Source organism: Kribbella sp. NPDC002412 (genome assembly GCF_053592935.1).
Genome location: NZ_JBSFBL010000017.1, coordinates 55,933 through 141,808 on the forward strand (window position 1 = coordinate 55,933; position 85,876 = coordinate 141,808).

At 69.5% G+C, this 85,876-nt stretch carries 83 protein-coding genes (1 of these 83 cut by a window edge); 29 read left to right on the forward strand and 54 right to left on the reverse strand.

Annotated features, from left to right (window positions below; genetic code table 11):
- The 8 genes from ACWCOV_RS16160 to ACWCOV_RS16195 form a co-directional block, all read right to left on the reverse strand.
- Window positions 1-64 carry the 5' portion of a hypothetical protein gene (locus ACWCOV_RS16160; protein ID WP_449830031.1) on the reverse strand. Its footprint begins 1,061 nt before the window's first position, so only the first 64 of its 1,125 coding nucleotides appear in the window; the start codon lies at window positions 62-64; the stop codon falls past the left edge of the window.
- Entirely contained in the window at window positions 61-1,035 is a 975-nt protein-coding gene (locus tag ACWCOV_RS16165; RefSeq protein ID WP_449830032.1) for a glutamate ABC transporter substrate-binding protein, read from the reverse strand. The genes ACWCOV_RS16160 and ACWCOV_RS16165 overlap by 4 nt, the downstream gene beginning before the upstream one ends.
- Complete coding sequence (locus tag ACWCOV_RS16170) at window positions 1,032-2,360, reverse strand: hypothetical protein (protein ID WP_449830033.1); 1,329 nt, start codon at window positions 2,358-2,360, stop codon at window positions 1,032-1,034. Before ACWCOV_RS16170 ends, ACWCOV_RS16165 begins: the two co-directional genes overlap by 4 nt.
- Complete coding sequence (locus ACWCOV_RS16175; RefSeq protein ID WP_449830034.1) at window positions 2,357-3,760, reverse strand: AAA family ATPase; 1,404 nt, start codon at window positions 3,758-3,760, stop codon at window positions 2,357-2,359. The genes ACWCOV_RS16170 and ACWCOV_RS16175 overlap by 4 nt, the downstream gene beginning before the upstream one ends.
- Entirely contained in the window at window positions 3,757-4,308 is a 552-nt protein-coding gene (locus ACWCOV_RS16180) for a hypothetical protein (protein WP_449830035.1), read from the reverse strand. Before ACWCOV_RS16180 ends, ACWCOV_RS16175 begins: the two co-directional genes overlap by 4 nt.
- A 32-nt stretch (window positions 4,309-4,340) precedes the next feature.
- Window positions 4,341-5,615: a toxic anion resistance protein gene (locus tag ACWCOV_RS16185; RefSeq protein WP_449830036.1), complete on the reverse strand. Its 1,275-nt coding sequence runs from the start codon at window positions 5,613-5,615 to the stop codon at window positions 4,341-4,343.
- 208 nt (window positions 5,616-5,823) lie between these two features.
- Window positions 5,824-6,279 (reverse strand): dihydrofolate reductase, encoded by a 456-nt coding sequence (locus ACWCOV_RS16190; RefSeq protein ID WP_449830037.1) that lies wholly within the window; start codon window positions 6,277-6,279, stop codon window positions 5,824-5,826.
- Window positions 6,276-7,067, reverse strand: coding sequence for a thymidylate synthase (locus tag ACWCOV_RS16195; protein WP_449830038.1), 792 nt, complete (start codon window positions 7,065-7,067; stop codon window positions 6,276-6,278). The genes ACWCOV_RS16190 and ACWCOV_RS16195 overlap by 4 nt, the downstream gene beginning before the upstream one ends.
- Before the next feature lie 143 nt (window positions 7,068-7,210).
- On the opposite strand from ACWCOV_RS16195, the gene ACWCOV_RS16200 reads away from it, so the two are divergent.
- Complete coding sequence (locus tag ACWCOV_RS16200; protein WP_449830039.1) at window positions 7,211-7,864, forward strand: peptidyl-tRNA hydrolase; 654 nt, start codon at window positions 7,211-7,213, stop codon at window positions 7,862-7,864.
- Here the strand turns inward: ACWCOV_RS16200 and ACWCOV_RS16205 are convergent.
- Genes ACWCOV_RS16205 through ACWCOV_RS16220 form a run of 4 tightly spaced genes read right to left on the reverse strand, consistent with a single transcriptional unit; the run spans window position 7,843 to window position 9,849 of the window.
- On the reverse strand, window positions 7,843-8,433 hold the full coding sequence (locus ACWCOV_RS16205; RefSeq protein WP_449830040.1) for a dihydrofolate reductase family protein: 591 nt from the start codon (window positions 8,431-8,433) through the stop codon (window positions 7,843-7,845). The two genes, ACWCOV_RS16200 and ACWCOV_RS16205, sit on opposite strands and share 22 nt — an antisense overlap.
- On the reverse strand, window positions 8,418-9,041 hold the full coding sequence (locus tag ACWCOV_RS16210) for a dihydrofolate reductase family protein (RefSeq protein WP_449830041.1): 624 nt from the start codon (window positions 9,039-9,041) through the stop codon (window positions 8,418-8,420). The genes ACWCOV_RS16205 and ACWCOV_RS16210 overlap by 16 nt, the downstream gene beginning before the upstream one ends.
- 2 nt (window positions 9,042-9,043) lie before the next feature.
- Complete coding sequence (locus ACWCOV_RS16215) at window positions 9,044-9,514, reverse strand: SRPBCC family protein (RefSeq protein ID WP_449830042.1); 471 nt, start codon at window positions 9,512-9,514, stop codon at window positions 9,044-9,046.
- Window positions 9,511-9,849, reverse strand: a complete 339-nt coding sequence (locus tag ACWCOV_RS16220) for an ArsR/SmtB family transcription factor (RefSeq protein WP_449830043.1) — start codon at window positions 9,847-9,849, stop codon at window positions 9,511-9,513. Before ACWCOV_RS16220 ends, ACWCOV_RS16215 begins: the two co-directional genes overlap by 4 nt.
- 124 nt (window positions 9,850-9,973) lie before the next feature.
- Here ACWCOV_RS16220 and ACWCOV_RS16225 point away from each other — a divergent pair, with 124 nt between their 5' ends.
- From ACWCOV_RS16225 to ACWCOV_RS16235, 3 genes are read left to right on the forward strand one after another with little or no spacing between them, the layout of a single operon-like run.
- Window positions 9,974-10,198 carry a hypothetical protein gene (locus ACWCOV_RS16225; protein WP_132212221.1) on the forward strand — a complete coding sequence of 75 codons (225 nt, stop codon included), beginning with the start codon at window positions 9,974-9,976 and terminating at the stop codon, window positions 10,196-10,198.
- Complete coding sequence (locus tag ACWCOV_RS16230) at window positions 10,198-10,689, forward strand: Clp protease N-terminal domain-containing protein (RefSeq protein ID WP_449830044.1); 492 nt, start codon at window positions 10,198-10,200, stop codon at window positions 10,687-10,689. The genes ACWCOV_RS16225 and ACWCOV_RS16230 overlap by 1 nt, the downstream gene beginning before the upstream one ends.
- Window positions 10,689-11,351 carry a DUF998 domain-containing protein gene (locus ACWCOV_RS16235; RefSeq protein ID WP_449830045.1) on the forward strand — a complete coding sequence of 221 codons (663 nt, stop codon included), beginning with the start codon at window positions 10,689-10,691 and terminating at the stop codon, window positions 11,349-11,351. Before ACWCOV_RS16230 ends, ACWCOV_RS16235 begins: the two co-directional genes overlap by 1 nt.
- Here the strand turns inward: ACWCOV_RS16235 and ACWCOV_RS16240 are convergent.
- The 6 genes from ACWCOV_RS16240 to ACWCOV_RS16265 all read right to left on the reverse strand — a co-directional run bounded on the left by ACWCOV_RS16240 (window position 11,348) and on the right by ACWCOV_RS16265 (window position 15,542).
- A complete protein-coding gene (locus tag ACWCOV_RS16240; protein WP_449830046.1) occupies window positions 11,348-12,871 on the reverse strand; it encodes a multicopper oxidase family protein in 1,524 nt (507 codons plus the stop codon). The two genes, ACWCOV_RS16235 and ACWCOV_RS16240, sit on opposite strands and share 4 nt — an antisense overlap.
- The gene (locus ACWCOV_RS16245; RefSeq protein ID WP_449830047.1) at window positions 12,868-13,272 is read right to left on the reverse strand and encodes a hypothetical protein; all 405 of its coding nucleotides are present in this window, start codon (window positions 13,270-13,272) and stop codon (window positions 12,868-12,870) included. Before ACWCOV_RS16245 ends, ACWCOV_RS16240 begins: the two co-directional genes overlap by 4 nt.
- Window positions 13,269-13,634, reverse strand: a complete 366-nt coding sequence (locus ACWCOV_RS16250) for a hypothetical protein (protein ID WP_449830048.1) — start codon at window positions 13,632-13,634, stop codon at window positions 13,269-13,271. Before ACWCOV_RS16250 ends, ACWCOV_RS16245 begins: the two co-directional genes overlap by 4 nt.
- 57 nt (window positions 13,635-13,691) lie before the next feature.
- Window positions 13,692-14,036, reverse strand: a complete 345-nt coding sequence (locus ACWCOV_RS16255; RefSeq protein ID WP_449830049.1) for a hypothetical protein — start codon at window positions 14,034-14,036, stop codon at window positions 13,692-13,694.
- A 148-nt stretch (window positions 14,037-14,184) separates the two neighbouring features.
- Window positions 14,185-14,397, reverse strand: a complete 213-nt coding sequence (locus ACWCOV_RS16260) for a hypothetical protein (RefSeq protein ID WP_449830050.1) — start codon at window positions 14,395-14,397, stop codon at window positions 14,185-14,187.
- A 116-nt stretch (window positions 14,398-14,513) separates the two neighbouring features.
- A complete protein-coding gene (locus ACWCOV_RS16265) occupies window positions 14,514-15,542 on the reverse strand; it encodes a LacI family DNA-binding transcriptional regulator (protein ID WP_449830051.1) in 1,029 nt (342 codons plus the stop codon).
- Window positions 15,543-15,709: 167 nt separating this feature from the next.
- Between ACWCOV_RS16265 and ACWCOV_RS16270 the strand changes: the two genes are divergently transcribed.
- Both ACWCOV_RS16270 and ACWCOV_RS16275 read left to right on the forward strand, forming a co-directional pair.
- Complete coding sequence (locus ACWCOV_RS16270) at window positions 15,710-16,414, forward strand: copper homeostasis protein CutC (RefSeq protein ID WP_449830052.1); 705 nt, start codon at window positions 15,710-15,712, stop codon at window positions 16,412-16,414.
- Window positions 16,411-16,668 carry a DUF4031 domain-containing protein gene (locus tag ACWCOV_RS16275; protein WP_449830053.1) on the forward strand — a complete coding sequence of 86 codons (258 nt, stop codon included), beginning with the start codon at window positions 16,411-16,413 and terminating at the stop codon, window positions 16,666-16,668. The genes ACWCOV_RS16270 and ACWCOV_RS16275 overlap by 4 nt, the downstream gene beginning before the upstream one ends.
- Before the next feature lie 39 nt (window positions 16,669-16,707).
- Here the strand turns inward: ACWCOV_RS16275 and tuf are convergent, their stop codons facing one another.
- Together tuf and ACWCOV_RS16285 are read right to left on the reverse strand one after the other, a co-directional pair.
- Window positions 16,708-17,895 (reverse strand): elongation factor Tu, encoded by a 1,188-nt coding sequence (gene tuf, locus ACWCOV_RS16280; RefSeq protein ID WP_449830054.1) that lies wholly within the window; start codon window positions 17,893-17,895, stop codon window positions 16,708-16,710.
- A 294-nt stretch (window positions 17,896-18,189) separates the two neighbouring features.
- On the reverse strand, window positions 18,190-20,571 hold the full coding sequence (locus ACWCOV_RS16285) for a hypothetical protein (RefSeq protein WP_449830055.1): 2,382 nt from the start codon (window positions 20,569-20,571) through the stop codon (window positions 18,190-18,192).
- A 207-nt stretch (window positions 20,572-20,778) separates the two neighbouring features.
- On the opposite strand from ACWCOV_RS16285, the gene ACWCOV_RS16290 reads away from it, so the two are divergent.
- On the forward strand, window positions 20,779-21,663 hold the full coding sequence (locus ACWCOV_RS16290) for a Gfo/Idh/MocA family protein (protein WP_449830056.1): 885 nt from the start codon (window positions 20,779-20,781) through the stop codon (window positions 21,661-21,663).
- Here the strand turns inward: ACWCOV_RS16290 and ACWCOV_RS16295 are convergent.
- Together ACWCOV_RS16295 and ACWCOV_RS16300 are read right to left on the reverse strand one after the other, a co-directional pair.
- On the reverse strand, window positions 21,647-23,908 hold the full coding sequence (locus ACWCOV_RS16295; RefSeq protein WP_449830057.1) for an outer membrane protein assembly factor BamB family protein: 2,262 nt from the start codon (window positions 23,906-23,908) through the stop codon (window positions 21,647-21,649). The genes ACWCOV_RS16290 and ACWCOV_RS16295 overlap by 17 nt on opposite strands.
- Before the next feature lie 103 nt (window positions 23,909-24,011).
- Complete coding sequence (locus tag ACWCOV_RS16300; protein ID WP_449830058.1) at window positions 24,012-24,323, reverse strand: ArsR/SmtB family transcription factor; 312 nt, start codon at window positions 24,321-24,323, stop codon at window positions 24,012-24,014.
- 88 nt (window positions 24,324-24,411) lie between these two features.
- On the opposite strand from ACWCOV_RS16300, the gene ACWCOV_RS16305 reads away from it, so the two are divergent.
- From ACWCOV_RS16305 to ACWCOV_RS16325, 5 genes are read left to right on the forward strand one after another with little or no spacing between them, the layout of a single operon-like run.
- Complete coding sequence (locus ACWCOV_RS16305) at window positions 24,412-25,602, forward strand: MFS transporter (RefSeq protein WP_449830059.1); 1,191 nt, start codon at window positions 24,412-24,414, stop codon at window positions 25,600-25,602.
- 60 nt (window positions 25,603-25,662) lie between these two features.
- Window positions 25,663-26,586, forward strand: a complete 924-nt coding sequence (locus ACWCOV_RS16310; RefSeq protein ID WP_449830060.1) for a MurR/RpiR family transcriptional regulator — start codon at window positions 25,663-25,665, stop codon at window positions 26,584-26,586.
- Complete coding sequence (locus ACWCOV_RS16315) at window positions 26,583-29,225, forward strand: family 20 glycosylhydrolase (protein WP_449830061.1); 2,643 nt, start codon at window positions 26,583-26,585, stop codon at window positions 29,223-29,225. Before ACWCOV_RS16310 ends, ACWCOV_RS16315 begins: the two co-directional genes overlap by 4 nt.
- Before the next feature lie 10 nt (window positions 29,226-29,235).
- The gene (locus ACWCOV_RS16320) at window positions 29,236-32,055 is read left to right on the forward strand and encodes an alpha-L-fucosidase (protein ID WP_449830062.1); all 2,820 of its coding nucleotides are present in this window, start codon (window positions 29,236-29,238) and stop codon (window positions 32,053-32,055) included.
- A gap of 31 nt (window positions 32,056-32,086) precedes the next feature.
- Entirely contained in the window at window positions 32,087-32,986 is a 900-nt protein-coding gene (locus ACWCOV_RS16325) for a hypothetical protein (protein WP_449830063.1), read from the forward strand.
- Here the strand turns inward: ACWCOV_RS16325 and ACWCOV_RS16330 are convergent.
- The 5 genes from ACWCOV_RS16330 to ACWCOV_RS16350 form a co-directional block, all read right to left on the reverse strand.
- A complete protein-coding gene (locus ACWCOV_RS16330) occupies window positions 32,972-34,987 on the reverse strand; it encodes a HelD family protein (protein WP_449830064.1) in 2,016 nt (671 codons plus the stop codon). The genes ACWCOV_RS16325 and ACWCOV_RS16330 overlap by 15 nt on opposite strands.
- A gap of 38 nt (window positions 34,988-35,025) precedes the next feature.
- On the reverse strand, window positions 35,026-35,826 hold the full coding sequence (locus tag ACWCOV_RS16335) for a phosphatase PAP2 family protein (RefSeq protein WP_449830065.1): 801 nt from the start codon (window positions 35,824-35,826) through the stop codon (window positions 35,026-35,028).
- A 113-nt stretch (window positions 35,827-35,939) separates the two neighbouring features.
- Window positions 35,940-36,827: a carbohydrate ABC transporter permease gene (locus ACWCOV_RS16340; RefSeq protein WP_449830066.1), complete on the reverse strand. Its 888-nt coding sequence runs from the start codon at window positions 36,825-36,827 to the stop codon at window positions 35,940-35,942.
- Window positions 36,824-37,765 (reverse strand): ABC transporter permease, encoded by a 942-nt coding sequence (locus ACWCOV_RS16345; RefSeq protein WP_449830067.1) that lies wholly within the window; start codon window positions 37,763-37,765, stop codon window positions 36,824-36,826. The genes ACWCOV_RS16340 and ACWCOV_RS16345 overlap by 4 nt, the downstream gene beginning before the upstream one ends.
- Window positions 37,766-39,388 carry an extracellular solute-binding protein gene (locus ACWCOV_RS16350; protein ID WP_449830068.1) on the reverse strand — a complete coding sequence of 541 codons (1,623 nt, stop codon included), beginning with the start codon at window positions 39,386-39,388 and terminating at the stop codon, window positions 37,766-37,768.
- A 47-nt stretch (window positions 39,389-39,435) separates the two neighbouring features.
- Here ACWCOV_RS16350 and ACWCOV_RS16355 point away from each other — a divergent pair, with 47 nt between their 5' ends.
- The 3 genes from ACWCOV_RS16355 to ACWCOV_RS16365 are packed head-to-tail and all read left to right on the forward strand — an operon-like array spanning window position 39,436 to window position 42,202.
- Window positions 39,436-40,512, forward strand: coding sequence for a sialidase family protein (locus ACWCOV_RS16355; RefSeq protein ID WP_449830069.1), 1,077 nt, complete (start codon window positions 39,436-39,438; stop codon window positions 40,510-40,512).
- Window positions 40,513-40,526: 14 nt separating this feature from the next.
- Window positions 40,527-41,462: a dihydrodipicolinate synthase family protein gene (locus ACWCOV_RS16360; RefSeq protein WP_449830070.1), complete on the forward strand. Its 936-nt coding sequence runs from the start codon at window positions 40,527-40,529 to the stop codon at window positions 41,460-41,462.
- A gap of 29 nt (window positions 41,463-41,491) precedes the next feature.
- Complete coding sequence (locus ACWCOV_RS16365) at window positions 41,492-42,202, forward strand: FadR/GntR family transcriptional regulator (RefSeq protein ID WP_449830071.1); 711 nt, start codon at window positions 41,492-41,494, stop codon at window positions 42,200-42,202.
- A 41-nt stretch (window positions 42,203-42,243) separates the two neighbouring features.
- Here the strand turns inward: ACWCOV_RS16365 and ACWCOV_RS16370 are convergent, their stop codons facing one another.
- The 3 genes from ACWCOV_RS16370 to ACWCOV_RS16380 are packed head-to-tail and all read right to left on the reverse strand — an operon-like array spanning window position 42,244 to window position 47,025.
- Window positions 42,244-43,884, reverse strand: coding sequence for a DNA repair helicase XPB (locus ACWCOV_RS16370; RefSeq protein ID WP_449830072.1), 1,641 nt, complete (start codon window positions 43,882-43,884; stop codon window positions 42,244-42,246).
- Window positions 43,885-43,930: 46 nt separating this feature from the next.
- Window positions 43,931-46,216, reverse strand: coding sequence for a helicase-associated domain-containing protein (locus ACWCOV_RS16375; RefSeq protein ID WP_449830073.1), 2,286 nt, complete (start codon window positions 46,214-46,216; stop codon window positions 43,931-43,933).
- Window positions 46,213-47,025 carry a GNAT family N-acetyltransferase gene (locus ACWCOV_RS16380; protein ID WP_449830074.1) on the reverse strand — a complete coding sequence of 271 codons (813 nt, stop codon included), beginning with the start codon at window positions 47,023-47,025 and terminating at the stop codon, window positions 46,213-46,215. The genes ACWCOV_RS16375 and ACWCOV_RS16380 overlap by 4 nt, the downstream gene beginning before the upstream one ends.
- Before the next feature lie 100 nt (window positions 47,026-47,125).
- Here ACWCOV_RS16380 and ACWCOV_RS16385 point away from each other — a divergent pair, with 100 nt between their 5' ends.
- On the forward strand, window positions 47,126-47,899 hold the full coding sequence (locus tag ACWCOV_RS16385; protein ID WP_449830075.1) for an alpha/beta fold hydrolase: 774 nt from the start codon (window positions 47,126-47,128) through the stop codon (window positions 47,897-47,899).
- Here the strand turns inward: ACWCOV_RS16385 and ACWCOV_RS16390 are convergent.
- The 8 genes from ACWCOV_RS16390 to ACWCOV_RS16425 all read right to left on the reverse strand — a co-directional run bounded on the left by ACWCOV_RS16390 (window position 47,886) and on the right by ACWCOV_RS16425 (window position 54,516).
- Window positions 47,886-48,257, reverse strand: coding sequence for a DUF427 domain-containing protein (locus tag ACWCOV_RS16390; RefSeq protein ID WP_449830076.1), 372 nt, complete (start codon window positions 48,255-48,257; stop codon window positions 47,886-47,888). The two genes, ACWCOV_RS16385 and ACWCOV_RS16390, sit on opposite strands and share 14 nt — an antisense overlap.
- A gap of 69 nt (window positions 48,258-48,326) precedes the next feature.
- A complete protein-coding gene (locus ACWCOV_RS16395) occupies window positions 48,327-49,112 on the reverse strand; it encodes a metallophosphoesterase (protein WP_449830077.1) in 786 nt (261 codons plus the stop codon).
- A 1-nt stretch (window position 49,113) separates the two neighbouring features.
- Window positions 49,114-50,349, reverse strand: coding sequence for an Nramp family divalent metal transporter (locus tag ACWCOV_RS16400; RefSeq protein WP_449830078.1), 1,236 nt, complete (start codon window positions 50,347-50,349; stop codon window positions 49,114-49,116).
- 34 nt (window positions 50,350-50,383) lie between these two features.
- Entirely contained in the window at window positions 50,384-51,133 is a 750-nt protein-coding gene (locus ACWCOV_RS16405) for a hypothetical protein (protein WP_449830079.1), read from the reverse strand.
- A 51-nt stretch (window positions 51,134-51,184) separates the two neighbouring features.
- On the reverse strand, window positions 51,185-51,805 hold the full coding sequence (locus ACWCOV_RS16410) for an SIMPL domain-containing protein (protein ID WP_449830080.1): 621 nt from the start codon (window positions 51,803-51,805) through the stop codon (window positions 51,185-51,187).
- A gap of 164 nt (window positions 51,806-51,969) precedes the next feature.
- Complete coding sequence (locus tag ACWCOV_RS16415; RefSeq protein WP_449830081.1) at window positions 51,970-52,365, reverse strand: HEPN domain-containing protein; 396 nt, start codon at window positions 52,363-52,365, stop codon at window positions 51,970-51,972.
- Window positions 52,365-52,994: a nucleotidyltransferase domain-containing protein gene (locus ACWCOV_RS16420; protein WP_449830082.1), complete on the reverse strand. Its 630-nt coding sequence runs from the start codon at window positions 52,992-52,994 to the stop codon at window positions 52,365-52,367. Before ACWCOV_RS16420 ends, ACWCOV_RS16415 begins: the two co-directional genes overlap by 1 nt.
- Before the next feature lie 58 nt (window positions 52,995-53,052).
- On the reverse strand, window positions 53,053-54,516 hold the full coding sequence (locus ACWCOV_RS16425; protein ID WP_449830083.1) for a restriction endonuclease: 1,464 nt from the start codon (window positions 54,514-54,516) through the stop codon (window positions 53,053-53,055).
- Between the two features lie 152 nt (window positions 54,517-54,668).
- On the opposite strand from ACWCOV_RS16425, the gene ACWCOV_RS16430 reads away from it, so the two are divergent.
- On the forward strand, window positions 54,669-56,291 hold the full coding sequence (locus ACWCOV_RS16430; protein ID WP_449830084.1) for an AMP-binding protein: 1,623 nt from the start codon (window positions 54,669-54,671) through the stop codon (window positions 56,289-56,291).
- Here the strand turns inward: ACWCOV_RS16430 and ACWCOV_RS16435 are convergent.
- Window positions 56,274-57,164 carry a LysR substrate-binding domain-containing protein gene (locus ACWCOV_RS16435; RefSeq protein WP_449830085.1) on the reverse strand — a complete coding sequence of 297 codons (891 nt, stop codon included), beginning with the start codon at window positions 57,162-57,164 and terminating at the stop codon, window positions 56,274-56,276. The genes ACWCOV_RS16430 and ACWCOV_RS16435 overlap by 18 nt on opposite strands.
- A gap of 89 nt (window positions 57,165-57,253) precedes the next feature.
- Between ACWCOV_RS16435 and ACWCOV_RS16440 the strand changes: the two genes are divergently transcribed.
- Window positions 57,254-58,423: an MFS transporter gene (locus ACWCOV_RS16440; RefSeq protein ID WP_449830086.1), complete on the forward strand. Its 1,170-nt coding sequence runs from the start codon at window positions 57,254-57,256 to the stop codon at window positions 58,421-58,423.
- Here ACWCOV_RS16440 and ACWCOV_RS16445 read toward each other — a convergent pair.
- From ACWCOV_RS16445 to ACWCOV_RS16455, 3 genes are read right to left on the reverse strand one after another with little or no spacing between them, the layout of a single operon-like run.
- On the reverse strand, window positions 58,385-59,356 hold the full coding sequence (locus tag ACWCOV_RS16445) for a R2-like ligand-binding oxidase (RefSeq protein ID WP_449830087.1): 972 nt from the start codon (window positions 59,354-59,356) through the stop codon (window positions 58,385-58,387). The genes ACWCOV_RS16440 and ACWCOV_RS16445 overlap by 39 nt on opposite strands.
- Before the next feature lie 37 nt (window positions 59,357-59,393).
- Window positions 59,394-59,969 (reverse strand): TetR family transcriptional regulator, encoded by a 576-nt coding sequence (locus tag ACWCOV_RS16450; protein WP_360531201.1) that lies wholly within the window; start codon window positions 59,967-59,969, stop codon window positions 59,394-59,396.
- A 55-nt stretch (window positions 59,970-60,024) separates the two neighbouring features.
- Window positions 60,025-60,954, reverse strand: coding sequence for a TauD/TfdA dioxygenase family protein (locus tag ACWCOV_RS16455; RefSeq protein WP_449830088.1), 930 nt, complete (start codon window positions 60,952-60,954; stop codon window positions 60,025-60,027).
- A 113-nt stretch (window positions 60,955-61,067) separates the two neighbouring features.
- Here ACWCOV_RS16455 and larE point away from each other — a divergent pair, with 113 nt between their 5' ends.
- On the forward strand, window positions 61,068-62,537 hold the full coding sequence (larE, locus tag ACWCOV_RS16460) for an ATP-dependent sacrificial sulfur transferase LarE (protein ID WP_449830089.1): 1,470 nt from the start codon (window positions 61,068-61,070) through the stop codon (window positions 62,535-62,537).
- A gap of 129 nt (window positions 62,538-62,666) precedes the next feature.
- Entirely contained in the window at window positions 62,667-63,050 is a 384-nt protein-coding gene (locus ACWCOV_RS16465) for a cold-shock protein (RefSeq protein WP_449830090.1), read from the forward strand.
- Here ACWCOV_RS16465 and ACWCOV_RS16470 read toward each other — a convergent pair.
- The gene (locus ACWCOV_RS16470; RefSeq protein WP_449830091.1) at window positions 63,047-63,778 is read right to left on the reverse strand and encodes a TetR/AcrR family transcriptional regulator; all 732 of its coding nucleotides are present in this window, start codon (window positions 63,776-63,778) and stop codon (window positions 63,047-63,049) included. The genes ACWCOV_RS16465 and ACWCOV_RS16470 overlap by 4 nt on opposite strands.
- 99 nt (window positions 63,779-63,877) lie before the next feature.
- On the opposite strand from ACWCOV_RS16470, the gene ACWCOV_RS16475 reads away from it, so the two are divergent.
- Complete coding sequence (locus tag ACWCOV_RS16475; protein ID WP_449830092.1) at window positions 63,878-65,398, forward strand: MFS transporter; 1,521 nt, start codon at window positions 63,878-63,880, stop codon at window positions 65,396-65,398.
- 379 nt (window positions 65,399-65,777) lie between these two features.
- On the opposite strand, the gene ACWCOV_RS16480 is transcribed toward ACWCOV_RS16475, so the two are convergent.
- Window positions 65,778-67,613: an MFS transporter gene (locus ACWCOV_RS16480; protein WP_449830093.1), complete on the reverse strand. Its 1,836-nt coding sequence runs from the start codon at window positions 67,611-67,613 to the stop codon at window positions 65,778-65,780.
- Between the two features lie 84 nt (window positions 67,614-67,697).
- Here ACWCOV_RS16480 and ACWCOV_RS16485 point away from each other — a divergent pair, with 84 nt between their 5' ends.
- Window positions 67,698-68,537, forward strand: coding sequence for a DUF3027 domain-containing protein (locus ACWCOV_RS16485; RefSeq protein ID WP_449830094.1), 840 nt, complete (start codon window positions 67,698-67,700; stop codon window positions 68,535-68,537).
- 292 nt (window positions 68,538-68,829) lie between these two features.
- On the opposite strand, the gene ACWCOV_RS16490 is transcribed toward ACWCOV_RS16485, so the two are convergent.
- Complete coding sequence (locus ACWCOV_RS16490; protein WP_449830095.1) at window positions 68,830-70,035, reverse strand: epoxide hydrolase family protein; 1,206 nt, start codon at window positions 70,033-70,035, stop codon at window positions 68,830-68,832.
- Window positions 70,036-70,115: 80 nt separating this feature from the next.
- Between ACWCOV_RS16490 and ACWCOV_RS16495 the strand changes: the two genes are divergently transcribed.
- Window positions 70,116-70,691 carry a CGNR zinc finger domain-containing protein gene (locus ACWCOV_RS16495; RefSeq protein ID WP_449830096.1) on the forward strand — a complete coding sequence of 192 codons (576 nt, stop codon included), beginning with the start codon at window positions 70,116-70,118 and terminating at the stop codon, window positions 70,689-70,691.
- 9 nt (window positions 70,692-70,700) lie between these two features.
- Here the strand turns inward: ACWCOV_RS16495 and ACWCOV_RS16500 are convergent, their stop codons facing one another.
- Window positions 70,701-71,012 (reverse strand): DUF2530 domain-containing protein, encoded by a 312-nt coding sequence (locus ACWCOV_RS16500; RefSeq protein ID WP_449830097.1) that lies wholly within the window; start codon window positions 71,010-71,012, stop codon window positions 70,701-70,703.
- Window positions 71,013-71,092: 80 nt separating this feature from the next.
- On the opposite strand from ACWCOV_RS16500, the gene ACWCOV_RS16505 reads away from it, so the two are divergent.
- Window positions 71,093-72,565, forward strand: coding sequence for an NCS2 family permease (locus ACWCOV_RS16505; protein ID WP_449830098.1), 1,473 nt, complete (start codon window positions 71,093-71,095; stop codon window positions 72,563-72,565).
- 3 nt (window positions 72,566-72,568) lie between these two features.
- Here the strand turns inward: ACWCOV_RS16505 and ACWCOV_RS16510 are convergent, their stop codons facing one another.
- On the reverse strand, window positions 72,569-73,636 hold the full coding sequence (locus tag ACWCOV_RS16510; protein ID WP_449830099.1) for a hypothetical protein: 1,068 nt from the start codon (window positions 73,634-73,636) through the stop codon (window positions 72,569-72,571).
- Window positions 73,637-73,733: 97 nt separating this feature from the next.
- Between ACWCOV_RS16510 and ACWCOV_RS16515 the strand changes: the two genes are divergently transcribed.
- Together ACWCOV_RS16515 and ACWCOV_RS16520 are read left to right on the forward strand one after the other, a co-directional pair.
- On the forward strand, window positions 73,734-74,183 hold the full coding sequence (locus tag ACWCOV_RS16515) for a MarR family winged helix-turn-helix transcriptional regulator (protein ID WP_449830100.1): 450 nt from the start codon (window positions 73,734-73,736) through the stop codon (window positions 74,181-74,183).
- Window positions 74,180-75,556: an MFS transporter gene (locus ACWCOV_RS16520; protein WP_449830101.1), complete on the forward strand. Its 1,377-nt coding sequence runs from the start codon at window positions 74,180-74,182 to the stop codon at window positions 75,554-75,556. Before ACWCOV_RS16515 ends, ACWCOV_RS16520 begins: the two co-directional genes overlap by 4 nt.
- Here ACWCOV_RS16520 and ACWCOV_RS16525 read toward each other — a convergent pair.
- Complete coding sequence (locus ACWCOV_RS16525; RefSeq protein ID WP_449830102.1) at window positions 75,553-76,263, reverse strand: DUF4429 domain-containing protein; 711 nt, start codon at window positions 76,261-76,263, stop codon at window positions 75,553-75,555. The genes ACWCOV_RS16520 and ACWCOV_RS16525 overlap by 4 nt on opposite strands.
- Window positions 76,264-76,320: 57 nt before the next feature.
- Between ACWCOV_RS16525 and ACWCOV_RS16530 the strand changes: the two genes are divergently transcribed.
- Entirely contained in the window at window positions 76,321-77,724 is a 1,404-nt protein-coding gene (locus ACWCOV_RS16530) for a mycothione reductase (RefSeq protein WP_449830103.1), read from the forward strand.
- Here ACWCOV_RS16530 and ACWCOV_RS16535 read toward each other — a convergent pair.
- Window positions 77,707-79,164: an LLM class flavin-dependent oxidoreductase gene (locus tag ACWCOV_RS16535; RefSeq protein ID WP_449830104.1), complete on the reverse strand. Its 1,458-nt coding sequence runs from the start codon at window positions 79,162-79,164 to the stop codon at window positions 77,707-77,709. The genes ACWCOV_RS16530 and ACWCOV_RS16535 overlap by 18 nt on opposite strands.
- Before the next feature lie 33 nt (window positions 79,165-79,197).
- Here ACWCOV_RS16535 and thpR point away from each other — a divergent pair, with 33 nt between their 5' ends.
- Window positions 79,198-79,761 (forward strand): RNA 2',3'-cyclic phosphodiesterase, encoded by a 564-nt coding sequence (gene thpR / locus ACWCOV_RS16540; RefSeq protein ID WP_449830105.1) that lies wholly within the window; start codon window positions 79,198-79,200, stop codon window positions 79,759-79,761.
- Window positions 79,762-79,821: 60 nt separating this feature from the next.
- Here the strand turns inward: thpR and ACWCOV_RS16545 are convergent, their stop codons facing one another.
- Window positions 79,822-80,418: a DUF2867 domain-containing protein gene (locus ACWCOV_RS16545; RefSeq protein WP_449830106.1), complete on the reverse strand. Its 597-nt coding sequence runs from the start codon at window positions 80,416-80,418 to the stop codon at window positions 79,822-79,824.
- Window positions 80,415-81,017 carry a TetR family transcriptional regulator gene (locus ACWCOV_RS16550; protein ID WP_449830107.1) on the reverse strand — a complete coding sequence of 201 codons (603 nt, stop codon included), beginning with the start codon at window positions 81,015-81,017 and terminating at the stop codon, window positions 80,415-80,417. Before ACWCOV_RS16550 ends, ACWCOV_RS16545 begins: the two co-directional genes overlap by 4 nt.
- A gap of 104 nt (window positions 81,018-81,121) precedes the next feature.
- On the opposite strand from ACWCOV_RS16550, the gene ACWCOV_RS16555 reads away from it, so the two are divergent.
- Entirely contained in the window at window positions 81,122-81,931 is an 810-nt protein-coding gene (locus ACWCOV_RS16555; protein ID WP_449830108.1) for a hypothetical protein, read from the forward strand.
- 41 nt (window positions 81,932-81,972) lie between these two features.
- Here ACWCOV_RS16555 and ACWCOV_RS16560 read toward each other — a convergent pair whose 3' ends face one another.
- From ACWCOV_RS16560 to ACWCOV_RS16570, 3 genes are all read right to left on the reverse strand, one after another.
- A complete protein-coding gene (locus ACWCOV_RS16560) occupies window positions 81,973-82,812 on the reverse strand; it encodes a carbohydrate ABC transporter permease (protein ID WP_449830109.1) in 840 nt (279 codons plus the stop codon).
- Window positions 82,805-83,773, reverse strand: coding sequence for a carbohydrate ABC transporter permease (locus tag ACWCOV_RS16565; protein ID WP_449830110.1), 969 nt, complete (start codon window positions 83,771-83,773; stop codon window positions 82,805-82,807). The genes ACWCOV_RS16560 and ACWCOV_RS16565 overlap by 8 nt, the downstream gene beginning before the upstream one ends.
- A 93-nt stretch (window positions 83,774-83,866) precedes the next feature.
- The gene (locus ACWCOV_RS16570) at window positions 83,867-85,189 is read right to left on the reverse strand and encodes an ABC transporter substrate-binding protein (protein ID WP_449830111.1); all 1,323 of its coding nucleotides are present in this window, start codon (window positions 85,187-85,189) and stop codon (window positions 83,867-83,869) included.
- Window positions 85,190-85,876: the final 687 nt, after the last annotated feature.

Genomic DNA, 85,876 nt, shown 5'->3' on the forward strand with positions numbered 1-85,876 from the left:
GGACGCTGCTCCCCATCTTCCCCGGCGGCGCCGGCGCCGAGGCCGTCGGTGTGCGAACGGTCATTGCTTCGGGACCCGGCCGTAGACGGACGGCGGCGGCGTGGACAGGTCGCCGAGGGCCTTACCGAGCCACTTGTCGTACGAGATCATCCAGGTGCCGTCGGTCTTCATCTGTGCGAGCACCTGGTTCACGAACTGGACGAACTCCGGGTGCTCCAGCGACATGCCGAGGCCGTACGGCTCATCGCTGATCCGCTCCGCGATCACCCGGGCGTACGGGTCCTGGGCGACGTCGCCGGCCAGCACCGTGTCGTCACCGGTGATGGCGTAGGCCTTGCCCGACTGGAAGAGCGCCAGGCAGCCGGTGTCGGTGTCGGCCGTGATCGGGATCGCCTGCGGGCTGAACTTCTTCAGGTTGTCCAGGCTGGTCGAGCCAGCCGGGGCGCAGACCGGCTTGCCGGCCAGGTCCTTGATGCTCTTCGCCGTCGACTCGCTCGGCACCAGTGTCTTCTGGCCGGAGCGGTAGTACTCGGCGGAGAAGGCGATCTCGTTCCAGCGCGAGCAGTTGATCGTCATGTTCCGCGCGACGATGTCCACGTCGCCGTCCTTGAGCACCGGGATCCGCTGCGGGCTCGAGATCACCCGCAGCTCGACCTTGTCCGGGTCGCCGAAGATGGCCTTCGCGACGGCCCGCACCATGTCGATGTCGAACCCCTCGATCTGGCCGCTGAGCGGGTTGCGCGCGCCCAGGTTCAGGCTGTCCGCGGACACACCGGCGATCAGCCGGCCGCGCTTGTGGATCTCCGCCATGTAGGTTCCGGCCGGCATCGCGTTGGGCTGTGGCATCGCGCCCTCGGGCGCGTACGAGGCGACCGGATTGCCGCAGGGGGGTTGCGTGGCAGGCGGTGCCGCCGGGGCCACGGACGGCTGCGGCTTCGCTGGGATCTCGGTCGCGGCGTAGTCACCGGAGCTGCAGGCGGTGGCGGCGAGCAGGAGCGCGAGCGCGGCCGCGGCCGGGACGACCAGTTTCCTCATCGGTACTCCTCCAGTCGCTGCGACATGCCCCAGGCGACCAGCAGCGCGGCCGCGATTCCGATCGGTATACCCAGCCAGCCGATCGGCGGCAGGGCCTCGCGGCTGTCGGTCAACTCGGTGCGCACCGCTTCGCTCGACGTCTTCAGCTGAGCTGCGGAGCTCTCGTCGAACGCGGCGAAGGCACGCACGGAGCTGGTGCCGCGAGCCTTGCCGATGGCAAGGTCGACCGCCTGGTCCCAGTCGCCTTCCGTGTCGAGCTTGCGGACCGCGACGTGTACCTCTTTGTAGTCGGCCCACTGCGACTCGAGCGTGCCGGAGCCGTTGACGTTCCGCAGTTGGTCGTCGACCACGGCCGCCGCGTCCGTGTACGCCTTGTCGTAGGCCGCGCCGGAACCGCGCGCGATCAGGGTCAGGCTCTCGTTGGAGCGCGCGTCGTACGCGGCGATCCTGGCCCGGGACAGCGCCAGCGTCCGGTCGTACGCTTCCGTCCGGGTGTTGGAGGCGTCGCTGGAAGCGTTGGCGAGCGCGAGGCCGCCGACGATCGTGGTCAGCAGGACGAGTACGCCGCCGGCCGCGATCGGGACGTTGATGTAGCGGTGCGTACGACGAGCCAGCCAGCGCAACGTGATCCCGAAGACCACCAGCGTCAGCAGGCCGCTGACGAGCACCCAGATGCTGCCGTACCCGATCCCGTCGAACTCGGTGTCGACCCGCTCCTCGTTGGCCTGCACCAGCGCCTTCACCAAGGGCAGCGAGTCGTTCTGCAGTACGGCGTTCGCGTCCCTCAGGTACTGCGATCCGATCGGCAGCCCCTGGCGGTTGTTCGCCCGGGCCTGCTCGATCAGGCCGTTGTACGTGACCAAGGTCTGGTTGAGCGCGCCGAGCGCGTCCTGGTCCGCGGGCTGCGCGGTCGCGGCCTCGGCGATCAGGCGGGCCGCCTCGGCCAGCGAGTCGACGAAGTGCTGACGCTGGTCCGGCGGCTCGAGACCGCCGACCAGGAAGGCGTTCGTGGCGTCGGCGTTCGCACTGACCAGGTTGGTGTGGATCGCCTGGATCCGGACCAGCTGGGCAGCATTGGCCTCGGCGCGGTCGAGCGCGCCTTCGGACTGCCGGAAGCCCTGCGCGGCGGCCAGGCCGAAGACGACGCTCATCGCCGCGGCCAGGATCAGGAACGCGCGCATCCGGCCCGGCGTGCCCTCGAACCAGGCAGCGATCGGGCCGCGGGTGGTGGGCTGCTGCGCGCCGGGCTGCTGGGACGGTGGCGCGGCCGGTTGCGGGGCCGGCGGCGTCCACGTCGCCGGCGGCGCACTCTGAGTCTGGGTCACGCCTCTTCTCCTTGCTCGACATCGGCGCGCGCAGGGTGCCCTTGAGGTCCAGCGCGCCGTGCTCGTACCTGCTCGGGTTCTGCCGCCGTCCCGGCGGAGGGTTCGGGCTCTTCAGGCTCGTCGGTCAGGTCTTCGGCGAGGATCTGACGCAGTTGGTCCCTGGTAGGTGCCGTGACGTCGCGCAGCCGCCAGGCGTGCCGGCCGATCGCGGCCTCCAGCACGTTCCGCGCGAACCGTCCGTTGCCGAACGACCGGCCCCGCGGCGTCGCGGCGAGGATCTCACGGAACTTCGCCAGCGCCTCCGGGACCAGCTCGTAGTCGGCGCCCTCGGCGAGCCCGGTGAGGATGTCGGTGAGCTCGTCGTCGCTGTAGTCGTCGAACCCGATCGTGGTCCGGAACCGGCTGGCCAGCCCCGGGTTCGCCGCGATGAAGTCCGCCATCGGCTCGGGGTAGCCGGCCACGATCACGACCAGGTCGTCGCGCCGGTCCTCCATCTCCTTGACCAGCGTGTCGACCGCCTCCCGGCCGTACTGGTCGGCGCCGAGGTCACCCGCGGTCAGGCTGTACGCCTCGTCGATGAACAGCACCCCGCCGGCCGCGGACGCGACCACGTCAGCGGTCTTCGTCGCGGTCTGGCCGAGGTACCCGGCGACCAGCTCGGAGCGGTCGACCTCGATCAGCTGCCCCTTGGACAGCAGCCCGAGCGCCTTGTAGATCCCGCTCACCAGCCGCGCGACGGTCGTCTTGCCGGTGCCCGGGTTCCCGACGAACACCAGGTGCCGGGTGATCGTCGGGCTCTTCAGCCCGGCCTCGGTCCGCAGCTTCTCCACCCGCAGTACGGCGACCTGCCGGTGCACCTCCCGCTTTACGGAGGTCAACCCGGTCAGCTCGTCCAACTCCGCGAGCAACTCGTCGACCGTCTTCGCCGGCGGCTCCTCCACAGGGGCCGTCTCGACGACAGCCTTCGGTTGGGGTTCCGCGGTCACCTGAAGCGGTCGAGCTCCCGCAGCCTGCAACTGAGCAGCCGCAGCAACAGAAGCATTACCCACGACCCGCATGGTCGGCTCACCCAGCGTGCACGCCGCCGACGCCACCTCCGCGAGTGCCTGTGCATACGCGACCTTCTCCGCCGACCCTTCGGCGATCAGCTCCACCAACGTCGCGGTCGGCGCACCACGCCAGCGGCGGCCGCGCACGGCCGCGTCGAAGAAGTCCTGCGTGGTCGCGCCAGGAGTCGCCTTCGCCCAGTCCGCCGGCGCGCCGGTCGCGGACTCGGCCAACGCGGCGGCCAGTGACAAGGCCTCGGCGCGGGCCTTGTCTTCCGCGACCCCCGCACGAGCAGCCACAGCCAGCAGGTCCGTGACCGCTTGCTGCAGAGACTTGCCCCCCTCGCCGCTCATGCTCCTCCTCGTCCAGGTGGTGGATCCAGTGGTCCTGCCGTCGGGCCGAGGGCCAGGCCCCCGCCGGTCGATCCGGTGCCGAACTTCTCCTGCAGGAACCGGCCGTGCGCGATCAGCGCCGCCGCGTCGGCCCGGTTCACCGCGTCGAACACCTTGTCCATCGTGGAGCCCAAGAGGTCCAACTGGTCGATCAGGATCATCAGCGACGTCTTGCCCTTGTCGACCGGCCGGGTGTCCGCCCAGTGCCGCGGCAGCCGCAGGTAGCCGCCGATCGCCTCCGGCAGGTAGTCGGTCGCGGTCGCCATCACCGAGTACGCCTGCGCGCTGCCGCCCAGGTTGCCCAGCCGCGGGATCGTCTCCCGCACCGTCCGGACCACTCGCGCGACCCGGGACGCGACCACCGCCGGTACGGCGCCCTCGGCAACCAACTGCTCGACGCGGGTCAGCGACTCGAGCAGGTCGTCGGTGGTCGGCGGACGGGGGACAGGCGTGGGCTCGGGCTCCGCCTTGCGGCCCGTGAGCCGCGCAAAGAAGTCACCGAGCGCCATTCAGTCCCCGTCCCCCAGCCCATGTACCCGTGTCAGCGACCGAGGTCGAGGTCGAGGCTGCCGTGCACGACGCGCTGGTCCTGCTGTGAGACCCGGTCCAGGTACGCGCGGGACTTGGTCACCTCGGTCTCCAGCGTGCCGATGGTGGCGGCCATGTTGTCCAGCGCCTCCACCTTGAAGGTGTCGATCGCGTCCATGGTCGCGTAGATGTTCGCGAACGCGGCCTGCAGTTGCGGCAGCCCGATCGTCGCCGACGCGGCCTGCTGCTGGATCGCCACCGAGTTGTCCCGCATCATCTGCGAGGTCCGCTCGATCATCCCGCTGGTGGTGGTGTTCAGCGCGCTGATCTGGTCCAGCACCAGCTTCTGGTTGCTCAGCGCCTGCGCCACGATGACCGCTGTGCGCAGCGCCGAGACCGTGGTCGTGGACGCCCGGTCGACACCCTTGATCAGCTCGATGTTGTTCTTGATCACGATGTCGATGGCCAGGTAGTTCTGGATCGACACCGCCAGCTGGGTGAGCAGGTCCTGGTGCTTCTGCCGGACGTAGAACAGCACGTCCTCGCGGAACGCCTTCGCCTTGTCCGGGTTGGTCGTCTCCAGCTCGGCGATGGCCGCCGACAACCGGGCGTCCAGCCGCTCGGCGACGTACACGTACTGGTTCAGCCGGGTCATCGCGTCCCAGAGCTGCTGCTTCTCCAGGTTCAGCGCGGCGTTGTCCTTGCCAAGCTCGTCCTGGCCGTTGCGCAGCGCGTGCAGGATGCCCTCGAGGTGGCTCTGCGCGGTCTGGTACTTGCGGAAGTAGTCCTCGATCTTGTCCCCGAACGGGATCAGCCCGAGCAGCTTCTTGACCCCGGTGGCTTCCTTCGGGTCCAGCTCCTCGACCGTACGGCGCAGCTCGAGCAGCGTCTTGCCGACCGTCGAGCCCTCGGACAGGCCGCCCTCCTGCAGCGCCCGGACCGGCGACTGCAGCAGCCGGTTCGAGCTGTCGGCGGCGGCGCGGATGTCGACGTCGCCCATGCTGCGGACGTCACTGGCCTTGGCGGCGAACTCCGGCGACCGCGGCTCGGCCGACATCAGCGCGGTCAGGAAGGTGTCCACCTTCGAGTCCAGCCCGGGCAGCGCGGCCGGGTCGACCGCCGGCGCCATACTCGGCGCGGCCGTCGCGGCTACCGGCTGTGACGGAGGTGGCGCGGTCAGTATCAGCCCCGGCGCGGTGGCCGTCGGTGGCTGCAGCGGCTGAGCGGCGGCAGCGGGCGCCGGAGCGGCAGCCCCCGGCGTACCTGCAGTGTTGTCGGCTTCAGTCATGGTCGTTCCCCTCCACGCGGTGCCCCCGGCCAGTGCAGTGTCACCTCCGTGACGCGCACACAATCTACGCGGTTCCAGGGTTTCCTGGCTCCCCTGTTGCGCACTCGTTGTTAGGTCGTGCCTGGTGGCCCCCCGCCTACTGCGCGGCACTCGGCACGGCACCTCGCCGAGCACCTGCTCGCGACGGCGGGGGGCCACCAGCCACGACCTACTTGCGCCGGTAGCTGACGAAGGTGAAGCCGTCGTGGGGGTCGCGGGCGGTCTCGAGCCAGGCGTGGGGGTCGAGGCTGGGGAAGGTGACGTCGCCGGTGGGGGACTGGGCGACCTCGGTGAGCTCGAGGCGGTCGGCGTACGGGAGGGACTGGCGGTAGATCTCACCGCCGCCGGCGACGTAGCGGTCCCCGTCGTACTTGAGCGCCTCTTCGAGGGTGTGGACGACGTCGACGCCGTCGGCGGTCCAATCGCGCTGACGGGTGACGACGACGGTACGGCGGCCCGGCAGCGGGCGGCCGATCGAGTCGTAAGTCTTGCGGCCCATCACCAGCGTGTGGCCGAGCGTTAGCGCCTTGAAGTGGTGCAGGTCCTCGCGGATCCGCCACGGCAGGTCGTTGTCCCGCCCGATCACGCCGTTGGCGCCGACCGCGGCGATCAGAATCACGCTCATACCGCGATGGGCGCCTTGATTCCGGGGTGCGGGTCGTAGCCGAGCAGCTCGACGTCCGCGATCTCGTAGCCGTCGATCGCGTCGCGCTGGTTCAGCTTCAGGGTCGGCAGCGGCCGGGGCTCGCGGGTGAGCTGCAGCCGGGCCTGGTCCAGGTGGTTCAGGTACAAGTGCGCGTCGCCGAGCGTGTGGACGAAGTCGCCCACCTCGAGCCCGGTCTGCTGCGCCACCATGTGGGTCAGCAGCGCGTACGACGCGATGTTGAACGGGACCCCGAGGAAGATGTCGGCGGACCGCTGGTACAGCTGGCAGGACAGCCGCCCGTCGGCGACGTAGAACTGGAACATCGTGTGGCACGGCGGCAACGCCATCTCGTCCACGTCCGCCACGTTCCAGGCGTTCACGATGTGCCGGCGGGAGTCGGGGTTGTTCTTGATCGACTCGATCACGCCGGCGATCTGGTCCACGTGCCGGCCGTCCGGCGTCGGCCAGGACCGCCACTGGTAGCCGTAGACCGGGCCGAGCTCGCCGTCGGCGTCGGCCCACTCGTCCCAGATCGAGATGTTGTTCTCGTGCAGCCACTTGACGTTGGTCGAGCCGCTGAGGAACCAGATCAGCTCGCCGATCACCGAGCGCAGGTGCAGCTTCTTCGTCGTCACCGCCGGGAAGCCGGCGCGAAGGTCGTACCGCGACTGATGCCCGAACACACTCAGCGTGCCCGTCCCCGTCCGGTCGCCCTTCTCGACCCCGTTGTCCAGCACGTGCCGAAGAAGCTCCAGGTACTGCTGCATGCCGCCAAGCTAACACCCATCGCCGACACAACGGCGAACCGCCAGGCCATCACAACTGCGCCCGTTTCGCGCCACCCCACCGGCCGGCGGCGCGAGGCTGGGCGTTGTGATGGCGTGGGGGTCCGGCCTGACAGACTCGCGGGGTGGACGAGTACGTGCTGACCTTGGTGGTGCGGGTCGAGAAGAGTGCGCGGCCGGGGCAGACGGATGCGTTGGAGACCGCGGCGCGGGCGGTGCTGGCGATTCTTGCCGACGAGCGGTCGGCCGGCGAGGGGGAGTGGGCCGAGGCGATGCACGCCTGGCAGGACGACCGGATCCGGAAGGTGGTACGGCGGGCGCGCGGGGCGGAGTGGCGTCGGGCCGAGGCGCTGCCGGGGATCACCGTGCACGGTTCGACCGCGGAGGTCCGGGTGTTCCCGCCGGTGCCGCTGGACGCCGTGCCGAAGGATCTCGCGAAGCTGCAGGTGACGGGCACGGACTTCGAGGATCCGGAGGAACTGCCGGCGGTGCAGCCGGGGCTGCCGGTGCTGTGGATCAACCCGGGGCTGGAGATGTCCAGCGGGAAGGCCGCGGCTCAGTGCGGCCACGCGGCGCACCTGGCCTGGTGGGCGCTGTCAGCCAGGGGACGAAAGGAGTGGGTGGCGGCGGACTTCGCCTTGGCGGTGCGCACCGCCACCCCTGAGCACTGGCAGGAACTGTTGAGGAGCGGACTCCCCGTGGTCCAGGACGCCGGCTTCACCGAGGTGGCGCCGGGCTCGCGGACCGTCATCGCGGCTCACCCTTTGCTGACGCGGTAGTGCAGGTGGGTGACCCGGTCGCCCTCGACGACCTTCGGGTTGTCGAGCAGGACGTGGTCGCCGGCGTAGTCGCCGAAGAACTTCACGCCGCTGCCGAACACGACCGGGGCGAGGTTGTAGGCGATCTCGTCGACCAGGCCGGCCGCCAGCGCCTGGCCGGTCAGGTTGCCGCCGGTCACCGCGACGTCACCGTCGCCGGCGAGCTCCTTGGCCTTCGCGATCGCCGCCTCGATCCCGCTGACGAACGTGTACGGCGCGTCCGGGAACGGCCAGTCGGTGGGCGCCTCGTGGGTCACGACGACCACGTGGTCGCCGACCGCGGGGACGCCGTTCCAGCCGTTGGTGATGTCGAACAGCTTTCGCCCGATCACGCAGACCCGCGTGTTCGGCCAGACCGAGTTGAGGTAGTCGGCACTCGCCTGGGTGACGTGGAACGGCCGCCCCGGGTCGTTGCCGTAGATCTCGACGGAGCCGTTGTAGTACCAGTCGAACAGCGCGCCGATCCCGTCCTCGGGATCCGCGACGAAACCGTCGAGGGAGACGACGGCGGAGGCTACGACGTTGCCCATGACACCTTCTCCTTCTTGACCCGGTAGGTGAGATGCTGCGCGGCCGGGGTGGAGACCATCTCGATCAGGTCCAGCGAGTACGTCGGCGCCGCGTCGGCCGGGAACAACCGGGTCCCGGCACCCAGGACGACCGGAGCGATGTGCAACCGCAGTACGTCGGCCAGCCCGGCGGCGAGCACCTGGTGGCAGATCTGCCCGCCACCCATCACATAGACGTCCTTGTCGCCGGCGGCCTCCCGGCCCTGGGCGACGGCGTCCTCGACCGAGCCGACGAACCGGAACCGATCGCCCAGCCGGGTCTGCTCCGGCGCCGAGTGGGTCACCACGAAGACCGGCGGATTCACCTCGCCGGTCGGCTTGGCGCCGTACCCCATCTCGTCGTTCCAGCCGTGCGGACCGTCGATGATGTCGAACAGGTTCCGGCCCTGGATCACCGCGCCGGTGGCGTCGAAGGCGGCGTTCAGTACGGCGAGATCGTCGGCGTCGCCGTTCAGCGCCCACTCGTGCAGCGCCTCGCCGCCGTCGCCGAGCCCGTTGTCCAGGCTGACGTTGGGCCCGGTGACGTAGCCGTCCAGGGACACCGAGATGTCGACCACGACCTGGCTCATGATCAGGCCTCCTTGACGAGCAGCTCGGCGAGGCGGTCCATCGAGTCGTTGATGCCGTCCTTCATGCCGTACTCGATCGACTGGTCGCGGGCCTCGACCGACGGGAACACCGAGCGCTGGTTCAGCCGGACGCCGGTCGCGGTGGGCTCGAGGGTCATCTTCTCGATGCAGACCTCACCCGGAGCGCCTTCCCACTCGAAGGTCTGGATGACCAGCTTGTCCTGCTCGACGGTGTGGAAGACACCGCGGAAGGCGTACTCGCCGGACTCGTCGCGGTGGACGTACCGGTAGCTGCCGCCGGGGCGTACGTCGTACTTCTCGATCGTCGCGTCGAGGTCGCGCGGGCCGAGCCACTGGGCGACCAGGTCCGGGTCGGTCATGATCCTGAACAGCTGGGCCGGGGTGGCGTTGAACTCGCGGGTCACCTCGACGAACGGGGTGCCGGCCGGGGTGTTGATGGTGGTGGCGTTCATTGCTCCTGCTCCTTCACGGTTTTCAGTACGGCGTCCATCCGGCGGAATCGGCGTTCGGTCTCCAGCCGGTACTCGTCGATCCAGCTCGTCAGGGCCTCGAGGGCGGCCGGCACCAGGTGGCAGGGACGGCGCTGGCCGTCCCGGGTCCGGGTGATCAGCCCGGCGGTCTCCAGCACCTGGATGTGCCGCGACACCGCCTGCTTGGTGATCGGGAACGGTTCGGCCAGCTCGTTGACGGTGGCCGGGCCGCGGGACAGCCGCGCGATCATCGCTCGCCGGACCGGGTCGCCGAGCGCGGCGAAGGCCTTGTCGAGCTGGTCGTCGTCAACCGGCATCTTTATCAACCATTTCCTTGATCAACCGATGTGTTGAATATAGGGAGATGGTTCGCCGGACGTCAAGTGTCAGGGTCTAGCAACTTTGGTTGACAATCGAGCGTTGTCAACCTAAGTTGCTTAGATGACCGAGTTGGTGGATCCCGAGGACCCCGCGGCCGGCCTGGCCGCGGTGGTGGCGTTGCGCCGGCTGGCCGACCGGCTAGAGGACAGCCAGGTGGAGCAGGCGATGCGGGCCGGCTGGAGCTGGTCCGACGTGGCCGAGGTGCTGGGGGTCACCCGGCAGGCCGTTCACAAGAAGCACGCCAAGCGGCTGATCGCCGCGGGTGTCGCCCTGAGGAGGCGCTGATGTCGTCCGACGCGAAGGACGTTCGCACCATCCTGGTGCGTGGTGCGCGGGAGGTCGCCCGCCGGGACGGATCCCGGACCATCGAGGCCGAGCACGTGCTGCTGGCGCTGGCCGGGATGGCGGACAACCCGGCCGCACGGTTGCTGGCCGACGCCGGGCTGACCGAGGAGGCGATCCGGGCCGCCCTGGATCGCGAGTGGGAACACAGCCTGGCCATCGCCGGGATCGCGGTCCGGATCGGGCTGTTGCCGGAGGCAACACCTGACCACAGCCGGGACCCGCAGATCGGCGAGTCGGTGCGGCTGCTGCTGAAGCGAGCGCTGGACGCCGAGCCTCGAGTCGGTGGCACCCGGATCGGATCGGTCCGCATCCTGGTCGGCATCCTGGACTCCGACCGCAACCGCGTCGCCCGCGCGCTCGCGATCGCAGGTGTGGACCGCGCCGCGCTCCGGGCCCGAGCCGCCGAAGCCCTCGCCGAAGGCATCCGCTGATGGTCGGCCCACGCAGGGCACCGGCGCGGGCCGAGCCGACTGGCCGGCACCCGTCGACTCGCCGCCTGGTCTCCTGCGGACTGCTCGCCGGCCCGCTCTTCGTCGTCGCCTTCCTGATCCAGGGTTGGCTGAAGGGTTCCGGGTACGACCCCATGCGCCACCCGGTCAGCTCGCTGGCGCTCGGCGATCAAGGCTGGGTGCAGACCGCCAACTTCCTGGTCTGCGGTCTGCTGACCATCGCGTGCGCGGTCGGCCTCTGGCGATCCGGCCTACGCGCCGGCGCCGTACTGATCGGCATCTGGGGTCTCGGCCTGGTCGGCGCCGGCGTGTTCGTGACCGACCCGGTGAGCGGCTTCCCACTGGGTACGCCGAACGCCTTGGAGTACACCACGATCGGCGCACTCCACGACGCCTTCTCGCTCCCCGCCTTCCTCGCCCTCGCGGCGGCCCAGGTCGTGCTCTCCGGCGGCAACGGCTGGAAGTGGCGCGTCTATTCGTTGCTCAGCGCAACCGCCTTCGTCACGACGTTCCTGCTGGCCGGCGTCGGCTTCGACCAGAATCAGTCCCTGGTCGACGTGGCCGGCCTCTTCCAGCGGCTGGCTGTCACGATCGGCTGGGCCTGGCTGTTCGCGCTGACCGTCCGCGTCCTCCGCCGTACCTAGACCGTCTCGAAGCCGGCCATCATCGCCATGTCCTCGTGCTCGAGGTTGTGGCAGTGGATCAGGTACTTGCCCTTGTGGGCGGTGAACTTGACCAGGACGTCGACCACCTCGGCCGGCCGGATGTCCACGGTGTCCTTCCAGCCGGCGTCGTACGCGCCCCGGCCGCCACCGCCTCGGCTCAGCACCTGGAACGGCGCGAGGTGGACGTGCACCGGGTGGTGGACGTCGGTGACGAAGGTCCAGATCTCGTACTGGTCCAGCTTGACCTGCGCCTGCATCACCTCCGGGTCGAACGCCTTCCCGTTGATCGTCCAGCCCTTGTGCCCACCGGCGTCGCCGCGACTGAACTTCCACTTCCGCTTGACGATCCCGGCCGGCTTGGGCAGCACGGCGTACGACGAGAGCCTGGCCGGGATGCTGCTGTCGTCGGTGGCCTTCCGGGCGACCTTGAAGCGCAGGATGTTCGCGTTGCCGTCCAGCTTGTTGACGAGCGTGACCTCGTCACCGGGCTCGTACGGCGAGAAGTCCACGATCACGTCGAAGCGTTCGGCCGGCGCGATCACGAGCGTGTCGTGCTCGATCGGCGCGTCGAGCAGTCCGCCGTCGCTGCCGATCTGGACGAACTTCGCCGGGCCCTTGTCGAAGGCGAGCTCGTATCGGCGCGCGTTGGCCGCGTTGAGGATCCGGAAGCGGTAGCGGACCGCGTCCACCTCGTGCACCGGCCAGGGAGCGCCGTTGACCAGCGTGACGTCCGCGACGACACCTTCCATGTACGCCGACTCGACACCGGGACGATCCTTCGCCGCGGGGTACAGGAACGAGCCGTCCTCGGCGAACGCTCGGTCCGCGATGACGAGCGGGATCTCGCGATCGCCCGCAGGCAGGGGTAAACGGTCCTCCTCGTCGTCCCGGACCAGGTGGAAGCCGAACAGGCCGCGGTAGACCTGAGGTGCGGTGTAGTCCATCCGGTGGTCGTGGTACCAGAGGGTCGCGGCGCGCTGCGTGTTCGGGTAGGTGTAGACGCGGCTGCCGGTCTTCACGTCGCCGCCGGTCATGTTGTGGTGACCGCCATGCCCTTGATGGTCGCCGGGCGGCATGAGCAGGTCGAGCGGCCAGCCGTCGCTTGCAGCCGGCGTGTGCCCGCCATGCAGGTGTACGGCGGTCGGCACGTCGAGCTGGTTGACCTGCTCGATCACAGTGGTCCGCCCGCTCCGTACGTCGAACGTGGGTCCCGGCAGCAGGCCGTCGTACCCGAGGATCTCGGTCTTGAGACCGGGGAGGATCTCCAGACTGGCCTTGCGTTGTACGACGCGGTAGTAGTCGACGCCGGCCTCGGCACGGATCGGTTTCTTCACCGGTGGGATCGGGAGCGGGACCTGGAACGGCTCGGGGAGCTTGGCCTGGCTGCGCAGGAGCTCGCCGGCCTGTGACGGTGCCGGATCGAGGCCGCAGTTGGTCAGGGTGAGGGCGGCGCCGGTGCCGCCGGCAACGGCCAGGAAACCACGGCGGGACAGCTTCATTCGGAGGGCTCCTTTCGGCTGCGGCGGGCGGCCGGGCGGAACGACCAGACGGTCATCCACACGACGGTGACGACGATCGCCGTGCCGAGCGGGACGTGGACGGCGAAGTTCTGCAGGTAGCCGAAGGTCAGCTGGACGAACTCGGCGAAGAACAGCACGACGGTCAGCAGCAGCGGCCAGATCCGGCCGCCGCCGGCCAGCCAGTAGAGGATCGCGGCGACGAACTGGATCATCGAGACCATCCACAGCGTCGACCCGATCGGGCCGTGCGCGCTCATCGCGTCGACCTCACCGGACAGGAAGTAGCCGGCCAGGATCGGCTGCGCCACCACCAGAGCTGCGTGCAGAAGCAGAACGATCCGCAGCGTCCACAGGGACGCGCGTGGCCGCCGTACCGTCATGAGGTCACCGCCTGCTGGCGACGGGTCCAGAAGGCGAAGGTGACCACGGTGCCTACCAGGGCGATGCCGAGCGGGACGTGGAGGGCGAGGTCACGGCTGTACCCCATGCCGATCTGGACGCTCTCGCCGGTGAGCACCAGCAGCGAGACCAGCGGCGCCGCGAACCGGCCGCCGGACCGCCACCAGATCGTTGCTATGAGCAACTGGATGACCGCGATCGACGACACCGCGAGGCCGAGGGGCTCATGGATCCGGATCGCGCCGCCGGAGCCGTTCAGGTAGACGCCGGCCAGGATCGGCTGCAGGCAGATCGCGATCGCGTGCGTCGCGGCGACCAGCCTCAGGGCGGCAAGGGACTTCATGTAGACAGACAATAGTAGTCTGGCTACATGTAGGGCAATCAGGTATTGCCCTGAGCGCTACGTGAGGTGCCCCAGGGGTGCGACGCTGATGCCGGCGCGTTCGCAGACCCAGTGCGGGTCGGGTCCCAGCTCGGGCTCGATCCGGAGCTCGTGGTCGTTGAGGTCGTCGCACGCGGTGCAGCGTGGCCAGCGGACGCCGGAGTCGACCAGCCGGTCCTGGACGTCCTGCGCGACCAGCCCGGCGATGTGCTCGGCGCCGTTCGGCCACTGGTCCAGCCACCACTGCCGGCCGGCCACCGCGTCCTCGAGTACCGACACCATCACCGCATCGTCGAATCCCCGCGCGGCCAGGTCGTGCAGCACCATGGCGCGGGCGGTCAGCAACACCCCGGGCTCGTTCATCGCCCTTCAGAGTGCCACGCCGTACCGACAAACCCCACGCCGCCCACCCCCGTCGTTCGAGGGGATATCCGTCCACGTGCAGCCTTCTCCCCTCGTACACCAGGGGAGAAGGCTGTGTTGGCGGGGATATCCCCTCGCGTGGGGTGGGTCAGTTCGCGGTGCAGGCCGGGTCGATCCGGTTGGCCAGCCGGAGCTCGCGCTCCGCGGCGGTCCGCAGTACGGCGCTGATCCGGGCGCGGACCGCGAGGGTCCGGCGCGGGGCCGGCTCGTCGTACGGCTGCTGAGGAGCGTTCGGAAGAGCCGACTGCGCCAGGTTGCGAGCGTTTTCGACGGCGGTGTTGCCTGCGATGAAGTACGTCATGGTGCTGCTCCCTTCCTGAGAGCGTGTTCGGTCGGCCGGCGGCCGGGCGGCCGTCGGAGATCGTGGGGGATCGGCCCGGGAACCCGGTGCGGGTCCCAGGTGTTGCTGTGTGGTTGTTACCTACGTGGCGCCGGCCCGCTGCTGGAGCGGACGACCAGCTCGGTGGGCATCAGCACCTGTCGTTCGGTGGTCGCCGGGTCGAGCAGGATCCGGCCGACGGCGCGGCCCTTGTCCCTGATCGGCTGGCGAATCGTGGTCAGCCCGGCCGGCTCGGCGGCCGGGATGTCGTCGAAGCCGGCCACGGTCAGGTCCCGGCCGGGGGTCAGTCCGCGGATCTTCATGGCCTCCATCGCGCCGAGCGCCTGTACGTCGCTCAGCCCGACGATCGCGGTCGGCCGGTCCTGGGAGTCGAGCACGTACTCGGCGCCCTTGAGGCCGGAGGAGAAGGCGTTGTACCCGCCGGAGACGATCCGCAGCTCGGCGTCCGGCAGCATCTTCTGCAGTCCGAGGATCCGGGCCTCGCAGTCGCTGCAGCCGACCTCGTCGAAGGTCAGCTCGACCGCTTCGTCGACGGCCTTGTCGACCAGGACGACGATGTCGCGGTGGCCGAGCCGGGCCAGGTGCTGGCCGAGCTTCGCCGCCGCCTCTACCTCGTCGATCGCGACCCAGGACAGCTCCGGGCGATCGCCGCGATCGGTCGAGACGGCCGGGATGCCGCGCGCGGTCAGGATGTCCACGGCCGGGTGGTCGCCCGGCACGCAGAAGATCGCCGCCGCGTCGATCGCCGCCTGCTGCACCGCGTTGCTGCCGCCGACGATGTCGGCCGAGCTGAGCGGCATCAGCAGCAGGCTGGTGCTGAACTCCTCGGCGACCTCGGCCAGGCCGGCCAGGAAGCCGACCGCGTACGGGTCCGAGAACGCGTACGCCAGCTTGTCGGTGAACAGCACCCCGATCGCGCCGGCCCGGCCGCTGCGGAGCGCCCGCGCGGACGCGTCCGGACCGGCGTAGCCGAGCTCGTGCGCGGTGGCCAGGATCCGCTCGCGGAGCGCGGCGGACAGCTGGTCGGGCTTGTTGTAGGCGTTGGAGACGGTCGACGGGGACACTCCGACGGCCTGGGCCACGGTCTTGAGCGTGACGCCTGCCATTTCAGTCTCCTTTCGCGGGGGCTGCCGCTTGCCGGGGCAGTCTTCTGGATCGTTCTTCTAAATCGTTCTAGAAAAACGATACAGAAGACTCTGGAGGAGTGCAACACCTATTTCCGGGTTCCGCCGTACCGCCGTCTGCCGGGCCGGCACCTGGGATGATTGCCGCCATGGGGTCGTTGCTGGAGGTCATCGCGCTGCATCCGGCGGACGCGGAGGCGGCGCAAGAGGGTGGGGCGGACCGGCTGGAGCTGTGCGCGGCGATGGAGGCCGACGGGCTGTCGCCGTCGGTGTCGACGGTCAGCGCGATCCGGCGCTCGACCGACCTGCCGCTCCGGGTGATGCTGCGGCTGTCCGACTCCTTCACGACGAACGGCGCCGAGCTCAACCGGCTGACCGCGATGGCGCAGGCCTACCTGTCGGCGGGGGCGAACGGGTTCGTGTTCGGGTTCCTGACGCCGGACAACGAGGTGGACGTCGAGTCGGTGGCGGCGCTGGCGAGCACGTTCGCCGACACACCGTGGACGTTCCATCGCGCGATCGACGCCGTACTGGAGCAACGGCCGGCCTGGCGTGCGCTGCGGACGCTGCCGGGGCTGGACTGCGTGCTGACTGCCGGGTCGTCGCTCGGGGTCGGTCATGGGCTGGACGACCTGTGCAAGCTGGCCAACGAGGAGCCCGCAGTGGCGAAGGTGATGATGGCCGGCGGCTCGTTGCAGCCGGAGCACGTGCCCTGGCTGTATCAGAGCGGCGTACGGCGCTTCCACGTCGGCTCGTCGGTCCGCCAGGACGGCTCGTGGACGAAGGCGTACGTGAACTCGCGCTTCGTCCGGGCCTGGCGCAACCTGCTCGACGCGCAGGACGCGCGCGGATGATCCTCATCGACCCACCGGCCTGGCCCGCCTGGAACAGAGTCTGGTCCCACCTCGTCAGCGACGAGTCCTACGACGAGCTCCACGCCTTCGCCCGCGCCGCCGGCATCCCCGCCCGCGGCTTCGACCGCGACCACTACGACGTCCCCAGCGACCGCTACGACGACCTCATAGCCGCCGGCGCCACCCCAGTCTCCAGCCGAGAACTGGTCCGCCGCCTGATAGCCGCCGGCCTCCGCCACCGCAAACGCAGATGAAACGGCCCCCAGTTGCTTGTGGCAACTGAGGGCCGTTGTTCAGTCGAGCAGCTCCGTCACCGTGCCGGCGGCGACGGTGTGGCCGCCTTCTCGGACGGCGAAGCCCAGGCCGGGGTTCATGGCGATGGGCTTCGAGAGTTCCACGGTGAGGTCGACGGTGTCGCCGGGCATGACCAGGGTGATGTCGCCCAGGTCGATGCCGCCGTCGACGTCCGTTGTGCGGAAGTAGAACTGGGGGCGGTAGTCCGGACCGAAGGGGCTGTGGCGGCCGCCTTCGGCGGTGGACAGGGCGTGCAGTTGCGCCCGGAACTTCCGGTGCGGTTGCACGCTGCCCGGCAGTGCCACGACCTGGCCGCGACGGACCTCGTCGCGCTTCACGCCACGCAGCAGCACGGCCGCGTTGTCGCCCGCCTCCGCGGACTCCAGCGACTTCCCGAACGTCTCGAGGCCGATCGCCGTACTGGTGACGGTCGGGCCGAGGCCGACCACCTCGACCGTGTCGCCGACCTTCAGCGAACCACGCTCGACCGCGCCGGTGACCACGGTGCCACGGCCGCTGATGGTGAGCACGTTCTCGATCGGCATCAGGAACGGCTCGCCCAGCTCACGGTCCGGGGTCGGCACGTAGGAGTCGACCGCGTCCAGCAGCTCGCCGATCGCGCCGGTCCACTGCGGGTCGCCCTCGAGCGCGCGCAGTCCGGAGACGCGCACGACAGGTACGTCGTCGCCCGGGAAGCCGTACTCCGACAGGAGCTCACGGACCTCCAGCTCGACCAGGTCGAGCAGCTCGGGGTCGTCGACGGTGTCCGCCTTGTTCAGCGCGACCACCAGGTACGGCACGCCCACCCGGCGCGCGAGCAGCACGTGCTCCCGCGTCTGCGGCATGGCGCCGTCCTGCGCCGACACGACCAGGATCGCGGCGTCCACCTGGGCGGCGCCGGTGATCATGTTCTTCACGTAGTCGGCGTGCCCGGGCATGTCGACGTGCGCGTAGTGCCGGGTGGCGGTCTCGTACTCGACGTGCGAGATGTTGATGGTGATCCCGCGCGCGACCTCCTCCGGCGCCCGGTCGATCCCGTCGAACGCGACGAACGAGTTGACGCCCGGGTCGCGCTCGGCGAGCACCTTGGTGATGGCGGCCGTCAGGGTGGTCTTGCCGTGGTCGACGTGACCCATCGTGCCGATGTTGAGGTGCGGCTTCGTCCGCACGAACTGGCTCTTGGCCATGAAGATTTCCTTTGGGTGTCAGAAGATTCGATGAGCCAGGACCCCCGGCTCGGCCTCCGCAGCGCTGTCACCGCACGGGAGGGGGCCGGTGAGCGCGCCACCCTCCTCCGCGGGTCCTGTCAGCAGGAGAAGGGTCGGCTTCGCGCGCCGGTGTGCGTCGTTGAATCGACTGACGCCGCCCACGTGGGAGCGCCCGTCAGGCCGGTGCCTGACAGGTCGTGCTCGAGAACCACGCGGAACATGTGCATCACGGTAGGAAGTAACGCTGCCGGAGGCAACAGAATTCCTGGGGTGCTAGTTCAGGGCGAAGAGGCGGGTGCCGTCGGAGAAGATGGGGCGGGCGCCGGCGACTGTGACGGCCGGTTTGTTGCAGGTGACCTCTTCGGACTGGGCGACGGACTCGGCGGTCGGGCCGGAGAGGATCGGGCGTGGCTGGATGCCGGTGGTGCCGATCATCACCGGGGAGCAGCTGCCGTTCGTCTGCGGCATCAACGTGACCACGCGCCCGTCCGGCAGCAGGCCGAACCCGTCCCGCGGGTACTCAGGCTGCTGCAGCTTCGGCGGCACCTCCAGCAGGTGGTGCCACTGCGGCGTCCCGTCCGCCGGGCTCACCGCGGACACGTCGTACGTCTGCGCCTGACCGGGATCGGTGGCGTTCCGGCAGGTCACCAGCACCAGCGAAGCCGGCGTAGCGGCGAGCTGAGCGTCACATGACGCCGACCCGAGCCGCGGCCGCGGAGTGCCGGGCACCGGCGTCGTCCAGATGATGCGGCCCTCGCCGACATCCACCGCCCACTGGTGGAGGGTGCCGCCCGCAGCGCCGGTCCAGATCAGGCCCGAGACCTCACGAGTGTCAGGTACGGCGACCAGGTCACCGACCCACGTGGCCGGGTCCAGCTCGGCACTCAGGTCGAACCGCGTACCCAGGTCGACCTCCCACCGCTGGTCGCCGTTCTTCAAATCCAGACCGCGTACGACGGCACCGTTGCCACCACACGCGTCGACGACCACCGCCTGGTCGCCCATCAGCTCGCCCTGCGTCACGCCGCAACGCAGCTGGGTCCGCCAATGCGTCGGGCTGCTCACACCGTGCGCCACGACGTAGCTGTCCTCCGACACCAGCAGCTGGTTCGCGTCGACCGCGAGCGCCGTGCCGTCGGTGTGCACCTCGGTGAGCACCTTCCCGCTCACCGCATCCAGTACGGCGTACGTCGGAAGGTCGATCCCGCTAGGTGCACGGGTCCCGCCGTACGGAAGGTGGGCGGCCAGCGTACGGCCGTCGCTGGAGACCAGCAGGCCCCGCGAACCGCTGGAGGCCGCGTCGTCGACGTCGGCCCGGGAGTACCGCCACCGGATCTGGCCGGTGTTCGCGTCGGACATCACCACGCCGTCCGGACGCAGCTCGGCGACGCCACCCGCCGTACCGGCGATGGCGCCGGTGGCCGGCACCTCGCGACTCCAGGCGAGGGCGCCGTCGAGCTGAACAGGCTGCTGCTCGGGCTTGGTGGTCGTAGTGGTGCTGACTGTGTTGGCTGTCTCCAGCCGGGCCTGCACGAACGGCTCACCCGCGGACACCACGATCCACGCGAGCAGTGACCCGCACACGACGGTCACACCGAGGCCGAGCAGTCGCGGTGGTGCTTGTGCGTACGCCGGTGCCAGCCGCAAGCGCCGAGCCAACGCCAAGAGCGCGCCGGCGAGGACAAGCGCGACGGAGGCGAGCAGCAGGTACGGCCAGCGCTCCGACATCGCCGCACCAGGCTGGGCAGCCGGCCAGCGCCACCAGCACAGGCCGACCGCGATCACACCGACGACAGCGAAGGTCAGAGCCGGGATGCTCACGAGTCGCGGCTGGGCCCGGCGAAACCATGCACACGCCAGGCCGGCCGACAACGCCGTACCGGCGATGGGTGCCCAGACCGGGAAGCCGGTGACCTGGTCCGGGTCGGCCGGCCACTTCGCCGCCGCGCCGAGACCACGGCCGAGCAGCACGGACGCGGCGACGACCGCACCGAGGGCAGCGCCGAGGTACACGATCGGGATCAGCCCGCCGATCGGCCGGGCCGCCTTAGGGACCCAGGACTCGACCTCCCGGGTGAGGCTGGTCCGGGCCGCCTGTTCCCACGCGTCGTGGCCGTGCTCGGTCGCGTACAACCGGGTCTCGGCCAGGCCCTGCAGGAACGACATCCGGCCGCGGGCGAACTCCCGGTCGCCGATGTGCGCGTACTCCTGCCGGATCCCCGCGGCGTACTCGTCGTACCGTTCGGCGGGCATGCCGAGGATGCGCAGGTCGGCGTCGCACAGCACCGCGCCGTTCGCGTCGTCCGGCTCGCAGTCGTGCTTGGCGGTCAGCCGGACCAGCCGGCCGATCTCCGCGACCCGGTCGGCGTCGACGCCGTACGCCGCGAGCTCGAGCTCGGCGAGCTGGGCCGAGACTTCCTCGTTCTCGCCGGGGTCGGCCTTCGGGTCGTAGATCGCGTCGTGGAACCAGGCGGCCAGCCGGACCGTGTCGGCGTCCTCGGCCTGGTCGGCCAGCTCGTCGATGGTGGCCAGCACCTCGGTCAGGTGCCGCTGGTCGTGATAGTGGCGATGTTGCTCTGCGTAACGAGCCAGCAGGTCCTCGCCCAACGGCTGCGCGTGCGGCAGCAGGCGATTCCACTGGTCGCGCAGGTCCATGGCTGGGAGTCTCGCACCCGGCGGGAGCCTGTACCGACCGATCCGGCGCTTACGGATAGTCTCGTGGCCAAAGCGATATCGGCTCGTCACCTGACCAGCGCGATGGGTGCGTCCGGCATCGAGTCCCACCGGTGCAATTGCGGTCCAGGTCACATCGAACCGGCTGGTCAGGCCGATCGGGCGGCCCGGCAACGAGATGGAGGGCGGATGCGATTCGGCCTGGTAGGCACCGGTCCGTGGGCGAACCTGACCCATGGCCCCGGGCTGCGCACAGCCGCGGACGCCGAGTTCGTCGGCGTCTGGGGCCGCGACCCCGGCAAAACCGCCGCCATCGCCGCCGACCTCGAGGTCACGCCGTACGACGACTACGCGGAGTTACTGGAATCCGTCGACGCCGTCGCGTTCGCCGTACCGCCGAAGGTGCAGGCGTCGATGGCGCTGGAGGCCGCCGCGATCGGCAAGCACCTGCTGCTGGACAAGCCGGTCGCGGACTCCCTCGACGACGCCCGGGCGCTGGCCGCCGAGGCCGCGGACGAGGGGATCGCGTCGGTGGTGTTCTTCACCCACCGGTTCGAGCCGCCGATCCGGGAGTTCTTCGCCGAGGTGCAGGCCAAGGGCGGGTGGAAGGGCGGCTGGTCGCGGATGCTGGCCGCGCTCGACGCGCCGGGCAACCCGTTCACGGACTCGCCCTGGCGGCGGGAGCAGCGGGGCGCGCTCTGGGACGTCGGGCCGCACGCGCTGTCCAACCTGACCGCGATGCTCGGCCCGATCGCCGGCCTCACCGCCGTCGGTGGCGAGGGGGACCTGGTGCACCTGGTCGTGACGCACGAGTCGGGCGCGACCAGTACGGCGAGCCTGGCGCTGTTCGCCCCGCCCGAGGGCAGCAACTTCGAGACCGGCATCTGGGGCGAGTCGGGTACGGCGATCATGCCGCTGAGCGACACGCCTGCCGTCGACTCGTACCGGCTGGCCGTGCAGGAGCTGGTCGCCGCAGCCGAGTCGGGTGAGTCGCACCCGGTCGACGTGACCTTCGGAGTCCGGGTGGTCGAGCTGCTGGCCTCGGCGGAGGAGCAGCTCAACGCAGCGCGATGACGGTGTCGGCGCCGGAGGTCAGGACCAGGTTGCCGATCGCCCGGACGTCGCGGCTGCAGGAGATCCCAGTCGGGAGACGGACCTGACGGAACCCGGTCCGGCTGATCACGTTGGCCCAGCAGGCGTCGGAGCCGCGGCTGAGCGAGATGACCCGGCCGTCGGCGGTGACCGTGACCTTGGCCCGTGGGTTCACCGGCGCGGCGGTCTGCCAGGCGGTCTCACCGGTGCTCGCGTCGATCGCGGTGACCAGCGTCTGACCGTTCTCCAGCTTCCGGGTCGCCGGGCAGTCCACCACGATCAGGTACCGACCGGCCGCGTTCATCAGCGTCCGGCAAGCCCAGGTCCGTGGCACCGACCACCGCCACCTGGTCTCACCGGTCCGCGGGTCGATCGCGGTCAGCGCGTCAGGTAGGTCGGAGTCGCCGCCGGGCTCGGCCACTACCACCAGACCGGCCACGACGACCGGCCGCCGGTACGTGTCACCGGACTGCTTGGTCCACAGCTTCTTGCCGGACTTCAGGTCGAGGCCGACCATCTCGTCGTCCTCGTCACCGCAGCTGCGGCCGAGGAAGGTGACCACGGTGTCGGTGGTGGCGACCGCGCCGATCCCGGTGCAGCGGCCCGGCTCGAACGTCCACCGGTCGCGGCCGTCCGGGTCGACGCCGCGCAGCTTGTCGGAGCCGCGGGAGACCCGCTCGCCGGTCAGCAGTGGTTCGGCCTGCTGGATCACGTGGTCCCTGGTCCGGCCCGGCCACGCCGCCTTGCGTTCGCCGGTGTTCGCGTCGAGCAGCAGGTAGCCGACGTCCGCGAACTGGGCCAGCACGTAGTCGCCGTTCCCGGTCGCCACGATGTTCGGCTTCTCGTCGGAGTCGGACCGGCTGTAGCGCCAGCGCAGTACCCCGGTGGCTGCGTCGATCATCTCCACCACACCGGCCTGCCTGGGTACGGCGATGCCGTAGCGGGTGCGGATCGCCTCCTCGGCGCCGGATCCGAGCATCGACTTGCTGACCCACGCGACGGTGCCGTCCAGCGTGGAGGCGGTGGCCTTGCCGGCCGGGCGGTTTGCGTCCTCGACCCGCTCGTTGGAGCTCAGCACGTAGTTGCGTGCGAGCGGCTGGATGATCAGCAACAGGGCCACTGCGACCACGGCCGGGACTACCAGCCAGGCGAGCTGTTGGCCGACGTTTCTGGGCGGGAGGAAGCGGGCAGACCTGGTGCGGAGGAGTGAGCCGACCAGAGCTGATGCACCGGCTGCCATCAGTAGGAGCAGTGCCGAGATCAGCAGCGGCACTCGGAGGCCGACGCCGACTGCCGGGTTGACTCGGGGCATCTGGGCCCAGGCGATCAGCAGTCCGGTCACTGCGGTGGCTACGACGGCGCCTGCGATGAGTAGCGCGCGCTGACTGGCGCTGCGGGCGCAGCGGAAGAGCACTGGTGCGCTGAAGAACGCGGCGACGGCCAGTACGACGGGCGGCCAGCCGATCTCGTCCTCGGCCGCCGGGACCTGCCAGGAGGCGCCGGACGCGGCGATGGCGACGACGGCGGAGGCGATGGCAGTGAAGGTGGCAGTCGCGGTGAGAGCGGCCTGCTGCCAACCACGCCAGGGTGCGGGGAGTTCGCTGTCCAGGCCGGCCAGCTCTGTCTCGAGGTTGATGCGTGCGACCGGGCTGAGGCGTTGGCGAGCCAGTTGGGTGCGGTAGAGGTGGCCGTCGAGTTGCTGGCGCACCTCGTCGTACCGGTGCTCGAGTGCGGACCTGCGGTCGGCGGCGTCTCGCCGTACCTCTGAGGTGTGGACGGCGTACCGGCTGGGGTCGGCGGCGAGGATGGCGTTGACGGCGTCGAGCAGCACGTCGCCGTTGGCGTCGCGGCGGGGTGGTGCGTAGGAGTCGGGTGGGGGCGCGGCCAGGTCGCCGGTGAGGCGGATCAGGCGGGCTACCTCGGCGATGCGGATGGGTGGCACGCCGTACTGCGGGAGGAGCTCCTCGGCGAGCTGCGCGGAGGCCTCGGCGTCCTCGGCAGGGGTGCCGCCGGGCTCGTGGACGGCGCGGTGCAGCCAGGCGGCCAGTCGCACGGAGGTGGGGTCGGTGGCGAGCTGGATGAGTGAGTCCAGCGCGGTGAGGACGATGTCGAGGTAGTAGTCGCGGTAGGCGCGGCGGTTGCGGTCGACGTACCGGGCGACCAGCTCGTCGGCCAGCTGGTCCGAGCCGGGCACCAGCTGGTCCCACCTAGCACGCAGCTCCACCACCGCAACAGTTTGCCAGCCACACCCCCACAGCAAACGCTCGATCTCCCCACCGAGACCTTGCAGGCACCACTCAGTTGCCCCTGCCCGGTGGCCGAGCCGCAGGCTACTGGCGGGCGGTGAGGATGCCGGTGAGAAGGCCTGGGTAGAGGGTGTCGAGGTCGTCGCGGCGGAGGGTGCTGATCCGGCGGGTGCCTTCGGTATGGGTGGTCAGGACGCCGGCCTCGCGGAGGATGCGGAGGTGGTGGGCCCGGGTGGAGGCGGTGACGGGGAGCTCGATCTCGCCGCAGGCGATGCCTTCGGGGGCGTCGGCCAGGGCACGGATGATCTGCAGGCGGACGGGCTCGCCGAGGGCCTGCAGCACCGCCTCGACCCGGATCTCGTCCCGGTCCGGCTGCGGTAACGCCTTCCTCGTCATGGTCCCATAATACGACACCCGTCGAACTTCGATGAACTTCGTAGTACGATCTTCATCGAACTAATCGTCTTCGTCCGGAAGGTCCCCGATGTCCGCACGGATCTACCTGCTCGGCGCCGGCGCGTTCGCGGTCGGCACCAGCGCGTACGTCGTGTCCGGCGTGCTGCCCGACGTCAGCTCCGAGCTGCACGTCTCGCTGACGGCCGCGGGCCAGCTCGCCACCGCGTTCTCCCTGTCGTACGCCGTCGGCGCCCCGATCCTGTCCACGCTGACCGGCCGCTGGGAGCGCCGTACCCTGCTGATCGCCGCGCTCGTCCTCGCTGCGCTCGGCAACCTGATCGCCGCCGTCGCCACCAACTACCCCGTGCTGATCGTCGGCCGGGTCGTGGCCGCCTTCGGCGCCGCGGTCTACACGCCCGCGGCCACCCTGTTCGCGACCGGCCTGCTGCCACCGGAGGAGCGGGGTAGAGCGGTCGCCATCGTCTTCGGCGGCCTCACCTTCGCCCTCGTCCTCGGCGTCCCCGCCGGCACGCTGCTCGGACCGACCCTCGGCTACAAGGGCGTCTTCGCGCTGATCACCGTCGTCGCCGTACTGGTCGCCATCGCCGAGCGCGCCGCCCTGCCGAAGGTGGCCGCGCCACCCGTGGTCAGTCTGCGCGAGCGGTTCGCCGGTGTGACCGACCGCCGGGTGCAGACCGTGCTGGCGATGTCGGTGCTCGGAGTCCTCGCCGCGTTCAGTGTCTACATCTACGTCGTCCCGCTGCTCAAGCAGACCGTGCACCTCGGTGGCAGCGCAGTCGGCATCCTGCTGCTCGTCTACGGACTGGGGGCCGTGCTCGGCAACCTGCTCGGCGGCCGGGCTACCGACCGCTTCGGCAGCCTCCGGACCCTGTACGGCGTCCTGGTCGGCAGCATCGTAATGGTCGGGACGCTGGACCTGTCCGCGACAACCGTGGTCGGTGCCGCGGCCGCGCTGTTCCTCTGGGGCATGTTCACCTGGGCCTTCAATCCGCCGATCCAGAATCTGCTGCTCGAACTCGGCGGTGGCTTGCTGATCTCGCTGAACGCGTCGGCGATCTACCTCGGCGCCGGGCTGTCCGCGGTGGTCGGCGGTCTGGTCATCCAGCTGGCTGGAATCACCTACCTGCCGCTGGTCGCCGCCGTACTGGACATCGCAGTGCTCGGCCTGCTCGTCACCCTGCGGCGTGACCCGGCGCTGCAGCGGGTCGAGCACCTGGACGAGGAAGAAGAGGTCCTCGCCGTAGTTGCCGACCAGTAGGTCTTGACACCGCTGTCAGCCTGACGCAGTGTTTCATCGATCCGCCCGATCGGTGAATGGATGATTCACGTGCGCGACCCCGCCCCTCCGCAGCCGCCGGCTGACATCGCCGACCGCGTCCGGGCGACGCTGCCGCGACTGACCGGTGCGCTGCGCCTGGTCGCCGACACCGTGCTCGCGGAGCCGGAGTTGGTGGCCGAGCTGTCCACCGCGGCGCTGGCGGAGCGGGCCGGGGTGTCCCAGGCGAGCGTCACCCGGTTCGCGCAGGCGATCGGGCTGGCCAACCACCAGCAGTTGCGGATCGCCGTCGCGACCCAACTGGGCCGCGCGACGGTCCCCGGCTGGAGCACCGACCTCGGCCCGGTGATCACCGATGACGACCCGGTCGCCCGGGTCGCCACGGTGGTCGCGAACGCCGACATCCGGGCCATCACCCAGACCGTCGACCAGCTCGACCTCGAAGCCCTCGACCGGGCCGCGCACGCCCTCGCCGCGGCCCGGCGGATCGACGTGTACGGCGTCGGCGGCAGCTCGACCATCGCCGCCGAGCTCGAGATGCGGCTGTTCCGGATCGGCGCGCAGGTCCGGGCCTGGCCCGAGATCCACGGCGCCGCCACCTCGGCGGCCCTGCTCACCGCCGCCGACGCGGTCGTCGCGATCTCCCACTCCGGTACGACGGCCGAGGTCCTGGAACCCGTCGAGCTGGCCCACGAGCGCGGCGCGACCACGATCGGCATCACCAGCGATCCGCGGTCACCGCTGGCCGGCGTGGCCGACGAGGTGCTGACCACCGCCGTACTCGAGACGTCGTTCCGCAGCGGTGGTCTGGCCGCGCGGCACTCCCAACTGGTCGTCACCGACTGCCTCTACATCCGGGTCGCGCAGCTGACCTCGGAGCGGGCCGGTCAGGCGATCGACCTCACCGCAGACATCAGCTCGAAACACTCCGTCCGCACTCGCCGCTCCCGAGGAGACAGACGATGAAGTCCCGCCTGATCGCGGGTGTGCTGGGCACGGTCCTGCTTGCCGCAGGCCTGGTCAGCACCCCGGCGACCGCCCAACCCGTCACCCCGAAGACCGTCCCCGCTCTGACCGGTTGGCAATCCGCCGCCGGCACGTTCGAACTCACCCGGCAGAGCCGCGTCCTGGTGGAGCCGCACCGGACGGCGGTGCACGACGATGCCGCCACCTTCGCCGCTGACGCGAAGGAGCTGACCGGACGCCTGCTCCCGGTGGTCCGCAGTACGTCGGCCGGTCGTGCCGGTGATCTGCTCGTGCGACTCGACCCGGCCCGGGCGGATCTCGGGGCCGAAGGCTACGAACTGACGGTCGGCAGGACCGCCAGCATCACCGCGAAGACCGACGCCGGCGCGTTCTACGGCACCCGGACGGTTCTTCAACTCCTGAAGGCGAAGACGATCCCGGCCGGCCACGTCGTCGACGTACCGGAGTACGCCGAGCGCGGCGTCGGCGTCTGCGCCTGCCTGATCAACGTCTCGACAGCGTGGTTCGAGCGGCTGGTCAAGGATGCGGCGTACCTGAAGCTCAACCAGTTGTGGGTCGAGCTGAAGGTGAAGAGTGACACGCATCCCGAGTCGGTCGAGTGGGGCTACTACACCAAGCCGCAGCTCGCTGCCCTGCAGCAGCTCGCCGACAAGTACCACGTCACGATCGTGCCCGAGGTCAACTCACCCGGCCACATCGAGCCGTGGATCCGCAACCGGCCGGACCTGCAGCTCACCGACAGCTCCGGCCAGAAGCAGGTCAGCCGGCTCGACATCACCAAGCCCGAGGCGTTCGACTTCCTCACCGACATCATCGACGAGAACCTGAGCGTGTTCCGGACGCCGTACTGGCACATGGGCGCGGACGAGTACATGCTCGGCTCCGACTACGCGCGCTACCCGCAGCTGCTCGCGTACGCACAGCAGAAGTTCGGGCCGGACGCCGTGCCGCAGGACGCGTTCGTCGACTTCATCAACCGGATCAACGCCTACGTGAAGGCCAAGGGCAAGACGCTGCGGATCTGGAACGACGGCATCACCACCGCGGCCACGGTCCCGCTGGGTCGCGACATCGTGGTCGAGCACTGGCTAGGCAGCGGGGTGAAGCCGAGTGCGCTGCTCGCCGACGGACGCAAGGTGATGAACGCGGCCTACGCGCTCTACAACGTGCGCGGCGGGTTCAAGACCAACCCGCAGCAGCTGTATACGTCGGGCTGGTCGCCACTGAAGTTCGACGGCGAGACCGTCACCGACCGGAGCGGCATCACCGGCGCCAAGATCACCCTCTGGCCGGACAACGGCTCCGGGAACACCGAGAACGAGATCGAGGCCGAGGTCCGGATGCCGTTGCGGTTCGTCGCGCAGGCGACCTGGGGCACCCCGCAACCGGACCCGGACTACGCCACCTTCGCAGCCCGCGCGGACGCGGTCGGCCGCGCGCCCGGCTTCGACAACGTGAACCGCACACCGGTTGCCGCAGGCACCTATTCGCTCACGGCCGGCGGCAAGTACCTGGGCGCCGGAGCCGAAGGCGACCAACTCACCCTGAGCGGAGTGGAGTCCGCCTGGGACGTGCAGCCGACCACCGACGGCTACTACACGCTGACCAACCTGGCGTCGGGCCGCTGCGCCGAGTCCCGCCTCGGCACCCGCTACCTCAACACCCCACTAGAGCCCGGTACGGCGATCACCGCGCAGACGTGTGACGCCACCAACCGCCTGCAACGCTGGCAGCTTGCCAAATCGGGTGACCGCATCACGTTGGTCAACGCGATCACCCGGATGGTGGCGAAGTTCGACGGCAACGGCCTGGTCCAGCAGATCCCGGACGGCCACAGCCCGGCTCCGCTCACGCTCGCCCCGGTGATCAGGTCGACGGCCGTCGTCGATCGCCAGACGATCACGCCGGGCACTGCCGCCACGCTGACTGTCACCGTCGCCAACACCACCAACTCGACCGCGACCGATGTCACCGTGACGCCATCCGTCCCCTCCGGCTGGACCGTCGCCCCGAGCAAGCAGTCGCTGCCGACGCTTTCTCCGGGAGCCTCGAACGATCTGGCGTTTACCGTGACCCCACCCGCCGATGCCCCGGCGTCCACGGTCGCGCTCGGCGCAGTCACGTCGTACGTCCAAGGGAGTCAGCACGAGCTCGCGACGACGGCCGGTGTCCGGCTGAGTTGTGTGCCGGAGGCGAGCAGCCCGGTGGCGGTCACGTACGTCGACAGCGAGGAGACGGCTGGGGAGGACGGCCGGGCGGTGAACGCGATCGACGGGAACCCGGCGACGTTCTGGCACACCGAGTGGTCCGCGACGCAGCCGCCGCCACCGCACGAGATCCAGCTCGACCTGGGTGCGACGAGGTCGGTCTGCGCGGTGACGTACCAGACCCGGCTGAACGCGACCAACGGCCGGATCGCGGACTACGAGATCTACCTGAGCGCCGACGGCGCGAACTGGGGCCGGCCGGTGGCCAAGGGCACGTTCGCGAACAGCCCGGACGCCAAGTGGGTGCCGATCGCGACCACCACCGCCCGCTACCTGCGGCTGGTCCAACTGTCCGAGGCGACCGGGAACCCGTTCGGCACCGCCGCCGAGATCACCGTCGACGCGAAGTGAGGGCGATGACATGCGAGCCGCAGCCGTCCTGCTCGCCGCTGCCCTGGCGGCGAGCGTGTTGACCGGTGTCCAGGCCCAGGCGGCCGATCCCGACGTACTGGACGTCTCGTTCGGTGGATCGTTCTCGAGCGGCAACACGTACACGGCCGCGACCGGTGAGGTGATGGGTGGCACGGTCACCCGCCGGTCCGGTGCGGAGTCGCTCGACCCGGCCCGTGGTGTCGTCCTTGCAGGCGGCTCCGACGGGATCCGCTTCCAGCCGGGTACGGCGCTCAGCGGCGGTGACGTCCAGCGGTCGTTCCTGATCGAGACCGCGTTCACCCCGGACGCGACCCAAGGCTCGCTGGCCACGATCACCGCGATCGGCGGTGCGATCTTCGGCCGGTACGACGGCACGAACCTGCAGTACGGCTTCAGCGTCGAGAGCGGTGGGGAGTGGCGCGACGTCGTACAGACCGTGCCCGTGCCGTCTGCCGGTGCGCAGCACGTGCTCGCGCTGGCCTATGAGGTGACCAGTGGCGGCGCCACGTTGCACGCGTTCCTCGACGGGCAGCAGTCGCCGGCCGCGGTCAGTACCGATGGCACGGCGACCTGGCATCCGGACGCAGGTGCGGACATCGGGGTCGGCAACGAGGTGCACCCGTCGGCCCTGCAGCGTGGGCTCGACGGCGCGATCCGGCAGGTGCGGCTCGCGACGTTCAGCGGCGCCTTCAACCCGGCGGACCTTCGGCTGGCGAAGCCGGTCGTGTCCACGTCCAAGGTCGCGGTCGGGTTCGAGGGCTCGATCGGGGCCGATGGCAACTACCAGCCGGCGCTCGGTGAGAAGGCCGATCCGGTCCCGGTGGTCAACGGGGGAGTGGTGACCGAGCCCGGCCGATTGCGGCTGTCCGGCAAGGGTGGAATCAGCTGGCAGGGAGCTCAGCTGGACGGCGGGGTGCTGGCGGAGACTGTGGTGGCGCCGGATGTGCTTCGCCCGGGTGTCGAGCTGATCGACCTGCTGGGACTTGCCCAGTTGGTCGTCGGTGCAAAGGACCTGGAGCTGAAGGCGGGCGGCGAGACCGTTCCGCTCCAGCTCGGCGCGCCCGCGGTCAAGGAAGGTGTGCGCTACCACCGGTTCGGTCTGGCGATCGAGAACGGCGACACCGTGACAGCGCTGGTCAACGGGACCCCGGTGAGCAGGACGCTCGCGGGCCAGTCGAACGGCCAAGTGCGCTGGCTGACCGGTGCACGCGGTATGGCCTACGGCATCGGGGTGAGCACCTTCCTCGGCAAGCCACCGGTGGAAGCACAGACCTTGCAGGCACTCCCGTGTGTGGTCGGCAAGCCAAGCCCGGCCCGCACGATGCCCGTCGCGGAGGGGGAGTGCGCCACCTCGCTGGTGGCCAAGGCGGCGGCGATCCGACCGGATGCGCGGCAGGTCGCCTGGCAGCGGATGGAGCAGACGGCGTTCCTGCATTTCGGCGTGAACACGTTCACCGGCCTGGAGTGGGGGCACGGCGACGAGGACCCGAACCTCTTCCAGCCGACCGGTCTCGACACCGACCAGTGGGCCCGCACCCTGCGCGACTCCGGCTTCAAGCTGGCCATCCTCACCGTGAAGCACCACGACGGCTTCCTGCTCTACCCGTCCCGCTACAGCAAGCACAGCGTTGCCTCCAGTTCGTGGCAGGACGGCCAGGGCGACGTGGTCCGAGCGTTCGTCACGTCGATGCGCAAGTACGGCGTGAAGGTCGGCTTCTACCTGTCTCCGGCCGACGAGAACCAGTACTTGGACGGCGTCTACGCCAACGGCAGCGCGCACACCCCACGCACCATCCCCACCCTGGTCGCCGGCGACGACCGGGCCGGCCGGGACCTGCCGCAGTACACGCTGACCGCCTCCGATTACGGCGCCTATATGCTCAACCAGCTGTACGAGTTGCTGACCGAGTACGGCCCGGTGGACGAGGTGTGGTTCGACGGCGCGCAGGGCCGGATCCCGCCGGACAAGGTGGAGACGTACGACTTCCCCAGCTGGTACACCCTGATCCGTGAGCTCGCGCCGCAGGCCACGATCGCGGTCAGCGGCCCGGACGTGCGCTGGGTGGGCAACGAGTCAGGCCTGGCCCGGCCGGACGAGTACAGCGTCGTCCCGACGATCACCAAGCCGAACGGCGCACCGGAGTACGCACTCGGGTACGCCGCTGCCGACCAAGGCAGCCGCAAGGCGCTCCTGGCCGGGCGGGACGCCGGTGCGACCGAGCTGGCCTGGTGGCCGGCGGAGTCGGACGTGTCGATCCGCGAGGGCTGGTTCCACCACCCGGAGCAGGAGCCGAAGACGGTCGCGCAGCTCACCGACATCTACTACAAGTCGGTCGGCCGGAACTCGGTGCTGCTGCTCAACATCCCGCCCGACCGCCAAGGCCGGTTCGACGAGCGTGACGTGACCAGACTGGCCGAGTGGCGAGCGCAGCTGGCCGCGGACATGCCAGACGACCTCGCCCGGCGGGCAAGGGCGTCCGGTGACGGCGTCAGCCCGCAGGCGGCGATCGACGGCAACCCGGACACCTCCTGGCGGAACCCGGGGACCGGCACGCTCACGCTGTCTCTGCCCGAGCCCGCCGGCGTCCGCCGGGTGTCGCTCGGTGAGGACATCCGGTACGGCCAGCAGATCGAGGCCGGGGTGGTCGAGGTACGGACCGGCGACGGCTGGCAGCAGGTGGCCACCTTCGGCGCGGTCGGGCAGCGCCGGATCCTGGCCTTGGAGACTCCGGTGGAGACCAGCGCGGTCCGGATCCGGATCACCCGGTCCAGGGCGAAGGTGAGGCTTGCAACAGTCTCCGTTTTCTGACTCGCACCCCCGTTGAGGCAGGCTTAGCGGCATGCGTTTCCTGGCCGCGCTGATGCTGCTCACGTCGATGACCGGCGCCGGCGACCCCAACTCCGTGATCGAGGGCTGGAAGACCTCACCGGTGTACGTCGACTCGACGCAGAGCGTGCTCGTCTCCGATGAGGAGGCCGCCGAGCTGGCCGAGCGGGTCGAGAACTCCGACCCGGCCATCCGGATCGCCGTACTGCCGGAGGAGGCGCTCGACGACGGGCGGCGGGACAAGCAGATGTCCGCGCAGGCGTTCGTGGACACGGTCGCCTACAAGCAGGCGTCGGACGGGATCTACCTGGTCGTGTTCGGCGACCGGATCACCTGGGCGAAGGCGGTCGGCGTCACTTCCCCGATCGACAGCGTCCTGGCCGAGGAGCTGCGCAAGCACGGCCGGTCCGACCCGGTCGGCACGCTCAACGGGGTGCTGGACCAACTCGACGTACCCAAGTCGTCCAGCGGGGTGCCGGGCTGGTTGGTGGCGTTCCTGATCACCCTGGGGCTGGCGGCGGCCGCTGGCGCGGCGGTGTGGTGGTGGCGGTTGCGTCAGGAGACCGAGGAGGAGCCTGCGCCGGAGGAGGATCCGCAACCGGACACCTTGGAGGAGCGGAGGGCGCTGGCGCGGGAGGAGGTCACCCGGTTCGGTGCAGAGCTCGACGCCGCCGGTCTGCCCACGGACGGGCTCGGCGAGGAGGCCGCGACGGACCTGCAGGCGGCCCAGGCTGCGTACGCCGCCGCGACCCGGGTGGTCGACGGCAAGCCGGACGACGACCAGTTGCGCGGCGTCCGGGCGACGGTCGGGTACGGCCGCTGGCGGCTGGCCTGCGCACAGGCCAGGGCGGAGGGCCAACCGGTGCCGCCGTTCCGGGCGCTCCGGCCGGTGCGGCGTTCAGGCGGTCTGTAGGACTGCCGGCAGGTCCTCGCTGTGCAGGACGGCCAGCGACGTGACCGCACGGGTCAGACAGACGTAGAGGCGGCGGAGCCCGGTGCGCTCGTCGGCCTCACCGGCGACGATGCCGGCCGGCTCGACCAGGACCACGTGGTCGAACTCCAGACCCTTGGCCAGTGACGCCGGTACGACGTCCAGGTGCGCGTCGACGTCGTCCTCGTCACCGAGCACGGAGAACGGGATCCCCTTGTCCTGCAAGGCCTTCCGGGTCGCCTTGACCAGGGCGTCCGGGACGATCAGGCCGATCGAGCCGGGGCGCGACGACACCTCGTCCACGGTCGACACGGCCGCGGCGAGGCTGTCGGGTACGCGCGTGATGGCGAGCTCACCGCGCGAGCGCCGTACTGCGGTGGGCGGGGTGAGGTGTGGAGCGATCGACGGCAGCAGGCGGGCGGCGTACTCGATCACTTGACCGGGCACGCGGAAGCCGGCGGTCAGCTCCTCGGTGTGGGCGCCGGTTTTGCCCAGGTGCCCCAGGGCCTCGTCCCAGGACGGTGTCGCCCACGGTGTGGTGCCCTGCGCGATGTCACCGAGCACGGTCATCGAGCCGGTCGAGCATCGGCGTCCGACTGCCCGCAGCTGCATCGCCGACAGGTCCTGCGCCTCGTCCAGGACCACGTGCCCGAGTGACGGCGTACGGTCGACCAGATCGGCGACCTCATCGATCAGAGTGGCATCGGCGACCGACCACTTCGCCGCGCCGGCCGACCGGGGCGCCTTGTCCCACTGCAGCAGCTCCTGCTCCTCAGCGGTCAGGATCCCGTCGGCGTGCTCGGCCAGCAGCTCCGGGTCGGTGAACAACCGGAACACCAGCTTCGCCGGGTCCACAGCGGGCCAGAGCGCCTCGGCGTACTGCTTGACCGGACGGCTGCGCGCGACGGCGTCCTGCACGCGGTCGTCGGGCGAGTCACCGGCCGCCTCCATCCGCAGCAGCACGGCGTGCGCTAGCCGCTGCGGCAACATCGCCCGACCGGCGCCGTACCGAATGCCGCGGGTCCGCAGCTCGTTGACCAATTCCTCAGCCTGGTACGCCGCGACCCGCCAGCGATGCGCCCCACGCGGGACGACCAGCGCCTCCTTCGGCAGCTGCACCTGCGACCACACGGCCCGATGCAGCACCTCCGCCATCCGGGCGTCACCCTTCAGTACGTCGACCGCCGCCGGACCCGGCCCGGTCACGCGAACTCGCGCGACCAGCTCCTCGACCGTCGTCTGCTTCGCCTCGATCTCACCCAGCGCCGGGAGCACGTCACCGATGTAGCGGAGGAAGCTCGCGTTCGGCCCGACCACGAGCACGCCGGCCCGGCTGAGCTGGTCGCGGTACGCGTAGAGCAGGTACGCCGCCCGGTGCAGGCCGACCGCGGTCTTCCCGGTCCCGGGCGCCCCCTGGACGCAGATGGTGTCGTCGACGCCGGCCCGGACGATCACGTCCTGCTCGGGCTGGATGGTCGCCACGATGTCGCGCATCGGGCCGGAGCGCGGGCGCTCGATCTCGGCGTCCAGGATGTCGCTGTGCTGGTCGGTCGGCGCCGGGGCGGTCAGGTCCTCGTCCTCGAAGGCGGTCATCTCGCCGTGCGTGAAGCCGAACCGCCGCCGGACGCCGACCCCCATCGGCTCGGTCCGGCTGGCCCGGTAGAACGGAACCGAGATGTCTGCTCGCCAGTCCACCACCAGCGGCTCGCCCTGCGCGTCGTTCACGTGCCGGCGGCCGATGTGGAACGTCTCGGTGGTCGGCTCCAGGTAGTCCAGCCGGCCGAAGAACAGCGGCACCTCGGGGTCGTCCTCGAGCTCCTTCATCCGCCGCCAGATCGCGGCTTTCAGGAACTCCTGGTTCACCCGGTCGGCGCTGTGGATCTCCAGCGCGCCGGTCTTCTCCCGCATCACCGCCAGCGCGGCACGGGACGTCTTCAGGTAGTCCTTCTCGGCCTGGAGGGTGTCGGACGTATCAGCGGGCACAGCGAACCTCCGGCAAGGGGTGGGGAAGCCCAGCTACGTTACTTGAGCACCCTGCGGGGCGAAACCGAATTTCGGGCTCGCAGGTCGTCGTGCAGGCCCGGGCCGAGCAGCAGCGGGAGGCTGACCGCGAGCAGGAGCAGGGCGACGATCCCGTCCAGCCAGTAGTGGTTGGCGGTCACCACGACCACGCCGAACGTGATGATCGGGTGCAGCAGCCACAGCCAGCGCCAGCGCGTCCGGGTGATCAGGATCATCGACAGCGCGATCAGGGCGGCCCAGCCGACGTGCAGGCTGGGCATCGCGGCGAACTGGTTGGCCACGCCGCCGGAGCGCTCCGCGCCGTACACCGACAGCCCGAACTGCAGGCCGGTGTCGACGAATCCGGGCATCATCCGCGGCGGCGCGAGCGGGAACACGATGTGCCCGATCAGCGCCAGCCCGGTCACCGACACGATCGTCCAGCGGACGCGGGTGTAGGCCTTCGGCCGCCAGATGCTCAGCCAGAGCAGCACGCACGCCGTCAGCGGGGCGTGCACGCTGGCGTAGTAGAGGTTCGCTCCCTCGACCAGTTGCGGGATCTCGAGCGCCGCGTGCTGGATCGATGCCTCGTTCGGCAGGTGCAACCAGTTCTGCAGCGCGAGGATCTCCCGGGCGTGGTCGAACGCCGACCCGGTGTGCTTCGCGGCGATCTGCCGGCCCGCGCTGTAGACCAGAAACAGTGTGGCCAGCAGGATCGCTTCCCGCACCACCCGCCAGACGACCGGCGCGGGCCTCCTCCTCGCGTCCCGCCCCTCGCCTTCCCCACCCAACCCCACCCGCTCGAGCGCCTGCGTCCCCATAGTGTTCGACGGTACCTGGCGTTCGGTGGGGATTTGCCCAGGCGAAACCCTGGCGTTGCCCCTGGGCAAACCCCCGGACGACGGTTCGTGACGCACCCGTCACAGGGTTGGGATCAACCCTTCACGGCGCCGGTCAGGACGCCCTTGGCGAAGTGCCGTTGCAGGAACGGGTAGATCAGCAGGATCGGAACGATCGAGACGACCAGGATCGCCATCTGGATGGACGCCTGCGGCGGCAGCAGCTCGGTGCCGAGCTCGGCGCTGCCCAGCTGGGTGTCGTTGATGACGTACGTGCGGAGCACCAGCTGCAACGGCCACAGCTTGCTGTCGTTCAGGTACAGCAGGGCGCTGAAGAACGCGTTCCAGTACGCCACCGCGTAGAACAGCCCGATCACCGACAGCACCGCCTTGGACAGCGGCAGCACGATGTAGCCGAAGGTCTTCAGCTCGCCGGCGCCGTCCATCCGGGCGCTCTCGGTGAGCTCGTTCGGCAGGTTCATGAAGAACGCCCGCAGCACGATCACGTTGAACGCGCTGACCATCGTCGGCACGATCAGCGCCCAGATGCTGTCCAGCAGCCCGACGCCCTTGACCACCAGGTACGTCGGGATGATGCCGGGGGAGAACAGCATGCTGAACAGGATCACCAGCAGGATCGGGCGCCCGGCCGTGAACGACGGCCGGGACAGCGCGTAGGCGAGCAGGCACGACACGGTGAGGCTGAGCGCCGTCCCGACCACCGTGACGAACACGCTGACGAACAGCGCCTGGGTCACCACGCCGCCGGCGAACAGCGACTCGTACGCCGCGAAGCTGATCGACTCCGGCAGCAGCACCAGCCCGCCGGACTCGTTGATCTGCTTGTTCGGCGCCACGCTGGTCGAGATCACCCCGACGAACGGCAGGATCACCGCAGCGCAGAACACCAGCAGCATGAGTCCCTTGAAGATCCGCATCGGCCAGGACGGCATCGGCACGCCCTGCACCATCTTGCGTGTCATCGCTGGTACACCCCCTGCTCGCCGAAGATGTGCGCCACCTTGTTCGCGGCCAGCACCAGAGCCACGCCGACCAGGCCCTTGACCAGGCCGACCGCGGCGGCCACGCCCCAGGCCCCGCCGATCACGCCGTTGTTGTAGACGTAGGTGTCCAGGACCTCGCTGACGTCCCGGCCGACCGCCTGCTGCTGCAGGATGATCTGCTCGAAGCCGACGGTCAGCGAGTCGCCGAGCCGCAGGATGAACAGCAGGATGATGATCCCGCGCAGCCCCGGCAGCGTGACGTGCCACAGCTGCCGCATCCGGCTCGCGCCGTCCACGCTCGAGGCCTCGTACAGCTGGGAGTCGATCTGGGACAGCGCGGCCAGGAACAGGATCGTCGCCCAGCCGGTGTCCTTCCAGATGATCTGCGAGGTCAGCAGCACGTGGAACAGCTCGGAGTTCCCGATGATGTCGATCGTCGCGAGGTCGTGTGATCGCAGGTAGTTGTTCAGCAACCCGCTGCCGCCGAGCATCTGCTGGAACAGCGCGACCACGATCACCCACGACATGAAGTGCGGCAGGTAGAGGATGCTCTGCGCGATCCGTTTGATCCGCTCCGAGAACAGCGAGTTCAGCAGCAGGGCCAGCAGGATCGGCGCCGGGAACACGAAGATCGACTGCAGGCAGGTCAGGATCAAGGTGTTCTTCAGCGCCCGCAGGAACGCCGGATCGCCGTTGAAGATCACCAGGAAGTTCGACCAGCCGGACCAGTCGCTGCCGCCGATGCCGAGGAACGGCTGGTAGTCCTTGAACGCGATCACGTTCCCCAGCAGCGGCACGTAGTGGAACGCGATGATCAGCGCGGTCCCGGGCAGCGCGAACAGCAGCAGCACCTTGTCCCGGAGCAGCCGCTGCCCCAGGCTCAGCTGCTGCTGTCGCGTGGTGGATCGCTGGAGCATCTACTTCCCTGCCGCCTCGGAGAAGGCCTTCTCGAGCTCGCCGCGCATGGTGTCGCCGCCGGACGACTTCCAGGTCTGCACAGCCGCGGTCCAGTCGGACACCGGCTTCTTGCCCTGCACGATCTGCGACTCCAGGTCGGTCATCGTCTTGGCCAGCTGGGTCTGCTTCTTCGACTGGGTGTCGGAGTACAGGCCGTACGACGCGTCGTACACGAGCCGGTCCGCCATCTTCTGCTGGATGGCGTGCTGGTTCTGCGGCACGTCGGGCTTGCCGGCCCAGTACAGCGCCAGCGCGGAGTCGCTGATGTACTGCAGGCCGATGCCGGTCTCCACCACACCGGTCTTGGTCGGCACCGGGTCGGTGCCCTGCAGCGCGTAGTGGCGGCCGGCGACGCCGTACTTGCGGAACAGGTACTCCTCGGTGCCGAACGGCGCGGCCATCCAGTTGGCGATCTTCAGCAGCGTGTCGGCCGAGTGCTTGCTGTCCTTGCTGAACGACGTGATGTTGTTCAGCGCCGAGCCCATCCACGGCGCGCCCTGGCCGCTGTCGAAGCCTGGTACGTCGAGCATGTTCACCGAGAACGCGTCACCGGCGGTGTTGTCGGAGTAGTACTGGTTCCAGGCGACGAAGCTGTCGTAGTCGAACGCCGCGATACCGCCGTTGAACCACTGCTTGCGGGCACTGGCCTTGTCGTTGAAGGCGTCCGGGTTGATCACGCCGGCCTCGACCATCTTGCGGCCGGCCTCGAGCGCCTCGAGCTGCGCCTCGTGCTCGTACATCGAGGTGAACTTGCCGCCCTCTTCCTTCCAGACGTTGGGGATCATCAGCATCTGGCGGATGGTGGACAGCGGCACCCGGGTCCAGGCCCACTTGTTCTGCTTGGCCGCGGTCATCTCCTTGGCCAGGTCGAGGAACTCCTGGAAGTTCTTCGGCGCCGGGTCCTTGATGCCCTTCGCGGCCAGCAGGTCCGCGCGGTACAGCGGCAGCGACGTCCGGGACATGCCGCGCGGCACCGGGACGCCGTAGATCGCGCCGTTGAAGACGCAGCCCTTCCAGTACTCGGTCGGGATGTTCGCCAGGAACGGGTACTTCTTCACCGCGTCACCGGACAGCTGCTCGGTCAGGTCCATGCACTTGGCCTTGACCAGGCCGGGGATCTGCACGGTGTCGACCGGGATGTTCAGGATGTCCGGCAGGTCGCCGCCGGCGATCCGGGTGGCGAACTTGTCCTTGTACTCGTCGTTCGAGGCCATGCTGATCTGCAGCTCGGAGCCGAGCCGCTGGTTGACCGCCTGCCAGAACTGGTTCTTGTCCGCCGCCGGCGGGATCGCGCCCGGGATGTTGGTCATGAAGGTGATCGGCTTGCCGTCGCCGGGCGCCTCGGCGATCGCCCGGACCGGGTTCGCCGGGTACTTCAGGAACCCGTCCAGGACGACGTCGGTGCCGGGCAGGTCGGGCTTGATGTCGCCGTACTTGGTGTAGGTCGGCAACTTCACGGCCAGGTTGGCGGCGGCCGAGTTCTTCTTGTCCGAAGCACACCCGGCCAGCAGCGGCGTACCGGTGACCGCGACAGCGGCGGCGGCCAGGCCGCCGCCGAGGAATGTTCTTCTGCTGACTGGCATGAGGCCTCACTTCCATCGGAGGGCCACACCATGACATAGTACGTCCTATGTCTTCAAGAGTCGGTGCCCGGGAAATCGCGGCCGAGATCGTGTTCGATCCGGCCGGGAGCGGCTACCACACGTTCCGGATCCCGTCCGTGCTGGCGCGGGGCTCGACCGTGCTGGCGTTCTGCGAGGGCCGGCTGCACGGGTCCGGCGACGCGGGCGAGATCGAGGTCGTGCTGCGGCGCTCGCTCGACGGCGGGCGGACCTGGCTGCCGTTGCAGGTGGTGTCCGCGGTGCCCGGCAAGACCTGCGGGAACCCGGTGCCGGTGATCGACCCGGCGAGCGGCGACATCGTGCTGGTGACGGTGCAGAACGGCGCCGACGCGGTGGAGATGTCGCTTGCCCGCGGCACCGATCCCGAGTCCGGGCGGCGGGTGTTCGTGCAGCGGTCCGCGGACGACGGCGCGACGTGGAGCCCGACGGCCGAGATCACCGCGCAGGTGAAGCCGGCCGACTGGGGCTGGTACGCGACCGGGCCGTGTCACGGGATCGCGCTGACGTCCGGGCGGCTCGTCGTACCGGCTAATCACTCGTTCGTCCCCTCGGAGCCGGTCGACGATCTGATCCGGCTGAACGGCGGGCACTGCATCGTGAGCGACGACGGTGGTGTGACCTGGTCGGTCGGGTTCGTGGATCGCAACGACGGCGCGGAGATCAACGCCAACGAGACGACCGTGGCCGAGCTTCCCGACGGGCGGCTGTACTTCAACGCCCGCAATCACCAGGGGACCGGGCCGGCCCGGGTGCACGCCTGGTCCTCGGACGGCGGTACGACGCTCGACGCGCCGTACACCGGGATCCCGGAGATCACCGCGCCAGGGATCCAGGGAAGCGTGCTCGCGCTGCCCGACGGCCGCTTGCTGCTGTCGACGCCGGTGAGTCCCTCGTCACGCCGGGAGCTGACGGTCTTCGTGAGCTCCGACGACGGGCAGACCTGGGAGCCCGGTCTGGTCGTGCACGACGGAATGGCCGGGTACTCCGATCTGGTCCTGCTGCCCGACGGCCGAGTCGGGATCTTCTACGAGGCCGGTGAGACCTCGTCCTTCGCCACCTTGCGGTTCGCCATATTCGCCCTTTGAGGTTGGGAGACCCCTTGACCGACTCCGCCCAGTTGACCGGCGTCGTACCGCCGCTCGTCACCCCGCTCACACCCGAGTACGACGTCGACACCGCATCGCTGGCAAGGTTGATCGACCATCAGCTGACCGGTGGTGTGGACGGGGTGTTCGTGCTCGGCACCTCCGGCGAAGGCACGTTCCTGACCGACGAACAGCGGCAGGTCGTGCTGGAGACCACCGTGACCGAGGTGGCCGGCCAGGTGCCGGTGCTGGCCGGTGTCATCGACACGTCGACCGCCCGCGCCGGCGCCCATCTGTCGGCCGCGTTGAAGGCCGGGGTGGACGGGCTGGTCGCGACCGCGCCGTTCTACGCCGCCACCCATCCGGCCGAGATCGAGCGGCACTTCGTCCGGCTGGCCTCGGTGGCCGGGGACACGCCGCTGTACGCGTACGACATCCCTCCGCGGGTCGGCGTGAAGCTGCCGGCGTCGCTGATGATCTCGCTCGGTCAGCGCGGGATCATCGCCGGCGTGAAGGACTCCAGCGGGCAGGAGGCGAGCCTGCGGCGGTTGGTGCTGGACCGGCGGGACGCCGGGCTGTCCGGGTTCGCGATCATGACCGGGTCCGAGGTGACGGTCGACTCGTCGCTGGCGTTCGGTGTCGACGGCGTCGTACCCGGGTTGGGGAACGTGGATCCGGCCGGGTACGTGCGGTTGTACGACGCCGTGGCCGCCGGGGATCTGGTCGCGGCGCGGGCCGAGCAGGACCGGCTGATCAGGTTCTTCGAGATCATCGACGTCGCGGACCGCAGCCGGATGGGTGCGAGCTCGGCCGCGCTGGGCGCGTTCAAGGCCGGGCTGTACCTGCTCGGCGTGATCGCCTGCCCGGTGACGGCGTACCCGTCGATCCCGTTGGACGACGCGGAGATCGAGGCGATCCGGCCCTTGCTCGAACGCGCCGGACTACACTGAACGGTTCCAAGTTTCTGAGGAGGCCGGCAGTGACGACGGGTGGGCTCAGCCGGGCACGGGGTGCGGCGGGCAATCAGTCCTTCATTCGCGACCAGATGAAGTCCTACATCCTGGAGCGCGGGCTGAAGGCGGGTGACCCGCTGCCCAACGAGCAGGAGCTGATGGCTCAGCTCGGCGTCGGGCGGCACCCGTTGCGCGAGGCGATGAAGGCCTTGCAGGCGGTCGGGATCATCGAGATCCGGCACGGGTACGGCACGTACGTCGGCGAGGTGTCGCTGCAGTCGCTGGAGGACGGGCTCGCGTTCCGGATGTCGCAGTCGATGGCCGGCGACCTCCGCGACGTCCAGAACGTCCTCGAGGTCCGCCAGGCCATCGAGGTCGGCCTGGCGGACGACGTCGTCGCGCACTTCAGCGCCCACGGGTACGACGACCTGGAGCCGATCGTGGCGGCGATGGAGGCCAAGGCCGCCGACGGCAAGTACTTCCCCGACGAGGACTGGGCCTTCCACCAGGCCCTCTACGAGCCCCTGGGCAACGCCCTCGTCATCGACCTGCTCTCCGTCTTCTGGCGAACCTTCTCCCAGGTGGACGCCCGCCTCCCCGGCGCCCGCTACACCCCCGCCGACGCCGCCGCCTGGCACCGCGACCTGCTGCAGAAGCTACAGACCGGCGACCCGGACTCCTTCGCCCGCTCGATGAAGAAACACTTCAACGGCATCCACACCCGCCTGGGCGAATAGGTTCTCCGCGTCCACGATCTCCCTCTCCAACCTCCTTCAGCTCAGGCGAAGAGGTTTTCGGCGTCGACGATGGTGTAGGCGTAGCCCTGCTCGGCTAGAAAACGTTGCCTGTGGGCGGCGAACTCGGCGTCTACCGTGTCTCGGGCGACGATGGAGTAGAAGCGGGCGGTGCGGCCGTCGCCCTTGGGGCGGAGGACCCGGCCGAGGCGCTGGGCCTCCTCCTGGCGGGAGCCGAAGGTGCCGGAGACCTGGATGGCGACCGACGCCTCGGGGAGGTCGATGGAGAAGTTGGCGACCTTGCTGACCACCAGCCGGGTGATCTCCCCGGCCCGGAAGGCGTCGAACAGCCGCTGGCGTTCGCGGACCGTCGTCTCGCCCTTGATCACCGGGCACTCCAGCCGTTCGCCGAGCTCGTCCAGCTGGTCGATGTACTGGCCGATCACCAGCAGCGGCTCGTCGGTGTGGTGCTCGGCGATCCGCCGTACCAGCCTCGACTTCGCCGGGGTCGACGCGGCCAGCCGGTAGCGGTCCTCCGGCTCGGCGGTCGCGTACACGAACCGCTCGGTCTGCTCCAGGTCCACCCGCACCTCGACGCAGTCGGCCGGCGCGATCCAGCCCTGCGCCTCGATGTCCTTCCAGGGCGCGTCGTACCGCTTCGGGCCGATCAGCGAGAACACGTCACCCTCGCGGCCGTCCTCCCGGACCAGGGTCGCGGTCAGGCCGATCCGCCGCCGGGTCTGCAGGTCGGCGGTCATCCGGAAGATCGGCGCCGGCAGCAGGTGCACCTCGTCGTACACGATCAGGCCCCAGTCGCGCGCGTCGAAGAGCTCCAGGTGCGAGTAGACGCCCTTCCGGCGGGTCGTCATCACCTGGTACGTCGCGATGGTCACCGGGCGGATCTCCTTGCGGGCACCGGAGTACTCGCCGATCTCGTCCTCGGTCAGGCTGGTCCGGCGGAGCAGCTCGTCCTTCCACTGCCGCGCGGACACCGTGTTGGTGACCAGGATCAGCGTGGTCGCGGAGGCCTGCGCCATCGCGGCCGCGCCGACAATCGTCTTGCCGGCCCCACAGGGCAGGACGACGACACCGGAGCCACCGTGCCAGAAGGAGTCGACCGCCTGCTGCTGATACGGGCGCATGTCCCAGCCGTTGCGGACCAGTTCGATCTTGTGCGTCTCACCGTCGACGTACCCGGCGAGGTCCTCGGCCGGCCAGCCGAGCTTGAGCAGGGTCTGCTTGAGGTGACCGCGCTCCGACGGGTGCACCAGCACGGTGTCGTCGTCGATGCGGGCGCCCATCATCGGCTTGACCTTGTTGCTCCGCAGCACCTCTTCCAGCACCGGCCGGTCGGTCGTCACCAGCACCAGCCCGTGCTGCGGGTGCTTCTCCAGCCGCAGTCGCCCGTAGCGGTCCAGAGTCTCGGCGATGTCGACAAGCAGCGAGTGCGGGACGGGGTAGCGGCTGTACCGCAGCAGCACGTCGATGACCTGCTCCGCGTCGTGCCCGGCCGCCCGCGCGTTCCACAGCCCCAGCGGCGTCAGCCGGTAGGTGTGCACATGCTCCGGCGCCCGCTCCAGCTCAGCAAACGGCGCAATAGCCTTCCGGCACTCATTGGCGTCCGCATGCGCAGTCTCCAACAAGAGGGTCTTGTCCGACTGCACAATCAATGGACCGTCTGTCACGCCATGCTCCTATCGTCGCCCCGACCTTCCATTGTGCCTGAGGCGATCAATCGACGGCGCGGGCGGCAGCTATCCGGTGCAGGGCGTAGGTGCGGGGCTGGTCGGCGCCTTCGTCGTAGGCGGTGAGCCAGCCGTCGGCTACTCGGACGGGTTCGACGATGCGTTCGGAGCTGGTGCCGTTGTGGTCCACGTAGGAGATCCAGGTGCGGGTGTGGGCCTCGGCGGCGTTGGAGAGGACGCCGATGGTCTCGGCCGGGGCGGTGGGTTCGACCAGGCCCTCGTCGGCGGGGCGCTCGGCGGCGATGCGGTCGCCGGCGCGGACCTTCTCGATGACGGCCTTCACCTGGTCGTCGGTGAGGTCGAGCGGGCTGTCGACGAAGTCCCGGCTGGTACGGCGACGCGGAGTCTCACCCCGTCGGGTCGCGGCCGTGGTCACGTGCACGACCCCGTCGAACGTCTCCGCCAGCGGCGCCAGACCGGCCTCGCGCAACCGGCTCAGCACCATGTCCGGCGGCGACGGCGACACCACGACCGTCGGCGCCAGCCGGCGGAACCGGATGCCCGGCAGGTTCGAGCTGAGCAACTGCGTCAGCACGTCCTCGTCGTCACACCGCAGGTACGTCGACGCCGTGCCAAGCCGGAGTACGCCGTGACGCCGCGCAACGTCGTCGATGAGGTACGTGAGCGGCTGGGGGACCGGTGTGCGGGAATGCTCGGCCAGCCACTTGTGCAGCTGGTCCGCGGTTCGTCCGAGGTCGAAGGCTCGCCGTACTGAGCTCTCACTGAACCTGTAGACACCCGCACCGCCGTGCGACTCCACGTCAGCCATGGAGGACAGCTCGTCCTGCACAGTGCGGATCAGGGGGCCGGGCGCGACCGCAGTGAGGTCCGCTTGCAGCAGGACCTCGGACACCGGCTCGGGGACGAGCGGGCTGATCGCCTCAGCCAGGTCCTCGGCGGTGGGCTCTGCCGCGAGCAGCGGCCGTGCATGCTTCGCCAGAGCCCCGAGGCCAGTCAGGCCGAGCAGTGCGGCCTCAGTGATCGTCCACTCGACCAGCTCGTCCCGGAACTGCCCACCACGCCGCGGCCGGTGCCAGGCGACCCAGGTGACCACAGACTCCGTCGCGGGCGCCGTACCAGCTTCTGCCTCGGCCAACGCCTGCAGGGCGAGCACTCGGATCTCTGGGGCCAGCAGCCGCTCCAGGTCAGGCGCCAGCGCGTTGATCAGCCGCTCACGCGCGGCAGCCGTCGCACCGCCGCTGTCCCGCCGGCCGATCAGTCCGATCGCTCGGAGCCCGGTGAACCACGCCATGACGAGCTGAGCCCACCGTTGTGCGAGTCCGAGCTCCAGCCAGTCGTCGTACGAGCTGGTCGGCAGCCAGAGCTCACTAGTGCCGACCTCCACCGCCGCAACGAGCCCAGCGGCGTAAGCGATCTCCAGCACCGCAGCGGTCGTTTGCTCTTCCGCACCGATCTTGCCGGCCAGGCTGCGCAGCTCACGGACGCCGACACCACCAGTACGGAGCACAGGCGGCGGCTCAGTGCCGAGCTGCTCCAGAGCACGATCGACAAGGCGCACCAGATCGAGCGCCGCACCAGCAGCTGCCCGATCGCCGATCGCTGCCGAGACCCGCTTGCCGTCCAGCGGCGGCGGCACCGGCCGCGTCGACGCCAGCACCCGCCCGCCACGCAGGTGCAGCCCGATCTGCCGTGGCAGCACCACGGTGTTCGCATCCTTCGGTACGACGAGACCGCGCGCGAGCAACCGCTCGACCGGCGTACGGGCCGAGGCGATCGTCACCGGCCGCTCAGCCTTCTCCACCGAACCGGTCGGCGGACCCCACGTCAGCTTGTCCAGCACCGCACGCGCGTCCGGACCGGCCTCCTCGATCAGCTTGTCCAGGTCGCCGAAATGTCGCGTAGTGACCGGACCGAGGCCGGCGGGTGTCGGCCCGAGCAACTCGTGCACCGCGCGGATGGGCCGTAGGTCGTCCTCGCTACCCCACACCAGCGCCAGGTCGAGCAGCTCCTCGACCCGCGGCCGGACCACCTCGACAGGCTGGTCAACGCCGGCCGCCAGGTCCGCCAGCCCCACCGGCTCAGGCAGCGCCGACAGCGCCTCCAGCAGGTCGACACCGAACTCATCCAGCCGATTGATCGCCCGCGCGGCCGAGGCATTCGTGGTCGCCCGAGCCGCCAGCTGCCCGGTGTCCGCGGGAATCGGCACCGCCAGATCAGGCCGCCGCTGCAGCAATCGCCCCAGCGCAGAGTCATCCCACGCACGCAACGCCTCAGCAAGGGTACGCGGACGACTCCGCTCGGTCGTGCTCATCCCTCAAACGGTACGCCCATTGGGAGCTGCTCCGCGGCGGCGGCTGTGGCGATGCGGTGGAAGCCGACGCGTTCGTAGACGGCGGCTACCGCGTTGGTTTCGGCGGAGAGGAGGATGAGGTCGATGCCGTTGGCGAAGGCGTGCTCGGCCAAGGCGCTGGTCACCGCGGCGGCGAGTCCTCGGCGGCGCATGGACGGGAGCGTGCCGACGCCGACGATCTCGGTGGTGGTGCCGACTGGCTGGTGCTGGCCGCTGGCGACCATGCCGTCGTCGGTGAACGCGGCGGCGGACACCGTGACGCCGCGGCGAACCCGGTCCAGGACCGCCTCGATCAAGTCATCGGCCACCTCAGCAGCCTTCGCGTCGCGCTCCTGCGGTCCGGCCACGCCGACCGCCGTACCCGGGTCGCCGAAAGCCAGCGACGCGACCGCCCGGGCCTGCCGCAGTACAGTGGCGTCCGCCGGCAGGATCTCGCACCGGGCATCCGCCGACGCCGGCCGGAACTGGTCGCGCTCGAGCACAAGCAACGGGTGCTCGACCACGGACAGCCCGGCCTCCGCAGCCGCCGGACCGAGCGACGGGCAGGTGTCGACGACCCACTCGAAACTCACCGGGATCCCGAGCTCCTCGCACCGCGACCGCAGTACGTCGACATCGTCCGGCTTGACCGCGGCCCCGTTGCGAGGCACCGGACGCGCGTAGTACGGCCAGACCGTCGTACTGCGGAAGAGGGTGAACGGACCGACCTGCTCGGCCACGGCACCGGACAGCGGGACCGCGTGGAGGTAGTCGTCGACTCTGCTGATCATCGCGACGCAGTGAATCACCCGAGCGCGACCGGCGCCAGGGATTGTGTCGAACTTCGCACCCCGGCTCCGACGTCACCGACAACGCCCTGAGGAGGACGACATGCAGACGGTGACTTCGGCGGACGGTACGACGATCGCCTACGAACGCCTGGGCAGCGGCCCGCGGCTGATCCTGGTCCCGGGTGCGCTGTGCGACCGGAGCGCACTGCGGCCGCTGGCCGACGAGCTGGCGGCCGACTTCGACGTGGTGACGTACGACCGCCGCGGCCGCGGTGACAGCGGCGACAGGACGCCGTACGACGTACTGCGCGAGGTGGACGACATCGGCGCGCTGCTGACAGCCGTCGGCGGTACGGCGGCCGTCTACGGGCACTCGTCAGGCGCCGGACTCGTCGCGGTCGCCGCGGGGACCGGGCTGCCGTTCACGCAGGTGGTGCTGCACGAGCCGCCGTACGGTCCGGACGACGTGGACACGGAGGAGGACGGTGCGGAGGTGATCGAGCTGATCACGCAAGGGCGCCGACAGGAGGCGGTCGAGCTGTTCCTGCTGATGGCGGGCATGCCGAAGGAGGCAGCCGTGGAGACCGCGGCGGCTCCTGGTGTCGCCGACCTCGCCCCGACCCTGGCGTACGACTTCGCCGTGATGGACCACGCCGCACCGGGCGGACGGGTGCCGGTCGACCTGCTCGCCAAGCTCATGCAGCCGACCCTCGTCGTGGCCGGGACCGCGTCGCCGCCGTTCATGGTCGACGCGGCGCACCGGATCGTGAAGGAGCTGCCGGCCGCGTCACTGCACGAGCTGGCCGACCAGGACCACGTCGTACCGCCGGAGATCCTCGCTCCGGTGCTGCGCGAGTTCCTCAGTCGACGATGATCTCGATCGACACCTTGTCCGGGTAGAAGGCCAGGTACTCGCGGATGTCGGCGACCGCGTCGTACGGCTGCTCGTAGGTCCAGACCGCGTTCACCCCGGTCGAGCCGGCGGGCAGCACGCTGTAGTACGACGCGTCGCCCTTGTACGGGCAGTACGTGTGGTGGTCGGTGCGCTCCAGCAGCGTCAGGTCGACGTCGTCCCGCGGGATGTACTGCACCGCCGGGTAGCTCGCCTCCTGCAGTGACAACGCGTCCCGGGTGTCCGCGATCACCTGCTCACCGGCCTTCACCACCACCCGGTCCGGGTTCTTCGCGATCGTGATCGGGTGGTCCGGACCGGGAATCTTCTGCAGAGCCATCAACGTCTCCCAAGGGCGTGGTTCACCGTCAACTTTTCAACAACCGGGGAGCGTGCAGCGGCATTCCCGTTACAGCTGTTCGAGTTCGACCACCAGGCACGGGCCGCCGTCGAAGGCGCCGCCGTCGATGCCGAGGACCAGGCCGTCGGCGTACAGCAGTGGCTCGGTGAGGTACGCCGGGTCGATGCCGAGCTGGTCGGCGATGATGCTGTGGCCGTGCACGATCCGGTGGCCGCCGAGGTGCTCGAGCAGGATCGAGGCGACCTGTGGGCCGCCCGGGCCGCGGAACGCGTACCGCGACGTCATCCGCCGCCAGACCTCCCACCAGACCACGATGTCGTCACTGTGCAGGTCGGCGCTCGCGGCGGCGTTGATCTGGTCGATCGTGTCACCCCACTCGACGTACTCCGCGGTGTCGGAGTGCATCAGCAGGTGGCCCGCGTCCAGCCCGAGCATCGGCCGGTCGAGCAGCCACTCGACGTCGTCGTCGGTGAGCAGTTCCTGGTCCCGGTCCTGGCCGCCGTTCAGCGCCCAGGACCGCTCGAAGCTGCGGCTGGTGATCCCGTCGTGCGGGACGAAGGTGCCGCCGAACTTGTGCATCCCGAGCGCGAGGATCTCGTGGTTGCCGAGCAGCACCCGGATCGCGTCGTCCGGCGCCTGGTCGATCAGCCTGCGGACGAAGCGCAGTACGCCGATCCCGTCCGGGCCGCGATCGAAGAAGTCACCGAGGAACCACAGTCGCGCGTCCGCCCCGGACCAGTTGCCCTCGGCATCCGTCAGCCCGGCCGCGTGCAACGACGCCTGCAGCTTCTCAGGGTGACCGTGGATGTCGCTGACGGCATAGACAGAGGTCATGTCATCCCCGGAAGGTGAGGACGATCAGTACGACGTTCAGCACCGAGACGGCGGTCGCTACCAGGCATGCGGTGAGAGTAGTCGCCCACCGGTTGACAAAGTCGCCCATGACGCGCCGGGAGGCGGTCAATCGGACCAGCGGCCAGAGCGCGCACGGGATGCCGAAGCTCAGCACCACCTGCGAAACCACCAGCGCCCGGCTGGGATCGATGCCAATCGCAAGGACCAGCAGCGCCGGCACCAGCGTGATCAGCCGCCGGGCCGCCAGCGGGACGTGGCGCCGCCAGAAGCCGTCCAGGATCACCGAGCCGGCGTACGTGCCGACCGAGGAGGACGCGAACCCGCTCGCCAGCAGGGCCAACGCGAACAGCAGCGCGGGCATCTCACCGAGCCGGACGCCGATCGCACTGTGCGCCGCGTCCAGGGAGTCGGCGCCGGTGCCGTCCAAGGCGGCCGCGGCGACCACCACCATCGCGAGGTTGACCGCGCCGGCCAGTGCCATCGCGACGGCCACATCCAGCCTGGTGGCTCGTAGTACCCGGGTCTTGCCCTCGGCCGAGCCGAGCGTCTTCCAGTGGCGGTCGGTGACGAGTGCCCCGTGCAGCCAGATCGCGTGCGGCATCACGGTCGCGCCGAGCATGCCGGCCGCCAGCACCAGCGACTCGGTCCCGTCCAGCCGCGGCACCAGACCACCCAGTACGGCGGTGCCCGACGGCTCCGACTGCACCGTCGACACCACGAACCCGAGCAGCACCACCGCGAGCAGCCCGATGATCGCCGCCTCGAACGGACGCTGCCCGCGCTTCGACTGGTAGATCAGCAGCCCGAACGACACCGCGCCCGTGATCACACCGCCGAGCAGGAGCGGGATCCCGAACAGCAGGTTCAGCGCGATCGCGCCGCCGACCACCTCGGCCAGGTCGGTCGCGATCGCCACCAGTTCGGCCTGCGCCCACAACCCGGTGGACGTGGACCGTTTGAAGTGGTCCCGGCAGAGCTGGGGGAGGGTCCGGCCGGTCGCGATACTCGCCTTGGCGGCCAGGTACTGCACCAGGACGGCCATCAGGTTCGCCCCGACCACGACCCAGCAGAGCAGGTAGCCGTACGTCGCCCCGGCCGCGATGTTGGTCGCGAAGTTGCCCGGATCCACGTACGCGACGGCCGCGACGAAGGCCGGTCCGAGCAGCAACAGCCCGGACCGGCTCAACTGCCGTTTCAGCGGCGCCGGCGCGTACATGGAAGAAGTCTCCCCGACGCCGCAACCCCCGCGGTCAGGTTCCGGTGGTCGACGTCCCCAGCACCTTGCTCGCCTTGGCGGCCGCCTCGACCACAGGCTCCTCGATGTCCGAGGTGTCGAAGTTCATGCTGAGCAGTACGTCGCCGAGCGCGGCGAACGCGAACGTCACCTCGAGCCCCGCCAGCGGGCCGCTCGCCGCGGAGAACCGGACCGCGACCGGGGTGGTGCCGGCCTTGGGCGCAGCGACCTCGGTGACCGTGACCGTCGAGCTGCCGACGCCTTCGATGCTGAGCTTGGCCTTGCCGCAGGCCTTCACCGCTGCCTTGACGGAGGCCAGGTAGGCGGTGTTCGCCGCGGCCGACGGCATCGCCTCGAGCGTCTCACCGACGAACGGCCCGTTCTGACCGCCGGAGAACCCCCGGGTCACCCCGACCTTCGCGCCCGGCGTCGAGTCGGCGTTGAACAGCTGCACCAGCTTCGCGCACTTGGCGTTCGTCGACGACAGCTCGGTCCCGTCGTCGCCCTCCGCGTCCGGATCGATCGCGAAGCCGGCCGGCAGGTCCTCCAGCGCCAGCAGCGCCTTGGTCAGCGTCGCCTTCGTCCGGGCGACCGGAGCCTTGGACGGCGGCGCAGCCGGAGTCGTCGGTACGGCGCTCGGCGTACCGCTGCTCGCGGACGGCGTCGGCGTCGGTGTCGTCGCCGAGCCGCCCGCGGTGTCGGATCCGCCGCAGGCGACCAGGGTCAGTAAGAGGACGGCCGGGACAACGGCTCGCTGCAACACCATGAGTTCCCTCCCCAGGAAAGTTGCAACGAGTCTAGACCGGAACTCGGTCCATCACGCCCAGGAGAAGTGCACCTGCAACGAGACCTCAATGGCCTGGTCGCCCGGGCTGATGCTGACCGCCGCGTCGAAGCCACCACCCAGCATCTTGCTCTGAGCCTGCTCGCGGATCGGGAAGTAGCCGTGCGACTCGGAGATCATCGTGACGGAGCCGAGGGAGTAGCCGGCGAGTCCGGCGAGCTCCTCGGCCTTCTCCCGCGCCTGGCGGAAGGCGAGCTCGCGGGCCCGGGTGAGCAGCGGGCCCTTCTCCTGGACGTCGAACTGCAGGTAGTCGAGTCCGAGGCTGTTGCCTGCGGCATCCACCGCCGCGTTCAGCAGCCGGCCGAAGCCGGTCAGGTCGGTGGTGGTGATCGTCAGGCTGTGCGACGCGTGGAATCCGCTCGGCGCCGCCATCTCCTTGTACTGCGGATGCACCTGCACCGAACTGGTCGCGATGTCGGCGGCCTCGACCCCCTGCTGTCGCAGCGCCGCGATCACCGCGTCCGTCCGCTGCGCCACCTGCGAGACCGCGGTTGCCACGTCGGCCGCGTCATGGCCGACGCTCAGCGTCATCCGCAGTACGTCCGGCGCCGCACTCACCTGTCCCGACCCGACAACGCTCACCCCAGTGTCCATGCCATGCAGTCTGACACTTCCCTCGGTCAACGGACTCGGACCACCTGGTGTCGGCCATTCCGTAAACCGGCCGCCGGAGACTGCACCGTCACCACCGACTCCAAACTCCGCCTCAACACCGCCCCCGACGACGGCGAAGACCCCACCGACACCGAACTCCAGATCTACGAGTCCCCGCTGCCTTGGCCAGGTGCGACGGACTGCGCTGATTCCAGCAAGCGCGCAGCCCAGTCGATGCTCTTCGCCGCATCTGTGGCCGATACCGGGGCCGCCTGGTACTGACACTTCGACTTGAGCTTCAGCAGGCGGGACAGCGTCGTACTGCTGTCCCGCCCCGCCGGTCCCGCGTTCTTCAGCTCGGCAACGGCTTCCGCGTGGTTGTCGGACTTTCTCGTCCGGCCGGTCAAGGCGAGACAGATTGCGTCCTTGGAGTTGATGCCTGAGGTGACCGCGTTCGACGCGGCGGCGTTGTACAGCCCGAGGTCATTGGTCAGCTCGGCGGCTTCGAGGAACTCGCGGGCCTTTGCCAGGTGGGCTCGGGCTTCGTCGAGAGCTGCCACTAACCGGCCTTTCGGGTGAGTGTGCGTTGAGGTGATCTGCCGGCGACCGGGACGGCGTCGCGGCGGAGTTCGCTGACCAGGCGCTCGCCTCGGTCGATCAGGTCGCGGATCTCCTGTGCGCTGTACTCAACGACTTGGCAGGCGTTGCCGGACCAGAGCGTTGCGTGTTCGGTGAGTGTCTCCACCTGCGACAGCCATCGAGGATCGGATTCGTCGACCTCGTCCGGGCGTACGACGAGGAGGTCCAGGTCGCTGTCCGTCCCGCCCTGGCCGCGAGCGGTTGACCCGAACAGCCACACCGCCTTGGCCGGCACCTCCCATGACTCTGCCTCGGCCTTGAGTCGTTCGAGCAGCAGTTCGCGAAGCCGCGCGAGCGTGTCGATGGCTGAGTAGGCGACGTGGTCACGGTTGAGGGTGTACAGCTTTGCGCGGCCGGCCGGCTCGGACCTGACAATGCCGTTCCGCACCAGTTCGTCGAGAACCTTCTGTACCCCGCTGGGACTTGCCGAGATGCGCAGCAGGCTGGTGACCGCGCGCCCTGTCAGCGGCTTGTCGGTCCGGGCGAGGACGCCGAGAACGCGGCCGTGCAGCCCTGGAACCACGCTCGACACTGGTTCTGGGAACTGCATGGCAACCACCTCCAGCTGCCCACTATATCAGCCATATGCCCACTTTTCAGAACAATACTCAGCTAGCGCGGCGGATGATGCGGGCGGGGATGTTGTGGTGGTGGCAGAGGGAGAGGAGGGCGGTGCCGTCGATGAGTTGGAGGGGTTTGCCGGTGGCGAACTGGTAGCTGGAGGGGCCGAAGCCGCTGGTGGTGATGAGGATGCCCTTGGTGGCGCCGGCGTCGAGGACGGTGCCGAAGAGGTCGCGGACGGCGGACGGCGGCACGGTGCGGGTCCAGAGCTTGGCCTGGACGACGAACTTGCCGCCGGTGATCGGCCGCGGGTCGTAGGCGACGCAGTCGATGCCGCCGTCGTGGCCGCGGCGGAACAGCCGCGTCTCCAGGCCCATCCGGGTGAGCAGGTTCTGAACCAGGTGCTCGAAGGACTCCGGGCTGAGCTCCAGCAGGTTCGGCCGGCTGTCGAGCTCGCTGATCACGTCCACCGGCTCGATCGTCCGGGGATCGGCGAGGTCGAACTCGAGCACGGGCTCCACCGGCTGCAACTCCTCCGGATGCCGTGACACCTCCGCCGAGAAGTAGTGCCGCACGCAGGCGACCGGATCGAGCTGGTCCAGCACCAGCGCCTGGAACTGCTCCTTCGTCGCCCGCAACGTGATCAGGCACGGCCGCACGGTCTGCCCGGTCGGCAGGTCCACCGACTCGACCATCCCGTTGAACACCACCGTGTCCACCACGCCGTACCGGTCGCTCCCGAACACCACGTGCAAGGCCCGCAACGCCAACTGGGCAACGAGTTGCTGGTACAGCAGCCGCATCTCCTGCGACGGGCGCGGCACCGCCACCACGGCATCCTTGGCGCGGTCGTAAACGTAGGAGGCCTCAGCCGGTACGACGTCCACCCCCGGAAGCTCCCACTCGACTGCCAGCAGGGTGGACTCGGGGACGTAGCCGACCCGGCGCCGGCGGGGGAAGTCGAGCGGCTCGGCAACCCGATCGAGCGCCTTCTGGAAGTACTTGGTGACCGCAGCCCGGTCCCGGCCCTCGACCGCGCGCTGGTAGGCGTCGACCCGGGCGTGCTGCTCCGCGGTCGCCTCGTCGAGCCGGCGCTGTTGCTCGACCTGGTCCCGCAGCGCGCGAGCCACGCGCTCGCGGCGGTTCTCCTCGGCCGCCCGGTGCCGTTCGATCGCTTCGGCGAACCGGTCCTCCGCGTCGGCGAGTCGACGCGCGAACCTCCGGTCGGCGCCCCACCAGCGGAAGCGGCCTGGTGTGTGGGGCACAAACGCATCCCAGACCGGTCCGGGATGCGCTTCGAGATCGGCCGGCGAGACGGTCGGCGGCGCCCGCCGCGGGGCCCGTTTCAGGGTCTGCAGATCGGTGCCGTCGACCTCGATCGCGAGCGCGCCGGAGAGCACGTTGCCCAGGGCCCGGACACGCTCGACCACCGCAGCGGTTCGCTGGGCCGCCTCCGCGGTGCGTCCCGGCGGCCGATCGCTGCGGGCCTGACCTTCCAAGGAACGGCCCATGCCTCACACCTCTCCGATCTACTGTAACTGCCCGGCCACGCTCCGCGACCGAAGTGACGGAGAGTTGGTAAGGACATTGCTTGCCGTCCACCCCCTGTTTCCTGCCGCACGTGCACTTGCAGGCGCACCTGGCCCACGTGACGATGGCCCTTATGAGCCTGCCTTCCTACGTGTCCGGGGTGTCCGAGGTTCCGTTGCTGGGCGAGACGATCGGCGCCAACCTCAGACGCACGGTGAGCAGGTACGGCGACCGCGACGCACTCGTGGAGGTCCAGACCGGAAGGCGCTGGACGTACGGCGAGTTCGGCGCCGAGGTCGACGTGGTCGCGCGCGGCCTGCTGGCCCGCGGGATCGCGAAGGGTGACCGGGTCGGCATCTGGTCCCCGAACTGCGCCGAGTGGACGATCACGCAGTACGCGACCGCCACGATCGGCGCGATCCTGGTGAACATCAACCCGGCGTACCGGACCCACGAGCTGGCCTACGCGCTGAACCAGTCCGGGGTCCGGATGCTGATCTCGGCGACCGAGTTCAAGACCAGTGACTACCGCGCGATGGTCGACGAGGTGCGCCCGGACTGCCCGGCGCTGGAGGAGATCGTCTACATCGGCACCGGCGACTGGGACGAGCTCCGGTCGGCCGCGGACCGGATCCCGGTCGGCGAGCTGCACGCCCGCGAGGCCGAGCTGACCTTCGACGACCCGATCAACATCCAGTACACCAGCGGCACCACCGGCTTCCCGAAGGGCGCCACGCTCAGCCACCACAACATCCTCAACAACGGCTTCTTCGTCACCGAGACGATCGCGTTCACCGAGCAGGACAGGCTGTGCATCCCGGTGCCCTTCTACCACTGCTTCGGCATGGTGATGGGCAACCTCGGCTGTACGACGCACGGCGCCTGCATGGTGATTCCGGGCCCGGCGTTCGACCCGGCCGCGACCCTGCGAGCCGTCCAGGAAGAGCGGTGCACCGGGCTGTACGGCGTACCGACGATGTTCATCGCCGAGCTCGGGCTGCCCGACTTCGGCGACTACGACCTGACGAGTCTGCGGACCGGTGTGATGGCCGGGTCGCCGTGCCCGATCGAGGTGATGAAGCGGTGCGTCGCGGACATGCACATGGCCGAGGTGGCGATCTGCTACGGCATGACCGAGACCTCGCCGGTGTCGACGCAGACCCGTCGCGACGACGACCTGGACCGCCGTACGTCGACAGTCGGCCGGGTGATGCCGCACGTCGAGGTGAAGCTGGTCGACCCGGCCACCGGGCTCGTGGTCGACAGAGGTGAGCCGGGGGAGCTGTGCACCCGCGGGTACTCGGTGATGCTCGGCTACTGGGACGAGCCGCAGAAGACCGCGGAGGCGATCGACCAGGCGCGCTGGATGCACACCGGCGACCTGGCGGTGATGCGCGAGGACGGCTACGTGAACATCGTCGGCCGGATCAAGGACATGGTGATCCGCGGCGGCGAGAACGTGTACCCGCGGGAGATCGAGGAGTTCCTCTACACGCACCCGTCGGTGGCCGACGTCCAGGTGGTCGGCGTACCGGACGCCAGGTACGGCGAGGAGCTCTGCGCCTGGATCAAGCTCAAGCCCGGCGCCGATCCCCTCGACTCCGACGCCGTCCGGACCTTCGCCACCGGCAAGCTCGCGCACTTCAAGATCCCGAAGTACGTCGTCCTCGTCGACGACTTCCCGATGACGGTGACCGGCAAGGTCCGCAAGGTCGAGATGCGCGAGAAGTCGGTGGAGCTACTCGGACTCGCGTGACCTCAGGTAGGTCGCGAACGCCTGCAGGGAAGGCGTGTCCTCACCACGACGCCAGATCAGGCCGAGGGCCGACTCGGCGACGCCGGTGATCGGGATGTTGACGATGTCGGCCCGGCGGTTCTGCTCGGCGCTGCGGTGGCACAGCAGCATGCCGCCGCGGTCGGCTGCGATCAGGGACAGGCCTTCCTGGAGGGTGCGGTACTCCGGGCCGCGGTGGATCAACGCGCCGGCCGGGGTCTGCGTCGGCGCCTGGGCCTGACGCCAGTAGCCGGGCGCCGGGCCGGAGACGGCGATCAGCACCTCGCCGGCCAGGTCCTCGACGTCGAGGTGCTCGCGGCCGGCGAGCGGGTGCCGGGTGGAGACCGTGAGCGTTTGCGGCTGGCGGGAGAAGACCGGGCCGAGGACGAGATCGTCCTCCGCGACGGGCATCATCACGACGGCCGCGTCGACCTCGCCGCGTCGCAGCGCGCCGAACGGGTCGTTCAGGGGCAGCTCGACGGTGTCGATCAGGCAGTTCGGATTGCGGGACTGGAACTCCGACACCGCGGCGAGGATCTGGTCGTTCGCCGTGCCCTGGAAGCCGATCCGGAGCTGGCCCTTCACGCAGTTCGCGTAGTCGCGGGCGTTCTCCACCACTCGCTCCAGCGCCGCGTACGCCGGTCGCAGCGAGGTGAGGAACTCCTTGCCGAGCGGAGTCAGCGCGACCCGGCGGCTGGTCCGCTCGAACAGCTGCCCGCCGATCCGGCGTTCGAGCGACTGCAGCAGCTGGCTGACGCGGCTCTGCGAGAGATAGAGGCGTTCCGCCGTACGGCCGAAGTGCCGCTCGTCCGCGAGCACCAGGAAGCACTCCAGCTCGCGGATCTCGACCGCCATCTCCCGACCTCCGATCGATTAGCTCAGCTAATACAAGCATGACCAGATCGCCGTTGTTCCGCACCCCTGGGTGGCCGAAACCTTGAAGTATGACGACGATCTGCGCCGACCAGGTGATCCCGCGGACCGGAGGCTGGGCCGCTTCGGTGACCATGGCCGCGACCGTGTTCACGGTGGTGACCGCCGAGATGCTGCCGGTCGGCCTGCTCACCCCGATGAGCGCGAGCCTCCAGGTCAGCGAAGGCACCGCCGGCCTGACCCTGACGGTCACCGGCATCGTCTCCGCGCTGGCCGCACCGCTGCTGCCGCTGGTCCTGGGCAAGCTCGACCGCCGCACCGCCATGGTCGGCCTGCTGGCGCTGCTCGCCGCGGCCGGGTTCCTCGCGGCTGCCGCGCCGAACTTCGGCACGCTGATGGCCGCGCGGGTGCTGATGGGGATCTCGATCGGCGGCGTCTGGCTGTTCACGATCGGTCTGGCGCGGCGCGTCGTACCCGCGCATGCGGCCGGTCCGGCGACCTCGCTCATCTTCAGCGGCATCGGAATCGCTTCTGTGCTGGGGATTCCGGCCGGCGCGTACGTCAGCGAGCTGGTCGGCTGGCGCTGGGCGTTCGCCGCCGTCGGCCTGTTGTCCGGCGCCTTGGCCGTGGCTCTGGCGTTCCTGCTCCCGCCGTTGGCCGCGGAGAAGGCCGTCCGCCTGAGTGACGTCGCCGAGGTCCTGAAGCTCAAGCAATTGCGGGTCGGCCTCGCGCTGGTCGCACTCCTCGTCACCGGCCACTTCGCCGCCTACACCTACGTCCGGCCGCTCCTCGAGAAGCAGGCCGGCATCACCCCGGCCCTGATCGGCACGCTCCTTCTCGCGTACGGCGTCGCCGGCATCGTCGGCAACTTCGTCGCCGGCTCACTCCGCCCGGCCCGTGCGATCGCCGTGATCGCGGCCGGCATCGCCGCGGTCGCCGTACTCATGCCAATCGCCGGCACGACTATCGCCGGATCCCTGATCCTGTTGCTGGCTTGGGGATTCGCGCACGGCGGCACGAGCGTCAGCACCCAGGCCTGGGGTCACGCCGCGGCACCCAGGGCGCCCGAAGCGTCGTCCGCCGTACTCGTCGGGGTCTACAACGGCTCGATCGCACTGGGCGCCTTCGCCGGCGGCCAGGTCGCCGACCACGCCGGTACGACGACCGTCACCTGGCTGCCTGCGGTCCTGGCCACCGCCGCGCTAGTCGTTGTCCTGGCGAACCGCCGCCAGCGCGGCTGAGTCCTCGTCGCCGAAGTCGTCCTCGAGTTTCTCCGGGGAGTAGTCGAGGTCGATCCCGGCGACGTCCGCGCCGACCGCCGACTCGATCGCGCCGAGGCGCCGGGTCGCGCGGTCGCCGGCGTACGTCATCAACGCGGTCGGGTTGATCTCCGGCGGGAGCTCGGGGGAGTTGTCCAGCGCCCACTGGATCTGGGTCAGCGCGTGCGGGAGGAGCTCCTCCATCGTGTCGGTGACGACCTGCCAGTTCGACGCGTCGGCGGCGACGTGCCGCCGGCAGGTGAACGTGCCCCAGGCCATGTGCCGGCGCTCGTCGTCGCCGATCTTGCGGATCAGCTCCTGCATGCCGGGCAGGACGCCGCGCGACGTGCAGAGCAGGTTCCAGGCGTGGTAGCCGGTGAGGGCCAGAGTCCCTTCCACCACGTGGTTGTAGGTGACGCTCGCGCGGACCTGGTTGGCCGGGGACGGGTCGTCGGCGAGTGACTTGAGCGCGACCGGCAGGGCCTCGTAGAAGATCGCGCGGTAGCCCGGGTTGTTCTCGACGTAGTGGTGCAGGTCCTCGGTGACGCCGACCGCGTCCAGCCAGAGCCGGAAGACCGCGGTGTGCTTGGCCTCCTCGAAGCAGAACTGGGTCAGGTACATCTCGTCGCCGAACCGTCCTTCGGCCGCCATCGCCTGCAGGAACGGCTGCAGGTCCTCGGTGACCGCCTCCTCACCGGCGATGAACTGGGCGCAGAGCAGCAACGCGTTGTCCTTGTCGTTGTCGCTCAGCTCCTGCCAGTCCTTCGCGTCCTGGCTGAAGTCGATGTCGCGTGGGTTCCAGAACTTGCGGTTGCCCTTGTCGAACAGCCGCAGCGGCAACGCATCCCAATTGAGACCGCCGGATCGCAGCGAGCTGAAACCCTGTCTGTGCAGGGGATTCGTCGTCGTGGTCATACCTGCCTCCTGGCTCCTGGCTTGGGACAGACTGCGCCTATTTGCTGAGAAAGGGACTGAGGACGCGAGCCAGCTGCGCCGCCACCGCCGCCGGGGGAGGGCCTGGCGTGACGATGTGGCTGAGGACGACGCGCAAGGCGACGTCGACGCAGCTGGTCGCGTCCTCCGGTGGTACCTCCGGCCAGTGCTCCCTGACGTGCTCACCCAACCGTAGGTGGGCCACCTCCAGCACCTGCTGCCCCCGTGTGGTCAGCAGTTGGCTGGCCTGGTCCGATCCCGGCTGGCCCAGCGCCGCCTTCACCAGCGGGTTCTCCCCGGCCAGCGTGAGTGCCCGCTCGACCGCGGCCCGCAGGCCGTCGATCGGGTCGGACTCCTCGGCGAGCGCTGCGTTCACGTCCAGCAGGAACCGCTCGGTCTCGCGTGCCGCGACCGCCTGCAGCACACCCCACTTGTCGCCGAACTCGTTGTAGACGGTCTGCCGGGAGACGCCGGTACGACGGGCCACGTCGTTCATCCGCAGCCCGTCGTACCCGCCCGCGACGATCGCGTCGTAGGCGTTGTCCAGCAGCTCGTCGCGCAGTCGGCGCTTGGTCCGGTCGGCGAACGAGTCCATGAGACCGAGGGTTTACATTTTCGTCCTGAATGTCAAGAGGACGGACAGAGTTTCCTCAGTTGTCAAGTGTGGAGAAGTGGTCCGCGTTCCCGGTCCGGGGCGTGCTGCGGACGCCGTCGATGCTGACCGGGATGTCGCCGGCGAGGGTGATCCGGTGCAGCCGGCGCGGCTGGTCGTCGTAGTCGGCGACGCCGTAGTGCTGGGTCGCCCGGTTGTCCCAGATCGCGAGGTCGCCCGGCTGCCACTGCCAGCGGACGGTGTTGTCGAGGTTGGTGATCCGGTTCTGCAGCAGCTGGAACAGTGCCGTCGTCTCGGCCGACGTGAAGCCGACGAAGCGCCGTACGAAATGACCGAGGACCAGTGAGCGCTCGCCGGTCTCGGGGTGCACGCGGACGACCGGGTGCTCGGTCTCGAACAGCTTCGAGACGAACTGCTTGCGGTGTTCCTCGACCTTGACGTCGACCCCGCCGATCCGGGTCTCGTCGACCCGGCCGGCGTAGTCGTAGACGTTGCTGTGCACGGCCCACAGCTTGTCCACCAGGGCCTGCAGGGCAACGGGCAGCTTCGCGTACGCCGTCACAGTGTTGGCCCATGTGGTCGCGCCGCCGTACGCGGGCAACGTGACCGCGCGGAGCAGGCTGATCGCAGGGATCCGGTCCACGAACGTGACGTCGGTGTGCCAGCTGTTCGCCTTGCCGTAGTCGGAGTCGATCGGCAGCACGTGCGCCTCGCCCTCGATGCTCTTCGAGGTCGGGTGCGCGAGCGTCGGGGTGCCGAGCAGCTTGGCGAAGGCGAGCTGGCCGGCGTCGTCGAGGTGGTGCTGCTCGCGGAAGAAGATCACCTTGTGGTCGAGCAGCGCCTGCCGGATCGCGGCGACGGTCTGGGCGGGCAGGTCCCCGCCGAGGCGGACGTCGCCGATCACGGCGCCGATCGCGCCGCCGGCCTTGGTGACAGTGATCTCGGGTGCTTCGAGCTGGGTGGTCATGGTGCTCCCTCGGGGTTGATTAATATGTATTTTCCTACTGAATTAGTAGACATAGCGGCCGTTTCGAGATGCGAGACCCGGTGCCGTCGGCGGCCTCACGTAGGGTTGGGGACGTGTCAACCGCCGAGATCCAGCCTGCTGCCGCCACCTTCGACGTGCCGGAGCTCGTGGTCGGGTTCGACCTGGACATGACGCTGATCGACTCCCGGCCAGGAATCCAGGCCGTCTGGGATCTGCTCGCCGCGGAGACCGGTGTGGCGATCGACACCGAACTGGTGGTGAGCCGGCTCGGGCCCCCGCTGACCTGGGAGATGGCGAACTGGTTCCCGCCGGAGCAGGTCGACGCGATGGTCGCCCGCTACCGGGAGCACTACCCGTCACACGCGATCACCGGCAGCCTGCCGCTCCCCGGCGTGCTCGAGTCGCTCGCCGCCGTGCGGGCGTTGCGCGGCCGGACGATGGTGGTGTCCGCGAAGTACACGCCGTCCGTAAGGCTGCACCTCGAGCACCTCGGGCTCGACGTGGACGAGCCGGTCGGCGATCTGCACGGCGCCGAGAAGGGCACCGCGCTCCGCGAGCACAAGGCGACGATCTACGTCGGCGATCACACCGCCGACATTGACGGTGCCCGGGCGGCCGGCGCGGTCGCGGTGAGCGTGGCCACGGGTCCTTTCACCGCGGACGAACTGCGTGCGTACGGCGCAGACGTCGTACTGAACGACCTGACCGAGTTCCCGGCCTGGCTGGACGCGTACGTGCTCGAGCAGCGGCTGGACGCGTTGATGCGGCGGCTGTCGAGCTACCCGAACATGGTCGTCGCGTTCAGCGGCGGCGCCGACTCGGCGTTCCTGCTCGCCGCCGCGGCGCGGGCGATCGGCCCGGCCAACGTGGTCGCGGCGACCGCGGTGTCGCCGAGCCTGCCGGTGGCCGAGCTGGAGCCGGCGGCGCGGTTCGCGGACGGTATCGGCGTCCGGCACGTCACCCCGCACACGCACGAGATGGACCGCGAGGGGTACCAGGCCAACGCCGGCGACCGGTGCTACTTCTGCAAGGCCGAGCTGGTCGAGACGCTGCAGCCGATCGCGGACGAGTTCGGCATCACCGCGATCGCCACCGGGACGAACGCCGACGACGCGATCGCCGGCTTCCGGCCGGGCATCCGGGCCGCGTTCGAGCGGGGTGCGATCACGCCGCTGAAGGACGCGCGGCTGACCAAGGCGCAGATCCGCGAGGCGTCCCGGAGCTGGGGGCTGGAGACGTCGGACAAGCCCGCGGCCGCCTGCCTGTCGAGCCGGATCGCCTACGGCATCCGGATCACGCCGAACCTGCTGGCCCGGGTCGACCGGGCCGAGCACGCGGTCCGCTCGCTGCTCACGCCGTACGGCGTCGAGAACGTCCGGGTCCGCGACATCGGCGAGACGGCGAGTATCGAGATCGACGCCCGGCTGCTGGATCAGGTCGATCACCAGCCGCTCGTCGACGCCGTCGTGGCCGAGGGTTTCCCGGCCGCCCGGGTCGATCCGCGCGGGTTCCGGTCGGGGTCGATGAACGAACGGTTGAAGGACCCGGAGAAGTACCGCTGATGATGCGGAACGTTTGCCCGCTCAGGTAGTTTTCCGGAGGCGCCCGGACGCGGGTTCACGTACTCTGGGTAGCCGATCGGGCAGTACGCCCGGCCCCTGTTCCGACGATTGACAGACGAAGAGGTCACCGTGCCCGTTGGCAAGGTCAAGTGGTATGACTCCGAGAAGGGGTTCGGCTTCCTCAGCAAGGAGGAGGGCGGCGACGTCTACGTCCGTGCCGACGCTCTTCCCGCGGGTGTCACCAACCTCAAGCCGGGCCAGAAAGTCGAGTTCGGTGTCGTCGAAGGACGCAGGGGCGAGCAGGCTCTGCAGGTGCGGCTGATCGACCCGCCGCCGTCGGTGGCGAAGGCGATGCGGCCGAAGCCCGAGGAGATGCAGCTCGTCATCGAGGACCTGATCAAGCTGCTCGACAACCTCGGCGAGGGCTACCGCCGCGGCCGCCACCCCGACAACAAGGCCGCCCGCCAGGTCGCCACCGTGCTGCGCGGGGTCGCCGACAAGCTCGACATCTAAGTCTTCCGGTCGATCCGGGCCTGGATACCGTCGAGCACGGTGTCCAAGCCGTCGCGAAATCCCTCGGCGTCGAAGTCCACGTCGAGATCCGCCACCGCGTCCGGCTGGTTCACGCCGGCCGCGATGGTCGGGAAGCGGTCCGGGGTCGCGAGCAGCCGCAGCCGCCGGTTGTAGAGCCGGTCCGCCGCCTTCGCCTCGTCGCCGCTGGTCAGCAGGTTCGAGGTCAGCTGGACCGTGCCCCGGACGTAGATGTTCACCAGAATCATCGAGGACAGCCGGTCCTGCGGGGTCAGCGGCGTACCGTCGAACGCCTGCAGCGCCGCCTCCATCCAGGCCAGCTGGTGGGGTGACAGCGGCGGCTCGACGACCGGGATCTGCAGGATCCAGGGGTGCTTGCGCAGGCCGTCCCGGAACGCCTCGGCCCAGGCGGTGATCCGCTCCCGCCAGGTCGCCTGCGCCAGCGCCGGCGGTTCCTCGAACGCGTAGTCGAGCATCACGACGTACAGGTCGTCCTTGGCGTCGACGTACCGGTAGAGCGACATCGTGGTGAAGCCGAGCTCGGCCGCCACCTTGCTCATCGAGACCGCGGCCAGCCCGCCGGAGTCGGCCAGCTTGATCGCGGCGCGGCCGATGTCGCTGATGTGGAACGCCGGCTTCGGCCCCGGCCGCTGCCGGCCCTCGATTCCCCAGAGCTGCTCCAGCACCCGCGGCAGTTCGGTGGTGTCCATGCGTCGCAGTCTATCTGTTTACAGCATAGACAGTCATCCGCTATGGTCTGCGTATGGCGCACACAGTGTGCGTCGTACACAGATAATCGGAGGGGTGCCATGAGTACGACGGAACGGGCGGGACGCAAGGAGTGGGTCGCGCTCGGCGTGCTCGCGCTGCCGCTGCTGCTGGTCTCGATGGACGTCTCGGTGCTGTACTTCGCGGTCCCGTTCATCTCCGCGGACCTTGGCGTGTCGGCGACCGAGCAGCTGTGGATCTTCGACATCTACGGGTTCGTGCTGGCCGGGCTACTGATCACGATGGGCTCGCTGGGCGACCGGATCGGGCGACGGCGGCTGCTGCTGTTCGGTGCGGTCGCGTTCGGGCTGGCTTCGGTGGCGGCGGCGTACGCGCAGAACCCGGAGCAGCTGATCGCCGCCCGCGCGATCCTCGGCATCGGTGGAGCGACGTTGATGCCGTCGACGCTGGCGCTGATCCGGAACATGTTCCACGACCCGGCCCAGCGGTCGAAGGCGATCGCGTTCTGGAGCGCGGTGATGCTGGGCGGGATCTCGCTCGGGCCGGTGCTCGGCGGGTTCCTGCTGGAGCACTTCTGGTGGGGCTCGGTGTTCCTGATCAACACCCCGGCGATGGTGCTGCTGCTGATCCTCGCGCCGTTGCTGCTGCCGGAGTTCAAGACGCCGGACGCGGGCCGGTTCGACCTGATCGGGTCGGTGTTGTCGCTGGCCGCCGTACTGCCGGTCATCTGGGGGATCAAGGAGCTCGCCGCGCACGGGGTGTCGGCGCTGCCGGTGGTGGCGATCGTGGCCGGCGCCGTGTTCGGGGTGCTGTTCGTGCAGCGGCAGCGGACCGCGGCGTACCCGATGATCGAGCTCGGGATGTTCCGCAGCCGGGCGTTCAGCGGTTCGCTCGCGGCCAACACGATCGGCACGCTGGCGATGGTGGGGAACGCGATCTTCATGACGCAGTACCTGCAGCTCGTGCTCGGTCTGAGCCCGTTCAAGGCTGCGCTGTGGGCACTCGCTCCGACCGTGGTGGTCGGTGCTGCGGCGCCGGTCGCCGCGATCCTCGCGCGGCAGGTCGACCGGGCGTACGTGATCGGTGGCGCGTTCGTGCTGGCGGCCTCCGGGTTCGTCGTACTGACTCAAGTGGGTCCGGACTCGCCGCTCGCGCTGGTCCTGGTTGGCTCCGGACTGCTCGCGGCCGGGCTCGTGATGGTGATGTCGCTGGTCACCGAGGCGGTCGTCGGATCAGTCGCTCCGGAGCGCGCCGGCTCGGCGTCGGCGGTGATGGAGACCTGCAGCGAATTCGGCGGCGCGCTGGGGATCGCGATCCTCGGCTCCATCGGTACGGCGGCCTATCGCGCCGACCTCCCGTCGGACGTCGCGGCGCCGGTCCGCGAAGGCCTTCCGTCAGCGACCGCCGCTGCTGCACACCTGCCGGGCCCGGCGGCCGAGGCCGTCCTCGCGACCGCCCGCCACGCCTTCACCCACAGCCTGAACGTGGTCGCAATCGTCGGCACCCTGCTGCTCCTCACAACCGCGGTGGCCGCCACCCTGACCCTCCGCACCCCCACCCCCCAACTCGACCCCACCCCCCAACTCGACCCCACCCCCTAATCACCCGCACCCCCGCCCGCCCGCCGACCCGCCGCCGCTCCGCCCGTCGGCCCGCCCGCCCGCCGCCGCCCGCCCGCCGCCGCTCCGCCCGTCCGCCCGTCCGCCCGCCCGTCCGCCCGCCCGTCGGCCCGCCCGTCGCCGCTCCGCCCGTCCGCCCGTCGCCGCTCCGCCCGCCCGCGTTCGAGGGGATATCTCCTCGAACGCAGCCTTCTCCCTTCGTATAAGAGGGGAGAAGGCCCAAGCCGCGGGGATATCCCCTCGAACGCCGCAGGGCGTGCCGCAGCTGGGGTCGGCGGGGGTGGGCGTGGGTCAGCGGGGCGGGTGGGGGTTCAGCGGGGCGGGGCAGCGGGGGTGGGTGGGGTTCAGCGGGGGCGGGAGTTCAGCGGGGTGGGCGGCCGCCGCGGCGGCGGTTGAACATGCTGCCGCGGTTGCGTTCGACCGTCGGCTCCTCGGCCCAGGGTGCCTGGTCCTCGACGGTCTCCTCGTCATCCTCGTCCGGTTGCCCGCTCCACCACTTCCCGACCGGCTGCGACGGCCTCGGTTGGTCGTCGAATCTCAGCTCGACTGTCGGCTCGTCGTACTTGCGCTGAGAGGTCTCGCGGTTGGCGCGCTGCTCGGCGACGCTGGTGGTCAGGATCGTGCGGCTCGTGCTCGTCGGCTGCTCAGGCTCGGGCTCCCGCCTCTGCTTTGGCGCAGCCGGCTGAGATGGCGGCTTGAGCAGCCCCGCGGCCGGACGGCCGGACGGCTTCATCCGGATGACGAGGAAGACCACGATCAGCAGCACGCCGGCCAGGAACCCGAAGCCGAGACGGGGGATCAGCGGCAACACGATGCCGCACGCGCCGCCGATCACCCAGGACAGTTGCAGCACCGTCTCCGAGCGGGCGAAGACCGACGTACGCACGGTCTCCGGCACGTCGCGCTGGATCATCGCGTCCAGCGACAGCTTGCCGAGTGAGCTGCACAACCCGGCGACCAGGCCGAGTGCGATCAGGATCGGGAAGCCGTAGAACACCGCGACCAGGATCGCGACGGTCGCGTCCGCGAGCAGCACGACCAGCACGACGGCCTCGGGTTTTCGGGCCTTGAGCAACGACCCGACCAGCGTGCCGAGGCTGTTGCCGAGACCGGCCGCCGCGATCACCGCACCCGCGGCCAGCGCGCCGTCGATTCCACTGAGCGGTTCGTCCCGGAGCAGGAACGCCAGGTACATGGTCAGGAAGCCGGACACGAACCGCAGTCCGAGGTTGCACCGGATCCCGCGCGCCACGGCCGACGTGATCGCCCGCCGTCGCGCTTCGCGACCCGCCGTACCGGTCATCTCCTCGCCGGCGGGGGAGTCGACCTTGCTCGGCAGCCGGATCGCCAGCACGAGGCCGACGGTGTAGACCAGCGCGGCCCAGCGCAGCGACCACTCCGGCCCGATCGCCGCGAACGCCGCCGCGATGCCCGCGCCGACGGTCGCGCCCGCGACACCGGCCAGCGAGATCCGCGAGTTCGCCGTGACGAGGGTGATCTCCTTCGGGAGCAGTCGCGGTACGGCGGATGCGCGGGTCACGCCGTACGCCTTGGAAGCGACCAGGCAGCCCAGGGCGGCGGGGTACAGCCAGGGGGAGGCGCTGCCGGTCATCGAGGCGGCCAGGCTCCAGACCAGGAACCCGCGCAGCCCGAGCGTCGCCCCGATCGCCCACCGGCGACCGTGCCGGAACCGGTCGAGGATCGGCCCGATCAGCGGCGCCATCAGCGCGAACGGCGCCATCGTCAGCAGCAGGAACAGCGCGACCCGGTCCCGCGCCTGCTCACTCGGTACGGCGAAGAACACAGTGCCGGCGAGCGACACGGCGAATGCGGTGTCACCGGCGGCGTTGACCGCGCCCAGCTCGATCAGTCGGGACAGCCCGGACTCGCCGGCGCCCTGGGCGCTGGTCAAGCCGCGGATGCGGCGGCCGGTGGCGCGTCCGACCTTGCCGCCGACGGTGGCCGTCTTGCGCGACGCCGCTGCCACCCCGCCCGCGCCGACCTTCGAGGCGTGTCCGACCTTCTTGCTCGCCGTACCGAGCTTCTCCTTCGCGCCGCTGACCCGCTCGGCCCGGCTCTTCCCAGCGGACTTCTCGCCAGGCCGGCCGCCGGCCTTGTCACCAGGCGTCGCGCCGGTCGGGTTCGCGCCGGTGGAACCAGGCGTCGCCTTCCGGTCCGCGGGGTCTGGGCTCTGCATGAAACCATCCTGCCTCCTGCAGGGGACAGACCGTAGTCACGGCGCGTTCCGAGCACTCGCGCGGGCGTGCGAGAATGGGCGATTGTGACTCCCGTCAGAACTCCGGACCCGGTTCGTGCCAAGGCCGACGCCGTCTGTGTCGCGGCGGTCGAACCCGCGCGCGAGGCCGCGATCGCCGAGGCCGGCGCCGCGCAGATCGGGGAGCACCTCGGTCACCTGGTCGAGGGCGAGCGCCTCGTCACGCACTACTTCGCCTCGACCCACCCCGGATACCGCGGCTGGCGCTGGGCGGTCACGCTGACCCGCGCCTCCCGCGCGAAGACGGTCACCGTCAACGAGGTCGTGATGCTGCCCGGCGACGAGGCCATCGTCGCGCCCGAGTGGGTCCCGTGGTCCGACCGCGTCCAGCCCGGCGACCTGCGCCCCGGCGACCTGTTCCCGACCCACCCCGGCGACCCGCGCCTCGAGCCCGGCTTCACCGACACCGGCGCCCCCGACGACGTCCGCGCCGTCGTCGACGAGCTCGGCCTCGGCCGCGAGCGCGTGCTGTCGCCGTTCGGCCGCGAGGAAGCAGCCGAGCGTTGGTACGGCGGCGACTTCGGCCCGACCTCCGCGATCGCCCAGGCCGTCCCCTACAAGTGCAACGCCTGCGGCTACTGGATCCGCCTCGCCGACAGCCTCGGCCAGGCCTTCGGCGTCTGCACCAACGAAATGGCCCCCGGCGAAGGTCGCGTCGTCTCCTACGACTACGGCTGCGGAGCCCACTCCGACGCCACCATCGACCTCCCCGACCAGCCCGCCACCCACCACGCCTTCGACACCACCGGCTACGACAACCTCGAACTGGCCGAAGCCGACGCCGTCCAGTCCGAAGTAGAAGCCACCGCCGAGCCCCAATCCGACGACGAAATCACCGCCGACTAGTCCCAAGGCCACCGCCTCCGGCGGCGACTGACCCTCTGCGCCTCCGGCGCGGCCGCCAACCGGTGTCATGGCGTCAATGTGCTTGGCGTGGAGCACTGGGGTTGCCCCACGCGCCCGACCACGGCCGCTCCTGCGTCGCGTGCTGCCGCCCGCGACCTGCCGGGCCTGTCGCCCGCACAGGCGTGCTTGCCCGCGGTCCGCCTCCTACCCCCGCATCCTCCGAGGTTGCCGGCCAACTCGATGATGACCTCGTGAGCACCCGGTCTGACCGCGTGCCGGCGCCCGGTCGCGTTCAGTGGTTGGTGGTCAGGACTGCTGCGAGGCCTTCTTGGAGGTCCCTGACGAAATACTCCGGGACCTCGAGGGACGGGAAATGGCCGCCGGATTCGGGGGACCTCCAGCGGACGATTTGCCGGTACCGTTCCTGGGCCCAGGCGCGTGGATACTTCTCGATGTCGCGGGGGTAGATGGTGATTGCCGACGGGACGTCGACCCGGAGTTCGGGGTCCAGTGAGTTGTGGCTTTCGTAGTAGATGCGGGCCGACGATGCGCCCGTCCGCGTCAGCCAGTACAGGGTGACGTCGTCGAGAATCCTGTCTCTGGAGATCGTCTCGAACGGGCTGTCTTCGGTGTCCGACCACTCGGCGAACTTGTCGAGGATCCAGGCGAGGAGCCCGACCGGTGAGTCGACGAGTGAGTAGCCGATGGTCTGCGGCCGGGTCGCCTGCTGCTTCGCGTACGCCGCGCGGTGGTGCCAGAACTCATGGGTTTCCTCTGTCCACTGGCGCTCGACCGCTGTCAGTCCATCCGTTGTCATCCCGGGCGGCGCCTCCGCGAACGTGGTGTGGATGCCGAGGACGTGCGCCGGGAACCTGCCGCCGAGGACCGTGGTGACAACGCCGCCCCAGTCGCCGCCGTGGGCCACGAACTTGCTGTAGCCGAGCCTTCCCATCAATTCCACCCAGGCGGCCGCGATCTTTTCGGTTCCCCATCCGGTGGTGGCCGGCTTGTCGCTGTAACCGAAGCCCGGTAGCGACGGAACCACGACGTGAAACGCCGGCGCGTCCGCATTTTTCGGATCTGCCAGCTCGTCCACTACATCGACGAACTCGGCAATGCTGCCCGGCCAGCCGTGCGTCAAGATCAGCGGAGTGGCATCTGCACGCGCGGATCGGCGGTGCAGGAAGTGGATTCCCAGATCATCGATGGTCGTGCGGAACTGGCCGATCCGGTCGAGGCGCTCTTCGAACGACCGCCAGTCGTACCCGGTGCGCCAGTAGTTCACGACATCGACGAGGTCGGCGAGAGGAACGCCCTGGTCCCATCGGCGCGGGTCGGGCGCGGCGCGATAGACCGTCTCGGCCTCCGGCAGCCGCGCCGCGGCCAGTCGCGCGCGCAGCTCGTCGAGGTCGGCGTCGGATGCGTGGGCTTCAAATGCTTGTACGTCGCTCGTTGGACGGGGCATGAGACCTCCTGGCCATCGCGGAACCGGCTCCAACCTGTGGTGAACCGGCTAAGACGGTTCTAAGACGGTTCTAACACGGCTTCACCCCGGCCGCAACCGGCTAAGGTGGTTCCATGCGTGCTGGATTCCCTGACTTCCGCCTCGGTAACGTGCTGGCGACCAGCTTCACGGGGACTCTGTCGGAGCGTCACGGCGACGCTGTGGAGCGCATCCCCACGCCGCAGCGACTCGTCGACTGGCTGACAGTGAGCGGCCTGGGCGTGGACTCCTGCACCACTGCCCAGCTCGAACTCGCTCGGGAACTGAGGGAGTCGATTCACGCCGCCGCGACAGCGGCCGCGATCCAGGACCCTCTCCCTGCGTCTGCTGTCCAAGTCATCAACGACTGCAGCATCCAGGGACGGGCCGCGGCTGTCCTGACCCCCGAGGGTGAGCGGCGATGGCGGCTCAGCTCGCCTTCCAGCGTGGAAGATGCCCTCAGCGTGATCGCCGCCGACGCGATCAGCATCATCGCCGGCGACCGAGACGGAAGGTTGGCCTTGTGCGCATCGCCGACCTGCCAAGCCGCCTTCTTCGACACCAGCCAAAGTCGCACCCGCAGATGGTGTGACATGAACACGTGCGGGAATCGTGAGAAGAAAGCGCGTTTCAACGCCAACCAGCGCAAGAAACTCACATCAGCGGAGTGATGAGCTTCGTCAGTCTTCGATTGCGCTGCGGTGGCCGGCTTGGATGGCCGACCAGCGGCGGCGGCAGTACCAAAGGCCGATGAATCCCAGGCCGATGCCGGCGACGGTGACCCAGAGCCACCATTCGAGGCCGTCCTTCTTGAGCTCGTCGCGGAAGATGAGGACGACGACGAAGGCGACGGCCCAGGCGACGATGCCGGTGATGACGCTGGGGATGCCGGACAGGTCGAGCGGCTTCACCTCGGCGTGCACGAGTTCGCCTCGGGCCAGCTGGCTGGTCGGGTCGGTGCGCTTCTTCGGCGCGGGCTGCTCGTCTGCCACGCCCCCACCATAGTCCCCGTCTTCCACAAGGTTGCCGTTAGTGCTCGCAACTTGCGGGCAGGAACTGGCACGATTCCGCCATGAGCTCGCCCCAGGCTTCCACCGCCCGTGATCGATCCGGTTTCGTGGACTCGTTCTTCAAGATCAGCCAGCGTGGTTCCACCGTCAGCCGGGAGATCCGCGGCGGTGTGGTCACGTTCTTCACGATGGCCTACATCGTGGTGCTGAACCCGCTGATCATCGGCACCGTGCCGGACAGCACCGGTCAGTTCGTGGGGGGTGGGACGGATCCGGCGGCGTCGATCGCGAAGATCGCGGTGGCGACCGCGCTGGTGGCCGGCGTGGTCACGATCCTGATGGGCGTGGTGGCGAACTTCCCGCTCGCGCTGGCGACCGGCCTGGGCCTGAACGCGTTCGTGGCGTTCTCGATCGCGACCAAGATGACCTGGGCGGACGCGATGGGCCTGGTGGTGCTGGAGGGCCTGATCATCTTGATCCTGGTGCTGACCGGGTTCCGCAAGGCGGTGTTCGAGGCGGTCCCGGTGCAGCTGAAGGTGGCGATCAGTGTCGGGATCGGCCTGTTCATCGCGTTCATCGGCTTCGTCGACGCGGGTTTCGTACGGCGTCCTGCCGCGCTGACCGGCCCGCCCGTCGAGCTCGGTGTCGCCGGCAACCTTCGGGGCTGGCCGGTGCTGGTCTTCGTGGTCGGCCTGATCCTGATCGTCACGCTGTACGCGCGGAAGGTGAAGGGCGCGATCCTGATCGGCATCCTGGTCACGACGGTGCTGGCGATCGTCGTCGAGTCGATCGCGACCATCGGGGCCCGGACCGCCGAGAACCCGGGCGGCTGGGGCCTGACGGTGCCGGCGCTGCCGGACGACTGGTTCAGCAAGCCGAACCTGGACACCCTCGGCGAGTTCAGCCTGTTCGGGTCGTTCGAGAAGGTCGGCGTGGTGGCCGCGCTGCTGCTGATCTTCACGCTGATGCTGGCGGACTTCTTCGACACGATGGGCACGATGACCGCGATCGGCGCCGAGGCCGGGCTGCTGGACGCGGAGGGCAACCCGCCGAACTCGCAGCGCATCCTGATCGTCGACTCGGTCGCGGCCGCCGCGGGTGGCGCGGCGTCGGTGTCGAGCAACACGTCGTACATCGAGTCCGCGTCGGGTGTCGGTGAGGGCGCGCGGACCGGGCTGGCGAGTGTGGTGACCGGGATCTGCTTCCTGATCTCGATGGTGGTCGCGCCGCTGGTCACGCTGGTCCCGTACGAGGCGGCGACCCCGGCGCTGGTCCTGGTCGGGTTCCTGATGATGACGCAGGTGAAGGGGATCGACTTCGGCGATATCGAGGTCGCGTTCCCGGCGTTCCTGACCATCATCCTGATGCCGTTCACGTTCTCGATCACGGCCGGGATCGGCGCCGGGTTCGTCTTCTACGTGATCCTCAAGCTGGTCCGCGGCAAGGCCCGCCAGATCCACCCGCTGATGTGGGTCGTCTCGGCCCTGTTCGTCGTCTACTTCGCCATCGGCCCGCTCGGCGACTGGCTGACCTGAGGTCTAGCCCCGCAGCTGCAGATACTCCGCGCGGGCGGTGAAGAGTTTGCGGAGCTCGACGGTGACGGTGTCGAGGAACTCCTCGCGGTACGACGAGTCGGTCATCAACGCGATCGAGTAGTACAGACCGGTGAAGTTCGCGATGCCGACCGCGACCTTCACCAGGCCGGCGCTGATCACCATCGGGTGCCCCAGCAGCTGGACGTCGTACGACCAGCCGCCGGGGTCGATCTCCCAGCTCTCGTAGATGTCCCGGCTGATCCCGAGCATGCCGAAGGCAACGAAGAACAGACCGACCCCGCTGCTCACGACCAGCGTCTGCACCCACTGCCGGATCGCCAGGCTGACGGTGAGGTTCAGCCGCTGCAGCCGCCGCAGCGGCGGGCCCGAGGCGGCGTCCTGCTCGATCGCGTCGACCTCCTTGGGCAGCCGCACCATCAGGAACAACGTGCTGAGCAGCGTGAAGGCCGCCATCGAGAACAGGATGAACTCGATCGGCATCCCGGTGAACACCTGCCACATCTCGGTGTTGATGAACAGCACCAGTGAGAACACCAGCAGCAGCGGCAGCGCCCGGACCATGCTCGCGATCGAGTCGGCCAGGTCGCCGGCCAGCCGGCGCAGGCTCCAGTACGTCGTCGCGATCAGGCCGTAGCCGACCACGACGTACACCAGGCCGACGAGCAGCAGGTTGCCCAGGACAACGCCGAAGAACTGCTGGACCTGGCCCTCGGTGACCAGCGGCAGCAGGGCCGGTAGCAGGATGAACACGGCCAGTTCCGGGACGCCGAACCGGGTCGGCAGCGACCAGAAGGGGCGGCCGCGAAACGTGTTCAGCACCCCGAACCCGCCGACCAGCACCGCTAGCGCCACGACCGCGGCCAGCGCGTTCTTCCAGACCGGCCAGTCCAGCGAGGTGGCGCCGAGCATCTCGGCCAGGAACACCAGCACCAGCAGCGGGGTGGCCCGGGTGAAGATGTCGTGCGTCGGCGAGAAGTCCTCGATGAACAGCGGCAGCCCGGCCCGCCGGAATCGCTGCTCGTACCGCTCGAGCTCGGCAGTTGTCCCCATGTCCGGGAACCTTAGCGCCTTGGCAGCGCCTGACCGGGAATACCACCGGCCGGTCAACCGTTTTCTTTAGCAAAGGTAATGAGTTAAGCTAACGAACATGCCCGAAGTCGTAGCCCAGCAGGTGAAGAGTGACGTCGGGCTGGCGAGCGCCCTGCGGTCGTCGACGCTCCGGCTGTCCCGGCAACTCCGGCGGCAGCGCGAGCCCGGTCACGACCTCACCGCCAACCAGCTCAGCGTGCTCGGCGCGCTGGCCAAGCACGACGCGATGACGATCGGCGAGCTGGCCTCCCACGAGCAGGTCAAGCCGCCGTCGATGACGCGGATCGTGTCGAACATGGAGGAGGCGGGCCTGGTCGCCCGCCGGCCCCACCCGACCGACAAGCGCCAGATCGTGGTCGAGCTGACCGACCGCGCCGACGAGCTGATCCTGGCCAACCGGCGGCGCCGCGACGAGTGGCTGCAGACCAAACTGAAGCAACTGACCCCCGAGGAGCGCGACATCCTGCGCAAGGCAGCACCTGTTCTCGAACGCCTGGCGGCCACATGAGTCCGACCTTCCGCGCGTTCAAAGTTCGCAACTTCCGTCTCTACGCCACCGGCGCGATCGTCTCGAACGTCGGCACCTGGATGCAGCGCGTCGCCCAGGACTGGCTGGTCCTGGAGCTGACCCACTCCGGTACGGCGCTCGGCATCGTCACCGGACTGCAGTTCCTGCCGGCCCTCCTGCTCGGTCCGTACGCCGGTGTCGTGGCCGACCGGTTCCCGAAGCGCCGGGTGCTGACCTGCACCCAGATCGCGATGGCCACGGTCGCCCTCGTCCTCGGCGGACTGACCGTCACCGGCCTGGTCGTGCCCTGGCACGTGTACCTGCTGGCCCTGCTGTTCGGTGTCGGTACGGCGTTCGACGCCCCCGCCCGGCAGTCGTTCGTGGTCGAGATGGTCGGCCGGGACGAGCTCGCCAACGCGGTCGGGCTGAACTCGGCGTCCTTCAACGCCGCCCGGCTGCTCGGCCCGGCGCTGGCGGGCCTGCTGATCCACTGGATCGGCACCGGACCGGTGATCATGATCAACGGCTTCACCTACGCCGCGGTGATCCTGTCGCTGCGGCTGATGCGGGTCGACGAGCTGCAGACGCCGAAACCCGCGGCCCGGGAGAAGGGCATGATCCGCGACGGCATGCGCTACCTGTGGCGCCGGCCGGACCTGATGATGATCCTGGTCACCGTGTTCTTCGCGGGCACCTTCGGCCTGAACTTCCAGATGACGTCCGCGCTGATGGCCACCGAGGTGTTCAGCAAGGGCGCGGGGGAGTACGGCATCCTCGGCTCGATCCTCGCGATCGGGTCGCTGTCCGGCGCCCTGCTGGCGGCCCGCCGGGTCCGGATCCGCGCTCGCCTGGTGATCGGCGCGGCCCTGGCGTTCGGTGTGATGGCGCTGGTCAGCGGCCTGATGCCGACGTACCTGACCTACGCGCTGGTGCTGCCGCTGGTCGGCCTGACCTCGCTGACCATGCTCACCGCCGCGAACGCGACGATGCAGCTGAGCATCGAGCCGACCATGCGCGGCCGGGTGATGGCGCTCTACATGACCGTCCTGATGGGCGGTACGCCGATCGGGTCGCCGCTGATCGGGTGGGTCGGCCAGACCTTCGGCGCCCGCTGGTCGCTGATCGTCGGCGGCGGGCTCACCATCGTCGGCACGGTCGCCTCGGTGCTGTACTTCTCGCGCAAGCGGGGCCTGGCCATCCGCCCGCGGCTGCTGCCGCGCCCGCGGCTGGAGGTGCTCCCGCAGACCGAGCTGCTCGGCGAGAAGGCCGCGGTCGACGCAGCCCCGGCGGCGGCACCGCGCGCCGTCGACGCAGCGGCGGCGTCGCTGACCACAGCTGAATCCGCGAAGGACGTCGGACCCAGGGTCGCCTAGGGCCGGATCCGGGTCAGCAGCCGCGCGGCGAAGAACAGCACGTCGACGTCGGTGCGCGGTTCGGTCAGCACCGCCGCCGGGTCGTGCCGCGGTTTGGGCCGCTCGAGCGGCGTCCGCGCGGTGCTGATCCGGAAGCAGCCCCTGGTCCCGAGCCGCCGGTCGGTCGGCGTCCACTCGACGTCGGTGATGTCGGCCAGCGGCACCGACAACCGGTCGCCGTCCGCCTTCTTCTTCCGGCTCGCCGCCCACTTGTAGGCGAACGCCAGGTGACCGCCGGCCAGGAACACCGTCGCGTCCCGCCCCTCGATCCGGTCCGGCGCGACCGGCGGCGCGACCAGCCACTGCTGTGAGGCTGAGGCGGGCACCTGCCGGCGAGCGAGCATCGCCTTGACGTCGGCGACCAGCCGCTCGGCGACCGCCCGGTCGGCATCGTCGAAGAAGAACCGGTACGGATCGAGCAGCGCGGCGAAGTACCCACCGCCGACCGACAGCAGCGGATCGGCGTGCTCCCGTAGCTCCAGACTGACCACCGGAGCCCCTGGGCCCAGACTCAGGGCGATGCTCTGCAACGCCTCGACCGGAACGGTCCGCTCACCCAGCCGTGTGCGCAGCGATTTGGCGAGCTTCCCCAGCCCGGCCGCGGACGCGTCGTACCGGATCCGGAGCGTCCCGAATCCGTCCCATCCGAGCGTTCCGTTGCTGCTCACCAACTCACTGCCTGACACCGTCCCCATGATCCCGCACGGACGGGTCCAGAATGAGGTGTGACTCATTACGACCTGGTGATCATCGGGACCGGTTCGGGGAACACGATCGTGAACCGGCGGTTCGCGGACTGGAAGGTGGCGATCGTCGAGCGCGACACGTTCGGCGGCACCTGCCTGAACGTCGGCTGCATCCCGACCAAGATGTTCGTGCACACCGCCGACCTGGCCGCGACACCGTCGATCAGTTCCCAGTACGGCGTCGACGAGACGCTCGACGGCGTCCGCTGGCCCGCCGTCCGGGACCGGATCTTCGGCCGGATCGACCCGATCGCCGCGAGCGGCTCGGAGTACCGGCACCACCACGCGGACAACGCGAACGTCACCGTGTACGACGGGACCGGCCGGTTCACCTCCCACAAGGAGCTGACCGTCGACGGCAAGGACGGCTCGACCAGTGTGCTCACCGCCGACCGGTTCGTGCTCGCCACCGGCAGCCGGCCGATCGTGCCGTTCATCCCCGGACTCGAGGAGGCCGGCTACCACACCTCGAACACGATCATGCGGATCGAGGAGCTGCCCCGCCGGCTCGGCATCATCGGCAGCGGTTTCGTCGCCGCGGAGTTCGCGCACGTGTTCTCGTCGTACGGCGTCGAGGCCACGCTGATCGCCCGTTCCGGGCTGCTGATGCGGCACGAGGACACCGACATCGCCGAGCGGTTCACCGAGATCGCGCAGAGCAAGTACGACGTACGCCTCGAGCACGACACGGTCAGCGCGCAGCGGCGCGCGGACGGCTCGATCGCGCTGGAGATGCTCAGCCCGGACGGCGTCGACGAGCTCGTGGTCGACCTGGTCCTGGTCGCCGTCGGCCGGACGCCGAACTCGGACACGATGAACCTGGAGGCAACCGGTGTCGAGGTGGACGCCGAGCAGCGTGTGATCGTCGACGAGTACCAGCAGACCAACGTCGATGGCATCTACGCGCTCGGTGACGTCACCTCACCACACCAGCTCAAGCACGTCGCGAACCACGAGGCGCGGGTGGTGAAGCACAACCTGCTGAACCCGGACGCCCGGATCACGTCCGACCACCGCTTCGTCCCGCACGCCGTCTTCAGCTCCCCGCAGGTCGCCGCCGTCGGTCTCACCGAGGAGCAGGCCCGCGAGCGCGGGATCCGGTACGTCGTCGGGCGCCAGCAGTACGCCGACATCGCGTACGGCTGGGCGATGGAGGACACCACCGGCTTCGCGAAGATCCTGGCCGACGCCGACAGCGGCCAGATCATCGGCTGCCACATCATCGGCCCGCAGGCGTCCTCGGTGATCCAGCCGGTCATCCAGGCGATGAGCTTCGGCCTGGACGCCTACTCCATGGCCCGCAACCAGTACTGGATCCATCCGGCGATGTCCGAGCTGATCGAGAACGCCCTGCTCAAGCTGGACCTAAGGCCGAAAGGCTGAGATCACGTCGCCGACCGTCTCGAGGGTGTCGAGGTCGGGGACGCTGATCATCACCTCGGCGACGCCGGCCTCGGACAGTTCGCGGAAGCGGCCGATCTGGTCGGCGACGGTCCCTGCGTTGACCGACGCGGCATAGCGCGCCGGGTCCTGGTTGCGTGGACGGAGCTTGCCGACCAGCTCGTCGACGTGCCGATGATCCTTGCCCACCAGGGTTGTGGACAGATGCGTCAATTCGACCGGGCGATCCGTCAGCTCGTGAAGGTAGTCCGCATGCTTGCGCACGGACGCGACATCACCGAACACGTTCACGGCGTCGGCGTACCGCGCGGCCAGCCGCAACGTCCGGCGGCCGCTTCCGCCGACCAGCAAGGGCAAACGCTCCTGCAACGGCCGCGGGTAGCACGTCGTGTCGGGTACGTCGAGCACCGTGCCGTGGAACGGTTTGTTGCCTGGTCCCCACAAAACCGGCAGGAGCTGTAGAGCGTCCGACAGCAACGCGTAGCGCTCGGACACCGACGGGAACGGCCATCCGTACGCCTTGTGCTCCTGCTCGAACCACGCCAGCCCGACACCGCAGACAGCACGCCCACCACTCAGTACGTCGAGAGTCGCGGCGATCTTCCCCAGATGCGCGACGTTCCGGTAGGTGATCCCGGAGACCAGAGTCCCCAACCGCACCCGCGACGTACAGGCGGCCAGGTACCCGAGCGTCGTCCAGCTTTCCAGGAAGTCCTCCCAGGCCCGCCCCACTTGCGGGATCTGCCGGAAGTGGTCCATCACGTAGATCGCATCGAACCCAGCAGCCTCGGCCCGACCGGCGACCTCACGGATCCAGGTCGCCGTCCCCGCCCGTCCGGCCTTGTGGGTGTAGCTGCTCAACTGCAGCCCGAACCGCAACCCGGTCGGCGTCTCCTCCTGCCGCAACGCCGCCGCGCCGGCCTCCACGAACGCCGACGGTACGACGCGAACCACGGCCGGCTCGAGGATGTCGTCGTACCCCTCGGTCGGCAGCTCCTTCTTCACCGCGGACCAGGATCGCAACTGCGAGGTCAGCGCATCGGCCGGGATCCGCTTCGCCCGCTCCCGGTTCCGGCGCCGGCACTCGGCCGCTGGGGTGTCGAAACCCACCGCGACACAAGGCATCCCGGCTTCCCGGGCCAGCCCGAGCCAGCGCAACCGCCGCTCCCGATCGAGCCCGAGCGTGTCGATCACCGTCGTCAGCCGGCGCCCGATTCGTTGCCGTACCACCTCTTCCAGCAACGCGAACGCATCCGCACTGGCCGCGATGTCGTCCTCCCCGGCGCCGACGAGCGCCCGCAGCCGATCACTCGACACGATCAGGTCCGCAGCGAACCGCTCCGCCGCCCACGTCGACTTCCCCGAGGCCCCCGGCCCGGCCAGGATCACCACGCACGGCGACGGCAACTTCAGCTCATCCACAAAAGCAGTTTCGCGCACCGATAGCATTTTGGGATGCGATTGTTCGTGGCTGTGGTGCCACCGATGGACGTAGTGGAGGATCTGAGCGAGTTCGTGGAGCCGCGGCGGGAGCATCCGGATGACGACATCCGGTGGGCCGCGGACGAGCACTGGCACATCACGCTGGCCTTCCTCGGCGAGGTGCCGGACTGGAAGACCGACGAGCTCGGGGAGCGGTTGGAGCGGGCCGCCAAACGGCAGCCGCCGTTCGAGCTGCAACTCACCGGAGCCGGCGCGTTCCCGGGCGTGCCCGACGCGCGGGTGCTGTACGCCGGGGTGCGCGACGAGACCGAGTCGCTCAAACACCTGGCCATGACCACGCGGGCCGCCGCGAACCGCGCCGGCGTCAGCGTGGAGGGCCGGAAGTTCACGCCGCACGTCACCTTGGCCCGGTTGCGCCGGCCGGTCGACGCGACCCGGTGGGTGCGGATCTTCGACACGTACGACGGTCCGTCGTGGACCGCGGGGAGCCTGCAGCTGATCCAGTCCCGCCTCGGCGAGGGCCCGGGCCACAGTGCGGCGTACACCACAGTGGGCGAATGGGAGTTCTTGGGCTAGTCTCAGGAAGTTATTAGACGACTACCTTGAGTAAGGGTAGCCGTTCGGCTTCAAGGACTCCTACTGGGGTGAGAAGTTGTTGGCCTGATTCGCCCACTCCTGGCCGATGCCCTTGAGCAGCGGGGGATAGACGAGGATGTGGCGGAGCGGCAGGATCGCCGCCATGTACAGCGCGCCCAGGCGGCCGTTCGGTTTGACCAGGACGGCCATCTGGCTGTGGTAGCCGCCGCTGCCGTCAGGGACCCAGGTCAGGTGCATGACCGCGTGGCAGGTCTTGTTGGACATCTCGGCGGCGAACTCGTCCTTGGTCAGGAACACCGAGCTGAACGGGAGCTTGCCGAACTCCGGCCCGGCCGGTCCGTCGCGCAGATCGGCAGGCAGCCGGTCGCGCAAGGTCGCCACCCGCGAGCCGACCTTCGCGTCCGGGCTGTCCCAGCCGAACCACTCGCCGAGCTTCCAGCGGATCGCGAACAGCGTCCGGGCGATCCAGGACGGGTTGTCGCTGGTGTCCCCGCCCGACATCATCCGCACCAGCTTCGGGAAGTCGTCCGGACCGCCGGGCGTCGGCAACGCCCAGACGTCCTCGACCGTGAACCCCTCATCGATCTCGTGCATCCGCCACGGCGGATCCGTGTACGCGGACTTCGGCAGCTTCATTGCTCTCCCTCCAGAGAAATCCTCAACACCCCGGCAACCGCGCGAACGGCGTACTGCTCGTCGTGCGGCACCTGCCCGGCAAGGGCGATGACAGTGCCTTCGAGCGCCCCCACGAAGGCGCTCGCGACAACCTTGGCCGACGCACCCGACGGCACTGCTCCGGTACGGCGGCCTGCCCTGACCAACCCGGCGACGATGGCGACCAACTGCTCGTAGTTCTCCTCGATCTGCCGGCCGACCGGGTGATCCTGACCCGAGAACTCCAGCCGCAGCGCCACCGCCACTCGCGCGATGTCACGCCGGCAGAACACCGCGTGCCGGCGCGCCAGCGTCAGCAGCGCCTGGACCGGATCGGCCTCCGCCCGGACCGCCGCGCCGACCTCCTCGTCCCAGGTCGCGATGACCCACTCGCGCACCGCGAGCGTGAGCTCTTCCTTGTTCTTGAACAGGTGGTAGAGCGCGCCGCGGGTGTAGCCCGCGTCGGCGGCGACCTGCTCGAGGACGAGGTTGCCGTACCCGAACCGGGACAGTCCGCGGGCGGCCGACTCGAGGATCGCCGCCCGGGTCCGGGCTCGTCGTTCGGCTTGCGTCGTACGCATGCTTCCTCCTGCTGAAACCTACGTACATGAATGTATGTAAGTTCGGCCGGGAGGCGCAACGTGAGCCTGGCAACACTGAGCCTCCGGATCACTACATTGTGGCGGTGAGCAACCAACAGAACGGTTACCCGGGCCAGTCGCCGTACGGGCAGCCGCAGTACGGCGAGGGTTATCCGCCGCCGCCCCCGCCGCCGAAGGGCGGCAACAAGACCATGCCGATCGTGTTCAGCGTGGTGGTCGTGCTGGTGGTGCTGGGCGCCGGGATCTTCGTCGTCAGCCGCTTCACCGGCGGCTCCGAGTACACCGCCGGCACCCCGACCTCGCCGTCCGCGAGCCGTCCCACCGACGACAGGCCGTCGGAAACCCCGACGACCGGTGGCAGTCCCAGCTCACAGCCCAGCCAACCGGCAAGTCCGTCCGCGCCCGCGGCCTGCAACGGCTGCTTCCCCGGGATCACGGTCACCACAGCCCTCGCGCAGCTCAAGGCGAAGGGGTATGCCTGCAAGGAGGACAACGTCCTCGGCATCGAGTGCGCCCGCGGCAAGTTGGAGATCGGCATCGATCGCGACTACAAGCTGAAGAACCAGATCGCGAACATCGACGTGGGCGGGCGCGCGAGCGGCCAGGGGGAGTACCCGCAGGGACCGAAAGAGGCGCTCGCCACACTGAAGGTCGGCTTGGCTGGGGTGCTGCCGATCTTCATCGCCGACGCGGCCGTCCGGCAGCAGATCGTCACCTTCGCCGCGAACAACGCCGGTCACGCGGCGAGCGGCCCCAGCGTGGTCATGAACGGCAAGGCCGGCGGCTACCGGCTCTCCTGCCACGGGGTGTCCGGAGCGACGATCGCCAAGAACGGCCGGAGCGCGTCCAGCTACTCCACCTCGGTGAACATCTACGGCCCGTCGTCGTACTGACGTAGGGCCTCCCGTCGCCGGGAGGCCCTACCAGGTCGTGCCTACTTCACGGCGCCCGCGGTGACGCCGGCCACGAAGTGGCGTTGGGCCAGCAGGAAGCCGATCACGACCGGGATCGAGACCACCAGGGCGGCGGCCATGATCTGGTTCCAGTAGATGTTGGTCTGGGTGGAGTACTGGCGCAGGCCGACCGACAGCGTGCGGTTGGCCTCGGTGGTCATCACCGACGCGAAGAGCACCTCACCCCAGGCGGTCATGAACGAGTAGATCGCGACCGCGATCACCCCGGGCCGGGCGGCCGGCAGCACCACGCGCCACAGTGCGCCCATCGGGCCGCACCCGTCCACCAGCGCGGCCTCGTCCAGCTCCCGCGGGATGCTGTCGAAGTACCCGGCCAGCATCCAGATCGAGAACGGCAGGCTGAACGTCAGGTAGGTGATGATCAGGCCGAGCCGCGTCCCGACCAGTTGCAGCCCGAACTCGTTGTTGATGTTCACGAAGATCAGGAACAACGGCAGCAGGAACAGCACCCCCGGGAACATCTGGGTCGACAGCACCGTGGTGGTGAACACGGTCCGGCCGCGGAACCGGAACCGCGACACCGCGAACGCGGCCAGGATCGCGATCGCGACCGAGAACACCGTCGCGGCCACCGAGACGATCGTGCTGTTCACGAAGTACCGGGCCAGCGGCACCGTCTTCCACATGTCCACGAACGGCGTCAGCGTCAGGTTCGACGGCCACCAGGTGAAGGCGCCCTGGACGTCCTTCAGCGGTTTCAGCGACGACGTGACCATCACGTACAGCGGGATCAGCACGAACAGGCCGAGGACGCCCAGGACGGCGCCCCGGTAGATCTTGAAGCCCCTGGTCTCACGCACGACGCGACCTCCTTCCGGTGACGAGCAGGTAGATGCCGGTGACGACCATCAGGAAGATCAGCAGCAGCACGGACATCGCCGCCCCGGTGCCGAAGTTCCAGGTCAGGAACGACGCGTTGTAGATGTGGAAGGTGATCAGGTCACCCGCCGGCGGCTGCGCCGTACCGAAGAGCACGTACGGCGTGTTGAAATCGCTGAACGTCCACAGGAACAGCACCAGCACGAGCACCAGGTTGACCGGCCGCAGCGACGGCAGCGTGATGTTGCGCCACTGCCGCAGGTTGCCGGCGCCGTCCACGGCGGCCGCTTCGTAGACGTCGCGCGGGATGCTCTGCAGCCCGGCCATCAGGGTGAGGAACGCGAACGTCCACAGCTTCCAGACCGCGACGACGATCAGCGAGGTCAGCGCGTTGCCGCCGATCAGCCAGAACGGCCGGTCGCTGGTCAGCCCGAGGTTGTCGACCAGGATGTGGTTCACGATGCCGGTGTCGCGCTGCAGCATGAAGTTCCAGGTCAGGATCCCCGCGTACGCCGGCAGCGCATAAGGCACCAGGAACAGCGTGCGGACCCAGCTGCGGCCGCGGAACGGCGGCTGCAGCGCGACGGCCGCGGCCATCCCGAGCACCCAGGACAGCGCGACCGTGATGAGCGAGAACGCGACCGTGACGCCGAAGGACTTGAGCAGCCCCTCGCCGACGGCGTTGTCGAAGTCGACCGCCACCTTGTAGTTGCCGAGCCCGGCCCAGGGCGCGGCGGACCAGTTCGCGATGTAGAACTTGGTCAGCTTGACGAAGCTCATCCAGATCCCGACCAGCATCGGGATGATGTGGATGAGCAGTTCGAGCAGCACTGCCGGGGCCAGCAGCAGGTAGGGGAGCCACCGGCTCAGACCGGGCCGGCGCTCCGGCCCGCGCTTGGGTTTGGCGGTTTTCACCGGCGCTTCCGCCGTGGCGACGGCCATCCTGGGTCGCCTCCTGTCCTTGGGGATCGCAATGGTCGGCTGACGTGGTCGATGGCCCGGGCGTGCCGCACGCCCGGGCCACCTGCTGGTGCGTCAGCTGCTCGCGGCCACCTGATCCTCGGCGGTCTTCAGCGCCGCCTTCACGTCGTCGGCGGTCACCGTCCCGCCGGTGGCGATCTTGGCGAACATCGCGTTCATCGCCTTGCCCACGGTGCTCTCGTACTGGTCCTCGGCCGGCACCAGCGGCAGCGGCTTGGACTTGGTGTTGTAGATGTCCTGGAAGGTCGCGGCCTCCTCGGCGTTGTCGGTGAAGACCGGCTTCGCGTCCTTCAGCACCGGCAGCGAGGCGAACGGCTTGCCCAGCGTGGCCTGCGTGCTGGCGTCCGTCATGTACTTCACGAACTTCAGCGCCGCGTCCTTGTTCTTGGTGTTCTTGAAGATCGACAGGTTGATCCCGGCCACGTGGCTCGCGGTCTGGTTGGCCGCGCCCTGGGGCGCCGGGAAGGCCACCACGCCGTACTCGCTGCTCTTCATGCCGTTGGCGGCGATCGAGGAGTCGGCGTTGTTCTGGTTGATGATCATCGCGACCTTCTTGTTCGCGAAGTCGTTCACCGACTTGGTGCCGTTGTCGTACTGCGCGTTGGACGGGTTCGCGACCTTGTCCTTCTGCATCAGGTCGAGGTACCGCAGCACGCCCTGCACCTGGCCGTCACCGGTGAAGGTCGGCTTGCCGTCCTTGTCGAACCAGTCGGCGCCGTTCTGCGCGGCGTTGATGAACGCGAAGTGCACGTTCTCGGTGTAGCTGCCGGCCGCCAGCGCCATGCCGTACTGGTTCTTCGCCGGGTTGGTCAGCTTCTTGGCCGCGGTGACCATCTCTTCCCAGGTCTTCGGCGGCTGCAGCCCGGCCGCGGCGAACATCGCCTTGTTGTAGTACAGGCCGTACGCCAGGCCGTAGAGCGGGACCGAGGTCGGGTCGGTGCCTTCCTTGCCGCCGGTCGCCAGGGCCGTCGGCACGAACTTGTCCTTCCCGCCGATCGCGGTCATCGCGTCGCCGTCGAACGGCAGGAACGCGTCGGTCGCCTGCAGCGACGCGGCCCAGGTGTTGCCGATGTTGACCACGTCCGGCGCCTGGCCGGAGGTGATCGCGGTCTGGATCCTGGTCTGCAGGTCGTTCCAGCCGATCACCTCGAGGTTGACCTTGATCCCGGTCTCCTGGGTGAACTTCTGCAGGACCGGGGTCAGCACCTCCTTGTCGTTGTCCAGGCTGGTGCCCTGGTTGCTGGCCCAGTAGGTCAGCGTCTGGTCTCCACCCGAGCTGCCGCCGGAGGAATCGCCCGAGTCGCTGCCACCGCAGGCGGCCAGGCTGATTCCCAGGGCGGTCACCGCTGCTGCGGCTACAAGCGAACGCAGTCTCACGTCGGACTCCCTCGTCCCGTCGAGCCCCCGCGGACCTGCGGAGGCGGATCGGCCCCATAGTGGCCTAACCGGTTAAGTTTCGAAACCCTAACCGGTTCAGTTCACGCAGGTTCGTTACTACCTCGTGACGTCCCCAACCTCCCGGACCCCCCCGGCAAACGCAATCCGACACCCTCCGAAACCACCCGATTTCACAGAGTCTTGAAAGAGTCCCATCATCGCCCCCTCGGCAGCAGCTTCGCCCCACCTCCCCCCGCCCCACGTCCCCCGCCCCACGTCCCCCGCCCCACGTCCCCCGCCCCACGTCCCCCGCCCACGTCCCCCGCCCCACGTCCCCGCCGCGAGGGGATAACCCCTCGAGTTGCGCCTTCTCCCCTCGCAGACGAGCGGAGAACTCGGCGTCCGAGGGGATATCCCCTCGGTGGGGCCAGCCCGCACGTCCCGCGCCGCACGTCTCCTCTGCGAGGGGGTAACCCTCGAGTTGCGCCTTCTCCCCTTGCAGGCGAGCGGAGAACCCGGCGTCCGGGGGATATCCCCTCCGACTCGGCCGGTCTGCACGTCCCCCGCCGCACGTCTCCGCTGCGAGGGGATAACCCCTCGAGTTGCGCCTTCTCTCCTCGCAGACGAGCGGAGAACCCGGCGTTCGAGGGGACATCCCCTCGGTGGGGCCAGCCCACCCGTCCCGCC

What these genes read in the sequence shown, in the direction of transcription:
- ACWCOV_RS16310 (WP_449830060.1), top strand. Translation starts at nt 25,663, where the DNA reads ATGATTCACGTGCGCGACCCCGCCCCTCCGCAGCCGCCGGCTGACATC.
- ACWCOV_RS16440 (WP_449830086.1), top strand. Translation starts at nt 57,254, where the DNA reads ATGACGACGATCTGCGCCGACCAGGTGATCCCGCGGACCGGAGGCTGG.
- ACWCOV_RS16430 (WP_449830084.1), top strand. Translation starts at nt 54,669, where the DNA reads ATGAGCCTGCCTTCCTACGTGTCCGGGGTGTCCGAGGTTCCGTTGCTG.
- ACWCOV_RS16205 (WP_449830040.1), bottom strand. Translation starts at nt 8,433, where the DNA reads ATGGGCAACGTCGTAGCCTCCGCCGTCGTCTCCCTCGACGGTTTCGTC.
- ACWCOV_RS16285 (WP_449830055.1), bottom strand. Translation starts at nt 20,571, where the DNA reads ATGGACCTGCGCGACCAGTGGAATCGCCTGCTGCCGCACGCGCAGCCG.
- ACWCOV_RS16165 (WP_449830032.1), bottom strand. Translation starts at nt 1,035, where the DNA reads ATGAGGAAACTGGTCGTCCCGGCCGCGGCCGCGCTCGCGCTCCTGCTC.
- ACWCOV_RS16210 (WP_449830041.1), bottom strand. Translation starts at nt 9,041, where the DNA reads ATGAGCCAGGTCGTGGTCGACATCTCGGTGTCCCTGGACGGCTACGTC.
- ACWCOV_RS16550 (WP_449830107.1), bottom strand. Translation starts at nt 81,017, where the DNA reads ATGCGTACGACGCAAGCCGAACGACGAGCCCGGACCCGGGCGGCGATC.
- ACWCOV_RS16250 (WP_449830048.1), bottom strand. Translation starts at nt 13,634, where the DNA reads ATGAAGTCCCTTGCCGCCCTGAGGCTGGTCGCCGCGACGCACGCGATC.
- ACWCOV_RS16565 (WP_449830110.1), bottom strand. Translation starts at nt 83,773, where the DNA reads ATGGCCGTCGCCACGGCGGAAGCGCCGGTGAAAACCGCCAAACCCAAG.
- ACWCOV_RS16475 (WP_449830092.1), top strand. Translation starts at nt 63,878, where the DNA reads ATGAGTACGACGGAACGGGCGGGACGCAAGGAGTGGGTCGCGCTCGGC.
- ACWCOV_RS16385 (WP_449830075.1), top strand. Translation starts at nt 47,126, where the DNA reads ATGCAGACGGTGACTTCGGCGGACGGTACGACGATCGCCTACGAACGC.
- ACWCOV_RS16180 (WP_449830035.1), bottom strand. Translation starts at nt 4,308, where the DNA reads ATGGCGCTCGGTGACTTCTTTGCGCGGCTCACGGGCCGCAAGGCGGAG.
- ACWCOV_RS16350 (WP_449830068.1), bottom strand. Translation starts at nt 39,388, where the DNA reads ATGCCAGTCAGCAGAAGAACATTCCTCGGCGGCGGCCTGGCCGCCGCC.
- ACWCOV_RS16405 (WP_449830079.1), bottom strand. Translation starts at nt 51,133, where the DNA reads ATGGTGTTGCAGCGAGCCGTTGTCCCGGCCGTCCTCTTACTGACCCTG.
- ACWCOV_RS16270 (WP_449830052.1), top strand. Translation starts at nt 15,710, where the DNA reads ATGGGGTCGTTGCTGGAGGTCATCGCGCTGCATCCGGCGGACGCGGAG.
- ACWCOV_RS16265 (WP_449830051.1), bottom strand. Translation starts at nt 15,542, where the DNA reads ATGGCAGGCGTCACGCTCAAGACCGTGGCCCAGGCCGTCGGAGTGTCC.
- ACWCOV_RS16345 (WP_449830067.1), bottom strand. Translation starts at nt 37,765, where the DNA reads ATGCTCCAGCGATCCACCACGCGACAGCAGCAGCTGAGCCTGGGGCAG.
- ACWCOV_RS16375 (WP_449830073.1), bottom strand. Translation starts at nt 46,216, where the DNA reads ATGAGCACGACCGAGCGGAGTCGTCCGCGTACCCTTGCTGAGGCGTTG.
- ACWCOV_RS16450 (WP_360531201.1), bottom strand. Translation starts at nt 59,969, where the DNA reads ATGGACTCGTTCGCCGACCGGACCAAGCGCCGACTGCGCGACGAGCTG.
- ACWCOV_RS16275 (WP_449830053.1), top strand. Translation starts at nt 16,411, where the DNA reads ATGATCCTCATCGACCCACCGGCCTGGCCCGCCTGGAACAGAGTCTGG.
- ACWCOV_RS16225 (WP_132212221.1), top strand. Translation starts at nt 9,974, where the DNA reads ATGACCGAGTTGGTGGATCCCGAGGACCCCGCGGCCGGCCTGGCCGCG.
- ACWCOV_RS16290 (WP_449830056.1), top strand. Translation starts at nt 20,779, where the DNA reads ATGCGATTCGGCCTGGTAGGCACCGGTCCGTGGGCGAACCTGACCCAT.
- ACWCOV_RS16480 (WP_449830093.1), bottom strand. Translation starts at nt 67,613, where the DNA reads ATGCAGAGCCCAGACCCCGCGGACCGGAAGGCGACGCCTGGTTCCACC.
- ACWCOV_RS16505 (WP_449830098.1), top strand. Translation starts at nt 71,093, where the DNA reads ATGAGCTCGCCCCAGGCTTCCACCGCCCGTGATCGATCCGGTTTCGTG.
- ACWCOV_RS16410 (WP_449830080.1), bottom strand. Translation starts at nt 51,805, where the DNA reads ATGGACACTGGGGTGAGCGTTGTCGGGTCGGGACAGGTGAGTGCGGCG.
- ACWCOV_RS16515 (WP_449830100.1), top strand. Translation starts at nt 73,734, where the DNA reads ATGCCCGAAGTCGTAGCCCAGCAGGTGAAGAGTGACGTCGGGCTGGCG.
- tuf (WP_449830054.1), bottom strand. Translation starts at nt 17,895, where the DNA reads ATGGCCAAGAGCCAGTTCGTGCGGACGAAGCCGCACCTCAACATCGGC.
- ACWCOV_RS16245 (WP_449830047.1), bottom strand. Translation starts at nt 13,272, where the DNA reads ATGACGGTACGGCGGCCACGCGCGTCCCTGTGGACGCTGCGGATCGTT.
- ACWCOV_RS16510 (WP_449830099.1), bottom strand. Translation starts at nt 73,636, where the DNA reads ATGGGGACAACTGCCGAGCTCGAGCGGTACGAGCAGCGATTCCGGCGG.
- ACWCOV_RS16435 (WP_449830085.1), bottom strand. Translation starts at nt 57,164, where the DNA reads ATGGCGGTCGAGATCCGCGAGCTGGAGTGCTTCCTGGTGCTCGCGGAC.
- ACWCOV_RS16470 (WP_449830091.1), bottom strand. Translation starts at nt 63,778, where the DNA reads ATGGACACCACCGAACTGCCGCGGGTGCTGGAGCAGCTCTGGGGAATC.
- ACWCOV_RS16335 (WP_449830065.1), bottom strand. Translation starts at nt 35,826, where the DNA reads ATGGGGACGCAGGCGCTCGAGCGGGTGGGGTTGGGTGGGGAAGGCGAG.
- ACWCOV_RS16355 (WP_449830069.1), top strand. Translation starts at nt 39,436, where the DNA reads ATGTCTTCAAGAGTCGGTGCCCGGGAAATCGCGGCCGAGATCGTGTTC.
- ACWCOV_RS16340 (WP_449830066.1), bottom strand. Translation starts at nt 36,827, where the DNA reads ATGACACGCAAGATGGTGCAGGGCGTGCCGATGCCGTCCTGGCCGATG.
- ACWCOV_RS16220 (WP_449830043.1), bottom strand. Translation starts at nt 9,849, where the DNA reads ATGCCGGTTGACGACGACCAGCTCGACAAGGCCTTCGCCGCGCTCGGC.
- ACWCOV_RS16190 (WP_449830037.1), bottom strand. Translation starts at nt 6,279, where the DNA reads ATGAGCGTGATTCTGATCGCCGCGGTCGGCGCCAACGGCGTGATCGGG.
- ACWCOV_RS16400 (WP_449830078.1), bottom strand. Translation starts at nt 50,349, where the DNA reads ATGTACGCGCCGGCGCCGCTGAAACGGCAGTTGAGCCGGTCCGGGCTG.
- ACWCOV_RS16495 (WP_449830096.1), top strand. Translation starts at nt 70,116, where the DNA reads ATGCGTGCTGGATTCCCTGACTTCCGCCTCGGTAACGTGCTGGCGACC.
- ACWCOV_RS16175 (WP_449830034.1), bottom strand. Translation starts at nt 3,760, where the DNA reads ATGAGCGGCGAGGGGGGCAAGTCTCTGCAGCAAGCGGTCACGGACCTG.
- ACWCOV_RS16185 (WP_449830036.1), bottom strand. Translation starts at nt 5,615, where the DNA reads ATGACTGAAGCCGACAACACTGCAGGTACGCCGGGGGCTGCCGCTCCG.
- ACWCOV_RS16235 (WP_449830045.1), top strand. Translation starts at nt 10,689, where the DNA reads ATGGTCGGCCCACGCAGGGCACCGGCGCGGGCCGAGCCGACTGGCCGG.
- ACWCOV_RS16230 (WP_449830044.1), top strand. Translation starts at nt 10,198, where the DNA reads ATGTCGTCCGACGCGAAGGACGTTCGCACCATCCTGGTGCGTGGTGCG.
- ACWCOV_RS16305 (WP_449830059.1), top strand. Translation starts at nt 24,412, where the DNA reads ATGTCCGCACGGATCTACCTGCTCGGCGCCGGCGCGTTCGCGGTCGGC.
- ACWCOV_RS16420 (WP_449830082.1), bottom strand. Translation starts at nt 52,994, where the DNA reads ATGCAGTTCCCAGAACCAGTGTCGAGCGTGGTTCCAGGGCTGCACGGC.
- ACWCOV_RS16260 (WP_449830050.1), bottom strand. Translation starts at nt 14,397, where the DNA reads ATGACGTACTTCATCGCAGGCAACACCGCCGTCGAAAACGCTCGCAAC.
- ACWCOV_RS16520 (WP_449830101.1), top strand. Translation starts at nt 74,180, where the DNA reads ATGAGTCCGACCTTCCGCGCGTTCAAAGTTCGCAACTTCCGTCTCTAC.
- ACWCOV_RS16455 (WP_449830088.1), bottom strand. Translation starts at nt 60,954, where the DNA reads ATGACCACCCAGCTCGAAGCACCCGAGATCACTGTCACCAAGGCCGGC.
- ACWCOV_RS16395 (WP_449830077.1), bottom strand. Translation starts at nt 49,112, where the DNA reads ATGACCTCTGTCTATGCCGTCAGCGACATCCACGGTCACCCTGAGAAG.
- ACWCOV_RS16240 (WP_449830046.1), bottom strand. Translation starts at nt 12,871, where the DNA reads ATGAAGCTGTCCCGCCGTGGTTTCCTGGCCGTTGCCGGCGGCACCGGC.
- ACWCOV_RS16390 (WP_449830076.1), bottom strand. Translation starts at nt 48,257, where the DNA reads ATGGCTCTGCAGAAGATTCCCGGTCCGGACCACCCGATCACGATCGCG.
- ACWCOV_RS16545 (WP_449830106.1), bottom strand. Translation starts at nt 80,418, where the DNA reads ATGAAGCTGCCGAAGTCCGCGTACACGGATCCGCCGTGGCGGATGCAC.
- ACWCOV_RS16255 (WP_449830049.1), bottom strand. Translation starts at nt 14,036, where the DNA reads ATGAACGAGCCCGGGGTGTTGCTGACCGCCCGCGCCATGGTGCTGCAC.
- ACWCOV_RS16300 (WP_449830058.1), bottom strand. Translation starts at nt 24,323, where the DNA reads ATGACGAGGAAGGCGTTACCGCAGCCGGACCGGGACGAGATCCGGGTC.
- ACWCOV_RS16380 (WP_449830074.1), bottom strand. Translation starts at nt 47,025, where the DNA reads ATGATCAGCAGAGTCGACGACTACCTCCACGCGGTCCCGCTGTCCGGT.
- ACWCOV_RS16315 (WP_449830061.1), top strand. Translation starts at nt 26,583, where the DNA reads ATGAAGTCCCGCCTGATCGCGGGTGTGCTGGGCACGGTCCTGCTTGCC.
- ACWCOV_RS16320 (WP_449830062.1), top strand. Translation starts at nt 29,236, where the DNA reads ATGCGAGCCGCAGCCGTCCTGCTCGCCGCTGCCCTGGCGGCGAGCGTG.
- ACWCOV_RS16215 (WP_449830042.1), bottom strand. Translation starts at nt 9,514, where the DNA reads ATGAACGCCACCACCATCAACACCCCGGCCGGCACCCCGTTCGTCGAG.
- ACWCOV_RS16195 (WP_449830038.1), bottom strand. Translation starts at nt 7,067, where the DNA reads ATGCAGCAGTACCTGGAGCTTCTTCGGCACGTGCTGGACAACGGGGTC.
- ACWCOV_RS16325 (WP_449830063.1), top strand. Translation starts at nt 32,087, where the DNA reads ATGCGTTTCCTGGCCGCGCTGATGCTGCTCACGTCGATGACCGGCGCC.
- ACWCOV_RS16445 (WP_449830087.1), bottom strand. Translation starts at nt 59,356, where the DNA reads ATGACCACGACGACGAATCCCCTGCACAGACAGGGTTTCAGCTCGCTG.
- thpR (WP_449830105.1), top strand. Translation starts at nt 79,198, where the DNA reads ATGCGATTGTTCGTGGCTGTGGTGCCACCGATGGACGTAGTGGAGGAT.
- ACWCOV_RS16425 (WP_449830083.1), bottom strand. Translation starts at nt 54,516, where the DNA reads ATGGGCCGTTCCTTGGAAGGTCAGGCCCGCAGCGATCGGCCGCCGGGA.